The sequence below is a fragment of the Massilia jejuensis genome (genome assembly GCF_042656795.1).
In the GTDB taxonomy this organism is placed as follows: domain Bacteria; phylum Pseudomonadota; class Gammaproteobacteria; order Burkholderiales; family Burkholderiaceae_D; genus Telluria; species Telluria jejuensis.
Map to the genome: position 1 here is coordinate 56,851 of NZ_JBHSMS010000006.1, position 115,343 is coordinate 172,193.

Consider the following 115,343-nt stretch of genomic DNA (forward strand, 5'->3'; position numbering starts at 1 on the left):
TGGTCGGCTTTCGCGACCTGCACGACGTCGACACGATGCTCGCGGCGGCACGCCGCGGCGGGCGCGCGGTCGTCATCGGCGGCGGCCTGCTCGGGCTGGAAGGGGCGCACGCCCTGATGCGGCGTGGGATGGATGTCACCGTCGTGCACGTGGCCTCGGGCCTGATGAACCAGCAGCTCGACTTGGAGGCCGGCCGCCTGCTGAAAGACTCGCTCGAACGCGCTGGCCTGCGCATCGTGCTCGACGCCCAGGCCAGCGAGATCGCGGGCGACGAACAGGTCGAAGCCGTGCGCCTTGCCGACGGCGGCGAGCTGAAAGCCGACCTGGTCGTGATGGCCGCCGGCGTGCGTCCCAACGTGGCCCTGGGCCGCGCGGCCGGCTTGCACTGCGAGCGCGCGATCGTCGTCGACGACACGCTGCAGACCTACGACCCGCGCATCTACGCGGTCGGCGAATGCGTCCAGCATCGCCGCGCCACCTTCGGCCTGGTGGCGCCGGTATGGGAGCAGGCGCGCGTTTGCGCCGCCCACCTGGCCGGCGCCGGCCACCGCCGCTACGTCCAGGCCGCCACGGCGACCAAACTGAAAGTGACCGGCATCGACCTGTACTCGGCCGGGGACATCGCCGGCGGCGCCGGCAGCGAAGAGCTGGTTCTGCGCGACCGTCACAGCGGCGTCTACAAGCGCCTGGTGCTCGAAGGCTCGCGCGTCACCGGCGCCGTGCTGGTGGGCGACGTCGGCGACGGCCCCTGGTATTTCGAGCTGATCCAGCGCGGCGCCGACATTTCGAATTTCCGCGACCGCCTGTTGTTCGGCGAGGCGCTGTGCGCGCCCGCCACCTGAAAGAGGAAACTCCATGGACATGACTCTGCCTGTGCAAACCGTGCGCACCACCTGTCCATATTGCGGCGTCGGCTGCGGCGTGACCGCCACCGTGCGCCCGGGGACCGTCCCGATCATCGCCGGCGACGCCGCCCACGGCGCGAACCGGGGGCGCCTGTGCGTGAAGGGCGCGGCGCTGGGCGAAACGCTCGACCTCGACGGCCGCCTGCTGCATCCGGTCGTGCGCGAGCATGGCGCGATGCGCCGCGCAAGCTGGGACGAGGCCCTGGACCGCGTGGCCGGCGGCTTCGCCTCGATCGTCGCCGAGCACGGCCCGGATGCGGTCGCGCTGTACGTCTCCGGCCAGCTGCTGACCGAGGATTACTACGTCGCCAACAAGTTCATGAAGGGCTATGTCGGCAGCGCGAACATCGACACCAATTCGCGCCTGTGCATGTCGTCCAGCGTGGCCGGCCACAAGCGCGCCTTCGGCGAGGACCTGGTGCCGGGGTGTTACGAAGACTTCGAACTGGCCGACATGGTCGTGCTGGTCGGCTCGAACACGGCCTGGTGCCATCCGACGCTGTTCGGGCGCATCCTGCGCGCGCGAGAAGCGCGGCCGCAGCTGCGCGTCGTCGTGATCGACCCGCGCCGCACGGCCACCTGCGAGTCGGCCGACCTGCACCTGCCGATCAAGCCGGGCACCGATGTCTGGCTGTTCAACGGCTTGCTCAGCTACCTGGCCAAGCACGGGCACGGCGATGCAGCCTACGTGGCGGCCCATACCGAAGGATTCGATGCGGCGCTGGCGGCCGCCGACGCCGATTGCAGCGATCCGGCCCAGGTCGCGCGCATCTGCCGCATCGACCAGGGCAAGCTGCTCGCGTTTTACGAGGGCTTCGCCGCCACGTCCAGGGTCGTCACCGCGTACTCGCAGGGCGTGAACCAGTCATCGAGCGGGACCGACAAGGTCAACGCCATCGTCAACTGCCACCTGCTCACGGGCCGCATCGGCCGTCCCGGCATGGGGCCGTTCTCGCTGACCGGCCAGCCGAACGCGATGGGCGGGCGCGAAGTGGGCGGGCTGGCCAACATGCTGGCCGCGCACATGGACCTCGACAAGGAAAGCCAGCGCGAGGCCGTACGCAGCTTCTGGGAGTCGCCGCGCATCGCGGCCAAACCCGGCCTGAAAGCGGTCGACCTGTTCCGCGCGGTGGAAGAGGGCACCGTGAAAGCGGTATGGATCATCGCCACCAATCCGCTGGTGAGCCTGCCCGACGCCGACCAGGTGCGGCGCGCGCTCGACAAGTGCGCGCTGGTCGTCGTCAGCGACATCGTCGGCGCCACCGACACCACGGCCTACGCCGACGTGTTGCTGCCGGCGCTGGGCTGGGGCGAAAAGGACGGCACGGTGACCAATTCCGAACGCTGCATCTCGCGCCAGCGCGCCTTCCTGCCGGCGCCGGGCGAGGCACGGGCCGACTGGTGGGCGGTGTGCGAAGTCGCGCGGCGCATGGGTTTTACAGGTTTCGATTTCGAGGGCGCGCAGGCGATCTTCGACGAGCACGCCCGGCTGTCGAGCTGGCGCAACGGTGTACACGAGGCCGGACGTCGCGTCTTCGACCTGTCGGGGATGACCGGCATGGACCGCCAGGCCTATGACGCGCTCGAGCCGATCCAGTGGCCCGTGCTGCGCGATACGGACGGTGCGGTGACGCCGACACCGCGCCTGTTCGCCGACGGCCGCTTCGCCCATGCGAACGGGCGCGCACGCTTTGTCGCCACCGCGCCGCGCGCGCCGGTGCACGCGGTCGACGGCGAGTTTCCGCTGGCCCTGAACACCGGCCGCCTGCGCGACCAGTGGCACACGATGACGCGCACCGGCAAGTCGGCGCGCCTGGCCGGGCATACGCCGGAACCCTTCATCGACCTGCACCCGAACGACGCCCTGCTGTACGGCGTGCGCGAAGGCGAACTGGCGCGCCTTACCAGCCGCTGGGGTGCAATGGTCGCGCGCGTGACGCATGGTGGCGGCATCGCGCGCGGCAGCGTGTTCGCGCCGATCCACTGGAGCGGCCAGACGGCGTCGGATGCGCGCGTCGGCGCCCTGGTCAACCCGGTGGTCGATCCGGTATCGGGCGAGCCCGAGTTCAAGCACACGCCGGTGCGGGTCGAGCCGTTCGTGGTGGAGTGGCAGGCGTTCGTGCTGAGCCGGACGGCGCTGGCGGTCCACGACGTCGCCAACTGGACGCGGGTACAGGGCGATGGCTTCGTGCGCTACGAACTGGCTGGCCGCGGCCCGGCGCATGCCGAATGGGCACGCACGGTATTGAACGTCGACGAGCAGGCCGACTGGATCGAATACGACGACGTCGGCGCCGGCGTCTACCGCGCCGCGCATGTTCTGGAGGGAAGGCTGGAAGCCTGCGTCTTCGTGGCGCGCCGGGCGGCCCCGCTGCCGCCGCGCCAGTGGCTGGCCGGTTTGTTCGGGCAGGAGAAGCTGGCGCCCATGGACCGCGCCACGCTGCTGGCCGGACGCGCGCCGCAGCTGGGGCCGGACCCCGGGCCGACGGTATGCTCCTGCTTCGGGGTCGGGCGCAACACCATGTGCACGGCGATCCGCAAGCAGGGCTTGCGCAGCCCGGCCGCGGTAACCGCCTGCCTGAAGGCAGGCGGCAATTGCGGCTCCTGCCTGCCCGAGATCGCCAGGCTGCTGGTGGAGGAACAGCATGGCGCCGCCACCGCCTGACGCCGGCGGGACGCGTCAGCGCGCCGGGTCCTTGCAAGGCCCGACGTTGCCGGTACGCGAACGGTTCGCGCTCGTCTCGGTGCCGAACAGCGGCAACGCGAGGTAGGAGCGTTCGGTGGCCGCCACGGCGAACACGTAGCCCTGTGTCTCGAGGCGGTGGCGCAGCACGATCTGGGCCAGATAGACCGGCGCCAGTACGCGCTGCGCCTTGCGCTTGCCGAGGTCGAGGTAACCGAAGCGCATCGTCTGCGAAGCGATCACCTTGTCCGGCATGCGTTCCTTGGCGTTGCCCAGCACGCTGGCGAGGTGGCCGGCGATCTGGCGCGAGGCCGCTTCAGGGGCCACGACGGCGGCGCTGTCGAGTCTTTCGGCCACGCCCGGACGGATCCGCAGCGCCAGCGCGTCGAGCCTGCCGTCGCCGGACAGGGTCAGCGCGACCGAGGCCGCGCCGAGCACCGGGATGCCGCCGATCGCCTGGCGCCAGGCGCCGGTGGCCCTGAACAGCACCGGCTCGGCGATGCGGTCCTGGCGGTCCGCGCCCTGTCCCTTGGACTGGAACAGGCGTTCGAATTGCAGGGTGCCGTTCTCGCCCACCCAGTCGGCCACGCGCAGGCGCTGCGCCGCTTCAGTCACCAGGCGCGTGAGCACCGCGCGTTCCTCGACACGTTGGAAGGGCGCCGTAAATGGCGAGGTCCCGGCATGGAATTGCAGGGCGCCGGAAGCGTGATAGACGACGGCACGGGCGCCGCCGGCAAGTTGCACCAGGGTGCGGTCGTCGCGGGCGACGAAATTGGCGCGGTCATGCGGGCACTGGTCGACTTCCTCGATCAGCGACAGGAAGCGGCTGGCGCGGGCGCGCACGTCGTCCCGGGTAAAGGCTTGCAACGCCAGGACGTCGACGCGATGGGGATAGTCTGTGCAATCGGCAGCCAGGCTGTCGATCAAGGTTTGCTCGTTCATGGTTCAACCCTCCGTCCAGTACCACAGGATGCAGGCCTGCTGGGCCGGCGCCAGGTCCGCTTCGACGTTGCCGTGTCCCCACAGGTGATCGCGGTTCAGCGTCGACAAGTCCCAGCGGATGGCCCCGCCGTTCCAGGTCGCCGCATTGCCGACGCAGACAGTGATCGGATGGTTATCGACATACCAGTCGGAGACACCGTTGTGCCAGGCCTGGGAGACCGTGTCGCCGTCGGTCAGGTTGTCGGCAACGTCCTCGCCGCACTCGTCGGTCGTGATGCCGTCCCACATGGTTCCCCATCCACCGCAATAGATGTGCATGCGCGCGAAGATGTTCCACAGGCCCGTGACGCGGTCGCGCTTGACGGTCTCGCACGAATAGGCCATTACCCACTCGTTGTTCCAGTCCTCGCCCAGTTGCCAGCGGTTCGAGTAGGTGCGCCATTCGGTGCGCGGCGCGTCGTAGAGCATGCGCGCGCGGCCGTCGGCTTCATGGCCGCCGTGGGTCTCCTGCCAGTAGAGGTCGACGTCGTCGACCCAGCTGCGGTCGGCGCCGCCCTGGTCGACATCGCGGATGTCGCTTTCCCAGCAGTCGGTATTGGCCCAGTAGAACGCGCGCGCATGGCCGGCCGAGCGCAGCTTCGCGTCGAAACCGTTACTTCGGTTAAACGTGTAGGTCAGATCTCCCGCCGTGCTCACGCCAGCGGCGCGCGCATGATTGAAGTATCGGATCGCTTCGACTCCGAACCTTGCCATGGCAATCTCCTTTTTTTCATCGGTCAATGTGCGCCGAGAAAGAGCGTCAACGACGGCGAAGCCTCGTCGATGCGTGGCGCGACACCGACCACGGTAGCGAGTGCTTTCCAGTCAGGGTCTGCTCCAGATCAGCTGCGCCCGGCGCCGCGGACCGATTGATGGATGGGGCGCAGACAAAACGTTTTCGCTGAGAAAAAGAGGTGCGGCATCGCGCGTCCGTGGCCCGCTGCGCCGGCCATCAAGGTCACACTTGACCATGCTCAGTGGCCGGGTCAGCTGCACTGCATAACATGGGTGCACGGAGCAGAGCTGTGGGTTCGTCACACATGATGATGACGCAGTGTGCAGAAATGACGTCGAACCGAATACTGCCAGCGGGTGTGCAAAGTGAAAATGACAGAGCCAATGGAAGGCCCCTTGCACTTGGGGAACGGTCACGAGGCCAGTGGTGCATCGATGAGCCTGGAGTCTCCTCCACTGCGCGCGCGCAATCTGAGGATCAGTCTCAAGCAGTGGAAAATGTTCCATGCAGTAATCGACTCCGGCGGATTTTTCAGCGCGGCCGACAGTTTGCACGTCACGCAATCGACCGTCAGCCACGCGGTTGCCAAACTCCAGGAACAATTGGGCGTTTCCCTGCTTGAGTTGAAAGGACGCAAGGCACACATCACCGCAGAAGGGAAGGTGCTGCTGGAGCGATCGCGTGACCTGGTCCGCAATGCCATGGAACTCGAAGAGCTGGCAGAAAATATCAGGCAAGGCTGGGGACCGGAAATACGGCTGGCAATGGAGCCCAGTTTTCCGCCCGAGTTGCTCACGCTGGCCCTACGGACGCTGTCATCGTTTCCACAGAAAATCCGATTGAGCGTGCGAGAGGCAGCGCCGGATCAGATCAAGGCCGTACTTCAAGACTACACGGTCGAGCTCGCGATCAGCTCCCGCATACCGGTCGGGTGCAGCGGCAAGCACTTGATCGACATCGAGCACATCGCCGTTGCTCATCCCGATAATCCCTTGTTCGCATTGAAGCGAAACCTTGGCCTCGATGACCTGAAAACACAATTTCAGATCGCAATTTCAGGATCGAACGACTACATCGCGAGCGAAGCGAGCCGCCGCTTGCCGCGCTATGAGCGGCCCTGGAACGTCAGCAGCGCGGAGCGGGCGGTGGGCATGATGCGCCACGGTTTCGGCTATGCCTGGCTTCCTGCCTACCAGACGAAACAATGGCTCGAAGAGAACCAGTTGCGCATCTTGCCGCTCGCCGGCGGCGCCAGCTACCAGTCGAGCCTGTTCCTCGTCGCTGGACGGCCCCCGGCGGCCGATTCCGCCGTGACAGCGTTTGCCAATGCGCTTCATTCCTGCAGCGAGCGCTTCTTCAAGCGGCGCTGACTGATCGCCCGGAAATAAACGTCAATCTTGGCAGCGGAACGGGAGACGGTGCAAGCACTGCAAGCGGACAGGAAGCAATGCAGGATCCAGCAGCCAACAACACGTTCGTTTCCGGGGAGTACTCCAACCGCGCCGTCGTCCACCCCATCTTGGCCTGGTTCGGTCCAGGCCGGCATGACACGCGTAGGAAAGACCGCCCAGGGTGTCGCGTGTGCCGTCGATCGAGATCGGCTTCACCTTATTTCCCACCTCACTTGATCTGCGCTTGCACATAGGCGCTTTTCCTTCCTGAAACATACAGCGCCGCAGCGCCGTGCAGCGCACCCCCCGCTGCAAAACGACCCGATCTGCGTCATCCCTGTCATCCATTTTTTAGCCACGGCAAGTGATCGCCGGTTATTCCAATTGCCAAAGGCCGATTCAGCAATCAGACCGATTCAAGAAATATTCTGTCCAAATCATTTCTTACAAAGAAATCGAACGGAACAGTGTTTTTGGGTCATTCATTTTGTATAAGAAATTATTTCGGCATGTTCAATTTTCTGTGATGAAACTGATTATAAAAGTCCATGCAAGCGCAGGTATTTCGAGTCGAGAATCGATTTTTTGAATCTGATGCGTAAGCGGACTTTGCTACAGTAATAAATCTGTCGAGCTTGTTGGAGGTCGGCAAATCATCTGGGTAAATCGCATTTGCACATCGATCGATGTAATCGACACCGCGGATGGTCCGCGGCCATGGTGGACGTGCGTTTGGCATTTCCAGTATCACCTTTGATACGGACCTAAAAAAACGTGCTGGAAAAACGATCGAGCGCTCGTGCAGCGAAAGGACGGAGTCGTGAAACGGCAATAAAAATGCACTGAACGGAAACGCGGATGCAACGCGACAAGAATGGAGCTGACCATGAAAATCGGGGAAGTATTCTATCGGTGGTATCAGTCTGGGTTATCGGAAGTCGCGACATCGGCCTTTCTCGAAACGCTGGTCCTGGCACTGCTGGTCAGCCTAGCTGCGTGTTCGCTCAATGTAATTACCGAGCGCTGGCATGGACGCTTTTCTTTCGATCTCGACGTCAAGGGCGTCCAGAAAGTGCATAAGCATGTTGTATCCAGAACCGGTGGCATTGCCATCATGTGCGGCGTGTTGAGTGTTCCCTTATTGGCAAAATTCGAATACTTTCCAAGCACTGTACAAATGGAGACCAGAACCGCCCTGTTTAAACTTCTGGTCGCGGCAATGCCTGCTTTTTTGGCCGGGGTGATTGAAGATATCACTAAAAAAGTATCCGTTCGGACACGTTTTTGTTCGATATTGGCAAGCGCCTTGCTCGCGGCCTGGCTGCTGGAGGCCTATCTGCCGCGGCTCGATGTATGGGGGCTCGATGGCATCCTGACCGTGGTTCCGATTTCCCTCGCAATCACGGCCTTCGCTGTCGTCGGCGTCACGAACTCGATCAATATCGTCGACGGTTTCAATGGCGTCGCCGGTGCCACGATCGTCATTATCCTGGGCGGCGCCGCCTATCTGACCTGGAGTGCCGGAGACGTTCTGGTGACCCAGCTCGCCCTGGCAGGAATCGGCGCGACTTTCGGATTCCTGCTCCTGAATTATCCGACCGGCCGATTGTTCATGGGAGATGGCGGCGCCTATTTCATGGGATTCTGGACCGCAGAAGTCGCAGTGCTGGCCGTCGTTCGAAATCCTGAAATCAACGCCTGGCAGATCCTGGCCATCTACGCTTATCCAGTCATCGAGGTGGTGTTCAGCATGTATCGGCGCAGGATGCTGCGCGATGCCTTCGTCGGCGCGCCCGACCGGCTTCATCTCCATTCCCTGTTCTATCGGCGGATTGCCTGCCACCGGATCAGTATCAAAAAGTATTCCTGGATCCGCAATGCGGGTGTGGCCTGGTTCGTCGCGGCATGGCTGGGCATTGCGACTGTTGCTGCCATTTCGTTCGCAAGAACGATTCCCGCGGCAGTCGCGCTCGTTCTCCTGCAAGTGCTGCTGTATATCGCGGTTTACATGCGGCTGGTCCGAGGCAACTGGGGCCGCTGCCGCAGCCTGGCCGTGGTCCTTGGCCTGCGGCCACAACAAAGAAGCAGATCGATCTGACCGGTCGCGCATGCGTGACCATGGCGTATCGGCTTGAACGGTAACATGACAGGAGCGGTTTGATGACCAATATCGAAAGCGTGCATGCATACCTGCGCAGTCATCCCGGAAGGTGGCTGGTGACAGGCTGCGCTGGATTCATCGGCTCCAACTTACTCGAAACATTGCTCAAGCTGGACCAGGAAGTTGTCGGGCTCGATAATTTTTCGACGGGCCATGAACATAACCTGGAAGAGGTGCGCCTTCTCGTTGGCGCAGCGCAATGGAAGCGATTCAAGTTCATCCTCGGCGATGTCCGCGATGGCCTTGCCTGCCGGGAGGCGGTGGCCGGCGTCGATTACGTCCTGCATCAAGCCGCCCTGGGCTCCGTGCCCCGATCCATCGACGATCCCGTCGCGACCAACGACTCGAATATCAACGGGTTCCTGAACATGCTGGTCGCCGCCAGGGATGCGCGGGTCAAATCCTTCGTGTATGCAGCATCGAGCTCAACGTATGGAGATCATCCCGGCTTGCCGAAGGTCGAGGAGTGCATCGGCAATCCGCTGTCCCCGTATGCAGTCACAAAATATGTCAACGAACTGTATGCCCAGGTCTTTGCACGGTGCTATGGCTTCGGATCGGCCGGTCTTCGTTACTTCAATGTCTTCGGCAAACGGCAGGATCCGGATGGCGCATATGCCGCAGTCATTCCGAAATGGATTGCGGCGATGCTGGCAGACGCTCAGGTGCTGATCAACGGCGATGGCAATACGAGCCGGGATTTCTGCTACGTCGACAACGCAGTGCAGGCCAATTTGCTGGCAGCAACATGTCCGCGGGATGGCTGTAGCGAAATCTATAACGTCGCGGTCAACGACGCCACTACCCTGAATCGGCTTTTCGACTATTTGCGGACCATCCTGCGAGCGAACGGTGTGACGGTTACGCGGGAACCCGCCTACGCGGCATTCCGCAAAGGAGATGTCAGGCACTCCCAAGCCAACGTGGACAAGGCGATACGAGAACTTGGGTATGCACCTCTCTACCGGCTCTACGAGGGACTCGAGGCGACCATTCCATGGTACCTCGAGCAACTTGGCTAGGGCGCCGGGGCGGCCAGCTACAGCAGACAGGCCTGGTTGGACGGGCTCGGCACTGTCATCGGGTGCGGTCACCGTTCATCCGGGCGACGCCAAATTCGGCATGCAACTGCGTCAGCGATATGGGGCACGAGGCTGAAGTGAACTTACTGAACACACTGGGAGCACGCTTCAAGGCCGCCGATCCTCATCATTTGGCGATTTTCAGGGGGATGGTGACGGTCGCCATTTTCACCTTCGTTGGAAAACTGATGAGTGCGGCCAAGGAGATGGTGGTTGCATACCGTTACGGCATCGCGGCGGAGGTCGACGCCTATCACTTTCTCTACAACTTGATCGCCTGGCCTATCGGTATCTGGTGCAGTGTGCTCACTGCCGTGCTCGTGCCGCTGGCAGTCAAGATGCGCGAGCTCGACCCGCTCGGCGTGCCGCGCTTTCGGTCGGAGCTGTTCGGCTTTGCCCTCGCGCTAGCCGCGGGACTGGCACTGCTCGCCGGGCTGGGACTTCGCAGCATGCTGGCGCTCGGAGCAAGCGGGCTGCCGGCGTATTCGGCTCAACTTGCGCAAGCGGCACTACCTGGCTTGCTCCTGCTGCTGCCCTTGGGAATGCTCGTCGCGCTTCAGTCTGCGTGGATGTTGTCTGCCGGCCGGCACGTCAATACGCTCATGGACAGCATTCCCACGTTTTTCATCGCGGCATCGATCCTGGCGTTTCCCAGCGGCGGAATCGAACCCCTGGTATGGGGTACGGTTACCGGTTTTGCATGTCATTTGCTGGCTCTGCTGTTGCCGATGGCACGGCGCAACGAACTGGAAGGACCGGTTTTCCGACGCGTCTCGCCGCATTGGACCTGGTTCTGGCAGGGCTTCGGCATCATGATCGGCGGCCAGGCGCTCATGAGCATGACCGTCATCATCGATCAGTTCTATGCAGTCGGCCTGGGAACCGGCGCCATCGCCACCCTCGGCTACGCAAACCGTATCCTGGCATTGATCCTCGGCTTGGCCGCGGTCGCCGTATCGCGCGCCACCTTGCCGGTTTTCTCTCAGACCAGGTCCGGCGCTGGAGGCGATGTGCACGAGGTAGCGACCTATTGGGCGCGCCTGATGTTCATGGTGGGGATCGTCGTGGTATTGATCAGCGTCGCCCTTGCCCCCTTCGCGGTCGAGCTGCTGTTCGAGCGTGGCCAGTTCACGGCCCGTGACACTGCGATCGTCACCGAAGTGTTGCGCTTCGGATTGCCGCAGTTGCCGTTTTACTTTTCATGCATGGTGCTGGTCAGTTACGCACTAAGCCAGCGCCGCTACAAGTTGATTTTCTGGTCGGGCGTCCTGGGTTGCATCGGCAAGATCATCGGCAATCTCCTCCTGGTTCCGCACCTTGGCATCAATGGCGTCGCATTGGGATCGACGGTTGTCTACGGGCTGAACGCTTGTCTCTTCTGGCTGTCGGTGAAGCGCTCGTCATGACGTTCTTTCTCGGGCGTTGGCGGCTCAGGGCTACTAACGGAGCAAATCAAATGAAAATTCTTATCTTCTTGAATAGTCTGGCCGGGGGCGGCACCGAACGCGTCGCCGCCACGTTGGCCAATTTCTGGGTCCGGCAACAGTGGGAGGTCACGATCGTGACGCTGGACTCCGTAAGCCAGGATTTTTATCGCCTCGACCCGCGTGTCACGCGCGTTTCACTCGATCTTGCCGGCGCCAGCCGGAATATGGCCGACGCGCTGCTGCAAAACGTGCGCCGTGTCCGCGCACTGAGACGCGTGCTGCGGCAAATCCGCCCGGCGGTCGCTCTTTCAATGATGAGCACGCCCAACGTGCTGTTGGCATTTGCCAGCCGCAGGCTCGACGTGTGCGCCGTCGGCTCCGAGCACTGCTATCCGCCGCATGCACCCCTGGGCCGTATCTGGCGTACCTTGTGCAGCAAAATGTATGGAAAGCTGTCTGCGGTCGTCGCGTTGACCACTGAATGCGCCGAATGGATCAGTGCGCACTCGTCGGCCTATCCAGTCTCCGTCATTCCCAACGCCGCGGTCTGGCCCATGCCCGCCAATCCGCCGGTGATATCGCCGAGCACGCTGTGTACGCCTGACCGAAAGATACTGCTGGCAGTAGGCCGGTTGAATGCCGTAAAAAATTATCCGGACCTGATCCGAACGTTTTCGCAACTGGCGGACAAACACCGGGATTGGGATCTCGTCATCCTCGGCGAAGGTCCCGAACGGCCATCGATCGAGGCGGCGATTCGCGACAACGGTATGGAAACACGTATTCTTGTCCCGGGCATTGCGGGTAATGTCGGTGCCTGGTACGAGCGGGCCGACCTGTATGTGATGACATCACTCTCCGAAGGTTTCCCCAATTCCCTTGCCGAAGCGCTGGCACATGGATTGCCCGCAGTGAGCTACGACTGTGACACAGGTCCGCGCGACATCGTCCGCGCCGGAATCGATGGCTTCCTCGTCCCTGTCCACGATGCGGCCAGGCTGTGCCAGGCTTTGGATCGCGTCATGGGCGATGCGAGCCTGAGGGAAACACTGGCCGGCAGGGCGTATGAGGCGAGAGAGCGCTTCTCGATCGAGAAGGTGGCAGGCATGTGGGAGGCGCTGTTCAGGAGCCTGTCAAAAGAGTCGTCCGTCTCCGGGGGAGTCGGCGGCAATGTGACAGCAGCAAAACGGTGCGGCCCATGACGTTAAAGCTCTCGGCCCAGCCAGCCTCTTTTTCCGCTAAAAAACGACCATCGACATCGCTGCCACGCCCCCGGAAAAGTTTTTTCGCGCGTTACCAGATCCTGGTCTTGGGCGCCGCGCTGGCAGCGATTTTCTCGAACCTGCCGATCTATATCTATATCCTGAATCCAAAATTGCTGCCGAAATACTTCTTTTTCGGAATATTCGTCCTGCTGGCACCCCTGGTGCTGCTGAAATTGCGATCCTTCAGCGCCTATCTGGCATCGCCTTTCGTCGTATGGGCCGGCCTGTTTTTAGTGCTCAATCTCGTTCACCTGACCAGTTTGTCCATTGGCGGCGGCTGGGGCGATACCTATATCATCGATAATCAAAACGAAGCCAGGCAGTCGCTGATTGCGACGCGTATCCAGTACATCCTGTTCTCGATACTCCTCGGTTTCGCCGCGTATGCCAGCGGGCACCGCGATTACCTGTATCCGGTCGCCGTGCTCATGGTTCTCGTGCCCTGCGCGGTCATCGTCGATTTTGCGCGGCCAGGGTTTTTCTATCCCCTCGACACCGAAGGCATGGTGCTGGGCCGCGCGGCTGCGACGTTCATCAATCCCACCATGGCCGGCGAGGCGATCCTCCTGGTTTTCCTGATGGGCTGCGCCGTGACCAGTGCCCGCTACCGGGTTCCCCTGTTCTTCCTGGCCGGTGCCGCGGTCATCGTGACATTTTCCCGGTCCTCGATCATTGCCTGGGTACTACTACTGCTGATCCTGAGTTTCAAACGATCGCTGCCGAAATCGGCGCTGATGACCGCGCTTGCCGTATTCGGTCTGGGGCTGACATTGTTGGGCAGCGTCGAGGCGTATCTGCAATCGCGTCAGGATCTGGAAGCAGCATCGAGCAATATTTTGTCCCGATTAGATTTTTTCTTCGACATGAAATTTGACGATGACAGCTCCGAAGAGCGGGCGGATGTCATACGGGCCGGCTGGGAGCTGTTTCTGCAGAATCCCGTTTTCGGCGCCGGGGCCGGCGCCACGCAATTCTGGTCACAGCATGCAAGTACACATAACCAGTTGCTGCTGCTCGCTGCCGAATATGGAATGTTTGGCGTCGGGTTGTGGATATGGTTGCTGCTTATCTTGTGGAAGGGAACGTTTTTCGCGGAAAAGGGATTGCGCGCGGCAACAGTATTTCTTTTCATATTCATGACACTGTTCACCCACCAGATGTTCGATTCAGCAACGTACTGGTTAGCAAGTTTTGCGCTCATTTCCTTGAGAAAGATAGAGGCGTTTGACCACAGGCCGTAAATGCTGCATCCAAGAAGTTTAATCCATCAATGCACGCATGTATTCGACTAATCCGGCGGTGGCTTGTGCAAATGCGCGGTCCGTTCGTCATGTCTTTTCGTATTGATCAATTCATGAGCCGCTCGATTTTCTTAGTGTTGAGGGTAGGCGGCTTCAGTGGTCCGGAAACTGCATAGTTGCAACAGGTAAAAATATCATCGTCTCATAATCGATTGCAAGGACGCGATTGCAAGGACGCGATTGCAAGGACGCGATCGCAAGGATGCTCGACAGTATCCCGATGCGAACTGACGGGAGATCAGGCGGGCCGGGCGAGCAACGGTAATGCGGGAAATAAACGTAAATACTGGCAGCCATAAGATGCATCGATGGACGAGTACCCATAACGGACACGGGCTGGCAATGCATTCGCAGTCCATGCAGCGCGCAATTCGGTCCATCATGCATCTCCATTTTCGATAGGCATTTATGACCACGGCAAAGTTTGTGATTTCACTGGACTTCGAATTGTTTTGGGGCGTTGGCGATACCCAAACGATTGCTGGCTACGGTCGCAATATCCTGGGCGAGTGGGATGCCATTCCGCAGCTGCTTGCATTATTCCGGCGTTATGAGATGAGGACAAGCTGGGCGACGGTAGGCATGCTCATGTGTCACGACTATCAACATTGGACCGATATGTATCCGGCAGTCCTGCCCCAATACGCGCGCAGCAATGTTTCGCCGTACAAAATGGATAAGTTGGTGAAAGAGCACGCCAGGTTATTTTTTGCAAGACCCCTCGTCGAGCAAATACTGGCGACGGAAGGGCAGGAATTGGCAAGCCATACATATAGTCATTTCTATTGCAACGAGCAGGGGGCGACGCCCAGCCAGTTTGCGGCCGATCTGGCCTGCGCTCGCGCCGTGGCCGCCGACCTGGGCGTGAAATTGCGCAGTATTGTATTGCCGCGTAATCAACTTGTTCCAGAATTCCTGGCCACCTTGCCTGGCGCCGGTATCGAGGTGTATCGCGGAAACGGCAAGCACTGGCTCTACCAGAATGGCGACGCAGTGCCTGGTGGAATTTTTGGACGGATAGCGCGGTTTGCCGATGCCTGCCTTCCTCTAAGCGGCAGCCGTACCGTGCATGCTCAAGTGGAAGGCAGCTTGGTGAACGTACCGGCGAGCCTGTTCTTGTATCCATGGTCTGCCCGCCACCGCGCCTTGGCGGCGATGCGCGTGCACCGCGTGAAGCAATGCATGACCATGGCTGCGCAGGCCGGCAGCGTCTTTCACCTGTGGTGGCATCCGCATAATTTTGGCATCAACACCGAGGAAAACCTTTCGCAGCTGGAACTGGTCTTGCAGCACTACCGTGTCCTGGCGGACAGGTATGGCATGCGGACGCAGTGCATGGGTGATTTCGCCAGGTGCGCCGATCCAGCTTCCCAAGTGGCGGCCCCGGCCTTGCCCGTCGCCGGGCTGGCAGTAGTCGCTTCGTCGCAGGGTGCCTCATGACACGCCGCGTCCTGCATGTCATCACCGGCCTGGAGGTCGGGGGCGCGGAGATGGCCCTCTACCGGCTCATTCTCGAGTTCCGGAACAGTCAATATGCGCATACGGTCATCGCCCTGAGTCCTGGCGGCGGGCTGGAATCACGGTTTATCGAATCCGGAATCGCTCTGACTGTCCTGGACGTCAGGCGGTCGCCTGTCGCCGGCCTGTTCAAGCTGTGGTGGCTGGTGCGCACCTTGCGGCCCGACATCGTGCAGACCTGGCTCTACCATGCCGACTTCCTGGGTGGCCTCGCTGCGCGCTTAGCAGGCAATCGCAACGTGATCTGGGGTGTGCGGACCACCGATGTCGACGGCGGCTGCGCGCGCGCCACATCCTTTATCCGCCGGGCATGCGCCTCCCTGTCACGCTGGGTGCCGCACACCATCGTATGCGTTGCCGAAGCGGCCCGACAGTCCCACTCCGTGCTTGGTTACGATCCTGGCCGGATGGTGGTGATAGGTAACGGCTTTGATCTGGCCACGCTGAGCGCCAATGACGTTCTGCGTCAGACCTTGCGCACGGAATGCGGATTCGGTAAGGAGGATGTGGTTGTCGGTACCCTGGGGCGATTCAACCTGGACAAAGACCACGAAAATTTCGTGCAAGCGGCTGGCCAGTTGGCCCGGCGCCATGCTCGCCTGCGGTTCCTGATGGTAGGGAAGGACCTGGACGCCGACAACGACCAGCTGATGCGGTGGATCGGCGCGACTGGATACGCACACCGGTTCGTCCTGCTGGGAGAGCGTCCCGATGCCGCGGTCTGCCTGGCCGCGATGGATATCTTTTGCCTGTCCTCGCGGACCGAAGGCTTCCCGAATGCAGTCGGTGAAGCGATGGCCATGGGCTTGCCATGCGTGGCCACCGATGTAGGCGATGTTGCCGCCCTGATGGCCGACACGGGCGTGCTCGTGCCGAAAGCAAATCCTGCGGCACTGGCGCGCGGCGTCGCCAAGCTGATGACGTTCGGGACGCATTACCGCCAGCAACTCGGACGACAGGCACAGGAACGGATCCGCGAAACCTTCACGATGGCCTGTGTCCGTCAGCGTTTCGAGTCCATCTATGAAAATGTCATCGCGAAAGGAAAACGCTGATGTGCGGATTCGCAGGCTATCTCGGCGCCACTCCATTCCGCGCAAAGGGAGAGCAGAAAGCTTTGCTCGAGCACATGGGAGACACCATCCTCCATCGCGGTCCCGATGACGCAGGCTATTGGTCCGACGCCGAGCATGGCATTGCGCTTGGCCACCGCCGCTTGTCGATCATCGATTTGTCGCCCGCAGGCCGCCAGCCGATGGCATCGTCGTCTGGCCGCTATGTTATCGCGTTCAATGGCGAGATCTATAACCATCTGCTGATGCGCAAGGAGCTCGATGCCGGCGAGGCGGCGCCGCAATGGCGCGGACGCTCCGACACCGAGACCCTGCTGGCAGGTTTCGATGCGTGGGGAATACCTGGCACGGTCGAGCGCGCGATCGGCATGTTTGCCTTCGCCGTCTGGGACCGGCAAGCGAAGACGCTGACGCTCGGACGCGACCGGATCGGAGAAAAGCCCTTGTATTACGGATGGCAAGGCCGGGGCCGCGAGGCGGTGTTTCTGTTCGGATCCGAATTGAAGGCCTTGCGCGCCCATCCTGCGTTCGAGCATGACATCGATCGCGGGGCAATCTGCCTGCAAATGCGACACGGTTACATCCCTGCGCCGCATTCCATTTACCGGGGAATCGCCAAGCTGACACCGGGATGCCTGCTGAGCGTTTCGGCCAGGCGGCCGGAGCCGCTGCTAACCACCTATTGGTCCGGTGCACAGCGGATGACGGCTGGTGCCGCCAATCCGTTCAGCGGAACGGCGCACCAGGCAGTCGAGGTCCTGGAAGGTTTGCTGATGGATGCGGTAGGTGCACAAATGATGGCCGACGTGCCGCTCGGGGCGTTTCTCTCCGGGGGGATCGACTCCTCGACCGTCGTGGCCTTGATGCAAGCGCAGTCGGCCCGGCCAGTCAAAACCTTTTCCATCGGATTTCACGAAGACGGCTATAACGAGGCGGAGTACGCCAAGGCGGTCGCCAGACACCTCGGAACCGACCATACCGAACTGTATGTCGAAGCCGCGCACGCACGCTCGATCGTTCCGCGCTTGCAGTCGATCTACGATGAACCGTTTTCAGATTCCTCCCAGTTGCCGACCTTCCTGGTATCGCAACTTGCCAAGCAACATGTGACGGTATCGCTCTCCGGTGACGCAGGCGACGAATTGTTCTGCGGCTATAACCGCTATCAATTCACTGCGAAGTTATGGGAAACGATCCACGCCGGCCCATTGCCGCTACGACGGCTCGTCGCCAGGGGCATCACCGGTATTTCCGTGGAGTCATGGACAAGAATGGCCAGGCGCCTGGCGCCGTTGCTGCCTGCTTCGATGCGCTTTGCAAATGCCGGCGACAAGCTGCACAAAGGCGCCCAGGTCCTCGGGAGTCCCTCGCTCGACGCCCTGTATCTCGGCCTGGTGTCGCACTGGAACGACCCGGCGTCGCTTGTCATCGATGGCGCGGAACCCGCGACTGCGTTGAGCGGCAACGCACCGAAGCTTGCCGGACTCGACGGTGTGCAGCGCATGATGGCGCTCGACCTGCTGACCTACCTTCCCGACGACATCCTGGTCAAGGTCGACCGCGCAGCGATGTCCATGTCCCTGGAAACGAGGGTACCGTTCCTGGATCACCGGGTCGTTGAATTCGCCTGGCAACTACCTCAATCGATGAAGCTGCGCGACGGCGTAAGCAAGTGGGCCTTGCGCCAGGTATTGCACCGCCATGTGCCCAAAGTCCTGATCGAGCGCCCGAAGATGGGATTCGGCGTGCCGATCGGCGCGTGGCTGCGCGGACCCTTGCGCGAATGGTGCGACAGCCTGCTCGACCCATCGCGCGTTCGTCGCGAGGGCTTTTTCGACCCGGTCCAGTTACAGACGAAATGGCAGGAGCATCGTTCGGGCCGGCGCAATTGGCAGTACCAGTTGTGGAACGTCCTGATGTTTCAGTCGTGGCTCGAACAGCAGGCGTCGGCGAACCGGCGCGTCGCCTCGCACGGCGTCGAGGTAACCAGCGCTGCACCATGAGCCAGGCGTGTGCGCAATCGTCGACGGGCATCGGTTGCAACCGGAAGCGGCAAGGCATGGGGCTGATGCCGACGACATGATGAATTGACTGATCGAGGACCAATGATTATGAATAAGAAAATCGTTATCTCTGTCAACACCGCATGGAATATTCACAACTTCCGTTCCGGATTGGTCAAGGCCCTGATTCGGCAAGGTTACGATGTGATGGTCATGGCGCCCGACGACAGCTATTCGCCGCGCCTGGCGCCGCTCGGGTGCCGTTTCAAGATGCTTTCAATGGACAACAACGGTACCAGCCCGACCCGCGACGCTGCCTTGTTGATCAAGTATTGGCGGGTTCTTCAATCGGTCCGGCCGATGGCTTACCTGGGCTATACGATCAAGCCGAACGTGTACGGATCGATCGCTGCGCATGGATTGAACATACCGGTCATCAATAACATCGCCGGGCTTGGTGCGACATTTATCAACAATACCGTCCTGACCTGCCTGGTCAAGCGCTTGTACCGGCTTTCCTTGCGCAAGTCGAGCCGGGTTTTTTTCCAGAATCCAGACGACCGCAATCTCTTCGTCCAGGCCGGGCTGACGCAGGCCAGCGTGACCGACATCTTGCCCGGCTCGGGGATCGACCTGCAGCATTTCGTTCCTCGCCCACCTTCACCCCTGGTGCGGCGCAGTTTCCGGTTCCTGCTGGTGTCGAGAATGTTGCGGGACAAAGGCGTCGAGGAATACGCGGAAGCGGCCGGGATCGTGCGCCGGCACCGGCCTGGCGTCGAGTTCCAGTTGCTCGGTGCAGTCGATTCGAAAAACCAGAATTCCATTCCTGCGGATCGCATCCAAAGCTGGGTGGAACACGGCTTGATGCAGTACCTGAACGAAACGGACGATGTACGCCCGTTCCTGGCCAACGCCGATTGCATCGTCTTGCCGTCCTATCGCGAAGGCGTTCCCCGTTCGCTGCTCGAGGCGGCCGCGATGGGGCGGCCGATCATCACGACCGATGCGGTCGGGTGCCGGGAGGTGGTTGACCATGAGGCAAACGGGTTCCTGTGCGAGGTGAGGAACGCTGCGGATCTGGCGGAAAAGATGATCCGGATGATCGACCTTCCGCCCGACCGGCGCCTGCAAATGGGAGCAGCGGGGCGCAGGAAAATCGCAGGCCAGTTCGATGAAAACATCGTGATCACCAAGTATCTGCATGCGGTCTCGCAACTCGAGTGCGCGGGCCGTGGCCAGCCCTTGCCGCGCCTGGACACGGCCATGGAAAGCGTGGAATAAGGTGCGATCGCTGCCGCCCGCCTGTCTGGACGATGGGTGGCCAACCCGGTTCTTTGTGGAGCAGGAATGAGTTTGTTGCTATTGACTGGCCATCATGCTGTCACACGTGCCGACGCGGCGGATTTTCGCGCCGCCTGGGAGACCCTGTATGCGCGTTGTGCCTGGGCGACCGCTTGCCAGCACCCCGATTTCGTGGCGCCCTGGTATGCGCTGTATATGTCCAGTTCGCTCCCCGTCATGGTCGTCGACGAACGCGACGACGGTTCGCTCGACGGCCTGTTGGCGCTGGCCTTGCGTCCCGGCGGCGGCATGCTGACGGGAGCGGGAGACCAGCAGGCCGAGTACCAGGGATGGCTGCAAGCATCCGGCGGGGACAGTAGGTTCATCGTCCGTGCAATCGAGCTGGTGCGTGCGCAATTCCCCGATGCTGACATCTGCCTGAAATATTTGCCACCTGGAATTCCGCTGCGCTGGATCGACGAAGCGCACGGCTATCGAGGCCTATGCTGCTTGCGGTCCTATTCGCTGCCGCTGATGCGAATCGATGCGGACGTGATGAATCGTCAAAGAAACAAGAAGAACCACCGGCAGAACTTCAATCGGCTCAAGCGAGTGGGCGAGGTCCGCTTCGAGCAGGTCGTGGACCATCAGCATTTCGAACGCGTATTCGATGAGATCTGCATGCAATACGATTTCAGGCAGGCCGCGCTCTATCGAACCATGCCATTTTCGAAAGATCCGTTCAAAAAACGCTTTCAGCTCGCGTTGCACAAAAACGGCTTGCTGCACACGACGGTATTGAGCGTGGGCGACAGGATCGCGGCTTCGCATATCGGCTTGCTCAGCAAGGGGCGGGCCGTGCACTTGGGGATCAATACCTACGATCCGGCATTGGCAGCGCATTCGCCGGGCAATCTGCTGCTGGCCATGCTGGGGGTGCATCTGGTGGCGCAAGGCATACCTGTGCTCGACTTGACCGCAGGCGGCGACCAGTACAAGGAGCATTTCGCCACCGAACACGATTCGGTGCGCGAACTGATTGTTTATCGTGACCGGAAAAGCCGCTGGACAGGCGAAGCGCGCCGGGGGGCGATACGGTATGCGAAGGCACGACTGCGCGCGGCTGGGTATCGACCGGCCGACGTGGCGGCGCGGTTCGAGGAAATCAAGCGGTTCGGACTGTCCGATGTGCGTGCGGCGTGGACGACGCTCGGGCGCGGCCACCAGTGCCACATGCGCGCGTTGCATCACGCAACACATGCGCCGGGGGCGCACACCTTGTCCAGTACAGCGCTGCCGATCGGGAAAAATCGCTTGCAGGACGTGTTTGCCTTCGATGCGCATGGAGACCACGCCAGGTATTGCACATTCCTCGACACCGTCATGAAGCGCATGGAGCGCTCCGGCGACCTGTACAGCTACGTGCGGAACGGACAACTGCAGATGCTCTGCTGGGCGGGTGTGCATTGTGTCGAACCCCCATCGGGGGCATCGGTGCAGGCCTCGGGTAGTTCGGCTACCACGATCGTCTTGTCCGATATGTATGTCCATCCCGAGGCGCGGCATGAGGCCGGCATACGACAGTTTCTTGCCCAACTACTCCTCGAGGTGGCGCAAGCCAGGCCAGGGTCCGATGTCGTCTATCGGGGCAGGCTGAGCAAGCAATTGCATTCGTTGCTCACCGGCTGCGGATTCATCGACGCGCTACCGTAGCAAGCACGCGGTGTTCGCCAGCGGATCGACCGGCTATTTGTGGGATAGGTTTCCAAGCTTCCAACAACCGACAGGACGAGAGCATGACTTCAAACGAACTCCTTCAGGCGGACGATGCCTCGATTTCCTTGTATTGCGGCGACCTTCCTTCAGTGATCGAAAGCGAGCTGGTTCTTTCCTACGAAACGCTGCAGTCGTCGCTGCCCTTTTTCAGGGTATTCAGGTCGCTCGAAGGTGCAAATTGCTATGTGGCCCGACGCGACGGTCATCCGAGTACGGTCCTGTTATTCACCTGCCGCAATGGGCGCGTCGACGTTCTCAACGAAATGATCGAAGTTGGACAATCGGAGCTCGAGCGTTTTGCCGAATATGTGTTTTCACGGTTTAAAACGGCCGATGTCATCACGTTCAAAGCGCTGAAAACGACCACCGGCGGGTTCGTTTTCCCGGTGCAGAAGCACGATTCCAAGGACACCTATGTCATCGCCTTGCCGGCGACACCCGAGGCGTATACCAGCAGTATCGGAAAGTCGACACGTGCGAACATTCGACAGCAAACGAATGGGCTGGCCAGGCATTTTCCCTCGTTCGAGTCGCGGTTTTTCACCAATGAAGACATCGGCGAAGAGCATATTCGTACGATTATCGGCTTCAGCGAGCAAAAGATCAGCGCCAAGGGCGTCAAGTTCACGCACGATATCGACCGCATTACCCGGCTGGCCAGGATGTGCGGCTTCGTCAATGTGTTCCTGATCGATGGCTGCGTATGCGCAGGGTCGATCAACTACCGCGTAGGCGCGAGTTATTTCGGCGAGGTCACCGGTTACGACGCCAAGTACGAAAAGTACGGGCTCGGGAAGTTGTGCGTACACCAGACCATTTGCGAGAGCATTACGAGAGGCGGCACGAAATTCTACCTGGGTGGTGGCGTCTTCGATTTCAAGCAGCGCATGCTGGGCGCCATCCTCAGTACCCAGGAGCTGCACATCTATCGGTCACGGTTGAAAATGCTGGCGTACGTCGAGGTAGTGGCAAAAGCGTTTGTCGCTGGCCAACTCCGGCGCTTGAAGAAACAGATCCACCTGCACGGGCAGGAAAAGTGGGCGAAATTCATTTTCGGCGCCGCTCATTTTTTCAAGAACAGGGTGAAGTAACCGGAGTGGACAAGGCTGTTTGCTCCGTTGCGACCTGAACATAGACAGGATCGGCAGTGCAGGCACGCGGCTCGGCAGTAGCGGCGTGGTTTCCAAGGAAAAGTGGTTGATATGCACAACGCAAGGAAAACCCGAAGCCCGACGCGCCGCCGTCTCATGCTGACCGGTGGCATAGGCGCGATTGGCGCTGGCATGGCAACGCTATTGCCTGCACGGCTCGATGACGTCCAGCCCGTGACGATCCGGCGGCACAGGCGCAGTAATGCCGCCGAGACCAGGGTGCCGCCGACGGTCGTATCGCTCGCCGATTACGGCGGCGTGCCGGGGGCGGGACGCGACGCGCTGGTCCGTGCATTCGGCCGCGCCTTTGCAAGCCTGGCCGCCGCAGGGGGCGGCACCTTGTTCGTTCCGGCCGGACGTTACGATTTCGGCCAACTCGAAAGAGGGGACGACGTCATCCTTTGTCGCGATGCACACGATATTGTCATATCGGCTCACGGCGCATTTTTTTCGGCGAAAACCATGGCCAGGGTGGTACCGCATCTTTTTTATTTCTTCAATTTTCACAATATTACGATCGCCGGCGCGCGCTTTTCCGATACCGGCTTCGATCCTCACGTTAACTGGAAAGGAATGTACTGCGTCGGCATTCAGGCAGATCGTGCGAGCAGCGGCTTCAGGATGATCGACTGCTCTGCCGAAAGGGTAATGGGCCTGCTGGCGTCGAATAATAATGCAAGGAGCCGGATGCTCCTCTCCGATATCAGTGTCGATGGCGAGGTGCGTCATTCCTACTATGGCGTCGGTGCCAGCTACATCAGGGAAAAAGTGAGGGTCAGGCTGGTTTGCTACAACGTCCGGCGTGCCTTCATCGCCTATTCCTTGAACGATGCGGACATCCTGGTTTCGGCCCATAACACAATCAACTGGCCCGGCAGCAATGGCCTGGTTGCCCTGGTGTCCGGCGGTGCAAGCATGGGAAACGTGGAGAAGGTGCGGGTCGACGTGGAAGTGTCCGGTGCAGGAATACACGGGAGCTATGTGCATTTCTATCACCAAGGGCCTGAAGCGAACGGGTATATGCGCGACATCGATGCCACCGTCAATCTCAGGCATGTCAGGTCGGCGCACAATCTGTTCGCGTTCGATCACGAAATCGATGGAGTCCAGACGAAAACAGCCAGGATCTGGGACCGCATTTTCTTGCACGGCAGTGTGATCGGGGCGTTCGAGGGAAGCGTGGTGTCGAACAAGTCGGTGACGACCTCGCCAGGGACGGTCTACCTCGACCCCGCACTGGTCAAAGTGGGTAAAAACAAGACGCTCGCGGCGGGTTTTCGGGTACGACTGCCATAGGCAAGCCCGGCGAAATGCGTGCGGTGCCTCTAATGTGCGGGGTCAGCGCGTTCGTCCTGTCAGGCGCTTTGAAGCGCGGGACCGCACCTGGACAGTGCAACGCCGGTCTGTCTTGTCTCGTGAACAATGAGGTGAAATTCGCATGCGATTGCTTATCTATATCCATTCACTCGAAAATGGCGGCGCCGAGCGCGTCGTTGCGAACCTGGCCAACCATTGGGTCGGCCTGGGATGGGAAGTCACGGTGGTGACGGTCGCATCGCCCGCAACGGATTTCTACGTACTCAACCCTGCTGTCCGGCGCCTGTCCCTGGATCTCGCAGGGACCAGCCCCAATGTCGTCGCGGGGTTTCTCCGTACGTTCAGGCGTACGCGCGCCCTGCGGCGGGCCTTGCGGGAGGTGCAGCCGGAACTTGCCTTGTCTGCGATGCATACTGCCAACGTGGTCCTCGCGCTGGCGTCGCGGGGCATGCCGGGCCTGCGCACGATCGGATCGGAACACAATTTCCCGCCCAAGGCACCGATGGGCATCATTTGGGAAACCATGCGGTGCCATGCCTATGGCCGGCTCGATGCGGTGGTCGCATTGACCCAGGAATGCGCCCATTGGCTGGCGGCGCATTCGCATGCGCGGCATATTCCGATTATCCCGAATCCGGTCGCCTGGCCGCTGTCGCGGCATGAACCCAAGGTCAGCCCGGCGACCTATTGCTCTGCAGGCCGGCGCATTTTGCTGGGGGTAGGGCGGCTGAGCGCTGAAAAGAACTTCTCGGTCTTGATCGACATATTTTCGCGGCTCGCCGCCAGCCATCCTTCCTGGGACCTGGTCATCCTGGGCGACGGGCCGCTGCGCGAGTCCTTGCGGGCACAGGCCGACAGGGCCGGACTGCAACAGCGCGTCTTGCTGCCGGGCTCCGTCGGCAACGTGGGCGATTGGTATGGGCAGGCGGCGGTATACGCAATGACTTCCCTGTTCGAGGGCTTTCCCAATACATTGGTCGAAGCCATGGCCTATGGCTTGCCAGTCGTCAGTTTCGATTGCGATACGGGCCCCCGCGATATCGTCCGGCACGATGTGGACGGCTATCTGATCGCACCGGGCGATGCTGGCGCGATGGAGCGGACCCTGGAAACGCTCATGGCAGACGAGCCGCTCAGGCAGGCGTTGTCCGCCCGTGCGGTGGAGGCGCGGGAACGATTTTCCTTAACAAGGATTTCGGCCATGTGGGAAGACGTGTTTGCAGCACCGTCCCGTCATGTCATTGCTGCATTGCAAGAACATCATGGCTAACCCCGACGCTTGAACTTGCGCGCATGACATTGCCACGCTTGCCACAAGCGAAAAAGTTTATGCGGCAATTTCCCATTTCCTCTTTCCCAACGAGGAAGTCTCGCGCCATCAGGCGGTAGCGGCTGTCGCCTGACGCCCGGCGCGCTCGCGCGGTCCGCGTTTGTCATTCCCAAGCGCAGCTCTCCAGCCATCGATCGGATCATTTCCTCAGTACATAAACTAGCGACTCGTTTCAGATTAACGGGAAAAAAATTTCCTAAAAGAAATTTTCTTAGTTCAATTGATTTGACCCTTGTTGCAATCTTTCATGTTTCGTAATGAAAATATTTTTTTTGATTTGCGGAACTAATCGCCTAGGAGCAAGCTCCAAGTTGTATCGATTCGGGATTGACGAGCACGGTAGCTAGGAGAGGGCCTGCTCATTGGCTTCACCTGATGGGGCGACCGACTAACGAATCGTTGGAAGAGGATTGTTATTTCAAGTAAAAAAGTATCGTTGTTGAATTTCGGAACTAATTACTCTGATGAAAATCGAACGGTTCAGTAGTTCAAGACTGAAGATCCTCTGTAAAAAAACGTAAATCAATTCAGCCGAAGGAGAAATCTTTGTTGGGTATTTCGTTCGTAAGCTTTCTGGCAGCTGCTGGCATCGTCACATTGTCGTCTCCGCGTTTCCATTCCCACCCCTTTATACCCGAATGGGTGTCATCGCCGCCACTGACTGATTGCTAAGTCACTCGGTTAGTTTTCCCCGGTAGTTCAGCGAATTAAACCTGCCACTCGCCTCGAGAGGGGCGGTCGGGTTGTCACGTTCGTCATCCTGAGGATTGTCTCTGCCACTCGTCTTAGCGAGCGGCAGCAGGATCGTCACGCTCCGGTTTTCAGCAATTTTATGTAAAGCGATTTATAAATGTACCAAGTTCAAAAGTCTTCTGCTCCTTTCGTTCGGCCGCTTCACCTGGCACTCCTCTGCGCCGGCCTGGTATCGAGCCCGTTTGCCATGTCCGCCGTCTCGGCCACGCCGGTCTCGGCCACGGCACTGGCAACGGCGGTCCAGACCACCGTCGGCAGCGATCGTACCTATGTGTACGCCCGGATCCCTTATACCGGCACGCCGGCATGGGTGCGTGTGTACATCGATACCGACCGGGTCGCAACGAGTGGTTTCCCGGTTAATGGCATTGGCGCCGGTTTCATGGTTGAAAATGGCAACCTGTACCGCTACAGCGGCGCTAACCGTGCATGGGGCTGGACTTTCGTGAAGAGAGTCGCTACCACGTCGGCCAACGGCCTGGCGACCGTGACCGTGCCCCGCGCCGATATCGGTGCCGCAACCCTCGCGGGCATCAACCTGGTCACCCAGACCGACGCGCCCCTGGTGGTCTCGCCTGTTCTTCGCTTGTCGTTCTCTACCGCGACCCCGACGCCAGCCCCGACGCCGACGCCAACGCCAGTCCCAACGCCAGCACCAGCACCAGCACCAGCACCAGCACCAGCGCCAGCGCCAGCGCCAGCGCCAGCCCCGGCCCCGACCCCGACCCCGGCGCCAGCCCCAACGCCAACCCCGGCGCCAGTATCAGGCGCGACGGTACCGGTAAGCTACACGGCCAGCAACGCCATCATCACCAATCCCGAGCGCGGCTTTTACCGTCACGTCGGTTGCGAGACACCGTTGAGCCAGAGCCAGCTGACGAGTTTCCGCACCTCGGGCGGTGAATCCTTGATGCTGTGCGTGTTTTACCTGCGTAACTTCGTGAACGCGCCGATCAGCCAGACGACGCTGAACCTGTTCCAGCAGCAAATGGATACGGTCCGCAAGGCCGGCTTGAAAGCGATCGTGCGCTTTGCCTACAACGACAACAACTCGCCGGTCGATGCCACGCCGGCCATGGTCAATACCCACCTGACCCAGTTGGCTCCCTACCTTGCCAACAACAAGGACGTGATCACCGTCGTGCAGGCCGGCCTGGTCGGCGCCTGGGGCGAGTGGGGCAATACCCAGAACTACGGCGATAGCTACAACATGACGGCGAAAAACATCGCCGACCGTAAATCGGTCGTCGACAAGCTGCTGCAAGTCGTGCCGTCGGAGCGCATGGTGCAACTGCGCATGCCCTTGTTCAAGATGAAGCTCTATACCCCGACGGCACTGACCGCCGCCGAAGCCTTTACCGGCACGTCCAAGGCACGCCTGGGTCACCACAATGATTGCTTCCTGTCGAATTCGTCCGACTACGGCACTTATATCAATCCATCGGTGGAATTCCCGTACCTGGCGACCGAGACAACCTACCTGGCTTCCGGCGGCGAAACCTGCGGCTACTCGGCACCGCGCAGCGATTGCCCGACCGCGATCAGCGAGATGACCCGCTTCCACTGGTCCTACCTGAACCTGGATTACAACACCACGGTGCTGGACAAATGGCGTAGCCAGGGCTGCTTCGCCCAGGTCGAGCAAAAGCTCGGTTACCGCTTCGTCCTCAAGAGCGGTTCCTTCTCGGGCAACGCCAAGCCGGGCGGCGGTTTTGCGGTGAACCTGCAAGTGCAGAACCAGGGTTGGGCGGCACCGTTCAACACCCGCGACGTGGAACTGGTGTTCCGTAACACGGCGAGCGGTGCGCTCTACCGCGTCAAGCTGGCAGCCGACCCGCGCCGCTGGCTGGCCGGCCAGACCGTGGCCATCAACCAGACGGTGGCGTTACCGGACAACATGGTCAAGGGCTCGTACTCGGTGCTGCTGAACCTGCCTGATCCGCAAGCCTCGCTGCGCAGCCGTCCCGAGTATGCAATCCAGTTGGCCAACATTAATACCTGGGAAGCGGCTACGGGCTTCAACAACCTGAACCACACGGTCGGCATCGCACCGTAAGCGACTGCCGGCGGCAAGGTCGGTCAGCCCAGTACTTGGATGCTTGACCGGGTCACCGTCAACGAACCAGCGGCCAATGGCCGCTGGTTTTTTTTAAAATTCATCGGGCACCGAGAAATCAGGTACCAGTACAAGCATTAATTGCATTTTCTTAGATCGAGATGGTAGATCATTGCGGCGCCCTTCGCATCGGTGGAGTCCAGGGAAGCCATGGCTTCACCGCTACCGCTCAGCGTGAGCGACAATTTGACATCGAGCCTGGCGTGCATGCCGCACCCGGCGCGTTTCATCTGGCCGGCGCCTATGTTCTCGGTGAAAAAATAATCCCCTTCGTGCGCGCCCTTGATCTTGCGCCTGAAAACGCGGCCATGCCCGTTGCCGTGTGGGCCGAGCGCATACTGGACCTCGAGATACGCTTGCTGGGCCGGATCGAGTTTTGCAAATCCCCTGTAGTCGACTTTGTACACGCCGAGTGACATATTCGCCGGCAGGTCCAGTGGGTGCGAAATAGTACAGGCCTTCGATTGCACCGATCGGCCCCCGGCGCTTGGGTTGCCGTCGATATTGAACTTGTCGAACAAAATACTGAGCGTCGTCCGGTCAGGCGACACCACTACCGAGTAACTCCCTGCGGGACAGCCGTCTTGCGCGGCATGTGCCGGAAGTCCGAGGGTAGTCAATCCTGCCAACAGAACGATGGTCTTGCTATCCATGCCCGCTACTCCTGTTCTCCCATGGTCTGGCGGAGACCCGCCAGACCGCCAGGATGATTAACTACCGCACCTGCGCCATTGCAGCTGATAGATAATGCCTGCATTGACGTCTTGCGAGTCGATCGACGCGATCGCTTCAGCGTTGCCGGCGGTATTTACTTTCATGCTTGAATTAGTGCGCAGGTTGACGTCTGCACCACATGCGGACCAAACCATCGACTCGGCAACTAATTCATTGTTGATCAGATAGTCCTCGTCGAGCACACCGCGGAAACTGCGTTGGAATGCGGGGCCCCTCGTTCCAGCGAAGAAGTATTCCACATTGAACTGTGAGGAAGCCCTGGCAGGCAGCCGGTTGAAACCGCGGTAGTCGATCTTCATGACTGCGACGCTCATTCCCTGCGGGACGTGTACGGGGATCGCGATATTGCAGCTCTTGCGATCAAAGCTTTTGCCGCTACTGCCTCCGACTGCAATTTGATACTGATCAAACAGCAAGCTCAGGGATTTGGCATCGGGACTCAGCGTAGCCGAAACCGATCCGGCAGGACAACCGGTTCCGCCATACCCTGGCGTTCCCAGGGAAATGTCGTCTGCGGCGAATACCGGGGCGGAGAAAACGAGAGCGGAAAATAAGAGTGCGGCTGATTTCATGAAAACCTCCTTGTGGAATAAATACGCTGCACCGGGCTTGCTGATCGAGCGATCTGCATGTCGGCGAGCACGCATGGTTCGACATTAACCGCAGCCAAGTTTCCAAGGTGTATTTCGCCTGTTTCAGCTGTAAGGATCGGTAAGCGAGCAGGCGCACTGCAGCGGCATTACGCAGGCGACGGACAAGGAAGGTGGATCCCGCAGGTGGATCGGATTGAATTGCTGATGGACTCGATAGCGGCGCCGCGATGGCGCAATGGCATGTCGCCGGGGCCTTGCAGCACCCGCGTCGTACATGGCCGGCGGAGAACCGGCAGGCGGAAAATCGTGCTGTTTGGTCGGGGTGAGAGGATTCGAACCTCCGGCCTCTACGTCCCGAACGTAGCGCTCTACCGGGCTAAGCTACACCCCGACTGGTTCGAGGCGCTGAATCACTGCCTCAGGAAGTATTACTATAATTTTGCTCAATGGTTCCTGTCAACCGCGAAGCTGCAGAGCTGCAACAGGCTTTGTTTGTATTCGCTGTCGGGCAGGCTGGCGATCGCCTCGGTCGCGCGGCGCGCGGCCGCTTCGGCTTCGCGCCGCGTGTAGTCGAGGGCGCCGCTGGAAGTGACGGCGGCCAGCACGGCGTCGAAATGCTGCTCGTCGCCTTGCTCGATGCAGCTGCGCACCAGTTCGCGTTGCTCAGGCGTGCCATGTTCCATCAGGTAGATCAGCGGCAGCGTCGGTTTGCCTTCCCGCAAGTCGTCACCGACGTTCTTGCCGATTTCGGCGGCGTCGCCGGCGTAATCGAGCACGTCGTCGATCAGCTGGAAAGCGGTGCCGAGCGAGCGGCCGTACTCGCCGGCCGCGGCCACTTGCGCGCTGCTGGCGCCGGCGACCAGGGCGCCCAGTTCGGCTGCGGCCTCGAACAGCTTGGCCGTCTTCGAGCGGATCACCGTCAGGTAGCGCTCGTGGCTCACGTCCGGGTCATGCATGTTGAGCAACTGCAGCACTTCGCCTTCGGCAATCACATTGGTGGCGTCCGACAGGATTTGCATGATGCGCATGTTTTCCAGGCTGACCATCATCTGGAACGAGCGCGAATACAGAAAATCGCCCACCAGCACCGAGGCGGCGTTGCCGAACAAGGCATTCGCCGTCTGGCGGCCGCGCCGCATCGAGGACTCGTCGACCACGTCGTCGTGCAGCAGGGTGGCGGTGTGGATGAATTCGACGACCGCCGCCAGTTCATGGTGCGCCGTGCCCCGGTAGCCATGGGCATTGGCCAGCAGCAGTACCAGCACGGGACGGATGCGCTTGCCGCCGGCGCTGATGATGTATTCGGCGATCTGGTTCACCAGGCTCACTTCCGAATGCAGGCGCTGGCGGATCACCGCGTTGACCGCTTCCATGTCGGCGGCGATCGATTGGGTGATGGTGTTCTGTGCGTGGGGGGTAGCGGCGGACAAGGCGAACCTGCTGATAACGTTGAAATGCGGTTGACGTATATAGATGTGCGAGAGTGCGGCGATTATACGACATGCACGCATGAGCCGTGCCATTTCGCCAAGCGCCTGCCGTGCGCCCCGCGTTCGCCGCGCATCGGGCGACGTTGCCGGGATGCCACGTGGACTGCATGGCGATCCCGGCCTTTGACGCACGGGGGTGAAGCGTGTATAATTCCCTGTTCCCCGGCACCAGAGAAGCACGGCACGATCGTCGCCGCAGGGATTTTTATTAAACAATTGATGAGGTTTTCAATCATGTATGCGGTCATAAAAACCGGTGGCAAGCAGTATAAAGTTGTCGCTGGCGAAAAACTTAAAGTAGAACAGATACCGGCAGACATTGGTTCCGAACTCACGATCGATCAGGTCCTCGCCCTTGGCGCGGGCGAGAGCATCAAATTTGGTGCTCCCCTGGTTGAAGGTGCTACGGTTCTGGTGAAGGTCGTTTCCCATGGTCGCCACGACAAGGTCCGCATTTTCAAGATGCGCCGTCGTAAGCACTACCAGAAGCGTCAGGGCCACCGCCAGAACTTCACCGAAATCCAAGTGGTTTCGATCAACGGCTAATTGCCCCTCTCTTCAAAGTCATCAAGGAGTACTAAATGGCACACAAAAAAGGCGGCGGCACTACCCGTAACGGCCGCGATTCAGAAAGCAAGCGCCTTGGCGTGAAAGTGTATGGCGGCCAGGTCATCAGCGCCGGCGGCATCATCATCCGTCAACGCGGCACCCCAGTGCGTCCGGGCACCAACGTCGGCATGGGCAAGGATCACACCCTGTTCGCGCTGGTCGACGGCACTGTCAAGTTCGTCAAGCAAGGCGTGGGCTCGAAGCAATTCGTGACCGTCGTCGCTGCTACGCAAGCTGCTGAAGCAGTCGCGGCGTAATCGACGTAAAGCGCCGCCACGAGCGGCGCATCCTTGTAAGGCGCAAGCCTTCCATCGAAAGGCTCTGCCCACGGTAGGGCCTTTTTAGTTTTTTGGCGGTCAAAATGAAGTTTATCGACGAAGCAAGAATTGAAGTCATTGCGGGCGACGGCGGCAACGGCTGCGCCTCGTTCCTGCGCGAGAAGTTCCGTCCATTCGGCGGTCCGGACGGCGGCGACGGCGGCAAGGGCGGCTCGATCTGGGCGGTCGCGGACCGGAACATCAACACGCTGGTCGACTTCCGCTATTCGAAAACCCACCATGGCCGCCATGGCGAACCGGGCCGCGGCTCCGATTGCTACGGCAAGGGCGCCGACGATGTCTATCTGCGCATGCCCGTCGGCACGCTCATCATCGACAACATCAACGGCGAAATCATCGCCGACCTGACCGAACACGGCCAGACCGAACTGCTGGCCAAGGGCGGCGAGGGCGGCTGGGGCAACATCCACTTCAAGACCTCGACCAACCGCGCCCCGCGCCAGAAGACCGAGGGCAAGGAAGGCGAACGCCGCGAACTGCGCCTGGAACTGAAGGTGCTGGCCGACGTGGGCCTGCTGGGCATGCCGAACGCCGGCAAGTCTACGTTTATCACGGCCGTCTCGAATGCCAAGCCGAAGATCGCCGACTATCCGTTTACGACCCTGCACCCGAATCTGGGCGTGGTGCGCGTGTCGCACGAAAAGAGTTTCGTGATCGCCGACATCCCGGGCCTGATCGAAGGCGCGGCCGAAGGCGCGGGTCTCGGTCACCAGTTCCTGCGCCACCTGGCGCGTACCGGCCTGCTGCTGCACATCGTCGACATGGCGCCTTTCGAGGCGACGGTCGATCCGGTGAAGGAAGCCAAGGCGCTGATCAAGGAACTCGAGAAGTACGACGAAGACCTGCTCAACAAGCCGCGCTGGCTCGTGCTCAACAAGCTCGACGTGGTGCCGGAAGAAGAACGCAAGAAGCGCGTCAAGGACTTCATCAAGAAGATGGCCTGGAAGGGTCCTTACTTCGAGATCTCGGCCCTGAACCGCGAAGGCTGCCAGGAACTGATCAACGCGATCTACCTGCACCTGGAAGAGAAGCGCGCCCAGGACGTGCGCGTCGACGAAACGATGCAGATGACCGAAGAGGCGCGCGGCATCGTCTCGATCGATCCGGACGATCCTCGCTTCAAGATCCTTGAAGACTAATCGTCTTGTGCTCACGCGCGCCTGGGCGCGCGGCCAGCTGCTGCAGCTGGTGGCCACCGCCAGTTCGCTGGCGGCCCTCGTTGCCATGCTCGACCCGGACCGGGTCGCCACGGCAATGGGCCTGTTTCTCGTCGGCGTCAACGGCTACAGCCAGTTCTACGCCATCTATGTCGGAGTCCGTCTCGCTACCGCGGGACTGGCTGTGCTGGCGGCAAGGCGGGGCGACCAGCCCATCCTCGGCGATCTCGTTGCATTATTCCTGCTGGCCCAGCCGGCCGGGCGCCTGGTCGCGGCATTCGCGATCGGCCTGCCGCGCGGGGCTTTGTTCGTCGTATGCGGGATCGAGTTGCTGGCGGGCCTAGCCTTGCTGGCCTTGCGCCCAAGCGAAAAGAGACTCTCGCCATGAACTCCGTCATTGAGAAAGCCAGCCGCATCATCGTCAAGGTCGGCTCCTCGCTCGTCACCAATGAAGGCCGCGGCCTCGACCATGGCGCCATCGCGCGCTGGGCCACCCAGATCGCCGCGCTGCGCGCGCTCGGCAAGGAAGTCGTGCTGGTCAGCTCCGGCGCCATCGCCGAGGGCATGCTGCGCCTGGGCTTTCCCAGCCGCCCGCACGACATCCACGAACTGCAAGCCTGCGCCGCCGTCGGCCAGATGGGCCTCGCGCAGATCTACGAGACGAGCTTCAAGGCGCATGGCGTCAAGACCGCGCAGGTCTTGCTGACGCACGCCGACCTGGCCGACCGCGAACGCTACCTGAACGCGCGCGCCACCCTCACGACCCTGCTGCGCCTGGGCGTGGTCCCAATCATCAACGAGAACGATACCGTCGTCACCGACGAGATCAAGTTCGGCGACAACGACACCCTCGGCGCCCTGGTCGCCAACCTGATCGAAGCCGACGCCCTCGTCATCCTTACCGACCAGCGCGGCCTGTTTTCCGCTGACCCGCGCAAGGACCCGAACGCACGCCTGATCGAGCGCGCCCAGGCCGGCGACGCCTCCCTGGAAGCGATGGCCGGCGGCGCCGGCAGCAATATCGGCAGCGGCGGCATGCTGACTAAGGTGCTGGCCGCGCGCCGCGCCGCGCGCTCGGGCGCCCACACCGTCATCGCCTGGGGCCGCGAGCCGGAAGTGCTCACGCGCCTGGCCCGGGGCGAGGCGATCGGCACCGAACTGAACGCCGCGACCACGCGCCTGACGGCGCGGCGCCAGTGGATGGTCGACCACCTGCATACGGCGGGCGAGGTCGTGCTCGACGCCGGCGCGGTCCAGAAGCTCACGCACGAGGGCAAGTCGCTGCTGCCGATCGGCGTCGTCGCGGTGAAGGGCGAGTTCGGCCGCGGCCAGGTGATCACCTGCGTCAGCGAAGCCGGCCAGCCCATCGCGCGCGGCCTGACCAGCTACACCAGCGCCGAAGTGCGCCGCATCATGCGCCATGCGTCGCACGAGATCGAAACCATCCTCGGCTACATGGAGGGACCGGAGCTGGTCCACCGCGACAACCTCGTCCTGCTCTGAAACGACCGTGACGACCATGCACCCGCGCCGCCGTGGCGCAGGTCCGGGTCGACGCCTGTCACGCCAGGGGCGCGCCGCACGGCGCGCAGGCTCGATTACACCCGCGTCAACCGTCCGCCAGCAGCGCCGGCGGCACCGGCGCAGGCGCGATCACATCGTCCGGCGCGGGCGTCTTGTCGCGGTACTCGCACAAGTCGTTGATGATGCAGTTCCAGCATTTCGGCCGGCGCGCCACGCAGGTGTAACGCCCGTGCAGGATCAGCCAGTGATGGGCGTCGTGCAGGAATTCCTTGGGCACGAACTTGAGCAGCTTGGCCTCGACCTGGTCGACGTTCTTGCCTGGTGCAATTTTCGTGCGGTTCGAAACGCGGAAGATGTGGGTGTCGACCGCCATCGTCGGCTCCCCGAAGGCGGTATTGAGGACCACGTTGGCGGTCTTGCGGCCCACGCCCGGCAGGGCTTCGAGCGCCTCCCTTGCGCGCGGGACCTCGCCGCCGTGCCGGTCGACCAGGATCTGGCAAGTGGCGATCACGTTCTTCGCCTTGGTGTTGTACAGGCCGATGGTCGAGATATAGGTTTTCAGCTCGTCGAGCCCCAGGTCGAGGATTTTCTGCGGCGTGTTGGCCACCGGGTACAGGCGGCGCGTCGCCTTGTTCACGCCGACGTCGGTCGACTGCGCCGACAATAGCACGGCGATCAGCAGTTCGAAGGGCGTCGTGTATTCCAGCTCGGTGGTCGGATGGGGGTTGGCGGCGCGCAAGCGCGTGAATATTGCTAAGCGTTTGGCCGGATTCATTCGTTCGTCTTGTGGTCGGGCGCCGGTTGTGCCGGAGTCGCGGCGCGCTGGCGCGCGCGTTCCATGGCGGCCGCGATAATGGCGCGCTTGCGCTCCTTCTCGGCCAGTTCTTCCGGCGTGTTCGTTACTTCGGCGGTGACTTCGCGCATCTTCTCGAGCGCCTTGGCGGCCAGGCGCGCATCGTTTTCTTCGCGCTCGCGCTTCAAGCGTTCGGTGCGGAAATCATGGCGCGCGCGCGCCGCGTCCGCCGCTTGCTGCGACCAGGCGGCCCAGCCGGTGGCCTCGCCCGTCACCGGCACCATGCTGATGCAGTCCACCGGGCAGGGCGCCACGCACAGGTCGCAGCCGGTGCACAGGCTCGGCAGGATGGTGTGCATCTGCTTGGCCGCGCCGATGATCGCGTCCACCGGGCAGGCCTGGATGCACAGGGTGCAGCCGATGCACAGGGCTTCGTCGATGAAGGCGACCGGACGCGGGCGCTCGACACCGTTGGCCGGGTTGATCGGGATGACCTTGCGGCCCGTGACGGCGGCCAGGCGGCGCACGCCCTCGATGCCGCCGGGCGGGCACTGGTTGATCTCGGCTTCGCCGGACGCGATGGCTTCGGCATAGGGACGGCATGCCGGATAGCCGCACTTCGTGCATTGCGTCTGCGGCAGCTGGTCTTCGATCAGGTCGGCAAGGGTCTTGGTCACGGGGCGGGTGGAGGCGAAGGCACGGGTTAAAGGCGTCATTATCCGATAAAAGAGAACACGGTGCGAAGCGCTACGGCGAGCGCGTCGCGTGCATGCGGGAGAAGCATCCATCGAACGCCGCGGTCCCCGCGGCCGGCGCGGCCGGCGCCCGCCCCGGCTCGCCGCAAACGCGGCACGCAATCTGCGCCGTAAGTGACGCATCGTACAGATGTGATCCGCCAGCGGTGGCTTAATGGGGCATGGGCCGCTCGAAGCGGTCAACGCCTACAGGAGAACATATGAACGAATGGATTATCGCCCCCTTGCTCGAACCGGACCCGACTGGCGTGGTATCGCACACGCCCGGTGGCGGCGGCGCGGGAGCGGACAGCAAGCCGGCCGAGGAAACGGCCGACGACCGCCGCCACGGCGACCGCCGCGATGGCCACGATGACGAAGCCGATCCCGACTTCGGCCGCGGCGAGGACCGGCGCGACGACGCGGTATAACAGCCGCCGCAGTCGAAACAGCGGGACAAAGAAATGCCACGACGCGTCGTGGCATTGTCGTTTGCGGCGCCGGTCTTAGCGCCGAGCCTGCGCGAGAAAAAGCCCCGGAGGCCATGAGGCCGCCGGGGCTGTCGGATGCATTGCGCCCGCTGTTGAACGATCAGCTGAACTCGCGAATGAACTCGCCGAGCTTCGGGCAGATCGTCTCGCGCCAGCGGCGGCCCGAAAAGATGCCGTAGTGGCCGGCTTTCGGCGCCACGAAGTCGCGCTTCATGTTGTCGGGAATACTGCTGCACAGGTCATGCGCGGCCTGGGTCTGGCCGGCGCCGGAGATGTCGTCGAGCTCGCCTTCGATGGTGAACAGGGCGACCGATTCGATGTCCTGCGGACGCACCGGCTTGCCGCCGACTTCCCAGGTGCCCTTCGGCAGGCGGAATTCCTGGAACACGATCTTGATGGTGTCGAGGTAGTATTCGGCCGGCATGTCGAGGACGGCATTGTATTCATCGTAGAACTGGCGGTGGCTTTCCGCCGAATCGTCGTCGCCGCGCACCAGGTGCTGGTAGAACTCGCGGTGACTCTGGGCGTGGCGGCCCGGATTCATGGCGATGAAGCCGGCATGCTGCAGGAAGCCCGGATAGACCTTGCGTCCGTAGCCTGCGTAATTGCCCGGCACCGCATAAATCACGGTGTTCTCGAACCACGAGAACGGCTTTTCGATGGCCAGGTCGTTGACGGCGGTCGGCGAGCGGCGCGGGTCGATCGGACCGCCCATCATCGTCATCGTCTTCGGCAGCTTCGGGTCCTTGTCGCTCGCCATCAGCGAGATCGCGGCCAGCACCGGCACCGTCGGCTGGCACACCGAAATGACATGCAGGTCCGGGCCCAGGGCGCGGATGAACTCCTGGACGTAATAGATGTAGTTATCGAGGTGGAAGGGGCCGTCGGACAAGGGCACCATGCGCGCATCGATCCAATCGGTGATGAAGACATCATGGTCGGGCAACAGGGCGCGCACGGTGTCGCGCAGGAGCGTCGAATGGTGGCCCGACAGCGGGGCGACCAGCAGGACGGTCGGCTGGGCCAGTCCTGCCAAGGTCGCATCCGGCAAGTCTTTTTTAAAGTGCAGCAATCTGCAGAACGGCTTGGCGACGGCCACCTGCTCCTTGATGGCCACCGTCTCGCCCTTGATGGCAACGGTGTCGATACCGAACGGCGGCTTTTCGTAGTCCTTGCCCAAGCGATACATCAGCTCGTACCCGGCCGCGATACGCTGCGAGAACGGGGTGTGGGCGAAGGGAGAAACCGGATTCGAAAACATTTTCGACGACGCATCCGCCCACTGCATCAGCGGAGTCAGGAGGGAGCGTTGCATCTCGTGCAGTTGATAAAGCATAGGAATTCCTTCAGGTGATGCGTGTTGCCCGGACGCCGGGTCCGGAGCCTTGCGCCTGGCACGTTTGCCGTGTCGGCTCCATCGCTCAGTGCGCGAAATTTAAACAGCCAATTATAGGATAACTTGCTTGACGAAAGGAATTTCCGTTCCCCTTGGAGGGTCATGCCAGCTCTGTTTTGCGCACGCTTAACGCGGTTATACACCTGATTTCGATAGGCCGTCGGTGATGCGGCGCACATAAAAACAAATGCCCCGGGGGACCGGGGCTTTGTGGTTTCGATGCGACTCGACGAATCAGTCGAAGACCGGGGTTTCGACGCCCAGGATCTTGTGCAGCTTCGGCGAGGTCGTCGTGTACTGCATATGGATCTTCTTGTCCGGGAAGATGTAGGGCGCCGCGCCGAAGGCGGCCAGGGCCGCTTCGTGGAAGCCCGACAGGATCAGCTTCTTCTTGCCCGGGTAGGTATTGATGTCGCCCACGGCGAAGATGCCCGGCACGTTGGTTTCGAACTTCTCGGTGTCGACCACTTTCAGCTGGCGGCGCTCGATGTCCAGGCCCCACTCGGCAATCGGGCCCAGCTTTGGCGACAGGCCGAAGAAGACCAGCAACATGTCGAGCGGCACACGGCGGGTGACGCCGTCGGCGCCGGTGACTTTCACTTCGGTCAGCTTGCCGTCGGTTTCGTCGAAACCGGTAACCTGGCCGATGATCAGCTGCATTTCGTATTCGTCGCACAAGGCCTTCATCTTGGCCACCGACGCCGGCGCGGCGCGGAAGTCTTCGCGGCGGTGCAGCAGCACGACCGATTCGGCCTTGCCGACGAAGTTCAGCGCCCAGTCCAGCGCGGAGTCGCCGCCGCCGCAGATGACCAGGTTCTTGCCTTCGAAAAGCGAAGGATCCTTGACCCGGTAGTGCAGCTGGGTGTTGTCGAACTTGTCGATGCCGTCGACCTTGATCGTGCGCGCCTGGAAAGAGCCGACGCCGGCCGCGATGAAGATGGTCTTGGTAATGAAGCGGGTGCCGGCCGAGGTTTCGACGTTGAAGCGGCCGTCTTCGCGGCGCTGCACGGTCGTCACTTCCTGGCCCAGGTGGAAGGTCGGCTCGAAGGGCTCGATCTGCTTGAGCAGGTTGTCGGTCAGTTCCTGGCCGGTGCACACCGGCACGGCCGGGATGTCGTAGATCGGCTTGTCGGGATACAGCTCGACGCACTGGCCGCCGACGGCGGCGAGCGAGTCGATGACGTGGGCCTTGATCTCGAGCAGGCCGAGTTCAAACACCTGGAACAGGCCAACCGGGCCCGCGCCGATGATGACGGCGTCGGCGTCGATGGCGCCGGCGAACGAACTGTTAGGGGCGATGCTGCCCGCATCATGGGTGGCACTGATAGTCATGCGCAATGGTCCTGTTGATTTTCGAAGAGAGGGGCGCTGGAGATAGGGGCGTTGGTGCATGCCCCGCTGCCGCAATGGCCGCTAGTGTGCCATGGAAGACGCGTGCTTGCTGGCGAGGGTCGAAAACCGGCCCCAGCAGGCACGAGTAAGACCCGGATCAGCGGGCCAGCTGTTCCAGCTTGTTCTTGACGTCTTTCCACTTGTCCGCGTCGGGCAGGGCCGGCTTGGTCTTGGTAATCGACGGCCAGGCGCGCGACAGGTCGGCGTTGATCTTGATGAATTGCTGCTGGTCGCCCGGCACGTCTTCCTCGGCATAGATCGCATTCACCGGGCATTCGGCCACGCACACGGCGCAGTCGATGCACTCGTCAGGGTCAATCGCGAGGAAATTCGGGCCTTCCCGGAAACAATCGACCGGGCATACATCGACGCAGTCGGTGTAACGACAGCTGATGCACGATTCGGTGACAACGTGGGTCATAACAGTCCTATCTATGGTGGGGTGCCGCGGCGTCAGGGCGCAAAACAGGGCCGCCCGCATGGCAAAGCACTGTATTTTAGGGCAATTCGAGTTTTCCTACAAATCACGCTTAGACACAATATACATAAGCAAATGTGATGAGCGACGCGCGATTTGCCCCGCTGCCGGGCTCGGGGCCGTCAGCCGAGCGTGCGCAGGTGGGCCAGCAAGGCCGGCCAGCCGGCGGCATTGAGGGCGCCGTCGTCGAGCAGCCGGACCGAATGGCAGCGTTCGCCATCCTCGACCGTGATTTCCCAGCGCGGCAGGTCGGACCCGACCGCGGACGTGGGGGCGGGGCCGAAGAAATCGGCCTGGCGCACCAGGGCTTCGAGCGCCTGCCCGTCGGGGCGGCAGGCCGTGTCGAGCTCGACGCAGCGCTCGATGCCGGCGAAGCCGCCGGCCATTTTCGCGCGGATCTTCACGAGGCGGCCGGTATCGGCCGGACGGCGCCGGCCTGCGGCTGGCCGACCGGTTCCGGCGCCGGTTCGAGCGTCAGCTCGGCGCCGGCCGGCCCGTTGCGGCCGCGTTCGGCGCACCAGCGCGCCAGCGCCTGCGCCTCGGCGTCGAGCACGCGTTCGATGTCGTAGTATTCGGCCAGGTTCATGGTGCCGCAGCAGGCGCGCCGGTCCTGCTGGGCGCCGGGCGCGTCGCAGACGACGGCCGCCAGGCGCCGGAAGGCGCAGGGGGCGGCCGCCATCGTGCCGGCCGGTTCGGCCGGTTCGGCCGGTAGCGGCGGATCCTCGCCCGCTTCCGGCGCGCCGACGACCTGGCGGACCGTGAACTGGTGCCGGATCGAATCGGCATGGCTGGCCGGTTTGCCGTCCTCGCCAGTCAGGCGCAGCATTTCGTTGACCACATCGGCATAGGTGGCGGCGATGTCGGGCGCGGCCACCAGCGCGCGCAGCACCAGGCCGCGCAGCCAGGCGGCGACCCGGTGCAGCACGGCGGCGTCGTCCTCGAACACCGGATTGCGCTCGAGCGCGAAGATGTCGGCCAGGATATCGTAGACGGCACCGGTAAACACCTGCGAGATCGCGTGGACCTGGGTGCCGGCCTCGGACAGGGTCAGGTCGTTGTCGGCATTGCGCAGGCCCGTGGTGCCGCCGAGCGCCAGGCCGAATTGCTCGGCGATGTCGGCCAGGAAGGTCTTGTCGTGCAGGCGCGCCTTGGTCTGGGCCACCACCGCCTCGCACTGGTCGAGCTGGGAAAGGGCCAGGAAGATCGCGGTCAGGTCGCCGAAGGCTTCGTGCAGGCCGCCCGTCTGCGGCGGGGCGTCGGCCAGCAGCCAGTGCGGCTTCAGCCCGTCGAGCACGGCGTGGCCGGTTTCATGCGCGACGATGTCGAAGGAGCGGCAGGTAAACACACGCTCCTTCTGGCCGGACGGGACGAAGTCACCGAACTTCAGGCAGTTCTGGCTGCGGCTGTAGAATGCATTCATCACGTTCGGCAGGCCGTGGGGGAAGATGTGCAGCGGCGCCGTGTCGATGCTGCTGTTCCATTGCCAGGGCAACGGCATCTCGGCGCCTGCCGAGGACAGCGAGCGCTGGTACATCGTCAGCGTCTGGCGTACCACGGCGAACGTATGGACGGCGTCGAATTGCGGCGTGTCGGGCATGGTCACGAAATCGCCGAAGGCATTCGGCTCGACCGGGCTGATGCCGGGGTCGCCCGAGGCGATGCGGGCGTCGCGCGGTCCGGCCAGTACCACGCCCGGCAGGAAGGCCTTGCGCGTGCCCATGTCGAGCACCGAGGGATCCTGCTTCCACATCAGCACGCGCGCGCCGAACGCGTAGGGCAGGGGCACGTTCGGATCGGGTGGCGACTCGGCGCCGCGCGGCGCGCCGGGCTGGTCGAGCAGCTGGGCCGCCTTGCGGTGCTGGCGGTAGGGCGCGCTCGGGGTGGGGATGAAGGCGACCGGGGGCTGGTCGCGCTCGAAAGCAAGGGGGTCGTCCGGCAGCAGGGCTCGTTGTTCCATGGCGCAATCCTCGTATGATTGAGATACCTCATGCGATACTCGCGCCCTCCACGGATCGGGTTTTGACTAGGATCAATTGCACAGCGGGCTGGCAAGAGGCTGATGCAACTGGCATGATGGCGGATTGTCTTGCGCGTCAGCAGAAGAGAGGGAGTACATGGCGGATATCCAGATCGTCCAGGAACACAACCTGAGCCCGGAACGGGCGCGCGCCGCGGCGCAACAAGTGGCCGACAAGGTCGCCGCCGAGTTCGGCATGCAGTGGCGCTGGGAAGGCGACGTGTTGCGTTTCGAGCGCAGCGGCGTCGAAGGCGCGCTGACACTGGGCGAACGGCGCGCGGCGCTGCAGATCCGGCTGGGAATGTTGATGAGTGCGTTTCGCCCGGCGATCGAGGCGAAGGTGACGGACAAGATGCGGCGGCTTTTCGCGGGGTAAAAACCTATCTCGGTAAGCAGTGGCGCGGCGTGGGGTCGCGCCTTGCCCGCGCTTGCCATGCATCGTCACCACTTCCTCATTCCCGCTGAAATAGGTTCTTAGCCCTTCAGCTCTTCGATCAAATCCACATACTGCTGCATCGCCTCGTCCTTCGAGGTGCCCTTCAAGGCGTCCCAGGCGTCGAACTTGGCGCGGCCGACCATGTCGGTGAAGCCTGGGCGCTCACCGGTGGCGTCGCCGCTGGAAGCCTGCTTGAACAGCGCATAGATCTTCAGCAAGGTCATGTTGTCCGGGCGTTCCGGCAGGTTCTTCGAATCGGCCTGGGCCTGGGCGAACTGGTCCTGCAAGCTCATACATACTCCTGTCTCTGGTTGCGTGAATGTGCATTGACGGTCGTGCAATGCGCGCGGCCATCTTAGCGCACGGTGCGCCGGATCAGGTGTATTGGCGGGGTATTTTAGAGGGGATGCTCGACGCGCATGGCCGATGCGGGAGGGAGGCCGCGTTCCTGGAAGCGCGGCCGTCCTTGTACCGGGGCAGGTCCTTAGACCTTGAGCAGCTCGACGTCGAAGATCAGGGTCGCGTTTGGCGGGATCACGCCGCCGGCGCCGCGGGCGCCGTAGCCCAGGCTGGCGGGAATCGTCAGACGGCGCGCGCCGCCGACCTTCATGCCTTGCACGCCTTCGTCCCAGCCCTTGATCACGTGGCCGGCGCCCAGCGGGAACTGGAACGGATCGTTACGGTCTTTGCTCGAATCGAACTTGGCGCCCGGGGTGCCGTCGTCGTTGCGCAGCCAGCCGGTGTAGTGGACGGTGACGTAGGCACCGGCTTTCGCCTCGGCGCCGTCGCCGACGACGGTGTCTTCGTATTGCAGGCCGGAATCAGTGGTGGTAGTGGACATGTTGTTCCCTCGATATCTAGTGAACGGCGATTGTAGTGCATGCCCGGTCAAACTGCCATCCGACATCCCCGTCGCCATGCTTTTCCCATGCGGCGGCCTGGCCGCCCAATCGCGTCTACAATGTCCTTTTACTATCGGGAGCCACGCAGCCATGCATCGACCTTTCCTGGATGAATTTGGGAGCCGGCCGTGAACGGCGTCGCCACCGCCTGGGCGCGCGCGCTGCGCGCCGGCTTCTCGCGCCGCATGATGCTGCTGTCGCTGGCGCCGCTGCTGCTCTCGCTACTGGCCTGGGGTGGCTTGCTGTGGGCCTTCGGCCCGGCCCTGTTCGACTGGCTCGGCGCCATGTTCCGCGAATATGGCTGGTTCCAGGCCAGCGGCACGCTGCTCTCGAACCTGGGCCTGGGCATGCTGAAGGTCGTCGTCGTGCCGCTGGTCGCGGTCCTGCTGTTGTTGCCGCTGATGATAGGATCGTCGCTGCTGTTCATGGGCATCTTCGCGATGCCCTCGATCGAGCGCTACGTCAGCCGCCAGCAGTTTCCCGCCCTGGCGCGGGAACAGGGCGGCAGCTTCGCGGGCAGCGTCTGGATGAACATCACCAGCGTGCTGGTGTTCGCGCTGCTGTGGGTCGTGACGATCCCGCTGTATGCGATCCCGCCGCTGGCCGTGCTGGTCCAGGCCGCGCTGTGGGGCTGGGTGTCCTCGCGCGTGATGAGCTATGACGCGCTCGCCGCGCATGCCAGTGCGGCCGAGCGGCGCGCCATCATGCAGGGGCATCGCTGGCCCTTGCTGGCGATCGGCATGGCCTCGGGCGTGCTGGGCGCCTTGCCGGGGCTGGCCTGGATCGGCGGCGCGGTGCTGGCCGTGGCCTTGTTTCCCTTCCTCGCGATCCTCTCGGTCTGGCTTTATCTGCTGATTTTCCTGTTCACGGGACTCTGGTTCCAGTACTACTGTCTGCAGGTGCTGGACGACATGCGCCGAGCCGCGACCAGCGCGCCGCTGGCCGCTTGAACACGCGCGAGAAACAGCGCAAACGGCCGCACAACCTGGCAATGTAGGAGGGGAATACAATGCTTGTAAGCATCAATGCTATCCCGATAACTCTGCCGTTGTTTTTTTGCGAAAAAAATCCGGGCAGGTCAAATTTGTTAGACAGGGCTTCATGCAAAACCTGTTGATGTGGTGGAATGATGACTTGGACGCCGTAACAATTCATGCGACATCCGGCGCCATAATTCGAACCACCAACGTGAACCAACGACCACCTCGATCACTCTCGAACAGACCGGCAGCAGGGATGGCGAGCAGGTTGACAGGGATTGCAGGAATTACGATTCAAACCGGTTGAGCCATCATGGAAAGTACCCGCCGTTTCAAACGGCCCCGTAACGTATTTCGCGCCTTGCGCGGCCAAGCCGGCGGCAATGCCGCGCCCGCGGTCGACGCGAGCGACCCGGCCATGCAGGACGCGTCCTTGCGCGAACCCCATCCTCACCTGTCGCTGGTGACCGAAGCGGGCGCGCCCGCGGGCACGGGTCCGGGGGACCTGTCCGGCGCCGCGCCCGAGCCCGGGCACGAAGGCGAGCCGCCCAAAGGCAGGGGCCGCGGCAAGCTCATCCTGTTCGGCCTGCTGCTGGTGGTCGTGGCCGCCGGTTCCGGCTACGCGGTCTATGAAACACGCACCTCGACCCTGCAGGCGAAAATCTTTGCCGGCATGATGAAGGACGTGCACTACCGCATGGAAAAAGGGCCGAGCGACGCGATCCGCTTCCCGGCCGAAAGTCCCTACGACGCCCGCCTCGGCTACTCGCACCTGCCGGCCTTCCTCACCCGGCTGCAGGGGCGCGATTACATGATCGAAGCGCAGGCGCGCATGTCGCCCAAGATGCTGGAACTGGCCGACCGCGGCCTGTTCGCGACCTACCGCGAAAAGACCCGTACCGGCCTCGAGATCCTCGACTGCCGCAGCCAGCCGCTGTTCGCCGCGCGCTTCCCGGAGCGCTTCTACGACCGCTTCGACGACACGCCGCAACTGCTGGTGCAAAGCCTGCTGTTCATCGAAAACCGCGAACTGCTCGACCCGGCCTACCCGAAACGCAATCCGGCCGTCGAATGGGACCGTTTCTCGAAAGCCGTGTTCGACAAGTCGCTCAGCGCCATCGGCCTCAGCGGCGGCGGGCGCGTGGCCGGCGGCTCGACCCTGGCCACCCAGATCGAAAAATACCGCCACTCGCCGGAAGGACGCACCGCCTCGCTCCAGGACAAGCTGATCCAGATGGCCTCGGCCACGCTGCGCGCCTACCAGGACGGCGAAGACACCACCGGCGCGCGGCGCCAGATCGTGCTCGACTACCTGAACACGGTGCCGCTCTCGGCCAAGCCCGGCTACGGCGAAGTCAACGGCATCGGCGACGGCATGTGGGTCTGGTACGGGCGCGATTTCAAGACCGTGAGCGAGACCCTCAAGGGCCGCATGGACACGCCGCAGGCGGTGCTGGTCTACAAGGAAGCGCTGTCGCTGATGATCGCGCAGCGCCGCCCGGCGTATTACCTCGGCGCCGGCAAGAGCGACCTCGAAATCCTGACCGACAGCCACCTGCGCGTGCTGGCGCAGTCCGGCGTGATCACGCCGCAGCTGCGCGACGCCGCGCTGGCCGCCAAGCTCAAGCCGGCGCTGGCCTCGGGCGTCGAAGCGCCGGCCGCGAACGCCTTCGTGTCGCGCAAGGCCGCGAACGCGGTACGCAACCACCTCGGCTACCTGCTGGGCGAACCGCGCCTGTACAACCTCGACCGCCTCGACATGTCGGTGGTGTCGACGCTCGACTCGGAAGCCCAGCAAGCCGTCACGGCGGCCCTGCGCCGCCTGAAGACCCCGGAAGCGGCGCAGGAAGCCGGCCTGACCGGCAAGGGTCTGCTCGGCAATGGCGACCCTTCGCAAGTGGTCTACAGCTTCACGCTGATGGAGCGCGGCGAGAACGTCAATTACCTGCGCGTGCAGACCGATAACTACGACCAGCCGCTCGACATCAACGAGCAGGCCAAGCTCGACCTCGGCTCGACCGCCAAGCTGCGCACGCTGGTGACCTACCTCGACATCGTCGACCAGCTGCACAAGCGCTATGGCGCCATGGATCCGAAGGCGTTGCGCGAAGCGCGCATCGACCCGAAAGACCGCATGAGCCAGTGGGGCATCGAATACTTCCAGGCGCTGCCGGCGAACGCCGACCGGGGCCTGGCGCCGATGCTCGCCGCCGCCATGGCGCGCAAGTATTCGGCCAATCCGGGCGAGGGCTTCTTCACCGGCGGCGGCCTGCATTACTTCGGCAACTTCAGCAAGCTCGACAACTCGAAGATCATGACGGTGCAGGAAGCGCTGCAGCAGTCGACCAACCTCGTGTTCGTGCGCATGATGCGCGACGTGGCGCGCTACTACATGTTCCAGTTGCCGGGCTCCTCGGCGGCCTTGCTGGCCGACGCCGACGACCCGCGCCGCGCCGAATACCTGGCGCGCTTCGCCGATGCCGAAGGCAAGACCTTCCTGGCGAAATTCTGGAACAAGTACAAGGGCAAGACCGGAGCCGAAGCCCAGGCGCTGCTGCTGGCCGGCGTGCGTCCGGCGGCATCGAAACTGGCCGCCGTGCACCGCACGATCGCGCCGAAGGCAACGCTGCAGGAATTTGCCGCCTTCATCGATGCCGCGCTGCCCAACGAAGTGGATCCGGAACGCATCGAGAAGATGTACCAGCAATACGCCCCGGCCAACATGTCGCTGGCCGACCGCGGCTATGTCGCCTCGACCCATCCGCTCGAATTGTGGCTGGTCGGCTACCTGCGCACCCATCCCAAAACCAGCTGGACCGAAGCCGTGAAGGCGAGCGTGCGCGAGCGCCAGGAAGTCTATTCCTGGCTGTTCAAGACGAACCGCAAGAACGCCCAGGACAAGCGCATCGCCGGCCTGCTGGAAGTCGAATCCTTCCTCAAGATCCATGCCCAGTGGAAGAAGATGGGGTATCCGTTCGACTCGCTGGTGCCTTCGTATGCGACGACGCTGGGCGCGTCCGCCGACCGTCCGGCCGCGCTGGCCGAGCTGATGGGCATCATCATCAACGGCGGCGTGCGCAAACCCGTCGAGCGCATCGATTCGATGCACTTCGCCAAGGGCACGCCCTACGAGACCCAGGTCAAGCGCGCCAAGAAGGTCGAGAGCGAAGTCGTGCTGGCGCCGGAAGTGGCGCGCGCCGTGGCCGATGCGATCCGCGGCGTGGTCTCGGACGGTACCGCCAAGCGCGTCAAGACGGCATTCGCCACCGCCGACGGCAGCGTGGTGGCGGTCGGCGGCAAGACCGGTACCGGCGACCAGCGCTTCGACGTGTATGCACGCGGCGGGCGCCTGATCGAGTCGCGCTACGTGAACCGTTCGGCGACGTTCGTCTTCAACATCGGCGAGCGTTTCTACGGTTCCATGACGGCTTACGTGCATGGTCCGCAGTCGGAAAACTACGACTTTACCAGCGCCTTGCCGTCGCAGTTGCTGGTCACGCTGGCGCCCAGCCTGATGCCGATGATCGAACCGCCGCAAGGCAGCGTGGGCGCCCAGCGCCAGTGCGTTCGTTGAAGGGCGGCATCGGGGCAGGCGAGCGCGCGCGCCGGGCCAGCCGGCGCGCCGTGTCCAGCATCCGCAATGTCAGTTTCGTCTCCCTGCGCGACCTGCTGGTCGCCGCCGGGCCGACGGTGATCCTCGTCACCGCCGCCGTGATCGCCGCCTACCTGCTGGTCGATCCGGCGCCGCCCACCCACGTGCGCCTGGCCACCGGCCAGGAAAACAGCGCCTACGAAGCCTTCGGCGTGCAATACGCGAAAGCGCTGAAGCAGGACGACATCCTGGTGTCGCTGCAGCCCAGCCTCGGTTCCCGGGACAATCTCGCACGCCTGCGCAGCGGCCAGGCCGACATCGCCTTCGTGCAGAGCGGCTCGACCGGCGAGGCGCGGGCCGGTGAACTCGGCCTGGTGTCCCTGGGCAGCCTGTTTACGGAACCGGTCTGGCTCTTCCTGCGCACGAGCATAAAAACCAGCAACCTGACCGGCCTGCGTGGCCTGCGCATCAACCTCGGGCCGGAGGGCACGGGCGTACCCAACCTGTTTCGCCAGATCCTGGCCGTGAACGGGGTCGAGCCGAACGAGCTCGTCATCAGCGAACTGGAAAACACGCCGGCGACGATGGCGCTGCTGGCCGGGAAGATCGACGGCCTGGTCTTCAGCTCGGCGCCGGAAGCGCCGCTGATCCAGATGCTGCTGCAAACGCCTGGCATCCGCCTCTTCAATTTCTCGCAGGCCGAAGCCTATACGCGGCGGCTGCCGTTCCTCACCCACGTGACACTGCCGCGCGGCATCGTCGACCTCGGGCGCGACATTCCATCCCAGGACTATCACCTGATCGCACCGACCGCGACCCTGGTGGCGCGCGAGGACTTGCATCCGGCGCTGATCGACCTGTTCGTCAAGGCCGCCACCCGGATCCACAGCGGGGCCGGGTGGTTCCAGCAGCAGGGCCAGTTCCCGTCGCCCAAGTTCAGCGAGATCCCGGTGGCGAGCGGAGCGGCGAAATACTACCGCGACGGTCCCCCCTTCCTGCAGCGCTACATGCGCTTCTGGCTGGCCAACCTGTTCGAGCGCCTCTGGGTCGTGGTGGTGGCGCTGGCCGCGCTGATCATTCCGCTGTCGAAGATCGTGCCGCCGCTGTACGTGTGGCGCGTGCGTTCGCGCGTGTACCGCTGGTACGGCGAATTGCGCGCGGTGGAGCAGGCCTGGGAGGGCGTCGGGGATGGGGAGCGCGAGAGCGTTCGCCTTGACCTGCTGCGCCGCCTCGACGAGATCGAGGAACAGGTGAACCACATCTCGATTCCGCTGGCCTATGCCGACGGCCTGTACGGATTACGCGGCCATATCAATATCGTACGCCAGCGCTTGAAGACGACGGGCCCGGCGGTGGAAGGCTCGCCGGAGTAACAATTTCTTGTGGATTGAGATGACACTGGCGGCCCTGTGTAGTTGTTCAGAGGAATTCATGACGCGTCTACCGGGCGCCGCCTGCGGCATCGGGTGTGGGGTGATGGTGCTTATAGGGAACTGATGGCGTCGATCGGGCGCGACGCCGCCCTGCCGCCCGCGCCGCCGGCCATCCCGTGCACCGGTGTTCGATTCACGCGCCGATCCAGGGCAGCCCCGCCTTGCACCAGCCGTTCACCGACTTGCGGTGCCCATCAGCATCCTTGTCGCCTTCGAACCCTTCGAGGATGTCGAAGGCGTTCTCATATCCCAGTTTCGTCGCCACCCGCGCGCTATGGCGCGAGCGCACGCCGGAGCGGCACAGGAACAGCAGGATATCGTCCTTGCCGGCCACCTGCTCGAGCTGCGCACCGAAGTGGGGATTCGGTTGCCCGCCGGGATAGGTCGCCCATTCGACCGCGAGTTGCCTGCCTTCCGGCAGCACCACCCGCCCCACCCAGTCGCGTTCGGCATGGGTGCGCACGTCGACCAGCTTGACATGGGGCGCCGCCTGCAGCAGCGTGAACGCTTCCTCGGGCGTGACCGCACCGGCATAGGGCTGGCCTTTCGCGCGTGCGCGGGCAGCCTCGAGTATCTGTTCGGTCGTTTTCATGTCGTTCCTTGTCAGGGTATGCACCACCGCGGCGCGTGCTTGCCGAAATGGTGCAGCTTGCATCAATTCGGTGCACTCCAACTATACTGCACCAATTTGGTGCAACGCAGAGTTGTCTTGCACCATAGGATATTTCCGTACTACTGAGGATTTTATGGTTAAACTCTCGGCGTTCCAAAGAACGATTGCGCATTTGTTCATACCAAACCGTCTGGCATGGTTCCTGCATATGTTCCTGCAAGCATGTCGAGGCGAGCTGACCGGTCGGAAGCGATCTCGCCTGTCTCGACACCCCACTTTTTTGTTAGGAGAAACGCATGGCAAAGACCGCCGCAGATGTGATGCAGATGGTGAAGGACAACGAAGTCAAGTTCGTGGATTTCCGCTTCGCGGATACCCGCGGTAAAGAGCAGCACGTCACCGTTCCTGTGTCGCACTTCGACCTCGACAAATTCGAGTCTGGCCACGCCTTCGACGGCTCGTCGATCGCCGGCTGGAAGGGCATCGAAGCATCGGACATGATCCTGATGCCGGACCCGTCGACCGCCAACATCGACCCGTTCATGGAAGAGACGACGATGTTCATGCAGTGCGACGTGATCGAACCGTCGGACGGCAAGGGCTACGACCGCGACCCGCGCTCGATCGCCAAGCGCGCCGAAGCCTACCTGAAGTCGACCGGCCTGGGCGACACCGCCTATTTCGGTCCGGAGCCTGAATTCTTCATCTTCGATTCGATCCGCTGGAAAGTCGACATGTCGGGCTGCTTCGTGAAGATCGATTCGGACGAAGCCTCCTGGTCGACCGATGCGAAAACCGAAGGCGGCAACAGCGGCCATCGTCCAGCGGTCAAGGGCGGCTACTTCCCGGTGCCTCCGGTCGACAGCTTCCAGGACATGCGCTCGGAAATGTGCCTGATCCTCGAATCGCTCGGCATCCCGGTCGAAGTGCACCACCACGAAGTGGCCGGCGCCGGCCAGAACGAGATCGGCACCCGCTTCTCGACCCTGGTCGAGCGCGCCGACTGGACCCAGAACCTGAAATACGTGGTCTGGAACGTTGCCCACAGCTATGGCAAGACCGCCACCTTCATGCCGAAGCCGATCAACGGCGACAACGGCTCGGGCATGCACGTGCACCAGTCGATCTGGAAAGACGGCAAGAACCTGTTCGCCGGCGACGGCTATGCCGGCCTGTCGGAAACGGCGCTGTTCTACATCGGCGGCATCATCAAGCACGCCAAGGCACTCAACGCGATCACCAACCCGGGCACGAACTCGTACAAGCGCCTGGTGCCGGGCTACGAAGCGCCGGTGAAGCTGGCCTACTCGGCCCGTAACCGCTCGGCCTCGATCCGCATTCCGCACGTCCCGAACCCGAAGGGCCGCCGCATCGAAGTGCGCTTCCCGGACCCGCTGGCCAACGTCTACCTGTGCTTCGCCGCGCTGCTGATGGCGGGCCTGGACGGCATCCAGAACAAGATCCATCCGGGCGAAGCGGCCTCGAAGGACCTGTACCACCTGCCGCCGGAAGAAGACAAGCTGATCCCGACGGTCTGCTCGTCGCTCGAAGAAGCGCTGGAAGCGCTGGACAAGGACCGCGAGTTCCTGACCCGCGGCGGCGTGTTCAGCGACAGCATGATCGACGCTTACCTCGACCTGAAGATGCAGGAAGTGCAGCGCATGCGCATGACCCCGCACCCGGTCGAGTTCGACATGTACTATTCGGCATGATAACCGTTGCGCTACGGCATCAAAAGCTGTAAGCGCAGGTAACAAACGCGGGGAAGGCCGGTGGCTTTCCCCGCGTTTTTTTATGGATGCGGTATATTCGGCTCAACTCCACCTCGCACACTTTGCAGTGCAGCTTCTACTGATGCGTATGACAACCAGTGTGACCCGGCTCGTGCTTGCTGCCGGCGTAGTCTTCAGCGGCGCGGCCCACGCGCAGACCACGGTCTACAAATGCGTCGACACGCAAGGCCGCGTCGAGTTCACCGATACCGGCAAGAAGGGCTGCAAGGCGCTCGATCTGCCCGGCTATATCCCCGCACCGCCCGAGCGCCGCGCGCCGGCGCCGGTTGCCAGCCGCCAGGGCGGCGCCGCACCCGCCGCCGCCGCCGCGTCCACGCCCAGCCCGGCGAACTTCCCGCGCGTCGACACGTCGCAGCAGCGCGTGCGCGACGACGACCGGCGCGCCATCCTGAACGACGAGCTGCGCGCCGAAGAGAAGAAGCTGGCGGACCTGCGCCAGGTCTTCAACAACGGCGAGCCCGAACGCCAGGGCAACGAGCGCAACTACGCGAAATACCAGGAGCGCGTGGCGCAAATGCGCGACGACATCAGCCGTACCGAACGCAATATCGAAGCGCTGCGGCGCGAGATCGGCAACATCCGATGAACCTGCCTGACCGCGCCATCGACGCCGGTCGCTTCGCCGGCCTCGAACTGCTGGCCTCCAGCGTGCTGCTGGTCGACTCGCGCGACCGCGTGCGCTATGCCAATCCGGCGGCCGAGAACATGCTCGACGCCTCCCTCAAATCGCTGTCGCGCCAGACCCTGGCGGCGCTGTTCTCGAACGGCGACGAACTGGCCGCCCTGTGCGAGCAGACGCGCGCGCACCAGTATTCCGACTTGCGCCAGGACCTGGCGCTCGAGCGGGGCGGGCGCGACATCCTGCACGTGCACTCGATCGCCAGCGCGCTGGACAACGGCGAAGTGCTGATCGAGTTGCGCGAAAACGTGCAGCAACTCAAGCTCGACCGCGAGGAGCGCTTCCTCGACCAGAGCCAGGCCAACAAGGAACTCATCCGCAACCTGGCGCACGAGATCAAGAATCCGCTGGGCGGCATCCGCGGCGCGGCCCAGTTGCTGGAACTGGAACTGCCGCCCCTGCATCTGAACGCGCTCAAGGAATATACGCAGGTGGTCATCAAGGAAGCGGACCGCCTGCAAACCCTGGTCGACCGCCTGCTGGCGCCGCACAGGAAGCCCCACATCGTCGGCGACGTCAACATCCATGAAGTGTGCGAGCGCGTGCGCTCGCTGGTGCTGGCCGAATTCCCGAACGGCCTGGGCATCCGGCGCGACTACGACGCCTCGATTCCGGAGTTCCGGGGCGACAAGGAACAGCTGATCCAGGCGGTGCTGAACATCGTCCACAACGCCGCCCAGGCGCTGGCGGGCCGCATCGCGGCGGGCGACGCCGAGATCGTTCTGCGCACCAGGGTGGCGCGCCAGCTCACCCTGGCCAAGGTCCGCTACGGCCTGGCATTAGACTTGCATATCATCGACAATGGACCGGGTATCGCACCCGACATCCGCGACCGTATTTTCTACCCGCTGGTGTCGGGCAGGGAGGGCGGCAGCGGCCTGGGGCTGACGCTGGCGCAAACCTTCGTGCAGCAGCACCTGGGCATGATCGAATGCGAAAGCCGGCCTGGACTGACGGATTTCCGGATCCTGCTGCCGCTGCCCTGAGCAGATGCGGCAGCTGCCGTGTTTCCGCCGTGTCCAATGTTGAATTGACTGCGGAAAGCACGACCTACATGAAACCAATCTGGATTGTCGACGACGACGCATCGATCCGCTGGGTGCTCGAAAAAGCCCTGGCGCGCGAGAATCTCGAAACGCGCAGCTTCGCCAACGCGCGCGACGCGCTGGCCGCCTTCGAGACCGAAACGCCGCAGGTACTGGTATCGGACATCCGCATGCCCGGCGAATCCGGCATCGACCTGCTGCAGGCGGTCAAGGCGCGCCATCCCGGCCTGCCGGTCATCATCATCACCGCCTTTTCCGACCTCGATTCGGCGGTCGCCTCGTTCCAGGGCGGCGCCTTCGATTACCTCGCCAAGCCCTTCGACATCGACAAGGCCGTCGCGCTGATCCGGCGCGCCCTCGAGGAAAGCCTGCGCGAGGCCAGCGTGGAAGCGGCACCCGCGGAAACGCCGGAAATCCTGGGCCTGGCGCCGGCGATGCAGGAAGTGTTCCGCGCCATCGGGCGCCTGTCGCAATCGAACGTGACGGTCCTGATCACGGGCGAATCGGGCACCGGCAAGGAGCTCGTCGCGCGCGCCCTCCACAAGCACAGTCCGCGCGCCCGGCAGCCCTTCATCGCGCTCAACACCGCCGCGATCCCGAAGGACTTGCTGGAGTCCGAACTGTTCGGCCACGAGCGCGGCGCCTTCACCGGCGCCCAGGCGATGCGGCGCGGCCGCTTCGAGCAGGCCGAGGACGGCACGCTGTTCCTCGACGAAATCGGCGACATGCCCTTCGATTTGCAGACGCGGCTCCTGCGCGTGCTTTCCGATGGCCACTTCTACCGCGTCGGCGGGCACCAGCCTGTCAAAGCGAATGTGCGCGTGATCGCGGCCACCCACCAGAACCTGGAACAGCGCGTGCGCGACGGCCTGTTCCGCGAAGACTTGTACCACCGCCTGAACGTGATCCGCCTGCGCCTGCCCAGCCTGCGCGAACGCAGCGAGGACATCCCGCTCCTGGCGCGCCACTTCCTGGTGCAGAGCGCGCACCAGCTGGGCGTCGAGCCGAAGCGCATGAGCGACGGCGCGATGCGCTTCCTGTCCGGCCTGGAGTTGCCGGGCAATGTGCGCCAGCTCGAAAACCTGTGCAACTGGATCACCGTGATGGCCCCGGGCCAGACGGTCGAGGTCAAGGACTTGCCGCGCGACCTGACCCAGGCCCCGGCCGGCGGCATGCCCGCCACGCCCTTCCCGAGCGAGGGCGGCAACGGCGCGCCGGCGCCCATGCCGGTGGCGCCCGCGCCGGAAGGCTGGATCGGCCTGCTCGAGCTGCAGGCGGCGAGCATGCTCAGCGCCGGCCAGTTCGAGGTCATGGACACGCTGGGCAAGCAATTCGAGTCGGCGCTGATCAAGACCGCGCTCAAGCACACGCACGGGCGCAAGAACGATGCGGCCATGCGCCTCGGCATCGGACGCAACACGATCACGCGCAAGATCGTGGAACTGGGTATCGACGGCGCGCGCGAAGAATAAGCGCCGCCGGGTGCGTCGGATGGGCGCGATGGTGTAAGCTCTCGCATCGTTTTCCCATCCTTTGCACCTCATGCTGATCAACTGCGTCGCCTACCAGGAAGGCAAGAAACTGTCGGATATCCCCGTCGAGGATATCAGCGAGTACCTGAAGATTCCCGGCTGCTTCGTGTGGGTCGCGTTGCGCGATCCCGAGCAGGGCGAACTGGCCACGATGCAGGAGGAATTCAGCCTGCACGAGCTGGCCGTGGAGGACGCCTCGCGCGGCCACCAGCGCCCGAAACTCGAGGAATACGGCGATTCCGTGTTCGCCGTCGTCCATACCGTCAACCTGGACGGCGACGACATGGTCTCCGGCGAGGTCGCGGTCTTCGCCGGCCCGAATTACGTGCTGTCGGTGCGGCGCGATTCGGCCCAGGGTTTTCTCGGCGTGCGGGCGCGCACCGAGCGCGATCCGCAAATGCTGAAAATGGGTTCCGGCTTCGTGCTGTATGCACTGATGGACGCCGTCGTCGACCGCTATTTCCCCATCGTCGACAAGCTCGAATCGGATCTCGAAGCGATCGAGGACCGCATCTTCGGCGGCGAGGGCGCCCAGCGCGACAACATCGAGCGCCTGTATGACCTCAAGCGCAACACGCTGGTACTGCGCCACGCGGTGATCCCGCTGATGGATGCCGTTGGCCGCCTGCATGGCGGGCGGGTGCCGGCGGTGGCCGGCCAGACCCAGGATTATTTCCGCGATGTCCACGACCACCTGCTGCGCATCTCGGGCCGCCTCGACACCATCCGCGACACCATCGCCACCGCGATCCAGGTGACGCTGTCGATGGTCGCGATCGAGGAAAACGACATCAACAAGAAGCTGGCCGCCTATGCCGCCATCTTCGCCGTGTTTACCGCTTTCGCCGGCATCTGGGGCATGAATTTCGAATTCATGCCGGAGCTGAAGTGGCGCTACGGCTATCCGATGGCCGTCTGCGTCATGATCGGCGTCTGCGGCTATCTCTACTACCGGTTCAAGAAATCCGGCTGGCTCTGAAACCGGATCAGCCGCGGTTCGCGGTGGCGGCACTCCCGGCCGTGGCCACCACGATCATCCCGATCGCCAGCCACTGTGTCGTGCTCAGGATTTCGCCCAGCACCAGGAAGCCTGCCAGCGCGCCCACGGCCGGGCCGGCGCTGACCAGGATGCCGAACACGCGCCTCGGCAGGCGCGAGAGCGCCATCATTTCCAGGGAATAGGGCAGGATGGAGGAGAGCAGGGCGACCACCAGGCCGCCGAACAGCACTTCCGGCGCGAACAGCGCGCTGCCGGCCTGCGCGATCCCGAGCGGTACCGTGCACAGGGCCGCGGCGAACATCCCCCAGGCCACCACGGGCCCGCCCTTGAGCGTCGAGACGCGCTTGCCGAACACGATGTACATGGCCCAGCAAAAGCCGGCGCCCAGCGCGGCGGCCACGCCGACCGGGTCGAGCGCGTTCGCCCCCGCCGCCGCCGGCGCGAGCAGCCACAAGCCAAAGGCGGCGCAGGCCACCCAGGCGAAGTCGCGCAGGTGGCGCGAGGAGAACACCACGACGGCCAGCGGGCCGATGACTTCGATGGCGATCGCCACCCCGATCGGTATGCGCGCGAAGGCTGCGTAGATCAGCAGATTCATCATGCCCAGCATGATGCCGTAGATGGCGACGTTGACGGCGTCGCCTTTTGCGAGCGGCGCGCGCCAGGGCCGCCAGAAGGCCAGCAGCAGGATGCTCGCCAGGCCCACGCGCACGGCCGTGATGCCGCTGCTGCCCACCAGCGGGAACAGGCCCTTGGCATAGGCCGCGCCGACATTCACCGAGATGAGCGAACCGACGATGGCCAGGAGCGGCGCAAGCCTGCCCGCCGGCGCCTGCATCAGGCTTGCAGCGCGGGCGCCGGCATGCCCATGGCCAGGGCCACCGCCTCGGCCACGCGGATGCCGTCGATGGCCGCCGACATGATGCCGCCGGCGTAGCCCGCGCCTTCGCCGGCCGGGAACAGGCCGCGCGTGTTCAGGCTTTGCAGGTCGTCGTCGCGGCGCTTGATGCGGATCGGCGAGGAGGTGCGGGTCTCGACGCCGGTCAGCACCGCGTCTTCCTTGTAGTAGCCCTTGATCTGCTTGTCGAATGCGACGAAGGCTTCGCGCATGGCGACGATCGCGTAGTGCGGCAGGGAAGGGGCGAGGTCGGTCAGGTGCACGGCCGGCTTGAAGGAGGGGATGACGGAGCCGAATTGCTTCGAGGCGACGCCGCGTACGAAGTCGCCCATCAGCTGGCCCGGCGCGTCGTAGGTGCTGCCGCCCAGGACGAAGGCGCGCGACTCGAGTTCGCGCTGGAAGGCGATGCCGGCCAGCGGGTGGCCCGGATAATCCTCGGGCGTGATGCCGACCACGATGGCGCTGTTGGCATTGCGTTCGTTACGCGAATACTGGCTCATGCCGTTGGTGACGACGCGGCCTTCCTCGGACGAGGCGGCGACCACGGTGCCGCCCGGGCACATGCAGAAGCTGTACACCGAGCGCCCGTTCGAGGCGTGGTGCACGATTTTATAATCGGCCGCGCCGAGGATCTTGTTGCCGGCGTTGGGACCGAAGCGGCAGACGTCGATCAGCGACTGCGGGTGCTCGACCCGAAAGCCGACGGAAAAGGGCTTGGCTTCCACGTACACGCCGCGCTTGTAGAGCATCTCGAAGGTGTCGCGCGCGCTGTGGCCGACCGCCATCACCAGGTGATTGGTCGGGATGTGCTCGCCGCTGGCGAGCACGACGCCGGCAACCCGCCGCACGCCGTCCGCGTCGCTGACGACGATGTCGTCGACACGCGTTTCGAACCGGATCTCGCCGCCGAGCGAGATGATCTCGGCGCGCATCTGCTCGACCATTTTCACCAGGCGGAAGGTGCCGATGTGCGGCTTGCTGACATACATGATCTCTTCCGGCGCGCCGGACTTGACGAATTCGGTGAGCACCTTGCGCCCGTAATGCTTGGGGTCCTTCACCTGGCTGTAGAGCTTGCCGTCCGAGAAGGTGCCGGCGCCGCCCTCGCCGAACTGCACGTTCGACTCGGTATCGAGCTTGCGCTTGCGCCAGAAGCCGAAGGTGTCGACGGTACGTTCGCGCACGACCTTGCCGCGCTCGAGCACCAGCGGGTTCAGCCCCATCTGGGCCAGGATCAGCGCCACGAACAGCCCGCAGGGACCGGTGCCGACCACGACCGGGCGCGGCGTGCCGGCCGGCGGACGCGCGGCGGCAACGAACTTGTAGCCGGTGTCGGGCGAGACGAGGATGTGCTGGTCGCCCTTCAGGCGCGCGAGCACCGCCGCCTCGTCCTTCACTTCGACGTCGATCGCGTAGATCAGGACGATGGCGGCCCGCTTGCGTGCGTCGTAGCTGCGCTTGAAGACGGTGAAATCGACCAGGTCGCCGACGGCGATGCCGAGCCGCTTGAGGATGGCGTCGCGCAAGGCGTGGTCGGGGTGGTCGAGAGGGAGTTTGAGTTCGTTAATTCGCAGCATGGGAAGTCCAGATGGGGCTTAGCACTGTGCCGCACTGCAGGGGGCGGCCGGCAAACGCGTATTTTAACCCGGCAAGGGTCCGCCGCCGTAGCGGGAATGCGATGCCTGGCCGGCAGCCGCCGGTTGGATACGATGGTTTATTGCAATGCAATAAATAAAGCATTTCCCAGAAACTGTTTCGGAGGGAAAAGCGCGGGAAAAACGCGCATTGGAACACGCATGCTCATGGTGCATGCGATGGCGATTGCAGTGCATTGTTACGCTGCACTGCATCAGTTTGAGGAAACGTTTTAGTTGCTCTCGCCTCAACATCGAATGGGTGTTGTTTATATGTATATTAGAAATAGTTGATCGTTGACATTAGTACTTTTGCTATGGTTTTATGTTCCGTTCAGATAACGTTTGAACGCATTCAAACGCGATGTGAGATCAATTAATCTATTGATTGATGGAAATGTAGAAGTGGAGAAAAACGCAGTTTGTAGTGATTGATAAAAAATTTCAAAAACGAGCCGATCAACCAGAGAGGCTAAAAATAGGAAATCACATGTTGAAAAAAACTGTAGTAGCACGCGCTTTGTCGATCGCGTTCAGCACTGCCGCTCTGTCCGCTGCCGTGATGGCACCGGCGGCTGCGCAATCGAACGTGGCGGGCACGCTGTATGGCAAGATCACCCCGGGCGCCGCCACGTCGGTCCAGATCCGCAACCTTGACACCAACCAGCAGCGTACCGTATCGGTCGATCCAAGCGGCTCCTTCTCGGCCTCGGCACTGTCGATCGGCCGCTACCGCGCCACGTTGCAAGGCGGCAGCATGGATGGCCAGACTTCGGACGTCGACGTGATTGCCGGCCAGGGCGTGGAAGCCGTCTTCGCTTCGGCCCAGGTCGCCACCGTCCAGGTGAGCGGCCGCCGTAGCCGCATCGACGTGAGCTCGGCTTCGAACGGCGCGACTTTCACCGCGCGCGAACTGGCACGCCTGCCGATTGCCCGCAACGTCGACGCGATCATCCAGCTGGCGCCGAACACGACCAAGAGCGACCCGACCTACATCGCCGGCGCCTCGATCGGTGGCGGCGGTCCGTCCGAGAACGCCTACTACATCAACGGTATGCCCGTTACCAATCCGCTGACCCAGCTGGGCGCATCGGAACTGCCGTTCGGCGCCGTTGCCCAGGCCGAGATCAAGACCGGCGGCTTCGGCGCCGAGTTCGGCCGTTCGGTCGGCGGCGTGATCAACATCGTCGGCAAGAGCGGTACCAATACCTGGGAAGTCGGCGGCCTGGCCTCGATCACCCCGGAAAGCTGGCGCGCCAAGGCCAAGGACCAGTACTTCGCCGATACCGGCCTGGCCAACTCGGGCGCCCTGCGTTTCCGCAACAGCGACAACAGGGTCGAGCAGAAGCAGTACGGCGTCTACGCCGGCGGCCCGCTGATCAAGGACAAGCTGTTCATGTTTGCCGCGATCGAGCAAACCAAGCAGGAAGTGCACCAGGTCGTCGGCAATGCCACCACGTCGGCGGCAACCAATGCCCGGTCCGGCTACCGCGACCGCTACACCGACACCAAGCGCTACTACACCAAGTTCGACTGGAACGTCACCGACAACCACCGCCTCGAATTCACGGCGATCGGCGACAACCCGAAGGTCGATACCGCTCTGCGCGGCTATGACTACGCGACGCGCGCGATCGGCAGCACGATCACCTCGACGACCCACGAAGAGAGCTCCGGCACCGCGGCCGCTCCGAACGGCGCCGAAATCCAGATCCTGCGCTACACCGGCAACCTGACCGACAAGCTGACCTTCACCGCCCTCGGCGGCAAGATGCAGACCCGTCACATCTACGAGCCGGGCGGCTACAACCCGAACCTGCCATCCGTGACCGCCGGTGCAGAATTCCGTGCGCCCGGCCTGAACTATGCCAGCGCGCAGAATTTCAGCGGCTCGCTGCCCTTCAACGGCTCGAAGGACGACGTCGACTTCTTCCGCGTCGATGCCGAATACAAGCTTGGCAGCCACACGATCCGCGCCGGCCTGGACAACATCAAGACGGTGTCGCTCGACGCCGGCAACATCACGGCCGGCGGCTTCTCCTGGATCTACCAGCGTACCACCAACCCGGGCGCGCCGACCAGCGTTCCCGGCGGCTCGATCCCGGCCTTCGCCGGCAACGGCCCGCTGGCTGCGCAGGGCTATTACGTCAACAAGAATACCTTCACCACCGCCTCGGACGCGTCCGCCAAGCAGAACGCCCAGTACATCGAGGACGTCTGGAAGGTCACGAAAGACCTGCAAGTCACGATCGGCCTGCGTAACGAAAGCTTTGAAAACCTCAACTCGGACGGCGTCGCCTACCTGGAGCAGAAGAACCAGCTGACCCCGCGCTTGTCGGCCGTCTGGGACGTGAACGGCGATTCGTCGTTGAAGGTCTTCGGTAGCGCCGGCCGCTATACGGTGCAGATGCCGACCATCGTCGCCATCCGCGGCGCCAACGGTTCGCTCAACACCAGCCAGTACTACAGCTACACCGGTACCGATGCGAACGGCCTGCCGACCGGCCTGACCCAGCTGACCAACCCGCTGTCGGCGAACAACGAGTTCGGCCAGGCGAAGGATCCGAAGACGGTCTCGTCGACGAACCTGGAGCCGTCGTTCCAGGACGAAATCACCCTCGGCTTCGAGCAGGCCTTCTCGCCATCGCTGAACTGGGGTGCGAAGGTCACCTACCGTAGCCTGAAGTCGACCATCGACGACTTCTGCGACGGCCGTGTGTTCCGCCGCTATGCGCTGGCCAACAACATCCCGACGATCGACGATGCAACCTGGGATCCGGAAGATCCGCACTATACCTACTTCAGCTGCGCATCGTTCAACCCGGGCGAAGACCAGAACTTCCTGATCGACTACATGCAGAACGGCCAGTACCGCGAAGTGAAGCTGACCGCGGCCCAGCTCGGTTTCGAGAAGGCCAAGCGCGTCTATGCAGCGCTCGATCTGTTCGCCGAGCACCCTTACCGCAACGGCTGGTACGGCCGCATCAACTACACGCTCAGCCGCGCCAAGGGCAATACCGAAGGCCAGACCCTGTCGGACCTGAACACCGGCCAGGCAGACGTTGCCGCCACCACGACCTGGGACTACCCGGAGATCATGCGCTACGCGGATGGCTTGCTGCCGAACGACCGCAAGCACCAGATCAAGGCCTTCGGCTTCTACGACATCACCCCGCAAATCACCATCGGCGGCAACCTGTCGATCCAGTCGGGCCGGCCGAAGGGCTGCCTGGGCGGCGATCCTGACCCGACCTCCGCGGCCGACTGGGAAGCAGTGGGCCCATCGCCTAACTATGGCGTCGAGCACTTCTGCTTCGGTACCGCAACGCCTGGGCGTACCGCGGTGCAGAACAACGTGCCGGCGCCACGCGGCACCTTGGGTCGTCTCGGCTGGAACAAGTCGCTGGACATGAACCTGGTTTACCGTCCTGTACAAGTCAAGGGCCTGGCGCTGAAGCTGGACGTGTTCAACGTGACCAACGAACAGCCGATCCTGAAGCTCAACGAGCAGTACAACTCGGGTCCAAACCGCGCAACCACCTTCGGCAGCGTCTCCTCGTATGCGGCACCACGTTCGGCCCGCGTCTCGGCCGAATACAACTACCGCTTCTGAGCGCGTGGGTCGGGACGCCGGCGGCATGCCGCCGCTGGTCCCGCAACGGCATCACAAGAAAACCGCAGGCTTGCCTGCGGTTTTTTCATGCCCAGAGCGCCGCCAGCGCCGCCAGCGCCGCCAGGCCCGCGGTCTCGGTGCGCAGCACGCGCGGGCCGAGCGAGAGGGCGAGGGCGCCGGCGTCGATCGCCGCCTGTTCCTCCCCCTCGCTGAAGCCGCCCTCGGGCCCGATCATCAGCGTCGCCGCCTGCGGTCCTGCAGCGCGCGCCCAGTCGGCCAGCGAGACCGTGGCGCGCGGCGAGAACAGGATGCGCGGCTGGCTGTCGGGCGTGGCGATGAAGCGTTCGAACTCGGCCAGCGGCGCCAGCCGCGCCAGCCGGTTGCGCCCGCATTGTTCCGACGCCGCCACGATCACTCCCTGCCAGTGCGCATGGCGCTTTTCCGCGCGCTCGCCCGACAGGCGCACCACGCTGCGCCGCGCCGCCAGCGGCTGCACCGCCGCCACACCGAGTTCAACCGCCTTTTCGACGATCCAGTCCATTTTCGAGCCCTCCGGCAAGCCCTGCGCCAGCGTGATGGGGTAGGGCAGCTCGACCTCGACCGGCTGGTGCGCTTCGACCCGCGCGGTGGCGCGCTTCTTGCCGGCCTCGAGCAGACTGGCGTGGTATTGGCCGCCGCGCCCGTCGAACAGCGTCAGCGCGTCCCCGGGCTGCATGCGCACCACGTGCAGGTGGTGCGCGACCGCTTCCGGCAGGTCGACGATGGCGCCGCCGGCGAGCGGCTGGGAACAGTAAAAACGTGGCATGGACGCTCGCACATGAATGAAAGAAAGCTCGCATTGTAAAGCGCCGACCGGCGCTGACCAATCGCATGTTCGAGCCACATCGCTTTATGCAGATGGAATAAAAAATTGCAATTGTTGTATTTGCGAAACAGTATGATCATTGTATTGACATGCATCAATGCGAAATGGTCATATCTCCTCCAGCAGAATCATTCAGGCAGAGGGCGTGGTGACGGCCGCAAGCCAGGAGACATTTTGTGTTGGGAACGGCGCGCCGGACTGCGATCCAGGACCGGCCGCGTTCATGTCGTTCAATCCGAGGAAGATATAATAATGACTAGAGAAAAGGTATTGTCGCGGTCCGTTCGTTTGATGTTTTCCGGCGCCGTGCTGGCCGGGCTGAGCGCCGGGGCCTGGGCGCAAGAACAGAAACCGGCTGTCGTCGAAGTGACCGGCACGCGCCTGACCGCGCCCGGCTTTAATTCGAACAGCCCGATTTCGTCGGTGACGGCAGAAGAGATTCGTTCTACCCAGCCGGTGGCGGTCGAGGAATTCTTCAAGTCCCTGCCGGCGGCGGTGCCGGCCATTGGCCCCGCGACGAACAACGGTACCGGCGGCGCCGCGACGATCGACCTGCGCGGCCTCGGCACCAACCGTACCCTGGTACTGGTCAACGGACGGCGCCTGGTGCCGTACAGCCTCGGCGGCACGGTCGACACCAACTCGATCCCGATGGCCCTGCTCAGCCGCGTCGACATCCTGACCGGCGGCGCCTCCGTCGTCTACGGCGCCGACGCCGTGGCCGGCGTGGCCAACTTCAACCTGCGCAAGAACTTCACCGGCGTCGACGTCACCACCTCCTACGGCGCCACCGCCGACCAGCGCGACGCCAAGCGCCGCCGCACCGACGTGACGATGGGCGCGAACCTCGATGGCGGCCGCGGCAACGTCGTGCTGAGCATCGGCAAGACCAAGGCCGATCCGCTGACCCAGGGCGAGCGCTCGTACGGCGTCACCAGCCTGAGCTCGACGACCGGCCTGCCAAGCGGTTCCGGCACCACCGTTCCGGCGGCATTCTCGACCGGCGTGCCCGCAACCGGCGGCAACGCCGCGGCCCTGGCCGGCACGTTCCAGATCGACCCGGCCAGCGGGCGCCTGGTGCAGCCGGTACAGACGTACAACTTCAACCCGCCGAATTTCTACCAGACCGGCCTGGATCGCACCCAGGCGACGGCACTGGGCAACTACAAGATCAACGACTACGTCCAGGCTTACAGCGAAATCTTCGTTACCAACAGCAAGGTCGCTTCCGCGCTGGCGCCGACTGGAACGTTCAGCAACACCTTCAACATCCCCATCGGCAACCCGTATATTCCGCAAGCCGCCCGCGAGCAGATCTGCGCGCGCCGCGGCATCCCGGCCGCCAACTGCGTGGCGGGCAACTCGACCATCGTGCCGCTGCTGGTCAACCGCCGTTTCACCGAGCTCGGTCCGCGCTATAACGACTTCGACAACAAGACGCTGCAGTACACGCTCGGCCTGAAAGGCGAGATCGCCTACGACTGGACGTACGACGCCTCGTGGACGCGCGGCACCGCTGACCAGACCCAGCAGCGCCGCAACTGGGGTTCGCTGGCCAAGGTCACGCAGGCGCTCAATGCGCTGAGCACGACTACTTGTGTCGTCAATACGAATGGCTGCGTACCGCTGAACGTATTCGGCGCCGAAGGGTCGATCACGCCGGCGCAGGCCGGGTTCATCAACAGCAGCGCCCTGCTGAACCAGAGCGTCAAGCAAGACGTGGCTGCCGTATCGTTCTCCGGCAATCTGGGCCAGGCGGTGCGCAGCCCGTTCGCGCAGGAGCCGATCAGCATGTCGCTGCTGGCCGAGCAGCGCAAGGTGTCGGCCGGCACCCAGTCCGATGCCGCTTCGCAGATCCAGAACGAAGTGCTCGGCACCGGCGCGCCGACGCCTGACCGCTCGGGCCGCTTCTCGCTGAAGGAATATGCCGTCGAAATGCTGGTGCCGCTGGCCCGCGACCTGCCCTTCATCCGCACCCTCAACATGGAACTGGGTTATCGCCAGACCGAGTTCGCGACCGCCAGCGCCAAGGACGACTATGGCAGCTGGAAGGCCGGTGGCGAGTGGGCGCCAGTGGACATGTTCCGCGTGCGCGGCATGGTGCAGAAGGCCACCCGCGCGCCGAACGTGAACGAATTGTTCGCGCCGAACGTGACCGGCTTGTCGAACCTGGCTGTCGATCCATGCCAGCTGGGCAACATCAACCAGGCCGATGCGAACCGCGCCGGCACCTTGTCGAACCTGTGCCTGCTGACGGGTGTTCCGCTGAGCAGCATCGGTAATCTGGGGGCGCCGAACGCGGGCCAGATCAATAATCTTTCTGGCGGCAACCCGGCCCTCGGACCGGAATCGGCCAAGACCAAGACCATCGGCTTCGTGATCGAGCCCTTGCCGAAGCTGGCGCTGTCGGTCGATTACTACGAGATCAAGATCACGGACGCGGTCTCGTCGCCCTCGACCACCGACATCCTGGAGCGCTGCTACAGCGCCGGCCAGAATCCGGGCTTCACGCTCAACGAGTTCTGCGGCATGGTCGGCCGTAGCGCGATCAACGGGAGTTTTGCCGGCGATGCGCGCGGCGTCGCCACGCCGCTGTCGAACCTGGGCAGGCAGCGCACCAGCGGTGTCGACCTGAACCTGTCGTACCGCCTGGCCGCCAGCAAGCTGGGTCTGGATGCACGCTATGGCAACTTCGACCTCAGCCTGGGCGCCAACCAGGTCAACAGCTACAAGTTCCAGGCCACGCCATCGTCGGTGGAGCGCGACTGCCTGGGCTACTACAGCGTTGCCTGCAACAACATCGTCTCGGCGCCGGTGTACAAGCGCAAGTTCAACCAGCGCACCAACTGGACCATGGGTGCCTGGTCGGTCGGCTACAACTGGCGCTATGTCAGCAGCGTGATCGAAGAGCCGGGCGGCGCCGTGTTCCTGCCGGAATTCTCGCGTATTCCGGCGTACCACTACGTCGACCTGAGCGCGAACTGGAACGTCAACAAGAACGTGCGCGTGAACCTGTCGGTCACCAATGCCGCCAACAAGAAGCCGCCGATCGTCGGCGGCACCATTGGCGGCACCGGCCCGAACAGCGGCAACACCTTCCCGCAAAGCTACGACGCGGTGGGCCGTTACGTGACGCTGGGCGCTTCGGTCAAGTTCTGATCGTTTAGCCTGCACTCGATGAAATGGCGGACTCCGGTCCGCCATTTTTTTTGGCGCTGTCACCGCTACGAGTAGAAATTGAACTGCTGGGCGCTAGCGAGGTCGAACTGCCATTCGACCATCGAGCGGAGTCTGACATGCAGGCAAGACGCTTCACAACATGGCTACGGCAATTAAGTACATTGACGAGGCGCCAGCGCGCGCACCTCGTGCAGGCGCTGCGGCCCTCGCTCGGGCTGGACCGGGTTTGCGAGGCGATCGACGGCGCAGCTTGCCTGCCACCGCCTTGCCCTGCTTGCAAGAGCGAACGCAGCCACCGGCACGGCCACAGCCGCGGCCTGCAGCGCTATCGCTGCCGCGCCTGCGGCAAGACCTTCACACGCCTGTCCGGAATACCCCTTTCCCGGCTGCGCCAGCGCGACAAGTGGCACTTTTTTGCCTGAACGCTTTTTATTTAGGCAGCATCCGGCTCTGGTAGAATATCGGGCTACGGCCAGCAGTACCGCCTTCGCCTTCCACTCCAGACCTACGCACTCATGACATCTATGCAAACCACCACCCTGATGGCCAACGCAATCCGCGCGCTGGCAATGGACGCCGTCCAGAAAGCCAACTCCGGCCACCCGGGCATGCCGATGGGCATGGCGGAAATCGCCGTCGCCCTGTGGGACAAGCATTACCGCCACAACCCCGCCAATCCGGGCTGGATGAACCGCGACCGTTTCCTGCTGTCGAACGGCCACGGCTCGATGCTGCACTATGCGCTCCTGCACCTGGCCGGCTACGACGTCTCGATGGACGACCTGAAGGACTTCCGCCAGTTGCACTCGAAGACCCCGGGCCACCCGGAAGTGGGCATCACGCCCGGCGTGGAAACGACCACCGGGCCGCTCGGCCAGGGCATCGCCAACTCGGTCGGCATGGCGCTGGCCGAATGGCTGCTCGCGTATGAATTCAACCGTCCCGGCTTCGAGGTGGTCGATCACTACACCTATGCCTTCCTGGGCGACGGCTGCCTGATGGAAGGCATCTCGCACGAAGTGGCCTCGCTGGCCGGCACCCTGCGCCTGAACAAGCTGATCTGGCTGTACGACGACAACGGCATCTCGATCGACGGGCGGGTCGAAGGCTGGTTCACCGACGACACCCCGGCCCGCTTCGCCGCCTACGGCTGGAACGTGATCCGGGCCGTCGACGGCCACGACGTCGCCGCTGTCTCGGCCGCGATCGCGCAGGCCAAGCAGTCGGACCGTCCGACCCTGATCTGCTGCAAGACCATCATCGGCAAGGGTGCCCCGAACCTGGAAGGCGGCGACAAGGTCCACGGCGCCCCGCTGGGCGACAAGGAAATCGCGGCCGTGCGCCAGCACCTGGTGTGGGACCCGATCCCGTTCGACATTCCGGGCGAAATCTACCAGGCCTGGGACGCGAAAGCGCGCGGCGCCGAGCTGGAAAACGCGTGGAACGCGATGTTCGCCGACTACCGCGCCCAGCACCCGCAGCTGGCAGCCGAACTCGAGCGCCGCATGCGGGGCGACTTGCCAGGTAATTTCAATGAAGTGCTGGACGCCGCCATCGCCGCCTGCGTCGACAAGAAGGAAACCATCGCCACCCGCAAGGCCTCGCAGAACGCGATCCAGGCGCTGGCGCCGAGCCTGCCGGAATTCCTGGGCGGTTCGGCCGACCTGACCGGTTCGAACCTGACCAACTGGAAGGAGATCGTACCGGTGCGTTCGGGCATCGCGGGCAACCACATCAACTACGGCGTGCGCGAATTCGGCATGGCCGCGATCCAGAACGGCGTCGCCCTGCATGGCGGCTTCATCCCGTTCGGCGCAACCTTCCTGACCTTCTCGGACTACAGCCGCAACGCGCTGCGCATGGCCTCCCTGATGAAGATCCGCTCGCTGTTCGTGTTCACCCACGATTCGATCGGCCTGGGCGAAGACGGTCCGACCCACCAGTCGGTCGAGCACGTTTCGTCGCTGCGCCTGATCCCGGGCCTGGACAACTGGCGTCCGTGCGACACGGTCGAGTCGCAAGTGGCCTGGGGCGCGGCAGTGCAGCGCCGCGACGGTCCGTCGACCCTGATCTTCTCGCGCCAGAACCTGCCGTTCATGGAGCGCGACGCGGCCCAGGTGGCCGACGTCGCCAAGGGCGGCTATGTGCTGCGCGACGCGCCCGCGCCGAAAGTCATCCTGATCGCCACCGGTTCGGAAGTCGAACTGGCGGTCAAGGCCTTCGATGCGCTGGCGGGCGAGGGCATCGCCGCCCGCGTGGTGTCGATGCCGTCGACCGACGTGTTCGACCGCCAGAAGGCAGACTACAAGGCAAGTGTCCTGACCCGCGGCGTTCCACGTGTTGCCATCGAAGCCGGCGTGACCGACTTCTGGTACAAATACGTTGGACTGGAAGGCGCGGTGGTCGGCATCGACACCTTCGGCGAGTCGGCGCCGGCGCCGGTGCTGTTCAAGCATTTCGGCTTCACCGTCGAGAACGTCGTGGCCAAGGCCAAGGCAGTCATCGCTGGATAAGCATATATAAGAGTAAAAGGTCGCGGGAGAAGCGCAGCTCTCCCGCCTGCTAACGGTTTTTTTTAATCAGGAGCACAAAGTATGACCATCAAGGTTGCCATCAACGGCTATGGCCGTATCGGCCGCAACATCCTGCGCGCTTTCTACGAAGGCGGCAAACAGCAGGATATCCAGATCGTCGCGATCAACGACCTCGGCAATGCCGAATCGAACGCCCACCTGACCCGCTACGACACGGCGCACGGCAAGTTCCCGGGTACCGTCACGGTCGAAGGCGACAACATGATCGTCAACGGCGACAAGATCCGCGTGTTCGCGCAGCGTAACCCTGCCGAAATCCCATGGGGCGAACTCGGCGTGGACGTCGTGCTGGAATGCACCGGCTTCTTCACCACCAAGGAAAAGGCCTCGGCCCACCTGAAGGGCGGCGCCAAGAAGGTCATCATCTCCGCGCCGGGCGGCAAGGACGTCGACGCCACCATCGTCTTCGGCGTCAACCAGGACGTGCTCAAGAGCACCGACACGGTCATCTCGAACGCGTCCTGCACCACCAACTGCCTGGCTCCGCTGGTCAAGCCGCTGAACGACGCCATCGGCCTGGAAACCGGCCTGATGACCACCGTCCACGCCTATACCAACGACCAGGTGCTGTCGGACGTGATGCACGAAGACCTGCGCCGCGCCCGTTCGGCCACGATGAGCATGATCCCGACCAAGACCGGCGCCGCCGCCGCGGTCGGCCTGGTGCTGCCCGAACTGAATGGCAAGCTGGACGGCTTCGCGATCCGCGTGCCGACCATCAACGTCTCGCTGGTCGACCTGTCCTTCATCGCCAAGCGCGACACCACGGTGGACGAAGTCAATGCCATCCTGAAGACCGCCTCGGAAGGCGCCCTGAAAGGCATCCTGACTTACCAGACCGAGCCGCTGGTATCGATCGACTTCAACCACAACCCGGCTTCGTCGAACTTCGATTCGACCCTGACCAAGGTCTCGGGCCGCCTGGTGAAGGTTTCGTCGTGGTATGACAACGAGTGGGGCTTCTCGAACCGCATGCTCGATACCACCGTTGCCCTGATGAACGCCAAGTAAGCCGCGTCACGCACAAACGCCCTGCCGGGCGTCACGGGATGGCCGTTTCGCCCTGCAAGCCTGGTACTTGCAGTGACGAGGCGGCCATCTTTTTTTTCGTCCACGGCGGGGCAGGCCTCAGGCTTTCGGCCAGGGCGTCAGGATCTCGGCGCCGTGCGCGGTCACCGCGATCATGTGTTCCCATTGGGCCGAGAGCGAGCCGTCGCGCGTGACCACGGTCCAGCCGTCCTCGAGCTGGGCCACTTCGTCGTCGCCGGCATTGATCATCGGTTCGACCGTGAAGGTCATGCCTTCCTTGAGGAGCAGGCCGGTGTTGGCGCGGCCGTAGTGCAGCACCTGCGGGTCTTCGTGGTAGACGCGGCCGATGCCGTGGCCGCAATAGTCGCGCACCACCGAATAGCCGGCGCTCTCGGCCAGCTTCTGGATCGCGTGGCCGACGTCGCCCAGGCGCGCGCCCGGCCGCACGGCGCGGATGCCGGCCATCATGCACTCGAACGTGGTGTCGACCAGGCGCTTCGCTTCCGGGCTCGGGGTGCCGGCGTAGTACATGCGGCTGGTGTCGCCGTGCCAGCCTTCCTTGATGACGGTGACGTCGATGTTGACGATGTCGCCGTCCTTCAAGATCTCTTTTTCGCTCGGGATGCCGTGGCAGACCACGCCGTTGACGGAGGTGCACAGGGTCTTCGGGAAGCCGTGGTAGCCGACGTTGGCCGGCGTGGCCTTCTGCACCTTGCGGATGTATTCGTTGCAGCGGCGGTCGAGTTCCTCGGTGGAGACGCCGGGGACGACGTATTCCGAGATCATTTCCAGCACTTCCGCGGCCATGCGGCCGGCCACGCGCATCTTCGCGATGTCCCTGTCGTTCTTGAGTTTGATTGCCATGGTTGGTTCGATTGGTGCGCCGAGTGCGCGAAGGCGCAATGATACCCGAGCGCTTCCCGGCGCAGGGGCGCCTGCCCGGAAATGAAAAGGCCCGCAGGCATGCCTGCGGGCCGTCGTGCAAGGCTATTTTAGCCGCGCAGCGCGTGGGCCGCCTGCTCGAGATCGGCCGGCGTGAAGTTTTCGGCGGTGCTGATCAGCTCGACCACGTGGCGCGTGGCAATGCGTTCGGCCGGCGTCAGGTGCGGATTCCAGCAATCCATCAGCAGGATGACGCGCGGCTGGTCGGAGCGGTTCCAGGCCTCATGCTCGAAGGTATCGTCGAACATCATCGGTGCGCCTTCGCGCCACGCGTGTTCGCCGCCGCCGCGCACATTCAGGGCGCAGCCCGGCGGCACCAGAAGCGGCAGGTGCATCACCAGCCGGGTGTTGGTGGCGCCATGGTGCGGCATGATGTCGGTACCGGGCTGCAGCACCGAGAAGCAGACTTCCGGGGCCTGGCCGGCAACCTCGCACAGCTCGATGCTGTCGAGCAGCCCGGACGTCACCGGGCAGCGCGCGTGGTTTTCAGCGTAGCGCCGCCCATGGCGGAAGAAGAAGAACGCATCCCACGAGGGTTTGCTGCCGGCGCCGCCGAGGTAGCCGTCGCGGCTCTGGCCCGGCGCGAACTGGAGGAATTGTTCGATGCCGGCGTCGGCCTCGAGTACCGCCAGCGCCTCGGCGCGGATGGCGTCGAAGGAGCCCACCAGGCGCGCCGTCCACGGGTGCAGGAACGGATCGTGGTAGGGACCCTGGGGCAGGCCCGGGAAGTACAGGAACTTCGGCTTCTGGTGCACGCTTGCCGGAGCATCCTGGCGCGCGCCGAGGTAGACTGCGAGCGCGTGTTCGAGGCGTGCCATCTCGGCGGCGCCGAACTGCGCGCGCATGCGCTCGAAGCCCGCGATCACCGGCGCATACAGCTGCGCGTTGACCTGGGCGATGATGTGCTGGATGACAGGACGGAAGGCGGGCGGCGTACTGGCCATGCCGGTCAGCTGGCCGGCCGCCTGGCCCAGGCGCAGGCCCTGCGACCAGGCGCGCAAGGCCAGTTCATGCCGGCCCGCGCTGTCGAATGCCTGGCCCAGCAGCAGCCAGCCCACGTACTGTTTGGGTTGACGGGCCAGCAGCGCGGCCAGGGTATCGACTGCATCGAGCTGCTCGCCGCCGGCCAGCTGCAACTGGGCGCGCTGCAAGGCGACCGCGGCCACGCCGGGCGCGTGGCGCGCGGCGGCGTCGACGCATCCGCGCGCGCGCGCGCCGTCGCCACGCCCGGCCGCCAGTTCGGACAGCAGCAGCCAGGCTTCTGCGCAATCCGGCGCCGCCTCGACCAGGGCGCGCAGTTCAAGCTCGGCCGACAAGACGTTCTTGTCGGCCAGGTGCTGGTGCGCCCGCGCCAGGGCGGCGCGCACCGTTGCGTCGGTGACGGGAGCGGAGCGTGCGTTCACTTGCCGGCCTTGATCGCAGTTTCGTCGTCTTCACGGAATCGGCGCTGGCCGCATTCGGTGGTCCACTTGCGGCGCGATGCGAGCAGGGCCTTTTCGTCGGCGGCCAGCGCTTCGCTCTTCTTGTTCCAGGCGGCTTTGCTGCCGCTGCCCTGGGCCAGTTGCGCGTTCGCTTCCTTGACCGCGCCCTCGTAGGCGGCGATCGCGCTGTCGCGCTCGGCCACGAGCCTGGCTTCGGTGGTCTTGAGCTCGGCCTGTTCCTGCTTGAGTACGGCGCGGCGGCGGTCGGCGTTGCGCATGTCCTTCGAGCGCGCTTCGAATTCGGTCATGCGCGCATTCCAGTCCTCGACCGTCTTGCCGTAGGCGGCGTAGGCGGCGTCGGCCTGCTTCACCGCATTGAGTTTCTCGTCAACCAGCGCACGCGCGTCCGCGCCCGGCGCCGGCGCGCTGGCCAGCGCCTCGCGTTCCTTGTCGAGCTCGGCCTGGCGGCGCCCGATCGCGGCGGTGCCGGCGTCGTTGCTTTCGTTGAGGGCCATGCAGGCGCGCAGTTCGTCGCGCGTCAGCAAACGGTCGCCTTTGCCGCGGCGCTTGGCGTCGTCGTTGACCGGCCCGGACTTGACTGCGGCACCCTTGCCGGGCGCCTGGCCGGCGGACTGGCCGGCGGCGTGGACGGCGCCGAGCGGCAGGGCGCAGGCGAGAACGAGAGAGGCGAGGCGGGACAGGTGGATGTTCATGTATTTCCTTTTGCTAGAGAAAGGCGGCGCACCCTCGTAAGGCGCGCCGCCCGTAAAACGTTATTCTATTTCAGGTTCTTCGCGAGGAAGGTTTCGACACGACGCCAGAAGTCGAGCTGGTTCTTCATGAGGACCCAGCCGTGGCCTTCGCCCTCGTATTCCACCCATTCGACGTTCTGGTTGCCGCTCTTGGCCAAGGCTTCGCGCAGCCTGGTACCGTGCGGCAGCGGCACGCGACGATCGAGTTCGCCATAGGCCATCAGCACCGGCTGCTTGATGCGGGCCGCCTGCAGCAATGGCGAGGTCGCGCGGAACTGCTCGGCATCGCGGCGCTGGTGGCCGATCATCGTCGGCATGCCGTAGCGCATCCACTTGCTGCCCATGAAGTCGCTCCAGCCGATGTCGTACATCAGGCCGATGTCGGTGACGCCGACCCAGTTGATGCCTGCGCGGTAGAGCGCCGGTTCCTTGACCAGGCCCATCATGGCGGCATAACCGCCGTAGCTGGCGCCGGCGATCGCGATGCGTTTCGGATCGGCCAGGCCTTGTGCGATGGCCCAGTGGGTGGCGTCGGTCACGTCGTCCTGCATCGCCAGGCCCCACTGGCGCCAGCCGGCGCGAAACAGGGTGTCGCCGTAGCCCTGGCTGCCGCGGAACTCGGGCTGCAGCACCAGGTAGCCGCGCGAAGCGAGGAACTGGCTATCGGTCGCGAAGCCCCATTCTTCGCCGCGCACGTTGGGACCGCCGTGCACCAGCACCACGGCCGGCCACGGACCCTTGCCCTGCGGACGCGTGACCAGCAGCGGGACGTCGATGCCGTCGCGCGCCTTGACGCGGACGAAATCCTGCTCGGCCATCTTTGCCGCATCGAGCCAGGGCCGGCTCGAGGCCACCAGCCGCAGCTTGCGCGTGGCGCGCTCGTACAGGAAATACACCGGACTCTGGCGGTCCGAATAGGAAGTGACGACATGATGGCGGGCGCTGCTGCACGAGGGCGCGCAGCTGAACACGTTGATGGTGCCGTCGAGCTGCTTGTCGATCGCTTCCTGGTCGGCGCGCAGGGCCGGGTCGAACCAGACCGTGCCCTTGGCATCCGACGTGTAGAGCACGCCCGAGGTCTTGCGGCTGGCGGCGTCGAACAGGACGGTGCCGTCGAAATCGAAGCCCTTCAAGGTCAACAGCGGTTCGGCCGGCAATGCGGCATCCTGTGGCGCCATCCGGAACAGCGCGCTGGTCTTCGCATGACCGCTGGCCGGGTCGATTGCGACGACGAGCAGCTTGCCCTCGAAGTCGACCGCCACCGGTGTATAGCTGCCGGGCGCCGGGTCGATCCTGTCGGAACTGGCCAGCTTGACCCAGGCATTGCTGGCCGGATTGCGCCAGTACACCATTTCCTCGGTCATGCGGCTGCTGGCGATCGCCACGCGCGGCTGGCCGCTCTGGTCGAGCAGCCAGGTGTGCACGCCGTCAGGCGCGCCGACCGGCGTGATGTTGCGCATCTCGCGCGTTTTCGTGTTCAGTCTTAACAGCTTGCTGTCGAGCGGCGCATCGTCGCTGATCCATTCGTAATGCTGGACGAAGACATCGTCGCTGCCGTCGTCGGCCGCTCGCACGAAGAGGTAGCGGTCGCCTTGCAGGACGCCGCGCTTGGTGTTGTTGGGGCGGTCCTCGCGCTTGCGGTCGATCAGCTTGGCGTAACCGCTGCCGTCGGCATTCACGGCGAACAGGCCACGGTCGAGCTGATCGCCGGCCGGCGACTGGCTGTCGGTGGCGTCGAACCAGAGGCGGTCCTTGTTGATCCAGCCGAAACGATCGATGTCGGCGTCGCCGAAGTGTGCAATGCCGGTGAAAGCGGTCGGGGTGGCGGTGTCGGCCACGGCCAGCGTCATGCGGCCGTCGGCGGCCGGGATCAGCAGCGCGATCTTGTCGCCCGATGGGGACAGGCGCGGCGTGACGGCGGTGGCGGGGCGGAAGAAATCCTGGAGCGGTATCGGCGTGGCGGCGGCCGGCAGGCCGGCCGCGATCGCGAGAGCGGCGCCGGCGGCGCGCGCAGCCAACTGGAAACTACGTGGAATGAACATGGCGGGCCTCGGAAATGGCATCGGGGGGGCGGCATTAAAAAAGCCGCAGCGGAAATTCCGCTGCGGCTTATTAAGTCAGGGACAGTCCTGCTAGTCCCTGCTGTTCGTCAAACTTGCGTCTTAGAACTTTTGTTCCAGGCGGAAATATGCCTGGCGACCGTACGCATCGTACAGGTCATAGTTGAACGGCTTGCTGTCGTCGCTGACCAGGGTCGGCAATTTATCGCCGATGTTGACGGCGCCGATGCTGATCTTGAAGCCTTTGAGCATCGCTGGAGCGTAGCTCAGCTGGACGTCGTGCGTGACATAGCTGCCGACGCGCAGGTCTTCGTCCTTCTTGCCGTTCTTGCCGATCATGTTGATGTTGTACGCCAGATCCAGGCCCGACATGCCGAACGCGGTGACAGCCCAGGTGTTGTTCAGCTGGGCGCGGTTCCTCGGTTGACCGAAGTCGCCGTTGAAGTCGACGCCATTGGTTTCCGCTTTCAGCATGTGCGACACGGTCAGGTCGTGACGGAAACGGCCCAGCGTGGCGTAGCGGTGGCTGAAGACGGCCGACGCATCGATACCGGCGTATTTCAGGATACCCTCGTTGGTCGTGCCGGAAACGACCTGCACGATGGCGCCGGTGGCTGGATCGCGGCGTACTGCCAGGCCGGACGGCACTGGACGGGTATCCGTGCCGTTATCCCGGTTGACCAGGGTCTGGGCGTCGATGAACGACAGCACGTCGGTGATCTCGGTGTTCCAGTAGTCGGCCTTCAGGGTCAGCGCCTGGTTCACGTCCCATGCGCCGCCGAAGCTGTACTGCTTCGATTTTTCCGACGTCAGGGTCGGGTTGGCGATGCGCAGGCCGTTGATCTGGATCGCCTCGGTCAGGCACTGGGCCGGCGTGTAGCTGCCGTCGGCGGCGCAGGTGCGCGGATCGATCACCGGGTCAGCCGAGAACGAAGGCTTCGAGGTGATCAGCGGCAGCGACGGCGCGGCGAAACCGCGGCCGACCGATGCGCGCAGGGTGACGGCGCGGGTCGGAGCCCAGCGGACCGATGCCTTCGGCGAGAAATCGCTGCCGTAGTCCGAGTATTTCTCGTAACGGGCGGCGATGTTACCTTCGACGGTCTTGGTGAACGGCAGGGTCCATTCAGCCGAGACGGCGTCGACTTCGCGGTCGCCCGATGCCGAGTTGCCCGAGCTGCCCAGCACTTCGCCGGCTTCGCTCAGCGAGTCGTAGATGTCGGCGTAGACTTCCTTGCGGTGCTCGGCGCCCACATACAGGGCCGAGGTGCCGCCAGCCATCGCGAACAGGTCGTGGGTCGCGGTCGCGTAGATTTCCGACTGCGCGAACTTCGAGTCACGGCCGGTGGTGGTGGTGATTCCGCGGAGCACCGTCTCGGTGTTCAGGAACGGATTGACGATGTTGTAGCTGCCGTTGTTGATGGCGGTCGTGGCCAGGCCCTTGACCACGAAGCCGCGGCCGGTTTCAACGAGCTTGGAGACGGTGCGGCGCACGCCGACGTCGATGTCGAAGCCCTTGACCGTGCCCTTGATGCCGGCCGAGATGTCGGTCAGGTTGCCGTCGGTGCTGGTATCGCGGTTGCCGGCGGCGGCGAAGCGGTGCGCCAGGAACACGTCGTTGTTCGGGGTGCGCGACAGGTTGTTCGGGCTGCCGGCCTTGACCAGGATATTGTCCGGCACGGGCGCGAAACGGCCGAAGCTGGTGTTGTTGGTGTTCGACGCGGCCATGTAGGCCGTGAAGTCCGGCGAAATGTTGTACTCGGCGCGTGCGAAGACCGACTTGGTCGCGGTTGCGGCTTCGTCAGCTGCGACGAGGTTGAAGTCGTAGCGGCAACGGCCGTTGGCGGCCAGGTAGAAACCCTTGTCCGGGAAATCGCAGGTGCCGGCATTGCCCAGGAAGGTGGTGCCGCGGAACAGGCCGCCGGCGCCGTCGTCGAGCGCCGGGTAGAACGAGTTCGAGAACGACGACGCGCCCTTGGCCGCGCCCCATGGGTAGTCGCGCACGAAGATGATGTCGCGCGAGGTGCGCGAGGCGCCGGCGATGAAGCGGCCCTTGTCCGAGGTCAGGCCGAACAGTGCCGACGCTTCGTCGCGGTCGCCGCCCTTGATCGATGGATTGGTCTTGCCGACCGAGACGTACACGCCGTCGAAGTCCTTGCGCAGGATGATGTTGATGACACCACCGATGGCTTCCGAACCGTAGATCGCCGAAGCGCCGTCGGTCAGGATTTCGATGCGCTCGACGGCTGCCATCGGGATCGAGTTCATGTCGGCCGCATCGCCGACGTTTGGTGCCTTGGCGACGCGACGGCCGTCCACCAGCACCAGGGTACGCGAGCTGCCCAGGCCGCGCAGGTTGGCGCCGGAGAAGGACTGTGCCGACGAACCCGACTGTGGACGGAACTGACCGGTGGTCGAGAACGTCGAAGTACGGATGAATTCAGCGATCGTGACCGAGCCGCTGTCTTCCAGCTGGGCACGGGTGACGACGGTGACCGGCAGGGCGCCTTCAGCGGCAGCACGCTTGATGCGCGAACCGGTCACTTCGACTTTTTGCATGGAATCGGCGACGACCGGGGTCTCGGTGGTCTGTGCGAAAGCCGACATCGCGCTCACAGCCAGGGTAACGGCCGCGGCGATTTTGGTACGTTGATACATGAACTCTCCAATGGAAAAGATTGTCTGTGTGTCGTCTGCTGCGTATTCCGGGTTATCCCGGATGATCAACGCGCCACAGGGTAGTTGTGCCTTGCATAAAAACATACAGGTTCGCTGAATAAAATCTCTGTGTTCTGCGAGACTTGCACATCAGACACTTTCATTCGTCAGGTGTCAATCTAACGATGTGTAAAGACGTTGCAGAAACCACACAATTGAACAAACAAAATAATTGTTGCGGCGCAATATGAAAACATGGGCGAGTCGCATGGGCGGCTATGCGCGGCGCATGTGCAAGCGCATCATTCCCGGCTGCGCGCGCGCGGGAGGTCATTGAAATAAACTTGTCCACAGTGCGGTGACGCTTGCCCGCTGCGCTTGCAGTTGCGCTGGCAGCACCCTGGCCAGTTCCATGCCCTGCAGGCGCAGCTGGTGCTGCAGCTTGCGCATGGCGCGGTAGGCGTCGGCGCTGGCGGCGGCCAGCGCCGGATCGATCAGTCCCAGGTCGGCGCTCAGCCGCAGCAAGGCGATGTTGCCGACATTGGCCGTCAGTTGCGGATGTTGCGCCGCATGGCGCAGCACCAGGTACTGGACGATGAACTCGATGTCGATCATGCCGCCCGCGTCCTGCTTCAGGTCGAACAGCGCGCTGCGGTTCGGCATCGCTTCGTGCATGCGCTGGCGCATCTTGAGCACTTCGGCTTTCAACTCGGCATCCTGGGCGCTGCGGTCGCGCCGCAGCACCGCTTCGCGGATTTCCTCGAAGCGCTTGCCGATGGCCTCGTCGCCGGCGCAAAAACGCGCCCGCGTCAGGGCCTGGTGTTCCCAGACCCAGGCCGCATTGTGCTGGTAGCGCTCGAAGGCGGCCAGCGAGCTGACCAGCATGCCGCTGGCGCCGTCCGGGCGCAGGGCGGTGTCGATGTCGAACAGGATGCCGGCCGGCGTGTGCGCCGTCATCCAGGTGATGAAGCGCTGGCCCAGCTTCGCATAGTTCGACGGCGCCATGTCGTCGTCGTCGTCGAACAGGAAGATCACGTCGAGGTCGGACACGTAGCCGAGTTCCTTGCCGCCCAGCTTGCCGTAGGCGATGACGGCGAAGCGCGGGTCCTCGCGGTGGCGCGTGGCGACCGTTTTCCAGGCCCAGCGCACGGTGGCGGCCACGACCACGTCGGCAAGCGCCGACAGATGGTCGGCCAGGCGCTCGACCGACAGGTCGCCGGCCAGGTCCAGGGCAAGCAGCCGGAACAGCTGGGCATGGTGGGTGTCGCGCAGGATGTCGAGCTGGCGCTCGGTGTCGCCCGCGGCTTCCCCCAGCTTAACGTCGAGGCTGGCGCACAAGTGCCCCGGCTCGTCGATGCCGCCGCGGTCGTCGAGCAGCTCGTCGAGCAGGATCGGGTGCTGCGTGAGGAACGTGGCGGCCCAGCCGCTGGCGTGCATCATGCGGATCACGCGCTCGAGCGTGTGCGGATATTCCGACAGCAGCGACAGGTAGGCCGAGCGGCGCGCGATGGCTTCCAGGAAATCGAGCAGGCGCCCGAGGGTGGCGCCATGGCTGCCGACGCCGGCGTCGGCCACCACCGTCGCCACCAGCGGCAGCGCCATGTTGACCAGGGCGAGCAGGCGCACGCGGCTCGCATCGGGCAGGCTCTGCAGGCGCGGCGCGGCCCAGGTCGCGGCCAGGCGGCGCGCCCCGCCGGCCGGGTCTTCGAAGCCGAGCGCGCTCAGATGGGCCTCGATCGCGGCGATGCTCTCGGGATCGGCCGTGATCGTCTCCAGTTCGGCGCGTTCCTCGCCGGCGGGAACGCCCTTGTCGGCGAACATGTCGTCGAATTGCGCGGCGACGAAGGCGCGCTGCTCGTCCAGGCGGGCAAGCAGGGTCGCGACGTCGGGCAGGCCCATCATTTGCGCGACGACCAGGCGGTCGGCGTCGTTGGCCGGCAGGGTGTGGGTCTGGGCGTCTTCCAGGTATTGCAGGCGGTGTTCCAGGTTGCGCAGGAAGGTGTAGGCGGCCAGCAGGCGTTCGACGGTCTCGGGCGTCATCAGCGCGCGCTCGGCCACCAGGCGCAGGGTCTGGCGCGTGGAACGCTCGCGCAGGGCCGGGTCGCGCCCGCCTCGGATCAGCTGGAACACCTGGGCCAGGAATTCGATTTCGCGGATGCCGCCGCGGCCGAGCTTGACGTTGTTGCTGCGGTCCGGATGCAGGCGCTCCTGGCGTTTCACCTCGGCGCGGATCTGGGCGTGCATGTTGCGGATCGCGTCGATGACGCCGAAGTCGAGATAACGGCGGAACACGAAGGGGCGCACGATCGCTTCCAGCGCCGCGATGTCCTCCTCGGTACCGGTGACGGCGCGCGCCTTGACCCAGGCATAGCGTTCCCATTCGCGGCCTTGCACGATCAAATACTCCTCGACCATGTTCAGGCTGGCCGCGAGCGGCCCGGAATTGCCGTTTGGGCGTAGCGCCATGTCGACCCGGAAAGTAAAACCGTCCTCGATGACTTCCGACAGGGCGCCGATCAGGCGCCGCCCCAGGCGCACGAAGAATTCGTGGTTCGACAGCTCGCGCTGGCCCGGGCCGGCGGCCGTTTCGCCGTCTTCCGGGTAGACGAAAATAAGGTCGATGTCCGACGACACGTTCAGTTCGCCGCCGCCTCCCTTGCCCATCGCCAGCACCATCATTTCCTGCGGGCGGCCGGACTCGGCGCCCATCGGCATGCCGTGGGCGGCGACCAGTTCGGCCATCAGGTCGGCCAGGTGGGTACGGATCGCGAAATCGGCCAGGCCCGTCATGGCGCTGACGACCTCGTTCAAGTCGGAGCGGCCTTCGAGCTCGCGCCGGATCAGGGTCGCCAGCAGCAGATTGCGCAGGCGCCGCATGGCGCGCGGCAAGGGGATGCCCGCAGCCAACTCGTGTTCCAACAAGGCGCCGAAATCCGGGCAAGCCAGCGATAATTGGGCCAGCTGTTCGACGCGCTCCGCACGGCCGGGGGCGGCGGCGATCCAGCGTTGGTAAAAGCGTGAGGCGCAGGCAGGGGAAGCATCGGTCATCGGGTGGTCCGGCACGAGAGTAAAGCGTTCCGACAGGCAGCTTGCGGTAGAATTGCGCGCCGTGCTGCCCCGGTCGGCACGATGGTAAGGTAGACGCCGCAATACTAGCAAGCGCTCTTATTTTAAAGAAATATATAAGAAATATATTAACGTAACGGCGAGCCTTTTATTAGCACCCTGATGAATCCGGAACCACAGGCGCCCGCGGCGCCCGTGCCGCTGGCTGAACGCTGGCGGCGGATGCGTGCCGCCTACCGCTATGCCAACCTGGCGTCGCATCATGTGCTCGGTTTCCTCGTCAAGCTGGCGCTACTCGTCTATTTCGGGCTCGGTATCCTGTTCCTGGCGCTGCGCTACGCCATCCTCCCCAACATCGACCTGTACAAGGACGACATCGAGCGCGCCGCCGGCCGCGCGCTCGGCAACGAGGTCGCCATTGCCCGTATCTACGCCACCTGGAGCGGCCTGCATCCGGCCTTGTTCCTGGGCGACGTCACGCTGACCGACAAAGCCGGACGCCAGGTGCTGGCGCTGCCCTCGGTCGCGGCCACCTTTTCCTGGTGGAGCGTGTTCGCGGGCGAACCGCGCTTCGAGACGATCGAGCTGATCCGGCCCCAGCTGGACGTGCGGCGCGGCGCCGACGGTGTCATCGAGGTCGCCGGCATGCGCATCGACCCGCGGCAGGAGCAGGGCGGCAGCGGCGGCGACTGGGTGTTTCGCCAGCGCCAGATTCTCATCCGCGAAGGCCGGATCGACTGGACCGACGCCCGGCGCGCCGCGCCGCTCTTGCGCCTGCGCGACGTCGGACTGGTATTGCAGAACCACTGGACCACGCACCGGCTGGCCCTGACGGCGACGCCGCCGAGCGAACTGGCGCGCCCGCTGGACGTGCGCGCCCGCTTCACCCATCCGCGCTTCGGCGGGCGCGCATCCGACATCGCGCGCTGGAAGGGCGAGCTCTACGCCGACCTGCGCGAAGCCGACCTGGCCGCCTGGCGCCAGTACCTCGATTACCCCTTCGCCCTGTCCCAGGGCCGCGGCTCGCTGCGCGCCTGGATGACGCTCGACAAGGCGCGCCTGGCCGGCTTCACCGCCGACCTGGCCCTGGCCGGCGTGGCCGCGCGCATCAAACCCGACTTGCCGCCGCTGAGGCTGGCGCGTGTCTCGGGACGCCTGTCGGCGCGCGAAACGCTGGTGGCCGGGGAAGCGGGCGGGCGGCCGACCTTCGGCGCCAACGGCCACACGATCAGCCTCGACAATTTCATGGTCGCCACCGAGGACGGGCGGGCGCTGCCGCCGGCCACGCTGACCGAAACCTATGTGCCGGCGCGTGCCGGCAAGCCGCAGCGCGTGTCGATCCGGGCGCGCCAGGTCGACCTGGCCGCCCTGGCGGAGCTGGCGGCCCAGCTGCCGCTGTCGGCGCTGCAACGGCGCGCGCTGTCCGACTTCGCCCCGCGCGGGCGCCTGCTCGACTTTTCCGCCTCCTGGGAGGGCCAGTACCCGCGCCTGGCCGGCTACCGCGTCAAGGGCCAGGTCGCGGGCCTGAGCCTGCGCCCGCAAGCGGCGCGCGCGGCCCAGGCCGGCGCACCGGCCTTGCCCGCGCTGCCGGGCTTCGACAATCTGTCCGGCAGCGTCGACGCCACCGACAAGGGCGGCAGCATCACGGTCGACGCGAAGGAGCTGGCGCTGCACATGCCGGCCTGGTTCGCCGACCCGTCGATGCCCTTCGACCGGCTGGCGCTGGGCGCGCGCTGGACTTACCAGCCGAAGGAACGATTGCTGGTCGAAGTCGACAAGCTCGAATTCGCGCAGGGTGCCTTGCGCGGCAGCCTGGCCGGACGCCACCTGCTGCCGCTGGGGCCGGGCCATGGCCCGGGCGTGGCCGACCTCGAAGGGACCCTGGACGGCTTCCAGATCGCCCAGGTCGGGCGCTTCCTGCCGCTGGCCACGCCCGAGCACTTGCGCGGCTGGCTGGGCACGGCACTCCAGGGCGGCATGCTCGACGACGTGCGCCTGCGCCTGCGCGGCGACCTGGCCGAGTTTCCCTTCCGTGCCGATAACGCGGCCGCGCGCGCGCGCGGCGAATTCCGGGTCAGCGGGCGCTTGCGCGACGCCGTGCTCGAATACGCGCCGGGTCACCGCACGCCGGACAACAAGGCGCAGTGGCCGCTGGCCGAAAACATCAACGGCAGCATCGTGTTCGACCGCGCGCGCATGGAAATCCATGGCGAGACCCTGCGCAGCCAGGGCCTGAACCTGTCCGGGGTGAAGGCGGTCATCCCGAACCTCGGTGCGCACGACATGCTGCTCGATGTCGAAGGCGCTGCCGACGGCGCGCTGCAGGACTTCCTGCGCTATATCGCGGCCAGCCCGGTGCCGGAGTGGATCGGCCACTTCACCGACGACACCCGGGGCACGGGCAACGCCGTTCTCGGCCTGAAGCTGCAGATGCCGCTGGCGAACCTGTCCGACACCAGGGTGCAGGGCGCCTTGCAGCTGCTCGACAACGACATCAACCTGTTCCCCGACCTGCCGCCGCTGCAGGGGACCCACGGCAAGGTGGAGTTCAGCGAGCACGGCGTCAACCTGAACGCGGTGGGCGCCAGTTTCCTCGGCGGCCCCGTGGCGCTTTCCGGCGGCACCCAGGCCGACGGTGCGATCGCGATCCGCCTGGCGGGCACGCTGTCGGCCGAAGGCATGCGCAACAGCGCGCCGGCGCCGGCCGTCGCGCGCCTGGCCACGCGCCTGTCGGGCAGTACACGCTACGGCGGCACGATCACGGTGCGCGACCGTCAGCTCAATGTGACGCTCGATTCGACCCTGGCCGGCCTCGGCTTGGAATTGCCGGCCCCGCTGAACAAGCCGGAGGCGGACGCGCTGCCCTTGCGCTTCGTCCTCAACGGCGCGCCCGCCGCGGCGGACGGCGCCGGGCGCGACGAATTGCGCCTGTCGCTGGGCAACGTGGTCGCCGCGCGCTACAGCCGCAGCAAGACCGCGCGCGGCGCCTGGGTGGTGGAACGCGGCGGCATCGGCGTGAACCTGCCGGCCCCCGAGCCGGACGAGGGCGTGATGATCAATGCCGACATGAAGTCCCTGAATGTCGACGCCTGGGTGGCGACGGCGCGCGCGATCGCCGGCGAAGGCGAAGGCGCTGCCGGCGGCGGCCCGAACGCCGCCCCGAATTTTTCCCAATATGTGCTGCCGACAACGATCGCGGCGCGCGCGTCGGAACTGTTCGTCGGCGAGCGACGCATGGCCGACGTCGTGGTCGGCGCCTCGCACCGCGGCAGCGTCTGGCAAGCGAACATCCATTCGCGCCAGGCCACCGGCTACCTCACCTGGAGCCAAGGACAGGGGCAGGGCGTGGGCAAGGTCACGGCGCGCCTGGCCTCGCTCGTAATCCCCGAATCGCAGGCGGCCGAGGTCAAGGAATTGCTCGAATCGAGCCGCGGCGCGAGTGCCTCGATCCCGGCGCTGGACATCGTGGCCGAGCGCTTCGAGCTCTTCAACAAACAGTTCGGCCGTCTCGACTTGCAAGCGAGCAATGTCCAGGCGCTGGCCGGCAAGGAATGGCGCATCGACCGCCTGTCGCTGACCAATCCCGACGGCCAGCTGCAGGCGACCGGGCGCTGGCTGACCAAGGACGGCAAGAGCAACACCGGCATGAATTTCACGCTCGACATCATCGATGCCGGCCGCCTGCTCGACCGCCTCGGTTTCCCGGAAACTTTGCGTCGCGGCAAGGGAACGATGTCGGGCGACCTGTCCTGGAGCGGCCTGCCGTATGCGCTCGACATTCCGACGCTGTCGGGCCAGATCGAAATGAACGTCGGCGGCGGCCAGTTCCTGAAACAGGACCCGGGCGCTGCCAAGCTGCTGGGCGTGCTCAGCCTCCAGGCCTTGCCGCGCTTGCTCAAGCTTGATTTCCACGACGTCTTCTCGGAAGGCCTGGCCTTCGACGGCATCAGCGCCAACGCGATGATCACGCGTGGGGTCGTGAAAACCGATAACCTCAAGATGCATGGCGTGGCCGCCACCATCCTGATGGACGGCACGGCCGACATCGCCAACGAATCGACCGACCTGCGCGTGGTCGTGATTCCCGAATTTAACCTCGGCACCGGGCCGCTGGTGTATGGGCTGGCGGTCAACCCCCTGATCGGCCTCGGTTCCTACCTGGCGCAACTGTTCCTGCGTGCGCCGGTGATGAAGGCGCTGACTTACCAGATGCGCGTTACCGGCCCGTGGAAATCGCCTACCATTGTCAAGATCGACAACCCGCCGCCGCGCGCGGCCGCCAAAGCGAAGGAATGAGCCCATGACCCGCGTTGCCGCCGTCCAGATGGTGTCCACCCCCGACGTCGACCAGAACCTCGCGACCGCGCGCCGCCTGGTGGGCCAGGCCGCCGCCGGCGGCGCCACCCTGGTGACCCTGCCCGAATACTGGCCGATCATGGGCATGAGCGACCTTGACAAGGTGCGCCATGCGGAAAGCGAGGGCGCCGGCCCGATCCAGGACTGCATGGCAGCCCTGGCGCGCGAGCACGGCATCTGGCTGATCGGGGGCACGCTGCCGCTGCGCTCGCACGATGCGGGCAAGGTGCTCAACACCACCCTGGTCTATGACCCGCGCGGCGCCTCGATCGGGCGCTACGACAAGATCCACCTGTTCGGCTTCAACAAGGGCAGCGAATCCTACGACGAGTCGCGCACCATAGTGCCGGGCGCGGCCGTGGGCAGCTTCGAAGCGCCGTTCGGGCGCGTCGGCCTGTCGGTCTGCTACGACCTGCGTTTTCCCGAGCTCTACCGCGCGATGGGCGAATGCGCCCTGATCGTGGTGCCGGCCGCCTTCACCCATACCACCGGCATGGCCCACTGGGAGGTGCTGCTGCGCGCCCGCGCCATCGAGAACCAGTGCTATGTGCTGGCCTCGGCCCAGGGCGGCACCCATGCCAACGGCCGCCGCACCTTCGGGCACAGCATGCTGGTCGATCCGTGGGGCGAAGTACGGGACGTGCTGCGCGAGGGCGAAGGCGTCGTGTCGGGGGAACTCGATCCCGCCTACCTGGCGTCCGTGCGGGAAAGCTTGCCCGCGCTGCGACACCGAAGAATGTAGGGTGGCGCGCGTGCCGGGGCGGTGGTAACGTGGCGCATCGCACGGCACCCCGAGAGCGCCCTGGTTTCTCATCGGTCCGACCGCGGGGCACGCATGCGCTGCGCCGCCCGGGGCGCCGATGCGAACACCCGCGTCCGCATCGGTGGAATCGAAGCGGATATGGCACAATGCCCGAATCCACACGAGACACACACGCAAAATGACCCCATTCGAACCGAACCTTTCCTCCCTGGCCGTCGCGCGCGATGTGCTGCTGACGCCGTTTGGCCTCGACGAAGGCAAGTTGCTGCGCACGCTGGGCACGATGTTTACCCACAAGGTCGACTATGCCGACCTGTATTTCCAGTTCACCAAGAGCGAAGGCTGGAGCCTGGAAGAAGGCATCGTCAAGACCGGCAGCTTCTCGATCGACCAGGGTGTGGGCGTGCGCGCCATCTCGGGTGAGAAGACCGCCTTTGCCTACTCCGACGAAATTTCCGAAATCGCGCTGCTCGACGCCGCCGCCGCCACGCGCACCATCGCCCGTGCCGGCGCCGGGCGCGTGAAAGTCGCCGGCGCCACCCAGCCAACCGGCGGGCGCTCGCTCTACCTGCCGCGCGATCCGCTCGCCTCGCTCGACGCCACCGCCAAGGTGCGCCTGCTCGAGCGCGTCGAGAAGATGGCGCGCGCCAAGGACCCGCGCGTGGTGCAGGTGATGGCGGGCCTGGCCGGCGAATACGACGTGGTGCTGGTGGTGCGCAGCGATGGCGTGATCGCCGCCGACATCCGGCCGCTGGTGCGCGTGTCCGTCACCGTCATCGCCGAGCAGAACGGCCGCCGCGAAACCGGTTCCTCCGGCGGCGGCGGGCGTTTCGACTATGGGTATTTCGACGACGCGATCCTCGAACGCTACGCCGACGAGGCCGTCAAGTCGGCCCTGGTGAACCTGGACGCGCGTCCGGCGCCGGCCGGTCCGATGACGATCGTGCTCGGCCCGGGCTGGCCCGGCGTGCTGCTGCACGAAGCGGTCGGCCACGGCCTGGAAGGCGACTTCAACCGCAAGGGGTCGTCCTCGTATGCAGGCATGATGGGCCAGCGCGTCGCCGCCAAGGGGGTCACCGTGGTCGACGACGGTACCCTGCAGGACCGCCGCGGTTCGCTCAACATGGACGACGAAGGCAATCCGACCCAGTGCACGACGCTGATCGAGGACGGCATCCTCAGGGGCTATATCCAGGACACGATGAACGCGCGCCTGATGAAGATGCCGATCACCGGCAATGCACGGCGCGAATCGTTTGCGCACCTGCCGATGCCGCGCATGACCAACACCTACATGCTGGCCGGCGACAGGGACCCGGCCGAGATCCTGGCCTCGGTCAAGAACGGCCTGTACGCGGTCAACTTCGGCGGCGGCCAGGTCGATATCACGAACGGCAAGTTCGTGTTCTCGGCCAGCGAAGCCTACATGATCGAAGACGGCAAGATCACCTATCCGGTGAAGGGCGCGACCCTGATCGGCAACGGTCCGGAAGTCATGAACCGCATCTCGATGATCGGCAACGACATGGCGCTCGATTCGGGCGTGGGCGTCTGCGGCAAGGAAGGCCAGAGCATTCCGGTCGGCGTCGGCCAGCCGACGCTGCGCATCGATGGCGTGACGGTGGGCGGCACGGCCTAGGCCTGGCGGCCTTCACCAGGGAGTGCCCGGCATCGCCGGGCATTTTTTTTTCAGTCACCGTGCGCCGCCGTGGAGCCGGCGCACGGCGCGCGACCAGCGCCGCGGCGCCGGGCGTGGCGGGGGCGTCAGAAGGTATGGCGTGCGCCCAGCGTGAAGGCGCGTCCCACCGCGCCCTGGAAGTCGAGCGGGTTGTAGGCCTGGGCGCCATAGGTCAGCGGATCGAGCGGCGCGACCTTGTCGAACAGGTTCTCGACCGTGGCGAACACTTCCCAGCCGGGCCGTGGTTTCCAGCGCACGATCAGGTCGAAGGTCGTAAACGAGGCCAGCTGGCAGCCGCTCGGCGCATCCTGCCCGTTGGCGAAGTGGCTGGCGCAGCCTTCCGGGTCGCCCTTGAACAGCACGTTGTCGATCGGCCCCCGGTAATTCGCGTTCAGGGCCACGCGCCAGTCGCCACGGTCCCAGGCGGCGCGCAGGTTGACGCGGTGGTCCGGCGTGCCGATGCAATTGGTCACGTCGCAGTTGCCGTGGGTGCCGGCGAAGTCGCGCTCGCTGCCGTCCTGCTCGGTGCGCAGCCATTTGTCGAGGAAGGTCCACTTGCCGTCGACCAGGACGTTGCCCCAGGTGCCAGGCAGGCGCATCGTGTGGCGGGCGTCGATGTCGATGCCGCGCACCTTGGTCTGGGCCGAGTTGACGTAGTTCGCCAGCACGGCCGTGATCGCCCCCGGATCGCCCGGCACCTGCGCCGTGCTGGGGTCGCGCGCGGCCTGGCCGGCGGCGATCGCGGCATCGGTCAGCTGCTGGTTGATTTCGTTCTTGCGCTTGATCTGCCAGAAGTCCACCGAGATGCTGGTGCGCGGCAGCGGGTCCCAGACGATGCCGACGTTGTAGCTCTTCGAACGTTCCGGTTGCAAGGCTGGATTGGGCGAGGTGATGATGGCGATGGGGGCCGGGTTGCAGGCGCTGGCCACGCCCAGGCCGCAGCGCAGCGGATCGGCGGCGGTGGAGAAGGCGGCCAGGCCGCCGACGCCGTTCTCGGCCGCGCTGGGGGCGCGGAAACCGCGCGCGAAGGTGCCGCGCACGGCCAGCTGGCGCGCCGGCTGCCACTTGACCCCGGCCTTCGGCGTCCAGGAGTCGCCGACATCGGTGAAATGGTCCCAGCGCAGCGCGGCGGTCAGTTCCAGGCCCGGCAGCACCGGTGCCAGCGCTTCGCCATATAGCGCGAACACGTTGCGCGCGCCCTGGTAGGCCGAGTAGCCCAGGCCGATCACATTGCCGCGTTCGGTGCCGGTGGTCGGTTGCAGCTCGGTTTCCTCGCGCCGCCATTCGGCGCCCAGCGCCACGCCGAGCGCGCCGCCGGCCAGCTTGCCGAATTCGCGCGTGCCCTTGACGTCGCCCTGGACGATCTTGGTGACGGCATCGTTCGCGATCATCGGCGCGATCGCCGCGTACACCTCAGGACTGTTGAGGCCGGCATTCTCGGCGATGCGCCATACGGTCCCGATCGGCAAGGCCGCGTAGGCCGGGCTGGTGGCGAGCGCGGCGGCGATGTTGGCGGGGGACGGGTCGAGCATGGCAAAGGTGACGTCGCGCTGCAGGTAGCCCATGCGCTCGTTCGACACCATGTTGCGCGAGAAGAGCAGCGAGCTGTCGTATTCCCACCCGGCCAGGCTGCCCTTCACGCCGGCCAGGGCGCGGATGAAGAAGGAATCGATCTTCGAGATGCGCGGACCGACGTCGCCGGCCAGGTAGCGCAGGCGCGCGGGCGTGCCGAAATACGGGTTGTCCGGGTGGGTCGCGCCGAGCCGGACGCCGGCATTGCTGACCGGGCCGCCGGGGAAGCCGACGTTGGCGCTGACGTTGTTGGGCGTGGTCGAGGAGGCGGTCTTGCTCGAATACAGGTTCAGTTCGCTGTACGCTTCCATGTCGCCGCCCAGGCGCCAGGTGCCGCGTCCGAACAGGCTGTAGTTTTCCTGCTCGGGCTGGATCTGGTTGTACGCCAGCGTGGAATCGATCAGGCAGCCGCCGCCGGGGTCGCCCTGCGGATGGCTGGTGAAGTTGGCGCAGGCCGCGGCGGGGAAAAAGCGGGTGAAGCCGCTGGCCGGGTCGAGGCTGCCGCGGTTGTAGTAGTTGTTGGTCGCCGGGTTGCGCACGTTGCCGTTGATGGCGCTGCCGGCGGCGTTGTTGCCGATGATGGCGCCGGTGCCGCCGAGCGCTTCCTGGGCCGAATAGCCCCACCGGCGCAGGTCGATGCGGCCGATGTAGCGGCGGTCGGCGCGGTCGCGCAGCCAGATGTCGTTGCTGCGCTTGAATTCGGCATTGAGCAGCACGTTGTAGCGGTCGGCCTCGAGGTCGCCGAAGCCGTGGGTGACGGCGAGATTCTGCTTTTCGCCATCCCATTCCTCGGTGATGCCGAGCGAGCCGCGCACGGTGGTGCCCTTGAAGTCGCGGCGCAGGATGATGTTGACGACGCCGGCGATCGCGTCCGAGCCGTAGATGGCCGAGGCGCCGTCCTTCAGGATTTCGATGCGGTCGACGGCGTCGGTCGGGATCACGTTCAGGTCGGAAAACACCTTCTGGCCGTCGTCGGCCAGGCCGTAGGGCGCCATGCGCCTGCCGTTGAGCAGCACCAGGGTCGAGGCCGAGCCGAGGCCGCGCAGCGAAATGCCCGAGGCGCCGGCCGCGAAGCCGCTGCCGAAGCTGGTGGGGACCGAGCCCTGGTTGTCGACTGCGAGCGTTTGCAGCAGTTCGGACACGGTGCTCTTGCCGGAGCGCTCGATATCGGCGCGGTTGACGGTCAGCACCGACGAGGCGGTTTCGGCTTCGGCCCGGCGGATGTTGGTGCCGGTGACGACGACGCGCGCGACAGGCCGCTCGGCCACGTCCTGCGCTTGTGCCTGCGGCGCCAGCAGCACCAGGCCAATGGCGCCACCGCCCGCGAACAGGCGACGCACCGCTTGGGATAACAAGGTTTCGATCATTTCCGACTCCAGAATAGGTAGGAATCCCGGTCCAGATGGCTGCTCCTGCGTTGCCTCAGACATTAGATCGTGAGAAATTGACCTACTGCAAAGAGTCGTACAGGCCGGACGGGGGCTTGTCGTGACTTTTGCATTGGAGACAACAAGGCATCTGATATCTCTCAATCGTGATCCGGGCGTATAAAATCCTGTCGGGTTCATGCAACTGTTTGCAAGCCGCGTTTACTTTGGGCGGCAAATGACGCACTGCGACAAAATCCTTGCCAACATTCACGACAAGGGGGTATAGTCATTTCGACCTTTTTCGGATGCCTCCATGCGCAACGCTGCCTTCTTTACCTGCTATTTTTGGTTTAGCCATTCCGGCCTTCAGGCGGTGGAGTAGCGGCAGGTTCACGCATCAGCGGAAACAGACCGAACGACACGAAACCGCCAGCGATGGCGGTTTTTTCATTTGCAGACCAGATAAACGAAACGGAGTACCGCATGCCTCGTACCGACGATTTACGCATCCGCGAAATGAAGGAACTGACGCCGCCCTCGCACCTGATCCGCGAGTTCCCGGTCACCCCCAGGGCCGAGGAAACCGCCTCCGCCGGGCGCACGGCGCTGCACCGCATCCTGCACGGACAGGACGACCGCCTGATGGTGGTGATCGGGCCGTGTTCGATCCACGATCCGCGCGCCGCGCTCGAGTACGCCCGGCGCCTGCTCGAACAGCGCGTGCGCCTTGCCGGCGAACTCGAGATCGTGATGCGGGTCTATTTCGAGAAACCGCGCACGACGGTCGGCTGGAAGGGGATGATCAACGACCCCTACATGGACAACAGCTTCCGCATCAACGACGGCCTGCGCATGGCGCGCGAGCTGCTGCGCGACGTCAACGAGATGGGTCTGCCGGCCGGCACCGAATTCCTCGACGTGATCAGCCCGCAGTACATCGCCGACCTGATCAGCTGGGGCGCGATCGGCGCCCGCACCACCGAATCGCAGGTGCACCGCGAGCTGGCCTCCGGCCTGTCCTGCCCGGTCGGTTTCAAGAACGGTACCGACGGCAACATCAAGATCGCGGTGGAAGCGATCAAGGCTGCCTCGCAGCCGCACCATTTCCTGTCGGTGACCAAGGGCGGTCACTCGGCGATCGTCTCGACCGCGGGCAACGAGGATTGCCATATCATCCTGCGCGGCGGCAAGGCTCCGAACTACGACGCCGCCAGCGTCGACGACGCCTGCCGGCAGATCGCCGCGCTCGGCCTGGCGTCGCGCCTGATGATCGACGCCTCGCACGCCAACAGTTCCAAAAAGCCGGAGAACCAGGTGCCGGTGTGCGCCGACATCGCTCGCCAGATCGCCGGCGGCGACGAGCGCATCGTCGGGGTGATGATCGAATCGCACCTGCTGGCCGGGCGCCAGGACCTGGTGCCGGGCAAGGAACTGGCCTATGGCCAGTCGGTCACCGACGGCTGCATCGACTGGGACACCAGCATCGGCGTGCTGGAGGGACTGGCGGCGGCGGTGCGCCAGCGCCGTTTGCGCGAGGAATGAAATAAAAAGGGGCGGTGAAATTTCACCGCCCCTTTTCACGATTGCCCGGCGCGCAGCCGGGCAAGCACTCGGAACCGAGCTTAGAACTGGTAACGTGCGCCCAGCTTGAAGTAGCGGCCGATGGCGCCGCTGGCATCCATCGGGTTATACGAGAGGCCGCCGTAGGTCAGCGGATCGAGCGGCGCCACCTTGTCGAGCACGTTATTGATTGCCGCGAACACTTGCAGGTGCGGGCTCACGTTGTAGCGTGCCGACAGGTCGAACGTGGTGAACGAGGCCAGGCGGCAGTCGGTCGGTGCATCGGCGCCGTTGGCGAATTTCGAGGCGCACGGGTCGCCGGCGAAGGCGACGTTCTGCATGTCGCTGCGGTAGTTGCCGGTGGCGGTCACGCTGAACGGGGCGAGATCCCAGGAGGCCACCAGGCTGACCTTGTTCTTCGGCGTACCGGCGCAGTTCGAGGTGTCGCAGTTGCCGTGGGTGCCGGCGTACTGGTAGCGCACCGTGTCGGACTCGGCGCGTTCCCACGACGAGATGTGGGTCCAGGTCAGGCCGAGCATGGCGCGGCCGTAGTCGCCCATGCGGAAACGCTGCTTGACGTCCAGGTCGATACCCTTGACTTCGGTGAAGCTCGAATTGCGGTAGGGCGCGCGCGAGAGCAGCAGGCTGCCCGTGTTCGGCACCGCGACGCCGTTGACGACCAGGTTGTTGTCGCCGCGGATCGCGTCCGGCAGGGCGGCCGCCTCGTTGTAGGGCAGCGGGTTGATCTCGTCGCTGCGCTTGATCTTCCAGGCGTCGATCGCGAAGCTGGTGTTGGTCAGGGGATCCCAGACCAGGCCCAGGGTCACGCCCTTCGAGGTTTCCGGCTTCAGGTTCGGGTTGCCGACCTTCACCGCGCCGACGGCGACCGCGCAGTCGGCCACGGTTGCGCCGCCGGCAGCCGGCACGTTGCCCGGGCAACGGATCGGATCGCGCGCGGTCGCCGTGCCGGTGCTCTGGCTGGCCACGCCCGACTCCGCAGGTCCCGGCGCGCGGAAGCCTTCGGAATAGGTGCCGCGCAGGGCGAAGGTCGGGACCGGGGTCCATTTCACGCCGACCTTCGGCGTGGTCGACGAGAAATTCTCGTAGCGGTCGTAGCGCAGCGCGCCGTTGACTTCGACGCCCTTCAGGACCGGCGCCGCCACTTCGACGAAGACCGCCTTGATGTCCTGGTCGCCGCGCGCGGCCACGTAGGAGGCATTGGTCGAACCGTTTTCGGTGCCCGACAGCGATGGATTGTTCAGCTTCTCGCGGCGGTATTCGGCGCCGACGGCCACGCCTAGGGCGCCGCCCGGCAATGGCATCAGTTCGCGCGAGGCTTTCACGTCGAGGATGTCGAGCCGGGTCGTCGAATGCGAGGTGGCGCTGCGGGCCACGGCCGCGTACAGGGCTTGCGGGTTGCGGCCGGCCTGGGCGCCGATGTAGTAGGGGAACAGGTTGCTGGCCGGGTTGCCGAGCGCGGCGGCCAGGGCCGGCATGTTCAGCATGTTGCTGTAGTTCAGGTCGAGCGTCGAGCGCGAGTGCACGTAGGCGCTGTCGTAGTCCCAGCCGGCGACCTGGCCCTTGACGCCGACGACGGCGCGCATGAAGGCATTGTCGGCCGAGCGGGTCGAGGGGCCGATGTCGAAGGCCGAGTAGCGCAGGCGTACCGGCGTGCCGTACGGGTTCTGCGGGTGGTTCGCGGCCAGCACGATGGCGTTGGCGCCGGTGCCGTAGTTGATCACCCCGGTCGGGAAGGCGGCGTTCGGCGGGAAGGCGACGGTCGGCGAGACCGATGGCGGAATCAGCGTGAACTCGGTATCGCGGCGCGAGTAGCCGGCTTCGGCGTACAGTTCGTGGCCGCCGCCGAGGCGCTTGGCGAAGCGCGTGTAGACGTTCAGGCCGCTGATTTCGGGCTGCATCGAGCGGAACTGGTCGGCATGCCACAGGCAGCCGCCGGCCGGGTCTTGCGCGGCCGTGGCCGACAGGGCCGCGCAGCCGGGCAGCGAGACGAAGTTGCCGCTGGCCGGATTGCGCAGGGCGCCGGTCGGGGTCGGGCTCGAGGCGCCCGGGGTGATGAAGCCGGCGGCGAACTGCGTGTTTTGCGGATAGCCCCAGGGACGGATATCGCCGGCGCCGATCCACTTGCGCCGCGACGAACGGTCCTTGTTCATCAGCTCCTGATTCGCGTAGGACTCGATGTTGAGCAAGACGTTGTAGCCGTCTTCGTCGAGCTTGCCCTTGCCCCAGGTGATCGAGCCCTTGGCCATGTCGCCGTCGCGGTAGCGCGACTGGCCGACTTCGCCCTTGAGCACGAGGCCGGTGAAATCCTTGCGCAGGATGATGTTGACGACGCCGGCGATCGCGTCCGCACCGTAGGTCGAGGAGGCGCCATCCTTCAGGATTTCGATACGCTCGACCGCTTCCATCGGCACGGTCGAGAGGTCGGTAAAGCTTTTCTGCCCATCGTCGGCGCGGGCGAACGGCGCCATGCGGCGGCCGTTGAGCAGCACCAGGGTCGAGGTCGCACCCAGGCCGCGCAGCGAGATCGCGGTCGAGCCGGCCGCGAACCCGTTGCCGAAGCCCGTCGGCAGGGAGCCGGCGCCGTCGGCGGTCAGGGTCTGCAGGTATTCGGCAACGGTACCCTTGCCCGACTTGGCGAGGTCTTCACGGGTCACGACCTGGACCGGCGAGGCGGTTTCGGCGCTGGCGCGCTTGATGCTCGATCCGGTCACTTCGACCCGTGCCATCGGCGCTTGCGGCGCCGCGGCGGTCTGGGCCAGGGCAGGCAGGGCGAAGGCGCTGGCAAGAGCCATGGAAACGGCTTGGGACATCATTGTTCTTTTATGCATCTCTGCTCCACAAATTAGCGACACGAGGGTTGCATATGGAATATGCAGGTTGCATTTTGGAAATTAATAGTTAAAATATACTACTTGTTTCACGTGCATATTCCATATATATCTTATTGTTCCGAAATGTAGTCATTTCATTTCTGCGCTTTGAATGGGAACATGTCCGCAAGACAACGTCAAGGCAAGGCGGGTATGCATGACACGGAAACAACACCCGATTTCAGCCAGCCTTGCGGGGATTGACAGGAAATGCTTGTTGGCTAACCCGGGCGCAGGCAGGCCAACCCAGGCAAGCTGCCGGCGGCCCGGGATTTAGGCTATCGTTACGCCTTTCAGATACGGTCGAGCGGCTGCGGCGCCGCGGGCCGCTTGGGGACGGTTCCATGCTGGCTTACATATTTCGGCGGCTGTGGCAGATGCTGCCGACGATGGCGGGCGTCGTCGTGCTCGTGTTCCTGCTGTTCAGCTGGGTCGGCGGCGATCCGTCCTATTTGCTCGCCGGAAAAATGGCCGACGAGGCGGCGATCGCCAATATCCGCGCCCAGCTCGGCATCGACCAGCCCTGGCACGTGCAACTATGGATCTTCGTCAAGCAGATCCTGACTGCCGACTTCGGCAATGCCTGGAGCACGGGCGAACCGGTCAGCCAGATCATCGCCAGCCGGCTCGGCCCCTCGCTGACCGTGCTGGTGCCGCTGACCTTGCTCGAAACCTTCTTCGGCATCGCGCTGGCGCTGGCGATCGCGTTCGTGCGCGGCTCGCTCACCGACCGCGTCGTGATGGTCGCCTGCACGGTCGGCATGTCGATCTCGATCCTGGTCTACATCATCGTGTTCCAGTATGTCCTTGCCTACAAGCTGGGCCTGTTTCCAGTGCAGGGCTGGGGCGAGAGCCTCGGCGAAAACCTGCTGCGCTATGCGCTGCTGCCGATCATCATCGGCCTGGCGGTATCGATCGCGCCGACGCTGCGCCTGTACCGCAGTTTCGTGCTCGACGAAGTGCACCAGGATTACGTGCGCACCGCGCGCGCCAAGGGCCTGGGCGAGCGCCGCATCGTTTGGGTCCACGTGCTGAGGAACGCCGCCATTCCCATCATCACCCACGTGATGGCGCACTTGCCGGCACTCCTGATCGGTGCCTTCCTGCTGGAACGTTTCTTCGGCATCCCCGGCATCGGGCGCGAAGTCATCCTGGCGGTCGAGCGCAGCGATTTTCCGGTAATCAAAGCCATCACCGTCTACGTGGCGGCCGCGACCATGGTGTTCAACCTGCTGGCAGACCTGCTCTACGGCGCGGTCGATCCCCGTGTGCAATTGAAATGAGGCTGGGAAGCATGCACGACGACGTTTCCCCTGGCCTGTGGACGCTGGCCTGGCGCCGCCTGCGCACCGACCGCATCGCCATGGCGGCGCTGGCCGTGGTCGCCGGGTTTCTGCTGCTGCTGGCGGCATCGATGAGCGGGCTGGTGGCGCACGACTGGGAAGAAGAGGTGGCGGTCAATTACGCGCCGCCGGGTTTCGTCGGCCCCGACGCCGCCACCCTTGCCCTGGCGCGGCCGCGAGCGCCGGCGCCGCCGAACGCCTTCGATCCGCTCGCTGCCGAACTCGAAGAGCTGGAAGCGCGGCTGCAAGCGACCGATCGGCCGCGCGAGAAAGCCTTGACGCTCCCCTTCGGCGCCGACAAATGGGGCCACGACGTGCTCAAGAAAACCGTCAAGGGCGGCGAGACCTCGATCGTGGTGGGACTGGTGGCCGCTTCGGTGGCGGTGGCGCTCGGCACGCTGTTCGGCGCGGTGTCCGGCTATTTCGGCGGCCTCGTGGACGACCTGTTCAACTGGTTCTACAGCATCTTTACCTCGATTCCGTCGATCCTGATGATTCTCGCCGTCGCCGCCGTCCTGCAGCAAAAGGGCGTGACGACGATCGTGCTGATCCTCGGCCTGACCGGCTGGACCGGACCCTACCGCCTGATCCGCGCCGAATACATCAAGCACAAGGCGCGCGAATACGTGATGGCGGCCGACGCCATCGGCGCGTCGAGCTGGCGCAAGATGTTCTCGCATATTTTCCCGAACGTCTCGCACGTGGCGCTGGTGCAGCTCTCGATCCTGGTGGTCGGCTTCATCAAGGCCGAAGTCATCCTGTCCTTCCTCGGCTTCGGGGTGCCGGTAGGCACCGTCTCCTGGGGGAGCATGCTCAACGAGGCGCAGAACGAGCTGATCCTGGGTAAATGGTGGCAGCTCGCCGCCGCGGCCGGGGCGATGGCGCTGCTGGTCACGGCGTTCTCGCTGTTGACCGATGCGCTGCGCGATGCGCTCGATCCGACATTGAAATGAACACGTCCATGCACCCTGACATGCTGCTGCAAGTGCGCGACCTGCGCGTTGCCTTCCGCGTCGACAAGAAGAACACGGTCGACGCCATCAAGGGCGTTTCCTTCGAGCTGCCGCACAACGCCACCGTCGCCCTGGTCGGCGAATCGGGCAGCGGCAAGTCGGTCAGCTCGCTGGCCGTGATGGGGCTGCTGCCGCCGGAAACGGCGATCGTCGATCCCGCCTCCAGCGTGCGCTTCAACGGGCGCGAACTGCTGCACTTGCCGGTCCGGGAGCGCCGCAAGCTGTGCGGCAAGGACATCGCCATGATTTTCCAGGAGCCGATGTCGTCCCTGAATCCCGTGTTCACGGTGGGTTTCCAGATCGGCGAAGTGCTGCGCCTGCACATGGGCATGAGCAAGAAGCAGGCACGCGCGCGGACCCTGGCATTACTGGACGAGGTCGGCATTCCCGATCCCGCCCACAAGATCGACGCTTACCCGAGCCAGATGTCGGGCGGGCAACAGCAGCGCGTCATGATTGCAATGGCCATTGCCTGCGAACCGACACTGCTGATTGCCGACGAGCCGACCACGGCGCTCGACCTTACGATCCAGAAACAGATCATCGAATTGATCGCGGCCCTGCAGCGCAGGCACCGCATGGCGGTGCTGTTCATTACCCACGACCTCGGGCTGGTCGGGGAAATCGCCGACCGGGTGATCGTGATGCGCGATGGCGAAGTGCGCGAGCAGGGAAGCCGCAGCGAGGTCTTCGGCGCCCCGCGCGACGCCTATACGCGCGCGCTGCTGCAATGCCGCCCGAGGCTCGATTCGAGGCCGCTGCGGCTGCCGGTGATCGACGATTTCCTGGGCGGGAAGGCCGATCCCCTGGCCGTTGTGCCGCAGCGCACGCGCGGCTATGCGGCGGACGACGAGCACATCCTTGTCGTGAACAACCTGGCCAAGAGTTTTACGCTGCGCGATGGGCTGTTTCGCAAACGCACCTTCCATGCGGTCAAGGACGTGTCGTTTACGCTCGCGCGCGGCAAGACCCTGGGCGTGGTCGGCGAATCCGGTTCCGGCAAGACCACCGTCGGCCTGACCCTGCTGCGCCTGCACCGGGCCACCGGCGGCAGCGCGCTCTTCGAGGGACGCGACTTGTTCGCCATGCCCGAGCGCGAATACGCGGCCTATAAACGGCGCATCCAGATCATTTTCCAGAATCCGTATGCGTCCCTGAATCCGCGTTTCACGGTCGGGCAGATCTTGCTCGAACCGATGCGTATCCACCGCATCGGCAGCGACGACCGCGAACGCACCAGATCGGTGCATGCGCTGCTGGAACGGGTGGGCTTGCCGGCCCAGGCCTTCGGCCGCTATCCGCACGAGTTCTCCGGCGGCCAGCGCCAGCGCATCGCGATCGCACGCTGCCTGACGATGAAGCCGGAAATCCTGGTCTGCGACGAATCGGTCTCGGCGCTCGACGTCTCGGTCCAGGCGCAAGTACTGAACCTGCTGCAGGACTTGCAGGACGAATACAAGCTGAGCTATATCTTCATTTCGCACGACCTGTCCGTGGTGCGCTATATCGCCGACCGGGTGATGGTGATGCACCATGGCAGCGTGGTCGAAATGGCCGATTCGGACGTGCTGTACCGCAATCCGCAACACCCGTACACCCGGGCGCTGCTGGCGGCCATTCCACGGCTCGCCTGAATCGGTGCGCGCGCCCGCCGCGGCCTTGCGAAAATCCGCCGCCGCCAGCATGCCCGGACGAGTTGGGCTACCATGGACGGATGTCCCAGCTCAGTCTCCTGATCCAGAACCACGGCGTCTTGCTCGTCTTCGGCACCGTGCTGCTCGAGCAGTTCGGCCTGCCGATTCCGGCCTTGCCCGTGCTGGTGCTGGCCGGCGCGATGGCGATGGAGGGGGGCGCCAGCTGGCAGCTGTGCCTGGCCGCCGTGCTGCTGGCCTGCCTGATCTGCGATTATTTCTGGTTCCGGGCCGGGCGTCGCTACGGCAATCGTGTGCTGCGCCTGCTATGCCGTATTTCCCTGTCGCCCGATTCCTGCGTCAACCAGACCGAAGACCGTTTCCGCCGCTATGGGCCGAAGTCCTTGCTGGTGTCGAAGTTCATTCCGGGCTTCAATGCCATCGCCGCCCCGATGTCGGGCGCGCTCGGCACCGACACCCGTACCTTCCTCGGCTTCGCTGCGACCGGCGCGCTGCTCTGGGGTGGGGCGGGCATCGCGCTCGGCGCGATCTTCCACGACAGCGTCGACCGCGTGCTGGTCACGCTGGAAACCATGGGCAGCGCCGCGCTGATGGCGCTGGGCGGCCTGCTGGCGCTGTTCATCGCCTATAAATATGTCGAGCGCCGGCGCCGCCGCGCCGCGCTGGCCGTGCCGCGCATCGCGGTCGGCGAATTGGCCGCGCTGATGCAGGCAGGGCACGATCCGCTGATGATCGATGCGCGCAGCAGCACTGCCCAGGAGCTCGACCCGGCCATTCCCGGCGCGCTGCGCTATCACCAGTACGAGCCGGGCCAGCTGATGGCCGGCCTCGACAAGGACCGGCATATCGTCGTGTACTGTTCCTGTCCGAACGATGTCACGGCGGCCAAGGTGGCCAAGCAATTGCTGGCAAACGGCTTTCACCGCGCCCGGCCCTTGCAGGGCGGACTCGACGCATGGCATGCGCACCATGCGCACCGGGCGCAGGTCCAGCCGGCGCCATGCTGACGTAGTCGTGCTACTTCATGGCAGGGGGGTGTCGTTGTTGTGCGCCGCCTTCGTGTACCTAAACTACAAAATCTTCTTGTAAGTCCGCAAAGAAATCCAGTAAGCTTGGACATCATCAGCCTTATGTCCCGCAATGACTGCTTCTTTGCCCGCCCAGCTCGCCCCTAGCTCCAGTCCCTTCGACAGCGCCCGCCTGCTGGCCGACGTCGGCGGCACCAACGCGCGTTTCGCGCTCGAGCTGGCGCCGGGACGATTCGAGGCGGTGCAAGTGCTCGCTTGCGGCGACCATGCGACCTTTGCCGACGCCGTGCGCGCCTACCTGGCCACGCCGGCCGTGCAGGCGGCCGGCCCGGTGCGCCACGCGGCGGTGGCGATCGCCAATCCGGTCGATGGCGACCGGATCCGCATGACGAATCACCACTGGCAGTTCTCGATCGAGGCGGTGCGTCGCGAAGTGGGTCTCGATATCCTGCTGGTGGTCAACGATTTCTATGCGCTGGCGCGATCGCTGCCGCATTTGTCCGCGTCCGACAAGGTGCAGATCGGCGGCGGCGCGCCGCGTGCCGGCTCGCCGCTGGGCCTGCTTGGCGCCGGTACCGGCCTGGGCGTCTCGGGCTTGATTCCGAGCGCGGGCGGCTGGATCGCACTCAACAGCGAAGGCGGCCATGTCACGTTTTCGCCGGCCAGCGAACTCGAGGTGGCGGTGCTGCAATACGCCTGGCGCGAATTCGAACACGTCTCGGCCGAGCGCTTCCTGTCGGGCGCCGGCGTCGAACTGATTTACCGCGCGCTGGCGCATGTGCAGGGACTAGCGCCGGCGCCCTTGGCGGCGCCGGAAATTTCGCGCCGCGGCCTGGCCGGCGAGTGCGCGCTGTCGGCCCAGGTGCTCGACGTCTTCTGCGGCATGCTCGGCACCGTCGCCGGCAACCTGGCCGTGACCCTCGGCGCCCAGGGCGGTGTCTACATCGGCGGCGGCATTGTGCCGCGCCTGGGCGGGCGCTTCGCCGCCTCTTCCTTCCGCCAGCGCTTCGAACAAAAAGGCCGCTTCGTCGCTTACCTGGCCCAGGTGCCGACCTATGTGATCACGGCCGAATATCCGGCTTTCCTTGGCGTGTCCGCCGTTTTGGCGGAAAAACTGTCGGCTTGAAGCCATGTCCGGGCGCGCACCCCTTGCGCAACTGGCCGTTCCTGTGTTTTATCGGTTACAATGGCCCGCAGCTGGAAGAAACGATGTCGAATTCCGCCATGGTGCGCTTACCAAGCCGCATGGCGGTTCCGCGTTTCACTAGATGATCATCTGTAGGCGGCTTGCCTGGCACGCAAGCGGCCCTGTGGCCGGGTCCTGTCCCGTCACCGTTATTCCGCCCGCCGCGTCCAAGCGCGGGCTCTTGATTCCTGTGTAAAGAAGTATCACTGCGCAAGCAGCACCTCGAACCGCGTTGGCCCATGCCTGCGCTGCGCCGCTTCCGGCCAGCCGGCGTCCGCCGGGCGCTTATTTGTTTGGTAGTTTCCTGGCGTGAGCCTGAATAACGTCGAGTATGAAGACTGATGAGGCCAAGCGGGTCCTCGAGACCGCCTTGCTGTGCGCGCGCGAGCCGATGTCGCTGCACGGCATGAAGAAGCTGTTCGCCGACGTCGACGCCAGCGGGCGCATGCACGGCGCCGGCGTCGGCGCCGACACCATCAAGCTGCTGCTCGAGGAATTGCGCCACGACTGGAAAGACCGCGGCATCGAGATCGTCAGCCTCGCTTCGGGCTGGCGTTTCCAGAGCCGCCCCGAGATGAAGCCGTATCTCGACCGCATCACCCCGGAAAAGCCGCCGAAGTATTCGCGGGCCACGCTCGAGACGCTGGCGATCATCGCCTACCGCCAGCCGGTCACGCGCGGCGACATCGAGGAAATCCGCGGCGTCGCGGTGAACTCGCAGACGATCAAGATGCTCGAAGACCGCGGCTGGATCGATGTCGTCGGCCACCGCGAAGTGGTCGGCCGGCCGGCTTTGCTGGGGACGACGAAGCAATTTCTCGACGACCTGGGCCTGGCTTCGCTGGGGCAGTTGCCGCCGTTGGAAAGCATTGCCGACGCCCAGGATGGGCGTAGCCTGGAGGCGCTGGAAGCGGCGTTGCAACAGAATTTTGACAAGACCGACGCGCCAGCCGAGGTCGACGACGAACAAGTTACTTCACCCGTTGAAGTCCCGCTACACGACCCGCAACCGGCCTTCGGCGTGGACAGGGTCGACAACAACGAAACGAACGATGAATCCTACTGACACCGATACCACGCCCGCCGCAGCGGGCAAGGACGAGGCGGCCAAGCCGAAGCGCCGCACCAGGGCCGCCGCTGCGGCGGGCGACGCCGCACCGCTCGCCGCCGCAGCCGCCGCTGCGGCGGGCGACGCCGCACCGCTCGCCGCCGCAGCCGCCGCTGCGGCGGGCGACGCCGCACCGCTCGCCGCCGCAGCCGCCGACACTGCGCCTGCCGCCAAGCCGAAGCGCCGCACCAAGGCGGCCATTGCCGCCGACAGCGCCGCCGCGCCGGCGAGCGCAAGCGCCGATACCGGCGCCGCGCCCGCCGCTGCCGCTGCCGCCGCTGAAATCACGCCTGCGCGCGTTTCCGTGCGCAAGCCGCGCGCCGCCAGGGCCAAGCCGGCCGACGCACCGGCTGCGGCGGTGGACGCCAAGCCGCAGGCGCAGGCCGCGCCTGCCGAAGCGGGCGCCGCATCCGACTCGCCGCGCCAGGAGGGCGCCCAGCGCAAGCCACGCGGTCCGCGCCAGATGCGCGAACAGCGCGCCGTGCGCGAGGCGAGCAAGCCGCCGGCCGCCGCGCCCGCCGCCCTTGAAGCGCAGCCGGCCGACGCGCCGCAAGCCGCGCCTGTGCAGGGCGGCGACGTGCGCCGCGAACCGCGCCAGGGCAAGGGCAAGAACGGCAAGGGCGCCCCGCGCAATGCCCAGCCGGGCGCCCAGCAGGGCGGCCGCGGCCAGGGCGGCAAGCAGAACGCCAAGGGCAAGCCCGGCGCCAAGCCGAGCGACGCCGACGCCGTGTTCTCCTTCGTCACCTCGGACGCGTTCGACGCCAACGAAGGCGGACGCGGCCAGCCGGCGAAAGCCGCGCGCCGCGACCTGACATCCGACGACGACGCGCCGAAGCTGCACAAAGTGCTGGCCGAAGCCGGTCTCGGCTCGCGCCGCGACATGGAAGACCTGATCGTCGCCGGCCGCGTGTCGGTCAATGGCGAGCCGGCACATATCGGCCAGCGCATCCTGCCGACCGATGCCGTGCGCATCAACGGCAAGCTCATCCAGCGCCGCGTCAACAGCAGCAAGCCGCCGCGCGTGCTGGTGTACCACAAGCCGGCCGGCGAAATCGTCAGCCACGACGATCCGGAAGGGCGTCCGTCGGTGTTCGACCGCCTGCCGACCATGAAAACCGGCAAATGGCTGGCCGTCGGCCGCCTCGACTTCAACACCGAAGGCCTGTTGCTGTTCACCACCTCGGGTGACCTGGCGAACCGCCTGATGCACCCGCGCTACAACATCGACCGCGAATACGCCGTGCGCACGCTGGGCGAACTCGAGGAAGGCATGCGCCAGAAGCTGCTGGCCGGCGTCGAGCTCGAGGATGGCCTGGCGAACTTCACCAAGATCGCCGACGGCGGCGGCGAAGGCATCAACAAGTGGTACCGCGTGGTGATCGGCGAAGGCCGCAACCGCGAAGTGCGCCGCATGTTCGAGGCCGTCGGCCTGACCGTCTCGCGCCTGATCCGTACCCGTTACGGCGCGATGACGCTGCCGTCGGGCCTCAAGCGCGGCCGCTGGGAAGAACTGGAAGAAAACGACGTGCGCGGCTTCTTGAGCGCCTTCGGGATCGAAAAGAAGGGCGCCGCCGGCGCCGACAAGGGCAAAGGCAAGGGTGGCCAGCCGGCCGATCCGCGCCGTTCCGACGGCAACCGCATCGACCGTGCCGATGCGAATCGCAACGTCGATCCGTTCGGCCCGCAGGTCGCGCGCGTCGGCGCGCCGCCGCGTGGCGGCGCCGCGCCGGTGGGCCGCGGCCCGGCCGGCGGCGGTGCCGGCGGCGGCAAGGGCCGCGGCGGCAATGCCGGCGGCTTCGGTGGCGGTTCCGGCCGTCCGGGCGGTGGCGGCGCGAGCGGCCGTCCGCGCCAGCCGGATCCGCTGCAGACGACTTTCGGCTTCGGCAACACGGGCGCCGCCCGTCGCGGCGGCCAGGGTTCGCGCGGTGCGGAGCCGGGTCTGCCGCGGCGCGGCCGCCGGGGCTAGTCCGCGCACGCCGAGGTGAGGCAGGGCCGGCGTCCGCGTCCACGCGCGGCGCCATCGGCTTCGATGGCCGCGCAGGTTGCGCGGCTGCCGGAGACAAAAATAAGCGTGCAGGGGAGTTGTATTCCTGATACGAGCAATTTAAACTTTAACATCGTGCGCGGGCGTTGTTGGCTTGCTCATAAAATGGTATGTCGATTGCAGCGCGCCCTCGAATACGTTATAATTCGCGTCCTAATCCGAAGTTCTTCCCAGTATTAATTTGGTGCAAGTGCTCACATCTGGTTGGGTTGTGAATTCAAAAAGATGGGCAGATGCCCATTTTTTTTTTGGTAAAACGTTTTAACGCCCTTGGAGAAGTGTCGTGCAGCAGTTTGATTTGATCGCCAGGACAGTCGGTGGCCTCGGCTATGACCTCGTTGATGTCGAGCGCGGCGAGCGCGGCGTGCTGCGCGTGTTTATCGATTTCCCGGCTGCCGTCGCGCAAGAGAAGGGCTTGATTACCGTCGAGGATTGCGCCACGGTGAGTCACCAGTTGTCGCACGTGCTGACGGTGGAGAACGTCGATTACGAACGTCTCGAGATTTCCTCGCCCGGGCTCGACCGCCCGGTGCGCACCCTGGCCGATTTCGAGCGCTTCGCCGGCCATGAATGCACGGTGAAGCTGCGCGTCGCCATGCCTGGCAGTGCGAACCGGAAGACCTTCACGGGCATCCTGGTCGCGCCCGAGGGCGACAAGATCGGTCTGGAATTTGAAGGTAAAGATGGGCTGGCGTTGTTGGAATTTACGCTGGCCGAATTGGACAAGGCACGTTTGGTGCCGCAGGTGGATTTTAGGAGTCGCAAAGCATGAGTCGCGAAATTTTGTTATTGGTTGATGCGCTTGCGCGCGAAAAAAACGTCGATAAGGAAGTGGTATTCGGGGCGCTCGAGTTCGCCCTGGCCCAGGCCACCAAGAAACGCTATGAAGGCGAAGTCGACATTCGCGTGAACATCGACCGCGACACGGGCGAATTCGAAACCTTCCGCCGCTGGCACGTCGTGCCCGATGAAGCCGGGATGCAACTGCCGGACCAGGAAATCCTGCACTTCGAAGCCAAGGAACAGATTCCCGACATCGAAGTCGACGAGTACATCGAAGAGCCGGTGGAGTCGGTCGACTTCGGCCGCCGTTTCGCCCAGGATACCAAGCAAGTGGTCCTGCAGCGCGTGCGTGACGCCGAGCGCGAACAGATCCTGCAAGACTTCCTCGAGCGCGGCGATTCGCTGGTGACCGGCACGATCAAGCGCATGGAGCGCGGCGACGCGATCGTGGAATCGGGCAAGATCGAAGCGCGCCTGCCGCGCGACCAGATGATCCCGAAGGAAAACCTGCGCATCGGCGACCGCGTCCGTGCCTACATCCTGCGCGTGGACCGCAACATGCGCGGCCCGCAGGTGATCCTGTCGCGCACCGCGCCGGAATTCATCATGAAGCTGTTCGAACTGGAAGTGCCGGAAATCGAGCAGGGCCTGCTGGACATCAAGTCGGCTGCCCGTGACGCCGGCGTGCGCGCCAAGATCGCCGTCTTCACCTCGGACAAGCGCATCGATCCGATCGGTACCTGCGTCGGCATGCGCGGTTCGCGCGTGCAGGCCGTGACCGGCGAACTCGGCGGCGAGCGCGTCGACATCGTGCTGTGGTCGGACGATCCGGCCCAGTTCGTCATCGGCGCCCTGGCGCCGGCGAACGTGTCGTCGATCATGGTCGACGAAGAAAAGCACGCGATGGATGTCGTGGTCGACGAAGAGAACCTGGCCATTGCGATCGGCCGCTCGGGCCAGAACGTGCGCCTGGCTTCCGAATTGACCGGCTGGAAGATCAATATCATGACGGCCGAAGAATCGGCCAACAAGGTGGCCCAGGAAACGGCGTCGATTCGTTCGCTGTTCATGGAAAAGCTGGACGTCGACCAGGAAGTGGCCGACATCCTCGTCGAGGAAGGTTTCTCGAGCCTGGAAGAAATTGCGTACGTGCCGATCTCGGAAATGCTCGACATCGAATCGTTCGACGAAGAAACCGTCAACGAATTGCGTACCCGTGCCCGTGACGCCCTGGTGACCGAGGCGATCGCTTCGGAAGAGGGGCTCGAAGGCATGGAAGAGGAACTGGTCAACCTCGAAGGCATGGACCGTACGACCGCCGGCAAGCTTGGACTGGCCGGCATCAAGACGGTGGAAGCATTCGCAGGTCTCGCCTACGACGAATTCGGCGCCATCCTGGCCCTGCCGTCGGACCGCGCCCGTGAACTGATCAAGAGTGAATTTAATGATGTGACCGACGATGAGATGAAGCTGGTCGACAGTAAATATGATGACCGCGCCAAGGCGCTGCAGGCGAAAGCCTGGAGCATGGCAGAAACGGCCAAGGCATAATTTGCAAATCTTTATCATCTCCGCGACACATAGAAAAGAGGACTGAATGGCGAGTAACAACGTAGCCCAATTTGCCACCGAACTGAAGATGCCTGCAGATTTGCTGCTGACGCAGCTGCGTTCTGCCGGCGTCGAAAAGAGTTCGACGTCAGATCCCTTGTCGAAGGATGATAAGGACAAGCTGCTGAATCACCTGCGCCGTACCCACGGCGCCGGCGAAGGGACCGAGAAGAAAAAGATCACGGTCACCCGCAAGGAAACGAGCGAGATCAAGCAGGCCGACGCCTCGGGCAAGTCGCGCACCATCCAGGTCGAAGTGCGCAAGAAGCGCACCTTCGTCCAGCGCGACGACGTCGTCGCGACGGCGGCCCCCGTGGCCGAAGCCGCGGCGCCGGTGATCGACGCCGCCGAAATCGCCCGCCGCGAGGAAGATTCGCGCCGTCATGCCGAACTCGTCGCTCGCCAGGAAGCGGACCTGCGTGAAAAGCAGGAACGCCTGGCCAAGCTCGAGTCCGAGCGTGCCGAGCAGGCCAAGGCTGCCGAAGAGCAGGCCAAGCGCGACGCGGCCGAAGCCGCCAAGCGCGATGCCGCCGCCAGCGCCGCCGCCAGTTCGGCTGCCGGCGAGCAAGCCAAGCAGGCCGCCGCCGACGAGGCCAAGCAAAAGTCGGAAGCTGCCGCCAAGGAAGCGGCCGAACGCGCCGCCGCCACCGAGCGCGCACGCAAGGCCGTGGCCGACGAAGTGGCACAGATCAAGCTGATGATGGCGCAGCCGCGCCGTGTCATCAAGGCGCCGGAACCGGTGCCCGCACCGGTCGTGGCCAAGCCGGCCGCACCCGCCGGCACGCTGCACAAGCCTGCCGACAAGAAGCCGGCCGAAGCCAAGCCGGGCGACAAGAAGCCGGCCGACAAGAAGTCGATCAAGTCGGCGAACGTGTCCTCGACCTGGTCGGACGACGCCAAGAAGCGCGGCGCGCCGGGCGGTGCCAAGGGCCGTGGCGCCTCGAGCGCCCCGAGCGGCCGTGACGGCTGGCGCAGCGGCGGGCGCAGCGGCGGACGCCGTTCGCACAGCGATGACCGCGAGACCAACTTCCAGGCGCCGACCGAGGCGATCGTCAAGGACGTCCACGTCCCTGAAACGATCACCGTGGCCGAACTCGCCCACAAGATGTCGGTGAAGGCGTCGGAAGTCATCAAGCAGCTGATGAAGCTGGGCCAGATGTGCACCATCAACCAGGTGCTGGACCAGGAAACGGCGATGATCCTGGTGGAAGAGATGGGCCATAAGGCCTTCGCTGCCGCCGAGGACGATCCGGAAGCACTGCTGGCCGACCAGGGCGAACACGCCGAATTCGAGTCGACCGCGCGCGCACCGGTGGTCACCGTCATGGGTCACGTCGACCACGGCAAGACCTCGCTGCTCGACTACATCCGCCGCGCCAAGGTGGCCGCGGGCGAAGCCGGCGGCATTACCCAGCACATCGGTGCATACCACGTGGACACCCCGCGCGGGATGATCACCTTCCTCGACACCCCGGGCCACGAGGCGTTCACCGCGATGCGCGCCCGTGGCGCCAAGGCGACCGACATCGTCATCCTGGTGGTGGCGGCGGACGACGGCGTGATGCCGCAAACGAAGGAAGCAATTGCTCACGCAAAAGCTGCCGGCGTGCCGCTGGTGGTCGCGATCAACAAGATCGACAAGCCGGGTGCGAACCTGGACCGCGTCACGCAGGAACTGGTGGCCGAAGGCGTCGTGCCGGAAGAATACGGTGGCGAGTCGCCATTCGTGCCGGTGTCGGCCAAGGCCGGCACCGGTATCGATGACCTGCTGGAAAACGTGCTGCTGCAGGCCGAAGTGCTGGAACTCAAGGCACCGGTCGGTTCGCCGGCCCGTGGCCTCGTGGTCGAGGCCCGCCTGGACAAGGGCCGTGGCCCGGTCGCGACGATCCTGGTGCAATCGGGTACCCTGCGCCGTGGCGACGTGGTGCTGGCCGGTTCCGCTTACGGCCGTGTCCGCGCAATGCTCGACGAAAACGGCAAGGCCGTGTCCGAAGCCGGTCCGTCGATCCCGGTCGAGATCCAGGGCCTGACCGAAGTGCCGGTCGCCGGTGAAGAAGTCATGGTCATGGCCGACGAGCGCAAGGCGCGTGAGATCGGTCTGTTCCGTCAAGGTAAGTTCCGCGACGTGAAACTGGCCAAGCAGCAGGCGGCCAAGCTGGAAAACATGTTCGACCAGATGGCCGAGGGCGAGGTGAAGAACCTGCCGCTGATCATCAAGACGGACGTGCAGGGTTCGCAGGAAGCACTGGTCAGCTCGCTCCAGAAGCTGTCGACCTCGGAAGTGCGCGTGCAGGTCGTCCATGCGGCGGTCGGCGGCATCACCGAGTCGGACGTCAACCTGGCGGTGGCATCGAAGGCAGTCATCATCGGCTTCAACGCCCGTGCCGACGCCCAGGCCCGCAAGCTGGCCGAAGCCAATGGCGTCGACATCCGTTACTACAGCATCATTTACGATGCGATCGACGAGATCAAGACGGCACTGTCGGGCATGCTGGCACCGGAAAAGCGCGAGACCATCACCGGCCAGGTCGAGATTCGCCAGGTCATCCTGGTCTCGAAAGTGGGCGCGATCGCCGGCTGCCTGGTCACCGATGGCGTCGTCAAGCGGTCCTCCTCGGTCCGCCTGCTGCGCAACAACATCGTCATCTGGACCGGCGAGATCGACTCGCTCAAGCGCTTCAAGGACGATGCGAAAGAAGTGCGCGCCGGCCTCGAGTGCGGCCTCTCGCTGAAGAACAACAACGAAATCCAGGTGGGCGACGTCCTGGAAGTGTTCGAAGTGACGGAAGTGGCCCGTACGCTGTAATCCAAGCGCAAGGGAAAAGCGCCATCCGCCGGGCCCAGTGCCCAGCCGATGGCGTTTTTTTTCGCTGGCGCCGCGGCCCGCCGCACGTACGCCCCCCGCCACCCAATCGATGTACCATCGTCAGGAAACACAAAGCAATCACCATGGCAAAACACAGCAAAACCATCCCCCAGCGCGGCCTGCGCGTGGCCGACCAGATCCAGAAGGACCTGTCGGAACTGATCGCCTTCGAGTTGAAGGACCCGCGCGTCGGCATGATCACGCTGACCGAAGTCCAGCTCACGCCCGATTACGCCCACGCCAAGATCTACTTCACCCTGCTCAAGGACAGCAAGGAAGAGGTCAAGCAGACGCTCGAGGGCTTGAACAAGGCCTCCGGCTACCTGCGCAACATGCTCGGCAAGCGCCTGCACATCCACACGCTGCCGGCGCTGCACTTCGTGCACGACACCTCGACCTCGCGCGGCCTGCAGATGTCGGCCCTGATCGACCAGGCCAACGCCGTGCGCGCCGCCGACTTCGACGACGGCAGCGCTCCTGCAGCTGAAGACGAGGTCAAGTGAACGCACGCCCGCCAAAAAAACCGCGTGACCCGGTCGACGGCGTCCTGCTGCTCGACAAGCCGGTCGGCCTGTCCTCGAACGACGCTTTAATCCGGGCCAAGCGCGTGATGAACGCCAAGAAGGCCGGCCACACCGGCACGCTCGACCCCTTCGCCACCGGCTTGCTGCCGCTGTGCTTCGGCGAAGCGACCAAGTTTTCGCAGGATCTGCTGGAAGCGGACAAGACCTACGAGGCGACGGTCCATTTGGGCATCATGACGAGCACCGGCGACACCGAGGGCGAAGCGATCGAGACGCTTCCGGTCGACGTGACCCCGGCATGCATCGAGGCGGCCCTGGCGCGCTTTCGCGGTCCGATCCTGCAGGTACCGCCGATGTATTCGGCCCTCAAGCGCGACGGCAAGGCTTACTACGAATACGCGCGCGAAGGCATCGTGCTCGAGCGCGCGGCGCGGCCGGTGACGATCCACGGGCTGGAACTGATCGGGTACGACGCGCCGATGCTGCGCATCCGCGTCACCTGCAGCAAGGGCACTTACGTGCGCGTGCTGGGCGAGGATATCGGCGCGGCCCTGGGCTGCGGCGCCCACCTGAACGCGCTGCGCCGCATCCAGGTCGGCGCGCTGACGGCCGAGAACATGATCACGCTCGACGCCTTGCAGGCGCATGGCGCGCCCTTGTCGCTGCTGGCGCCGGTCGATACGCTGTTGTCGACCTTCCCCCCAATCGCGCTCACGCCGGAGCTGGCCAGGCGCTTCCTGAACGGCCAGCGCCTCGCCCTGGGCAAGGAGCCTGGGGTGGCCGTGCCGCCGGAGCAGGGCAGGGTGCGCGTGGTTTGCGAAGGCAGGCTGCTGGGGACGGCGAACTTGCAGGAATATGCGGTGCTGGCGCCCGAACGCTTGATCGCCGCGGCGCAGTAGCAAGCCGCGGCACGAACCGCCCAGCCTACCAAGCCGTTGAAATGGCGGACCTTTTTCGAAGAAAGACCGCATCGTCGTGCTATACTACGCGGTTTCCGAAATTGGCAGCACCGTACACATCCGTACATCACGCACATCCACGCTGAAATTACATGTCAAATACCAAACGCGCAATTCGTAATATTGCAATCATCGCCCACGTTGACCACGGCAAGACCACCCTGGTCGACCAGCTGCTCCGTCAGTCCGGCACCTTCCGTGAAAACCAGGCCGTGGACACCCGCGTGATGGACTCGAACGACCTCGAAAAAGAACGCGGCATCACGATTCTGTCGAAGAACTGCGCGGTCGAGTACGAAGGCACCCACATCAACATCGTCGACACCCCGGGCCACGCCGACTTCGGCGGTGAAGTCGAGCGCGTGCTGTCGATGGTCGACTCGGTGCTGCTGCTGGTCGATGCCCAGGAAGGCCCGATGCCGCAGACGCGCTTCGTGACCCGCAAGGCGCTGGCCCTGGGCCTGAAGCCGATCGTCGTCGTCAACAAGGTCGACCGTCCGGGCGCGCGCGCCGACTGGGCCATCAACCAGACCTTCGAACTGTTCGACAAGCTCGGCGCGAACGACGAGCAGCTCGACTTCCCGATCATCTACGCATCGGGCCTGAACGGCTACGCCGGCCTGACCGAAGACGTGCGCGACGGCGACATGAAGCCGCTGTTCGACGCCATCCTGCAGCACGTGCCGGTCCGTGACGACAATCCGGAAGGCCCGCTGCAGATGCAGATCACCTCGCTCGACTATTCGTCGTACGTCGGCAAGATCGGCATCGGTCGCGTCAACCGCGGTACCGTCAGGACGGGCCAGGACGTGGTCGTCATGAACGGCCCTGACGGCACCCCGATCAAGGGCCGCATCAACCAGGTGCTGAACTTCAAGGGCCTCGAGCGCGTGCTGGTCGACGAAGCCGTCGCCGGCGACATCTGCCTGATCAACGGTATCGACGAAATCGGTATCGGTTCGACCCTGTGCGCGCCGGACACCCCGGAAGCGCTGCCGATGCTGACCGTCGACGAGCCGACCCTGACGATGAACTTCATGGTCAACAACTCGCCGCTGGCGGGCCGCGAAGGCAAGTTCGTCACCAGCCGCCAGCTGCGCGACCGCCTGGACCGCGAGCTGAAGGCCAACGTCGCACTGCGCGTTTCGCCGACCGACGACGACACGATCTTCGAAGTGTCGGGCCGCGGCGAGCTGCACCTGACGATCCTGATCGAAAACATGCGCCGCGAAGGGTTCGAGCTGGCAGTGTCGCGTCCACGCGTGGTCTTCAAGATGGTCGATGGCGTGCGCCAGGAGCCGTTCGAGAACCTGTCGGTCGACGTCGAGGAAGTCAACCAGGGCGGCGTGATGGAAGAACTGGGCCGCCGCCGTGGCGACCTGCAGAACATGGAATCGGACGGCAAGGGCCGCGTGCGCCTCGAGTACCTGATTCCCGCGCGTGGCCTGATCGGCTTCCAGGGCGAATTCATGACCCTGACCCGCGGCACCGGCCTGATGAGCCACGTGTTCCACGAATACGCGCCCGTCGACAACACCCGCGGCGAGATGGCCGGTCGCCGTAATGGCGTGCTGATCTCGCAGGACGACGGCGCCGCCGTTGCCTACGCGATCTGGAAACTGCAAGACCGCGGCCGCATGTTCGTGTCGCACAACGATCCGGTCTACGAAGGCATGATCATCGGCATCCACTCGCGCGACAACGACCTGGTCGTCAATCCGATCAAGGGCAAGCAGCTGACCAACGTGCGTTCGTCGGGTACCGACGAAGCCGTGCGCCTGGTGCCGCCGATCCAGATGTCGCTCGAGTACGCGGTCGAGTTCATCGAGGACGACGAACTGGTCGAGATCACGCCGAAGTCGATCCGCCTGCGCAAGCGCTACCTGAAGGAACACGAGCGCAAGAAGGCCAGCCGCGAAGCCTAATCGGCGCGCGGGAGTCGATCCCGTCCCGTCTAAAAAACCGCTGTCGCCGCATGCAAATGCGGGCAGCGGTTTTTTTATTCGCGACCGCCTTGTCGATGGTGGCCATGGACGATAGGCGGGCTGGCGCTCGTCACAACCCTACGGAAAGGCACGGACGGCCGGCGGCACCGTGCAAAATCAGCCGTGCGGCCTGCCGGGCTATACCATTATCGGCAAAAAATCCCACCCGCCGCTATTTGTTTGCAGCTAGTAGGATTTGCAAGCATGAAGCATGGGGGGAGATTGGTGCCTGGCGGCGTATCGTCAGCGCCGCACGCATCGGTACGCGCGCATGCGCCTGACCTGCGCGGAACCGGCAGCGCGGAGTTTTTAGCGCAGCCCCAGCAAGGCCAGCACGCGCTCGCGGCTCACGCCGACGAGCGCCGACGTCATCGCCAGCAGCGATTCGTAATCGTGGCTTGCCGCGGTGCTGGCGAAATCCTGGGCCGTCAGCGCCAGCTCGCCGGCGCTCAGCACGGGCTGGGCGGCGCGCAGGGTCGCGGCGCTCAGGGCGGCGCTGGCCGCATCCTGCGCGCGGCGCACGCGTTCGAGCGCCTGCACGACTTCGCGCAGGTTCTGGCGCAGGGCGTCGGCATTGCCGGTGCCGAGATCCTGGAGCTTGAGGTCGGGCGCCACGGCCTCGGTCGCCACGCGGCCGCGGCCGGAGATGGCGATGCCGTCGCGTACGGCGGGCCAGTTCGCTTCGGCGGTCGTGAATTCGATGCGGCCCTGGTTGTCCAGGCCGGTGCGCACCTTGACCGGGGCCAGCGTGCGGTCCAGGCGCATGGCGATCTGCTCGGGCGTCATCTCGGGCTCGAAACTGGCCGACAGTTGCGGGCCGCCGGCGCCGCCGACCGAGAAGGCCAGCGACACGGGGGCGGCCGCCTGCAGCATGGCGACGTCGAGGCCGGTGATGCGGAAGCGCTGCTGGGCCGGCGCGCCGTCGGAGAACAGCAGCAGGTCGTCGACCGAGCCGCCGGCCTGGGCGCTGCGGGCGGCGATGGTGGCGCCGAGCTGGCGTGCGCGGGCCTCGAGATCGCGCGCGCCGCTCTTCATGCCGGCGATTTTCGCGGAGAGGGCCGATTTCACCGATTCGAGCTGGGCCGCGACGCGGTCGAGATATTCGCGCGCCTGCTGGGCGCTGGCGACGTCGCCCTGCAGGCGCGTGTCCCAGTTGCCCTGGCTGCGGCGCAGCGCCGTGTGCGGTGTCGGGCGCACGGACTGGCGCACGCCGGTCGCGTCGAGCTCTTGCGCCGGCTGGGCGCGCGCCAGCGCCGGCGCGCCCCTGGCGGCGCCGGTCGGGATCGGAAGCGTATTGGCAGTCGGGCGGAGCGTGGTGGCCATCGATTACAGGGCGGAGAACAGGGACAGCGTACCGATCCGGCCGTATGCCTTGTAGGTCGCTTGCAGGGCCGTCGAGTAGCCGTTCAGTTCGGTCGCGGCGACGCCCATGTCGAGCTGGCCGATATCGGTGATGGCCATCTGGTTCGACAGGCTGACGTTGGCGTGGTTGACGTCGAGCGTGTCGAGGATGTTCTGCTTGCCGCCGATGGCGGCGATCCTGCCCGAGACCAGCTCGAGCGCCGCGTCGAAGGCGTCGAGGTTCTCTTCGAGCACCGTGCGCGTGCCGGCATCATTCGGGTTCAGGTCGGCAGCTTCCAGCCTCGCGATGGTCTTGTCGAGGGCATTGAGCAGCCGCTCCATGCCCGCGATGTTTTCATTGGCGACCTGGGTCAGGCCATTGCCGACCACGACGCGCTGTTCGTTGAGATTGCCGGCGTAGCTGTAGCGGGCGCCGACCGGGGCGCCGGCGTCATAGGCCATCGGGGCGGTCCCGGTCTCGGTGCCGGCGAAGACGTAGCGCTTTTCCTGGTCGACCGTGTTGGCGCTGAACAGCAGGCTCTCGCGCATGGCTTCGAGCGGCTGGATCATCGCTTTCAGGTCGGCCGGCGTGTTGCCACCGTCGAGGGCCCAGACGATCTGGTCGCGGCCGGCGGTGACGTCGTTGACCATGCCGCTCAGGTAGCTCTCGTTCTTCGACAGGCGGATCTTGATCGCGCCGATATTCTCGCGGTACTGGTCGATCGCGGATTCCTCGCGCCGCAGGCGCGACAGGCGCACGCTGTCGATCGGGTCGTCCGAGGGCAGCAGGATGCGCTTGCCGGTAGCCATCTGCTGGGTCAGGTTGCTCATGCGCTCCTGGTTCAGCTGGAGCGACTTGTTCATGTTCGACTGGTACTGGGCGGTGGCGATACGCATGATTGTTCCTTAACCCATCATCGCCAGCGTGGCGTCGAAGAGGGAATTGGCGACCGACATGACTTTCATGTTGGCCTGGTACATGTTCTGGTATTCGACGA

The 115,343-nt window shown here is 64.4% G+C and carries 82 protein-coding genes, 1 tRNA gene and 1 pseudogene (2 of these 84 only partly in view); 54 read left to right on the forward strand and 30 right to left on the reverse strand.

The window, feature by feature from the left end:
* A protein-coding gene (locus ACFPOU_RS01675; RefSeq protein ID WP_379716222.1) for an NAD(P)/FAD-dependent oxidoreductase crosses the window boundary here: on the forward strand, positions 1–842 show its 3' portion. The gene continues 388 nt to the left of window position 1, outside the view; the window shows 842 of its 1,230 coding nt (coding positions 389–1,230); its start codon lies beyond the left edge, outside the window; the stop codon is at positions 840–842.
* 13 nt (positions 843–855) lie between these two features.
* Positions 856–3,570, forward strand: a complete 2,715-nt coding sequence (locus ACFPOU_RS01680; protein ID WP_379716225.1) for a molybdopterin-dependent oxidoreductase — start codon at positions 856–858, stop codon at positions 3,568–3,570.
* A 15-nt stretch (positions 3,571–3,585) separates the two neighbouring features.
* Here ACFPOU_RS01680 and ACFPOU_RS01685 read toward each other — a convergent pair whose 3' ends face one another.
* Positions 3,586–4,530 carry a hypothetical protein gene (locus ACFPOU_RS01685; protein ID WP_379716228.1) on the reverse strand — a complete coding sequence of 315 codons (945 nt, stop codon included), beginning with the start codon at positions 4,528–4,530 and terminating at the stop codon, positions 3,586–3,588.
* Positions 4,531–4,533: 3 nt separating this feature from the next.
* Positions 4,534–5,283 carry a DUF6345 domain-containing protein gene (locus tag ACFPOU_RS01690; RefSeq protein ID WP_379716231.1) on the reverse strand — a complete coding sequence of 250 codons (750 nt, stop codon included), beginning with the start codon at positions 5,281–5,283 and terminating at the stop codon, positions 4,534–4,536.
* Between the two features lie 405 nt (positions 5,284–5,688).
* Between ACFPOU_RS01690 and ACFPOU_RS01695 the strand changes: the two genes are divergently transcribed.
* The 15 genes from ACFPOU_RS01695 (at position 5,689) to ACFPOU_RS01765 (ending at position 28,190) form a co-directional block, all read left to right on the forward strand.
* Positions 5,689–6,675 (forward strand): LysR family transcriptional regulator, encoded by a 987-nt coding sequence (locus ACFPOU_RS01695; protein WP_379716234.1) that lies wholly within the window; start codon positions 5,689–5,691, stop codon positions 6,673–6,675.
* 907 nt (positions 6,676–7,582) lie between these two features.
* On the forward strand, positions 7,583–8,794 hold the full coding sequence (locus ACFPOU_RS01700) for an MraY family glycosyltransferase (RefSeq protein WP_379716237.1): 1,212 nt from the start codon (positions 7,583–7,585) through the stop codon (positions 8,792–8,794).
* Positions 8,795–8,856: 62 nt separating this feature from the next.
* The gene (locus ACFPOU_RS01705) at positions 8,857–9,879 is read left to right on the forward strand and encodes an SDR family oxidoreductase (RefSeq protein WP_379716240.1); all 1,023 of its coding nucleotides are present in this window, start codon (positions 8,857–8,859) and stop codon (positions 9,877–9,879) included.
* 137 nt (positions 9,880–10,016) lie between these two features.
* Positions 10,017–11,345: a lipid II flippase MurJ gene (locus ACFPOU_RS01710; protein WP_379716243.1), complete on the forward strand. Its 1,329-nt coding sequence runs from the start codon at positions 10,017–10,019 to the stop codon at positions 11,343–11,345.
* Positions 11,346–11,395: 50 nt separating this feature from the next.
* Positions 11,396–12,568 (forward strand): glycosyltransferase family 4 protein, encoded by a 1,173-nt coding sequence (locus ACFPOU_RS01715; protein WP_379716246.1) that lies wholly within the window; start codon positions 11,396–11,398, stop codon positions 12,566–12,568.
* A complete protein-coding gene (locus ACFPOU_RS01720; RefSeq protein ID WP_379716248.1) occupies positions 12,565–13,872 on the forward strand; it encodes an O-antigen ligase family protein in 1,308 nt (435 codons plus the stop codon). Before ACFPOU_RS01715 ends, ACFPOU_RS01720 begins: the two co-directional genes overlap by 4 nt.
* A 468-nt stretch (positions 13,873–14,340) precedes the next feature.
* Positions 14,341–15,372: a polysaccharide deacetylase family protein gene (locus ACFPOU_RS01725; protein ID WP_379716251.1), complete on the forward strand. Its 1,032-nt coding sequence runs from the start codon at positions 14,341–14,343 to the stop codon at positions 15,370–15,372.
* Entirely contained in the window at positions 15,369–16,505 is a 1,137-nt protein-coding gene (locus ACFPOU_RS01730) for a glycosyltransferase family 4 protein (protein WP_379716254.1), read from the forward strand. Before ACFPOU_RS01725 ends, ACFPOU_RS01730 begins: the two co-directional genes overlap by 4 nt.
* Positions 16,505–18,526 carry an asparagine synthase (glutamine-hydrolyzing) gene (gene asnB, locus ACFPOU_RS01735; protein ID WP_379716257.1) on the forward strand — a complete coding sequence of 674 codons (2,022 nt, stop codon included), beginning with the start codon at positions 16,505–16,507 and terminating at the stop codon, positions 18,524–18,526. The genes ACFPOU_RS01730 and asnB overlap by 1 nt, the downstream gene beginning before the upstream one ends.
* Before the next feature lie 108 nt (positions 18,527–18,634).
* Positions 18,635–19,807 carry a glycosyltransferase family 4 protein gene (locus ACFPOU_RS01740; protein WP_379716260.1) on the forward strand — a complete coding sequence of 391 codons (1,173 nt, stop codon included), beginning with the start codon at positions 18,635–18,637 and terminating at the stop codon, positions 19,805–19,807.
* Positions 19,808–19,873: 66 nt separating this feature from the next.
* Positions 19,874–21,520 (forward strand): GNAT family N-acetyltransferase, encoded by a 1,647-nt coding sequence (locus tag ACFPOU_RS01745; RefSeq protein WP_379716263.1) that lies wholly within the window; start codon positions 19,874–19,876, stop codon positions 21,518–21,520.
* A gap of 83 nt (positions 21,521–21,603) precedes the next feature.
* Positions 21,604–22,674 carry a GNAT family N-acetyltransferase gene (locus ACFPOU_RS01750; RefSeq protein ID WP_379716266.1) on the forward strand — a complete coding sequence of 357 codons (1,071 nt, stop codon included), beginning with the start codon at positions 21,604–21,606 and terminating at the stop codon, positions 22,672–22,674.
* Between the two features lie 111 nt (positions 22,675–22,785).
* Entirely contained in the window at positions 22,786–24,030 is a 1,245-nt protein-coding gene (locus ACFPOU_RS01755; protein WP_379716269.1) for a hypothetical protein, read from the forward strand.
* Positions 24,031–24,172: 142 nt separating this feature from the next.
* Entirely contained in the window at positions 24,173–25,321 is a 1,149-nt protein-coding gene (locus ACFPOU_RS01760) for a glycosyltransferase family 4 protein (protein ID WP_379716272.1), read from the forward strand.
* 1,000 nt (positions 25,322–26,321) lie between these two features.
* On the forward strand, positions 26,322–28,190 hold the full coding sequence (locus tag ACFPOU_RS01765) for a DUF4832 domain-containing protein (protein ID WP_379716275.1): 1,869 nt from the start codon (positions 26,322–26,324) through the stop codon (positions 28,188–28,190).
* 137 nt (positions 28,191–28,327) lie between these two features.
* Here the strand turns inward: ACFPOU_RS01765 and ACFPOU_RS01770 are convergent, their stop codons facing one another.
* The 4 genes from ACFPOU_RS01770 to ispB form a co-directional block, all read right to left on the reverse strand.
* A complete protein-coding gene (locus tag ACFPOU_RS01770) occupies positions 28,328–28,903 on the reverse strand; it encodes a DUF4360 domain-containing protein (RefSeq protein WP_379716278.1) in 576 nt (191 codons plus the stop codon).
* Between the two features lie 57 nt (positions 28,904–28,960).
* Positions 28,961–29,557 carry a DUF4360 domain-containing protein gene (locus ACFPOU_RS01775; protein WP_379716281.1) on the reverse strand — a complete coding sequence of 199 codons (597 nt, stop codon included), beginning with the start codon at positions 29,555–29,557 and terminating at the stop codon, positions 28,961–28,963.
* Between the two features lie 335 nt (positions 29,558–29,892).
* A tRNA-Pro gene (locus ACFPOU_RS01780) sits at positions 29,893–29,969 on the reverse strand.
* 52 nt (positions 29,970–30,021) lie between these two features.
* On the reverse strand, positions 30,022–31,008 hold the full coding sequence (gene ispB, locus ACFPOU_RS01785) for an octaprenyl diphosphate synthase (RefSeq protein ID WP_379716284.1): 987 nt from the start codon (positions 31,006–31,008) through the stop codon (positions 30,022–30,024).
* Positions 31,009–31,302: 294 nt separating this feature from the next.
* On the opposite strand from ispB, the gene rplU reads away from it, so the two are divergent.
* The 5 genes from rplU to proB all read left to right on the forward strand — a co-directional run bounded on the left by rplU (position 31,303) and on the right by proB (position 34,675).
* Positions 31,303–31,614: a 50S ribosomal protein L21 gene (gene rplU / locus ACFPOU_RS01790; protein ID WP_379716287.1), complete on the forward strand. Its 312-nt coding sequence runs from the start codon at positions 31,303–31,305 to the stop codon at positions 31,612–31,614.
* A 35-nt stretch (positions 31,615–31,649) separates the two neighbouring features.
* Positions 31,650–31,934: a 50S ribosomal protein L27 gene (gene rpmA, locus ACFPOU_RS01795; protein ID WP_379716290.1), complete on the forward strand. Its 285-nt coding sequence runs from the start codon at positions 31,650–31,652 to the stop codon at positions 31,932–31,934.
* Between the two features lie 104 nt (positions 31,935–32,038).
* Positions 32,039–33,154, forward strand: a complete 1,116-nt coding sequence (obgE, locus tag ACFPOU_RS01800; RefSeq protein ID WP_379716293.1) for a GTPase ObgE — start codon at positions 32,039–32,041, stop codon at positions 33,152–33,154.
* The gene (locus tag ACFPOU_RS01805) at positions 33,144–33,560 is read left to right on the forward strand and encodes a hypothetical protein (RefSeq protein WP_379716296.1); all 417 of its coding nucleotides are present in this window, start codon (positions 33,144–33,146) and stop codon (positions 33,558–33,560) included. Before obgE ends, ACFPOU_RS01805 begins: the two co-directional genes overlap by 11 nt.
* Positions 33,557–34,675 carry a glutamate 5-kinase gene (gene proB, locus ACFPOU_RS01810; protein ID WP_379716299.1) on the forward strand — a complete coding sequence of 373 codons (1,119 nt, stop codon included), beginning with the start codon at positions 33,557–33,559 and terminating at the stop codon, positions 34,673–34,675. The genes ACFPOU_RS01805 and proB overlap by 4 nt, the downstream gene beginning before the upstream one ends.
* 106 nt (positions 34,676–34,781) lie before the next feature.
* On the opposite strand, the gene nth is transcribed toward proB, so the two are convergent.
* Positions 34,782–35,471 (reverse strand): endonuclease III, encoded by a 690-nt coding sequence (gene nth / locus ACFPOU_RS01815; RefSeq protein ID WP_379716302.1) that lies wholly within the window; start codon positions 35,469–35,471, stop codon positions 34,782–34,784.
* Entirely contained in the window at positions 35,468–36,205 is a 738-nt protein-coding gene (gene rsxB / locus ACFPOU_RS01820) for an electron transport complex subunit RsxB (protein ID WP_379716305.1), read from the reverse strand. Before rsxB ends, nth begins: the two co-directional genes overlap by 4 nt.
* Before the next feature lie 239 nt (positions 36,206–36,444).
* Between rsxB and ACFPOU_RS01825 the strand changes: the two genes are divergently transcribed.
* Positions 36,445–36,654: a hypothetical protein gene (locus tag ACFPOU_RS01825; protein WP_379716308.1), complete on the forward strand. Its 210-nt coding sequence runs from the start codon at positions 36,445–36,447 to the stop codon at positions 36,652–36,654.
* Between the two features lie 160 nt (positions 36,655–36,814).
* Here ACFPOU_RS01825 and ACFPOU_RS01830 read toward each other — a convergent pair whose 3' ends face one another.
* From ACFPOU_RS01830 to ACFPOU_RS01850, 5 genes are all read right to left on the reverse strand, one after another.
* The gene (locus ACFPOU_RS01830; RefSeq protein ID WP_379716311.1) at positions 36,815–38,050 is read right to left on the reverse strand and encodes a polyhydroxyalkanoate depolymerase; all 1,236 of its coding nucleotides are present in this window, start codon (positions 38,048–38,050) and stop codon (positions 36,815–36,817) included.
* Positions 38,051–38,344: 294 nt separating this feature from the next.
* Positions 38,345–39,442, reverse strand: a complete 1,098-nt coding sequence (locus ACFPOU_RS01835; protein WP_379716314.1) for an NAD(P)/FAD-dependent oxidoreductase — start codon at positions 39,440–39,442, stop codon at positions 38,345–38,347.
* Between the two features lie 157 nt (positions 39,443–39,599).
* Complete coding sequence (fdxA, locus tag ACFPOU_RS01840; protein ID WP_379716317.1) at positions 39,600–39,923, reverse strand: ferredoxin FdxA; 324 nt, start codon at positions 39,921–39,923, stop codon at positions 39,600–39,602.
* 179 nt (positions 39,924–40,102) lie between these two features.
* Complete coding sequence (locus ACFPOU_RS01845) at positions 40,103–40,384, reverse strand: protealysin inhibitor emfourin (RefSeq protein ID WP_379716320.1); 282 nt, start codon at positions 40,382–40,384, stop codon at positions 40,103–40,105.
* Entirely contained in the window at positions 40,381–41,937 is a 1,557-nt protein-coding gene (locus ACFPOU_RS01850; protein WP_379716323.1) for a gluzincin family metallopeptidase, read from the reverse strand. The genes ACFPOU_RS01845 and ACFPOU_RS01850 overlap by 4 nt, the downstream gene beginning before the upstream one ends.
* Before the next feature lie 157 nt (positions 41,938–42,094).
* On the opposite strand from ACFPOU_RS01850, the gene ACFPOU_RS01855 reads away from it, so the two are divergent.
* Positions 42,095–42,373 carry a polyhydroxyalkanoic acid system family protein gene (locus ACFPOU_RS01855; RefSeq protein WP_379716326.1) on the forward strand — a complete coding sequence of 93 codons (279 nt, stop codon included), beginning with the start codon at positions 42,095–42,097 and terminating at the stop codon, positions 42,371–42,373.
* Between the two features lie 98 nt (positions 42,374–42,471).
* Here ACFPOU_RS01855 and ACFPOU_RS01860 read toward each other — a convergent pair whose 3' ends face one another.
* Positions 42,472–42,726 carry an acyl-CoA-binding protein gene (locus ACFPOU_RS01860; RefSeq protein ID WP_379716329.1) on the reverse strand — a complete coding sequence of 85 codons (255 nt, stop codon included), beginning with the start codon at positions 42,724–42,726 and terminating at the stop codon, positions 42,472–42,474.
* Between the two features lie 191 nt (positions 42,727–42,917).
* On the reverse strand, positions 42,918–43,274 hold the full coding sequence (locus tag ACFPOU_RS01865) for an FKBP-type peptidyl-prolyl cis-trans isomerase (RefSeq protein ID WP_379716332.1): 357 nt from the start codon (positions 43,272–43,274) through the stop codon (positions 42,918–42,920).
* 189 nt (positions 43,275–43,463) lie between these two features.
* On the opposite strand from ACFPOU_RS01865, the gene ACFPOU_RS01870 reads away from it, so the two are divergent.
* The 3 genes from ACFPOU_RS01870 (at position 43,464) to ACFPOU_RS01880 (ending at position 49,280) form a co-directional block, all read left to right on the forward strand.
* Entirely contained in the window at positions 43,464–44,285 is an 822-nt protein-coding gene (locus tag ACFPOU_RS01870; RefSeq protein WP_379716335.1) for an EI24 domain-containing protein, read from the forward strand.
* Between the two features lie 343 nt (positions 44,286–44,628).
* Complete coding sequence (locus ACFPOU_RS01875) at positions 44,629–47,889, forward strand: transglycosylase domain-containing protein (RefSeq protein ID WP_379716338.1); 3,261 nt, start codon at positions 44,629–44,631, stop codon at positions 47,887–47,889.
* Positions 47,890–47,939: 50 nt separating this feature from the next.
* Positions 47,940–49,280, forward strand: coding sequence for a TAXI family TRAP transporter solute-binding subunit (locus tag ACFPOU_RS01880; RefSeq protein ID WP_379716618.1), 1,341 nt, complete (start codon positions 47,940–47,942; stop codon positions 49,278–49,280).
* Positions 49,281–49,473: 193 nt separating this feature from the next.
* Here the strand turns inward: ACFPOU_RS01880 and ACFPOU_RS01885 are convergent, their stop codons facing one another.
* Positions 49,474–49,932, reverse strand: a complete 459-nt coding sequence (locus ACFPOU_RS01885) for a rhodanese-like domain-containing protein (protein WP_379716341.1) — start codon at positions 49,930–49,932, stop codon at positions 49,474–49,476.
* 317 nt (positions 49,933–50,249) lie between these two features.
* Between ACFPOU_RS01885 and glnA the strand changes: the two genes are divergently transcribed.
* The 5 genes from glnA to corA all read left to right on the forward strand — a co-directional run bounded on the left by glnA (position 50,250) and on the right by corA (position 55,982).
* Positions 50,250–51,665, forward strand: a complete 1,416-nt coding sequence (gene glnA / locus ACFPOU_RS01890) for a type I glutamate--ammonia ligase (protein ID WP_379716344.1) — start codon at positions 50,250–50,252, stop codon at positions 51,663–51,665.
* 148 nt (positions 51,666–51,813) lie between these two features.
* A complete protein-coding gene (locus tag ACFPOU_RS01895; RefSeq protein ID WP_379716347.1) occupies positions 51,814–52,332 on the forward strand; it encodes a DUF4124 domain-containing protein in 519 nt (172 codons plus the stop codon).
* Positions 52,329–53,411, forward strand: a complete 1,083-nt coding sequence (glnL, locus tag ACFPOU_RS01900) for a nitrogen regulation protein NR(II) (RefSeq protein ID WP_379716350.1) — start codon at positions 52,329–52,331, stop codon at positions 53,409–53,411. The genes ACFPOU_RS01895 and glnL overlap by 4 nt, the downstream gene beginning before the upstream one ends.
* 68 nt (positions 53,412–53,479) lie before the next feature.
* Positions 53,480–54,943: a nitrogen regulation protein NR(I) gene (ntrC, locus tag ACFPOU_RS01905; RefSeq protein WP_379716353.1), complete on the forward strand. Its 1,464-nt coding sequence runs from the start codon at positions 53,480–53,482 to the stop codon at positions 54,941–54,943.
* 70 nt (positions 54,944–55,013) lie between these two features.
* On the forward strand, positions 55,014–55,982 hold the full coding sequence (gene corA, locus ACFPOU_RS01910) for a magnesium/cobalt transporter CorA (protein WP_379716356.1): 969 nt from the start codon (positions 55,014–55,016) through the stop codon (positions 55,980–55,982).
* Positions 55,983–55,989: 7 nt separating this feature from the next.
* On the opposite strand, the gene ACFPOU_RS01915 is transcribed toward corA, so the two are convergent.
* Together ACFPOU_RS01915 and ACFPOU_RS01920 are read right to left on the reverse strand one after the other, a co-directional pair.
* On the reverse strand, positions 55,990–56,841 hold the full coding sequence (locus ACFPOU_RS01915; RefSeq protein WP_379716359.1) for an EamA family transporter: 852 nt from the start codon (positions 56,839–56,841) through the stop codon (positions 55,990–55,992).
* Entirely contained in the window at positions 56,841–58,478 is a 1,638-nt protein-coding gene (locus ACFPOU_RS01920; protein ID WP_379716362.1) for an NAD(P)/FAD-dependent oxidoreductase, read from the reverse strand. Before ACFPOU_RS01920 ends, ACFPOU_RS01915 begins: the two co-directional genes overlap by 1 nt.
* Positions 58,479–59,025: 547 nt before the next feature.
* On the opposite strand from ACFPOU_RS01920, the gene ACFPOU_RS01925 reads away from it, so the two are divergent.
* A complete protein-coding gene (locus ACFPOU_RS01925) occupies positions 59,026–62,148 on the forward strand; it encodes a TonB-dependent receptor (protein ID WP_379716365.1) in 3,123 nt (1,040 codons plus the stop codon).
* Between the two features lie 85 nt (positions 62,149–62,233).
* On the opposite strand, the gene ACFPOU_RS01930 is transcribed toward ACFPOU_RS01925, so the two are convergent.
* Entirely contained in the window at positions 62,234–62,953 is a 720-nt protein-coding gene (locus ACFPOU_RS01930; protein ID WP_379716368.1) for a 16S rRNA (uracil(1498)-N(3))-methyltransferase, read from the reverse strand.
* 330 nt (positions 62,954–63,283) lie between these two features.
* On the opposite strand from ACFPOU_RS01930, the gene ACFPOU_RS01935 reads away from it, so the two are divergent.
* From ACFPOU_RS01935 to gap, 4 genes and pseudogenes are all read left to right on the forward strand, one after another.
* Positions 63,284–66,172, forward strand: coding sequence for a TonB-dependent receptor domain-containing protein (locus ACFPOU_RS01935; RefSeq protein WP_379716370.1), 2,889 nt, complete (start codon positions 63,284–63,286; stop codon positions 66,170–66,172).
* 287 nt (positions 66,173–66,459) lie between these two features.
* Positions 66,460–66,600, forward strand: a pseudogene (locus ACFPOU_RS01940) (IS1/IS1595 family N-terminal zinc-binding domain-containing protein); the annotation flags it as partial.
* 108 nt (positions 66,601–66,708) lie between these two features.
* Positions 66,709–68,706, forward strand: coding sequence for a transketolase (gene tkt, locus ACFPOU_RS01945; protein WP_379716373.1), 1,998 nt, complete (start codon positions 66,709–66,711; stop codon positions 68,704–68,706).
* Between the two features lie 81 nt (positions 68,707–68,787).
* A complete protein-coding gene (gene gap / locus ACFPOU_RS01950) occupies positions 68,788–69,798 on the forward strand; it encodes a type I glyceraldehyde-3-phosphate dehydrogenase (RefSeq protein WP_379716376.1) in 1,011 nt (336 codons plus the stop codon).
* Positions 69,799–69,915: 117 nt separating this feature from the next.
* Here the strand turns inward: gap and map are convergent, their stop codons facing one another.
* From map to glnE, 6 genes are all read right to left on the reverse strand, one after another.
* Entirely contained in the window at positions 69,916–70,680 is a 765-nt protein-coding gene (map, locus tag ACFPOU_RS01955; RefSeq protein WP_379716380.1) for a type I methionyl aminopeptidase, read from the reverse strand.
* A 128-nt stretch (positions 70,681–70,808) separates the two neighbouring features.
* On the reverse strand, positions 70,809–72,161 hold the full coding sequence (locus ACFPOU_RS01960; RefSeq protein ID WP_379716383.1) for an aspartyl/asparaginyl beta-hydroxylase domain-containing protein: 1,353 nt from the start codon (positions 72,159–72,161) through the stop codon (positions 70,809–70,811).
* The gene (locus ACFPOU_RS01965) at positions 72,158–72,892 is read right to left on the reverse strand and encodes a hypothetical protein (protein ID WP_379716386.1); all 735 of its coding nucleotides are present in this window, start codon (positions 72,890–72,892) and stop codon (positions 72,158–72,160) included. The genes ACFPOU_RS01960 and ACFPOU_RS01965 overlap by 4 nt, the downstream gene beginning before the upstream one ends.
* 65 nt (positions 72,893–72,957) lie before the next feature.
* Positions 72,958–74,973, reverse strand: coding sequence for an alpha/beta hydrolase family protein (locus tag ACFPOU_RS01970; protein WP_379716389.1), 2,016 nt, complete (start codon positions 74,971–74,973; stop codon positions 72,958–72,960).
* 120 nt (positions 74,974–75,093) lie between these two features.
* A complete protein-coding gene (locus ACFPOU_RS01975; RefSeq protein ID WP_379716392.1) occupies positions 75,094–77,646 on the reverse strand; it encodes a TonB-dependent receptor plug domain-containing protein in 2,553 nt (850 codons plus the stop codon).
* Positions 77,647–77,976: 330 nt separating this feature from the next.
* Positions 77,977–80,694 carry a bifunctional [glutamate--ammonia ligase]-adenylyl-L-tyrosine phosphorylase/[glutamate--ammonia-ligase] adenylyltransferase gene (gene glnE / locus ACFPOU_RS01980; RefSeq protein ID WP_379716395.1) on the reverse strand — a complete coding sequence of 906 codons (2,718 nt, stop codon included), beginning with the start codon at positions 80,692–80,694 and terminating at the stop codon, positions 77,977–77,979.
* Between the two features lie 180 nt (positions 80,695–80,874).
* Between glnE and ACFPOU_RS01985 the strand changes: the two genes are divergently transcribed.
* The 3 genes from ACFPOU_RS01985 (at position 80,875) to tldD (ending at position 87,470) form a co-directional block, all read left to right on the forward strand.
* Positions 80,875–85,008 (forward strand): YhdP family protein, encoded by a 4,134-nt coding sequence (locus ACFPOU_RS01985; RefSeq protein WP_379716398.1) that lies wholly within the window; start codon positions 80,875–80,877, stop codon positions 85,006–85,008.
* A gap of 4 nt (positions 85,009–85,012) precedes the next feature.
* Positions 85,013–85,810: a carbon-nitrogen hydrolase family protein gene (locus ACFPOU_RS01990; protein ID WP_379716401.1), complete on the forward strand. Its 798-nt coding sequence runs from the start codon at positions 85,013–85,015 to the stop codon at positions 85,808–85,810.
* A gap of 199 nt (positions 85,811–86,009) precedes the next feature.
* Positions 86,010–87,470 carry a metalloprotease TldD gene (tldD, locus tag ACFPOU_RS01995; RefSeq protein WP_379716404.1) on the forward strand — a complete coding sequence of 487 codons (1,461 nt, stop codon included), beginning with the start codon at positions 86,010–86,012 and terminating at the stop codon, positions 87,468–87,470.
* A gap of 125 nt (positions 87,471–87,595) precedes the next feature.
* On the opposite strand, the gene ACFPOU_RS02000 is transcribed toward tldD, so the two are convergent.
* Positions 87,596–90,448, reverse strand: coding sequence for a TonB-dependent receptor (locus ACFPOU_RS02000; RefSeq protein WP_379716407.1), 2,853 nt, complete (start codon positions 90,446–90,448; stop codon positions 87,596–87,598).
* A gap of 486 nt (positions 90,449–90,934) precedes the next feature.
* Here ACFPOU_RS02000 and aroG point away from each other — a divergent pair, with 486 nt between their 5' ends.
* Complete coding sequence (gene aroG / locus ACFPOU_RS02005; protein ID WP_379716410.1) at positions 90,935–91,993, forward strand: 3-deoxy-7-phosphoheptulonate synthase AroG; 1,059 nt, start codon at positions 90,935–90,937, stop codon at positions 91,991–91,993.
* 80 nt (positions 91,994–92,073) lie between these two features.
* On the opposite strand, the gene ACFPOU_RS02010 is transcribed toward aroG, so the two are convergent.
* Positions 92,074–94,824, reverse strand: a complete 2,751-nt coding sequence (locus ACFPOU_RS02010) for a TonB-dependent receptor (protein ID WP_379716413.1) — start codon at positions 94,822–94,824, stop codon at positions 92,074–92,076.
* Positions 94,825–95,246: 422 nt separating this feature from the next.
* On the opposite strand from ACFPOU_RS02010, the gene ACFPOU_RS02015 reads away from it, so the two are divergent.
* The 13 genes from ACFPOU_RS02015 (at position 95,247) to typA (ending at position 112,944) form a co-directional block, all read left to right on the forward strand.
* Positions 95,247–96,185, forward strand: coding sequence for an ABC transporter permease (locus tag ACFPOU_RS02015; protein ID WP_379716416.1), 939 nt, complete (start codon positions 95,247–95,249; stop codon positions 96,183–96,185).
* A gap of 11 nt (positions 96,186–96,196) precedes the next feature.
* Positions 96,197–97,198, forward strand: a complete 1,002-nt coding sequence (locus ACFPOU_RS02020) for an ABC transporter permease (RefSeq protein ID WP_379716419.1) — start codon at positions 96,197–96,199, stop codon at positions 97,196–97,198.
* Positions 97,195–98,892, forward strand: a complete 1,698-nt coding sequence (locus ACFPOU_RS02025) for an ABC transporter ATP-binding protein (protein ID WP_379716422.1) — start codon at positions 97,195–97,197, stop codon at positions 98,890–98,892. Before ACFPOU_RS02020 ends, ACFPOU_RS02025 begins: the two co-directional genes overlap by 4 nt.
* A gap of 80 nt (positions 98,893–98,972) precedes the next feature.
* On the forward strand, positions 98,973–99,917 hold the full coding sequence (locus tag ACFPOU_RS02030) for a VTT domain-containing protein (protein WP_379716425.1): 945 nt from the start codon (positions 98,973–98,975) through the stop codon (positions 99,915–99,917).
* A gap of 133 nt (positions 99,918–100,050) precedes the next feature.
* Positions 100,051–101,064, forward strand: a complete 1,014-nt coding sequence (locus tag ACFPOU_RS02035) for a glucokinase (protein WP_379716428.1) — start codon at positions 100,051–100,053, stop codon at positions 101,062–101,064.
* A gap of 391 nt (positions 101,065–101,455) precedes the next feature.
* On the forward strand, positions 101,456–102,190 hold the full coding sequence (scpB, locus tag ACFPOU_RS02040) for an SMC-Scp complex subunit ScpB (RefSeq protein WP_379716432.1): 735 nt from the start codon (positions 101,456–101,458) through the stop codon (positions 102,188–102,190).
* Entirely contained in the window at positions 102,177–104,198 is a 2,022-nt protein-coding gene (gene rluB / locus ACFPOU_RS02045; protein ID WP_379716435.1) for a 23S rRNA pseudouridine(2605) synthase RluB, read from the forward strand. Before scpB ends, rluB begins: the two co-directional genes overlap by 14 nt.
* Positions 104,199–104,559: 361 nt before the next feature.
* Positions 104,560–105,048, forward strand: coding sequence for a ribosome maturation factor RimP (gene rimP / locus ACFPOU_RS02050; protein ID WP_379716438.1), 489 nt, complete (start codon positions 104,560–104,562; stop codon positions 105,046–105,048).
* Entirely contained in the window at positions 105,045–106,610 is a 1,566-nt protein-coding gene (gene nusA, locus ACFPOU_RS02055; protein ID WP_379716441.1) for a transcription termination factor NusA, read from the forward strand. Before rimP ends, nusA begins: the two co-directional genes overlap by 4 nt.
* 46 nt (positions 106,611–106,656) lie before the next feature.
* A complete protein-coding gene (infB, locus tag ACFPOU_RS02060) occupies positions 106,657–109,476 on the forward strand; it encodes a translation initiation factor IF-2 (RefSeq protein ID WP_379716444.1) in 2,820 nt (939 codons plus the stop codon).
* A 143-nt stretch (positions 109,477–109,619) separates the two neighbouring features.
* Positions 109,620–110,039 carry a 30S ribosome-binding factor RbfA gene (gene rbfA / locus ACFPOU_RS02065; RefSeq protein WP_379716447.1) on the forward strand — a complete coding sequence of 140 codons (420 nt, stop codon included), beginning with the start codon at positions 109,620–109,622 and terminating at the stop codon, positions 110,037–110,039.
* Positions 110,036–110,959 carry a tRNA pseudouridine(55) synthase TruB gene (gene truB, locus ACFPOU_RS02070; protein WP_379716450.1) on the forward strand — a complete coding sequence of 308 codons (924 nt, stop codon included), beginning with the start codon at positions 110,036–110,038 and terminating at the stop codon, positions 110,957–110,959. The genes rbfA and truB overlap by 4 nt, the downstream gene beginning before the upstream one ends.
* Before the next feature lie 152 nt (positions 110,960–111,111).
* Entirely contained in the window at positions 111,112–112,944 is a 1,833-nt protein-coding gene (gene typA / locus ACFPOU_RS02075) for a translational GTPase TypA (protein ID WP_379716453.1), read from the forward strand.
* 369 nt (positions 112,945–113,313) lie between these two features.
* Here typA and ACFPOU_RS02080 read toward each other — a convergent pair whose 3' ends face one another.
* The 3 genes in view from ACFPOU_RS02080 to flgK are tightly spaced (at most 9 nt apart) and all read right to left on the reverse strand, a layout consistent with a single transcriptional unit that may run on beyond the window.
* Complete coding sequence (locus tag ACFPOU_RS02080; RefSeq protein WP_379716456.1) at positions 113,314–114,327, reverse strand: hypothetical protein; 1,014 nt, start codon at positions 114,325–114,327, stop codon at positions 113,314–113,316.
* A 3-nt stretch (positions 114,328–114,330) separates the two neighbouring features.
* A complete protein-coding gene (flgL, locus tag ACFPOU_RS02085) occupies positions 114,331–115,242 on the reverse strand; it encodes a flagellar hook-associated protein FlgL (RefSeq protein WP_379716459.1) in 912 nt (303 codons plus the stop codon).
* A gap of 9 nt (positions 115,243–115,251) precedes the next feature.
* Positions 115,252–115,343: the final stretch of a flagellar hook-associated protein FlgK gene (gene flgK / locus ACFPOU_RS02090; RefSeq protein WP_379716462.1), read on the reverse strand. 1,291 nt of this gene lie beyond the right edge of the window; only the last 92 of its 1,383 coding nucleotides appear in the window; the start codon falls outside the window, past its right edge; the stop codon is at positions 115,252–115,254.

Bases quoted from the DNA above. Each gene is read 5' to 3' on its own strand.
- rbfA (WP_379716447.1), top strand. From the start codon at position 109,620: ATGGCAAAACACAGCAAAACCATCCCCCAGCGCGGCCTGCGCGTGGCC.
- ACFPOU_RS01860 (WP_379716329.1), bottom strand. From the start codon at position 42,726: ATGAGCTTGCAGGACCAGTTCGCCCAGGCCCAGGCCGATTCGAAGAAC.
- ACFPOU_RS02025 (WP_379716422.1), top strand. From the start codon at position 97,195: ATGAACACGTCCATGCACCCTGACATGCTGCTGCAAGTGCGCGACCTG.
- map (WP_379716380.1), bottom strand. From the start codon at position 70,680: ATGGCAATCAAACTCAAGAACGACAGGGACATCGCGAAGATGCGCGTG.
- ACFPOU_RS02010 (WP_379716413.1), bottom strand. From the start codon at position 94,824: ATGGCTCTTGCCAGCGCCTTCGCCCTGCCTGCCCTGGCCCAGACCGCC.
- ACFPOU_RS01755 (WP_379716269.1), top strand. From the start codon at position 22,786: ATGCACAACGCAAGGAAAACCCGAAGCCCGACGCGCCGCCGTCTCATG.
- rpmA (WP_379716290.1), top strand. From the start codon at position 31,650: ATGGCACACAAAAAAGGCGGCGGCACTACCCGTAACGGCCGCGATTCA.
- ACFPOU_RS01835 (WP_379716314.1), bottom strand. From the start codon at position 39,442: ATGACTATCAGTGCCACCCATGATGCGGGCAGCATCGCCCCTAACAGT.
- ACFPOU_RS01695 (WP_379716234.1), top strand. From the start codon at position 5,689: ATGGAAGGCCCCTTGCACTTGGGGAACGGTCACGAGGCCAGTGGTGCA.
- ACFPOU_RS01750 (WP_379716266.1), top strand. From the start codon at position 21,604: ATGACTTCAAACGAACTCCTTCAGGCGGACGATGCCTCGATTTCCTTG.
- ACFPOU_RS01765 (WP_379716275.1), top strand. From the start codon at position 26,322: ATGTCCGCCGTCTCGGCCACGCCGGTCTCGGCCACGGCACTGGCAACG.
- ACFPOU_RS01925 (WP_379716365.1), top strand. From the start codon at position 59,026: ATGTTGAAAAAAACTGTAGTAGCACGCGCTTTGTCGATCGCGTTCAGC.
- ACFPOU_RS01730 (WP_379716254.1), top strand. From the start codon at position 15,369: ATGACACGCCGCGTCCTGCATGTCATCACCGGCCTGGAGGTCGGGGGC.
- ACFPOU_RS01875 (WP_379716338.1), top strand. From the start codon at position 44,629: ATGGAAAGTACCCGCCGTTTCAAACGGCCCCGTAACGTATTTCGCGCC.
- ACFPOU_RS01970 (WP_379716389.1), bottom strand. From the start codon at position 74,973: ATGTTCATTCCACGTAGTTTCCAGTTGGCTGCGCGCGCCGCCGGCGCC.
- asnB (WP_379716257.1), top strand. From the start codon at position 16,505: ATGTGCGGATTCGCAGGCTATCTCGGCGCCACTCCATTCCGCGCAAAG.
- typA (WP_379716453.1), top strand. From the start codon at position 111,112: ATGTCAAATACCAAACGCGCAATTCGTAATATTGCAATCATCGCCCAC.
- rplU (WP_379716287.1), top strand. From the start codon at position 31,303: ATGTATGCGGTCATAAAAACCGGTGGCAAGCAGTATAAAGTTGTCGCT.
- ACFPOU_RS01715 (WP_379716246.1), top strand. From the start codon at position 11,396: ATGAAAATTCTTATCTTCTTGAATAGTCTGGCCGGGGGCGGCACCGAA.
- nth (WP_379716302.1), bottom strand. From the start codon at position 35,471: ATGAATCCGGCCAAACGCTTAGCAATATTCACGCGCTTGCGCGCCGCC.
- nusA (WP_379716441.1), top strand. From the start codon at position 105,045: ATGAGTCGCGAAATTTTGTTATTGGTTGATGCGCTTGCGCGCGAAAAA.
- ACFPOU_RS02030 (WP_379716425.1), top strand. From the start codon at position 98,973: ATGTCCCAGCTCAGTCTCCTGATCCAGAACCACGGCGTCTTGCTCGTC.
- ACFPOU_RS01705 (WP_379716240.1), top strand. From the start codon at position 8,857: ATGACCAATATCGAAAGCGTGCATGCATACCTGCGCAGTCATCCCGGA.
- rsxB (WP_379716305.1), bottom strand. From the start codon at position 36,205: ATGACGCCTTTAACCCGTGCCTTCGCCTCCACCCGCCCCGTGACCAAG.
- ACFPOU_RS01865 (WP_379716332.1), bottom strand. From the start codon at position 43,274: ATGTCCACTACCACCACTGATTCCGGCCTGCAATACGAAGACACCGTC.
- ACFPOU_RS01850 (WP_379716323.1), bottom strand. From the start codon at position 41,937: ATGGAACAACGAGCCCTGCTGCCGGACGACCCCCTTGCTTTCGAGCGC.
- fdxA (WP_379716317.1), bottom strand. From the start codon at position 39,923: ATGACCCACGTTGTCACCGAATCGTGCATCAGCTGTCGTTACACCGAC.
- ACFPOU_RS01930 (WP_379716368.1), bottom strand. From the start codon at position 62,953: ATGCCACGTTTTTACTGTTCCCAGCCGCTCGCCGGCGGCGCCATCGTC.
- ACFPOU_RS01855 (WP_379716326.1), top strand. From the start codon at position 42,095: ATGGCGGATATCCAGATCGTCCAGGAACACAACCTGAGCCCGGAACGG.
- ACFPOU_RS01740 (WP_379716260.1), top strand. From the start codon at position 18,635: ATGAATAAGAAAATCGTTATCTCTGTCAACACCGCATGGAATATTCAC.
- scpB (WP_379716432.1), top strand. From the start codon at position 101,456: ATGAAGACTGATGAGGCCAAGCGGGTCCTCGAGACCGCCTTGCTGTGC.
- ACFPOU_RS01915 (WP_379716359.1), bottom strand. From the start codon at position 56,841: ATGCAGGCGCCGGCGGGCAGGCTTGCGCCGCTCCTGGCCATCGTCGGT.
- glnA (WP_379716344.1), top strand. From the start codon at position 50,250: ATGGCAAAGACCGCCGCAGATGTGATGCAGATGGTGAAGGACAACGAA.
- ACFPOU_RS01685 (WP_379716228.1), bottom strand. From the start codon at position 4,530: ATGAACGAGCAAACCTTGATCGACAGCCTGGCTGCCGATTGCACAGAC.
- ACFPOU_RS02000 (WP_379716407.1), bottom strand. From the start codon at position 90,448: ATGATCGAAACCTTGTTATCCCAAGCGGTGCGTCGCCTGTTCGCGGGC.
- ACFPOU_RS01965 (WP_379716386.1), bottom strand. From the start codon at position 72,892: ATGAACATCCACCTGTCCCGCCTCGCCTCTCTCGTTCTCGCCTGCGCC.
- ACFPOU_RS01920 (WP_379716362.1), bottom strand. From the start codon at position 58,478: ATGCTGCGAATTAACGAACTCAAACTCCCTCTCGACCACCCCGACCAC.
- flgL (WP_379716459.1), bottom strand. From the start codon at position 115,242: ATGCGTATCGCCACCGCCCAGTACCAGTCGAACATGAACAAGTCGCTC.
- ACFPOU_RS01990 (WP_379716401.1), top strand. From the start codon at position 85,013: ATGACCCGCGTTGCCGCCGTCCAGATGGTGTCCACCCCCGACGTCGAC.
- ACFPOU_RS02020 (WP_379716419.1), top strand. From the start codon at position 96,197: ATGCACGACGACGTTTCCCCTGGCCTGTGGACGCTGGCCTGGCGCCGC.
- aroG (WP_379716410.1), top strand. From the start codon at position 90,935: ATGCCTCGTACCGACGATTTACGCATCCGCGAAATGAAGGAACTGACG.
- ACFPOU_RS01885 (WP_379716341.1), bottom strand. From the start codon at position 49,932: ATGAAAACGACCGAACAGATACTCGAGGCTGCCCGCGCACGCGCGAAA.
- infB (WP_379716444.1), top strand. From the start codon at position 106,657: ATGGCGAGTAACAACGTAGCCCAATTTGCCACCGAACTGAAGATGCCT.
- proB (WP_379716299.1), top strand. From the start codon at position 33,557: ATGAACTCCGTCATTGAGAAAGCCAGCCGCATCATCGTCAAGGTCGGC.
- ACFPOU_RS01830 (WP_379716311.1), bottom strand. From the start codon at position 38,050: ATGCTTTATCAACTGCACGAGATGCAACGCTCCCTCCTGACTCCGCTG.
- ACFPOU_RS01895 (WP_379716347.1), top strand. From the start codon at position 51,814: ATGACAACCAGTGTGACCCGGCTCGTGCTTGCTGCCGGCGTAGTCTTC.
- ACFPOU_RS02015 (WP_379716416.1), top strand. From the start codon at position 95,247: ATGCTGGCTTACATATTTCGGCGGCTGTGGCAGATGCTGCCGACGATG.
- ACFPOU_RS01725 (WP_379716251.1), top strand. From the start codon at position 14,341: ATGACCACGGCAAAGTTTGTGATTTCACTGGACTTCGAATTGTTTTGG.
- ACFPOU_RS01760 (WP_379716272.1), top strand. From the start codon at position 24,173: ATGCGATTGCTTATCTATATCCATTCACTCGAAAATGGCGGCGCCGAG.
- corA (WP_379716356.1), top strand. From the start codon at position 55,014: ATGCTGATCAACTGCGTCGCCTACCAGGAAGGCAAGAAACTGTCGGAT.
- ACFPOU_RS01720 (WP_379716248.1), top strand. From the start codon at position 12,565: ATGACGTTAAAGCTCTCGGCCCAGCCAGCCTCTTTTTCCGCTAAAAAA.
- rluB (WP_379716435.1), top strand. From the start codon at position 102,177: ATGAATCCTACTGACACCGATACCACGCCCGCCGCAGCGGGCAAGGAC.
- ACFPOU_RS01690 (WP_379716231.1), bottom strand. From the start codon at position 5,283: ATGGCAAGGTTCGGAGTCGAAGCGATCCGATACTTCAATCATGCGCGC.
- ACFPOU_RS02035 (WP_379716428.1), top strand. From the start codon at position 100,051: ATGACTGCTTCTTTGCCCGCCCAGCTCGCCCCTAGCTCCAGTCCCTTC.
- ACFPOU_RS01825 (WP_379716308.1), top strand. From the start codon at position 36,445: ATGAACGAATGGATTATCGCCCCCTTGCTCGAACCGGACCCGACTGGC.
- ACFPOU_RS01770 (WP_379716278.1), bottom strand. From the start codon at position 28,903: ATGGATAGCAAGACCATCGTTCTGTTGGCAGGATTGACTACCCTCGGA.
- ACFPOU_RS01700 (WP_379716237.1), top strand. From the start codon at position 7,583: ATGAAAATCGGGGAAGTATTCTATCGGTGGTATCAGTCTGGGTTATCG.
- ACFPOU_RS01985 (WP_379716398.1), top strand. From the start codon at position 80,875: ATGAATCCGGAACCACAGGCGCCCGCGGCGCCCGTGCCGCTGGCTGAA.
- ntrC (WP_379716353.1), top strand. From the start codon at position 53,480: ATGAAACCAATCTGGATTGTCGACGACGACGCATCGATCCGCTGGGTG.
- ACFPOU_RS01775 (WP_379716281.1), bottom strand. From the start codon at position 29,557: ATGAAATCAGCCGCACTCTTATTTTCCGCTCTCGTTTTCTCCGCCCCG.
- glnE (WP_379716395.1), bottom strand. From the start codon at position 80,694: ATGACCGATGCTTCCCCTGCCTGCGCCTCACGCTTTTACCAACGCTGG.
- tkt (WP_379716373.1), top strand. From the start codon at position 66,709: ATGACATCTATGCAAACCACCACCCTGATGGCCAACGCAATCCGCGCG.
- ACFPOU_RS01745 (WP_379716263.1), top strand. From the start codon at position 19,874: ATGAGTTTGTTGCTATTGACTGGCCATCATGCTGTCACACGTGCCGAC.
- gap (WP_379716376.1), top strand. From the start codon at position 68,788: ATGACCATCAAGGTTGCCATCAACGGCTATGGCCGTATCGGCCGCAAC.
- obgE (WP_379716293.1), top strand. From the start codon at position 32,039: ATGAAGTTTATCGACGAAGCAAGAATTGAAGTCATTGCGGGCGACGGC.
- glnL (WP_379716350.1), top strand. From the start codon at position 52,329: ATGAACCTGCCTGACCGCGCCATCGACGCCGGTCGCTTCGCCGGCCTC.
- ACFPOU_RS01975 (WP_379716392.1), bottom strand. From the start codon at position 77,646: ATGTATCAACGTACCAAAATCGCCGCGGCCGTTACCCTGGCTGTGAGC.
- tldD (WP_379716404.1), top strand. From the start codon at position 86,010: ATGACCCCATTCGAACCGAACCTTTCCTCCCTGGCCGTCGCGCGCGAT.
- ACFPOU_RS01680 (WP_379716225.1), top strand. From the start codon at position 856: ATGGACATGACTCTGCCTGTGCAAACCGTGCGCACCACCTGTCCATAT.
- ACFPOU_RS02080 (WP_379716456.1), bottom strand. From the start codon at position 114,327: ATGGCCACCACGCTCCGCCCGACTGCCAATACGCTTCCGATCCCGACC.